Origin of the sequence: Streptomyces sp. NPDC050549 (assembly GCF_040655035.1) — a bacterium.
In the GTDB taxonomy this organism is placed as follows: Bacteria; Actinomycetota; Actinomycetes; order Streptomycetales; family Streptomycetaceae; genus Streptomyces.
In genome coordinates, this window is sequence record NZ_JBFAJD010000017.1 from 56,155 (window position 1) to 170,505 (window position 114,351).

Consider the following 114,351-nt stretch of genomic DNA (forward strand, 5'->3'; position numbering starts at 1 on the left):
TCGGCCGGAACCTCTCGAAGACCCGGGCCAGGAGCTGCGACGGGCTGAGCGCGCAACGCTGGCAACTGGGCAGCGCCGGAACGCTGGTCAGCGCCCCGGACGGCTTCTGTCTGGACGCGGAGGCCTCCGCGTCGGGACAGGACGGTCAGCCGGTGCAGACGTTCGGCTGCGCGGGCAGCGCCAACCAGGTCTGGAACTGGCACTCCTGACGGAGCGTCACAAAGGTCGGGCGTCCCCGTACGCCTCGCCGCCCAGTTCCAGCGCCGCCGTCCCCGCCGTGGCATCGGCGAGCCATGCCCTGAAGGCGTCCACATCGGCGTCCGGCAGACCGATCTCGATGGTCACCGCCTCGCCGTAGCGGACGTCCCGGACCTCGCGGCCGGTGGCGCGCAGGTCGTTCTGGATCTTGCCGGCCCGCTGGTGGTCGACGGTCACGGTGGCCAGCCGGAAGCGGCGGCGGGTGAGGGTGCCGAGGGCGTCGAGCGCCTCGCCGACCGAGCCGCCGTAGGCCCTGATGAGGCCGCCCGCGCCGAGCTTGACTCCGCCGTAGTAGCGGGTGACGACCGCGACGACGTAGCGCATGTCGCGGCGCAGCAGCATCTGGAGCATGGGGACGCCGGCCGTGCCGCCCGGTTCGCCGTCGTCGCTCGCCTTCTGGATCGCCGCGTCGGCGCCGATGACGTAGGCGAAGCAGTTGTGCGTGGCGTCGGTGTGCTCCTTGCGGACACGGGCGACGAAGTCCTGGGCCTCCTGCTCGGTGGCCGCCGGGGCGAGGGCGCACAGGAAGCGGGAGCGGTTGACCTCGGTCTCGTGCACGCCCGGGCGGGCCACTGTGCGGTACTCGTCCTGCATCCGGCCAGCCTAGTTCGCCGTCAACATGCCGAGGGCCGTCGCGTAGCCGACGACGCTGTCCTGCGGACCGTTCGCGAAACGCCTCGTCAAGCGCCGCACGGGCCACACGACGGCTCCGTCGGGGAGCCGGAGCCGGATGTCGATCTCGCCGCGCGGATCGTCGTCGTCCGCCTCCCAGCGCCCGCCAAGCGCGAGCCGGATGGTCTCGCCCACATAGCAGCCGAGGGCGAAGAGCCGGGCTCCCGGGTCGGTGGCGAGAAGCCCGCCCTCCACGGCGGTCCCCTTGTCGCTGTGTTCGCTCATGAAGCGCTCGATGTCGTGCAGGCCGGCAGGCGTGAAATCGGCGCGGTAGCCGGAACTGTCGAGAGCGCGGGCGATCCATTCCGCGCTGGTGCGCACATCGTCGAGGAGAGAGGTCATCAGGAGATCATCACGCAATTCCGCAACGGACCGTGGGTCGCCCCCGGTCCGGGTGCGGGTGACGATGTGGTGGATACTCGCTCCTCGTTGCCCGGGTACCGGGCACGGCCGTCCGATCACAGGGAGTTCTCGGCATGACCGGCGCGCAGGTGGACAGTACGGAGAGCACGGAGTCCGGTGGTTCCGGGTCCGCCGCCGACCGCTGCCGGGCCTGGCTCCTGGACGGGCTGAGCGAGCAGAGCGCCCGGCATCCGGGGCCGCACGCCACGCCGAACCCGGAGCACGAGGGGCACCGGTGGTGGCGGGTCATGTGTCTGACCGGCGTCGACTACTTCTCCACGCTGGGCTATCAGCCGGGTATCGCCGCGCTCGCGGCCGGACTGCTGTCGCCGATCGCGACGGTCGTGCTGATCGGACTGACGCTGCTCGGGGCGCTGCCGGTGTATCGGCGGGTGGCGCACGAGTCTCCGCACGGCGAGGGATCGATCGCCATGCTGGAACGGCTGCTGCCGTGGTGGTCGGGGAAGATCTTCGTCCTGGTGCTGCTGGGCTTCGCGGCGACGGACTTCATGATCACGGTCACCCTGTCGGCGGCGGACGCGGCGGCGCACGTCGTGGAGAACCCGTTCGCGCCGGGCTGGCTGCACGGCGAGAACACCTGGATCACGCTGGTGCTGGTCGGCTTGCTGGGCGCGGTCTTCCTCAAGGGATTCCGGGAGGCCATCGGGATCGCCGTGGTGCTGGTGGGCATCTACCTCACGCTCAACCTGGTGGTCCTCGCGGTGTCCGCCTGGGAGGTGCTGAGCCATCCGGTGAAGATCGGCGACTGGACGGACGCGATGACGGCCGCGCACTCCTCACCGCTCGCGATGGTCGGCGTCGCACTGCTCGTGTTCCCCAAACTCGCGCTCGGCATGTCCGGCTTCGAGACCGGCGTGGCGGTGATGCCTCAGGTCAAGGGCGACCCGACCGACACCTGGGCGAAGCCCACGGGCCGGATCCGGGAGACCCGCAAGCTGCTCACCACGGCCGCCGTGATCATGTCCGGTTTCCTGCTGCTGTCCAGCCTGGCGACGACCATCCTCATCCCGCAGAGCGCGTTCAAGACCGGCGGCCCGGCGAACGGACGCGCCCTCGCCTACCTCGCGCACGAGCACCTGGGCCAGGTCTTCGGCACGTTCTACGACATGTCGACGATCGCCATCCTGTGGTTCGCGGGCGCCTCCGCCCTCGCCGGGCTGCTGAACCTCGTCCCCCGCTATCTGCCGCGCTACGGCATGGCCCCGGAGTGGACGCGGGCGGTGCGTCCGCTGGTGCTCGTGTTCATGGTGGCGGCCGTCCTGATCACCCTGTGGTTCCACGCGAGCGTCGACGCGCAGAGCGGCGCGTACGCGACCGGTGTGCTGGTGCTGATGCTCTCGGCCGCCTTCGCCTCCACGGTCACCGTGCACAAGCGCGGCCACCGCAGGGCCACGCTCGGCTTCGGCACGATCACCGCCGTGTTCGCGTACACGCTCGTCGCGAACGTCATCGAACGGCCCGACGGCATCAAGATCGCCGGGATCTTCATCGTGCTGATCCTGACGACGTCGTTCGGCTCCCGCATCCACCGCGCCTTCGAACTCCGCGCCGCCGAGGTGACGTTCGACGGCACGGCGGCCCGGTTCATCGACGAGGCGGCCCGCTCCGGCCCCCTGCGGCTGATCGCCAACGAGCCGCAGGAGCACAGCAGTCGGGAGTACCGCGCCAAGGAGTACAGCCAGCGCGAGCACACCCATATCCCGGACGGCGGCCCGGTGCTGTTCGTGGAGGTCATCGTCCGCGACTCCTCGAACTTCACCGCCGACATCGCCGTGCACGGCGACAAGAAGTACGGGGTACGGCGGCTCCGGGTCGAGGGCCCCACGGTGCCCAACTCGATCGCCGCGGTCCTGCTGGCCCTGCGGGACCGCACCGGCGAGGTCCCGCACGCCTACTTCGACTGGACCGAGGGCAACCCGGTCAGTCATCTGATCCGTTTCCTGGTCTTCGGCGACGGCGAGGTCGCACCGGTCACCCGCGAGGTACTGCGCCGCGCGGAACCGGACCGGCACCGGCGGCCCCGCGTCCACGTCGGCTGACCGCCGTGCGAGTCCTTGTCGTCGGCGCCAGCGGCTTCCTGGGCACGGAACTCGTACGCCGGGCGAGCGCGGCGGGCTGGTCCACGGCGGCCACGTACTGCTCCTCCCGCCCCGGCGACGTGCCCGGCGTCTCGTGGCACCGGCTCGACCTCCGCGCGCCCGCCCCGCTCGACGACCTCCTGGCCGAGTCGGCCCCGGACGCGATCATCAACGCGACCAGCGGACAGAGCGACTGGGCGGTCACCGCCGACGGCTCGGTGCGCGTGGCGATGGCGGCGGCACGCCACGGCCGCCGCCTGGTCCATGTCTCCAGCGACGCCGTGTTCTCCGGTTCCCGGATCTGCTACGACGAGTCCTGCCCGCCCGACCCGGTCACCCCGTACGGCGCGGCGAAGGCCGCCGCCGAGACCGCCGTACGTCTCCTGACGCCGGCCGCCGCGATCGCGCGCACCTCGCTGATCATCGGAGACGGCGGCTCCGCGCACGAGCGCATGGTGCACGAACTGGCCGCCGGTGCCCGCGAAGGCGTCCTGTTCACCGATGTCGTACGCTGCCCGGTCCAGGTCGAGGACCTGGCCGCCGCCCTGCTGGAACTCGCCCGGTCCGACGGCTCGGGCATGTTCCACCTGGCCGGCCCGGACGCCCTGAGCCGACACGAACTGGGCGTGCTCATCGCCCGCCGCGACGGACTCGACGCGAGCCGGCTCCCCGCCGGGCGCGGAGAGGGCCAGTCCATGGCCCGCGACGTCCGCCTCGACTGCCGAGCCACACAGGCACGGCTGGGCACACGGCTGCGCGGAGCCCGGGAGTTCCTCCAACTCCCTTAGAACCGGCCCTACTTCTTTTTGCCCCTCGGCACGGTCAGGCCCGTCAGCAGGGCCGTGCCCGGGGCGAGGTCCCGCCAGGTGCGGCCGTGCCAGGCCAGGACCGCGATGGCCGAGGTCGGGAACTTCACCCGCACCTCGTCGAGCGCGTCGTCGAGACTGTCGCCGGCGAGTTCGAGGACCAGCTCCTCCAGGCCGGGGTTGTGCCCGATCAGGAGCAACGTCTCGACCTCGTGCGGCACTTGGTGAACGGCGTCGAGCAGGTCCGCCACGTCGGCCGCGTAGAGCCGCGGTTCGTACCGCACCGGCGGCGGAGTGCCCCACTCGGCCGAGGCCAACTCCCAGGTCTGGCGCGCCCGTACGGCCGTGGAGCACAGCGCGAGGTCCGGCAGGGAGTCCGCCTCGGCGAGCGCGATCCCGGCGGCCGGCGCGTCACGGAGACCGCGCGGGGCGAGCGGACGCCGATGGTCGGGAACGCCCGCGGGCCAGGCCGACTTGGCGTGCCGCAACACCACCAGACGGCGCAGCGGACGGGCCCCGGAACGGGCGTTCACGCCAACGACCCGATGTCACGGGTGAGTTCGAGCCCGAGCAGCCGGTCGGCGTAGGCGTACGTCTCGAAGCGGGCACCGTCCGGCAGATCGGGCCAGGTCTCCACGCGCCGCAACACCCCCAGCACAGCGGGCACGTTCAGGTCGTTCTCCCAGGCGCTCCGCAGCTCGGCCCGCACCTCGTCGGGCACCGGCCGCGAGGGTCGCCGCGCCCAGCCGGCGACCGACGTCCGCCAGTGCGCCAGGGTCTGCCGCGCCTCGTCCAGCCCGTCCGCGTCGAGCCGCACCGGCAGGTCCCGGGCCTGCGAGAGCAGGGCGAGCCGGAACGCACCCGGGTCGGAGAGGTCCGGGGCAGCGGCCGTGGGGGATTCCACAGGCGCTACGGCGACCAGGGCTCCCCCGGCCGTCGCGGTGCCCTCGGCCGACACATGGAGGACCTGGGCCTCGCCGAGTCCGGAGCCGAGGTCTCCGCCGTCCTCGAACGGGCGGATGCCCAACGCCCCTGCGGCGGAACGGAGTTCGGCCCGCTCATGGTCGCCGGTGAGCAGGGCCCACACGGGTGTGCCGCCGAGTTCGAGGGCGCGCACGAGGAGGTCGGCGACGAGGAGGACACGTAGTGCCGTGGGATCGAGGCCCGGCGCGTGCGCCTCGACCCTGGTCAGGCCACGGCGGGCGGGGGCGGCTTCGGTGGAATCGCCGGTTCGGGCGTCGATGATGCGCAGCACGGCCCGAGCGTAGGCGGGTGAAGGGCCCTACGCACGCATGTTCGCTCTGTTCCGGCCGGGGTCGCGGGGTTCACCCGATGTTGTCCGGCACATGGATCCGCACCCGGTCCAGGGTCGCGACGGCCGCCGTCTCGGCCAACACGTCGGCCACACACGGCAGAAAGGAACGCAGCCGTCGCTCCTCGTCCACGATGACCACCGCACAGGGCCCGTGCGCCCCGAGGTGCGGGCCCTTGCCGGGATGCCGGGCCCCGGGGTCCCCCGCGCCGAACCCCGTGACGCCATGGAAGACGCTCGCTCCGGCGAGGCCCTCGCGGTGGGCGCGGTGGACGAGTTCGGCGTAGGCCGGTCTGTGGTGCCAGAGCACGGCCGCGTCGAGATGGATGGTGAGACGTGCGGCGAGCGGGTCGGACGCGGGCATCGGGCACCCCCTGCCGTGGGGACTGTCCCGACGGTACTGCGCGGTACGGCGAGGGGGAACGCGGTCAGCGGGCGAGCAGGTCCCGCAGCGCCTTGGCCACGTCGGCGGGCGCCTCCTCCGCCATGAAGTGGCCGCAGGTCACGGTGGAGTGCCGCAGGTCCGGCGCCCAGGCACGCCACAGGGCCGCCGCGTCGAACCCGAGGGCGGCGCCCCAGTCCTGCTGGAGCACGGCGACCGGCATCCGCAGCTGGTTTCCGGCGTCCCGGTCGGCCTGGTCGTGGGCGAGATCGACGCCGGCGGAAGCGCGGTAGTCGGCGACGATCGAGGGGACCGCTGCGCGGCAGGCGTCCAGGTAGGCCGTGCGGACGTCGGCGGGGATCGCCTGCGGGTCGTCGGTCCAGAGGTCGAGGAAGTGGCCGAAGAACGCGTCGGGCGCGGCGGCGATCAACTCCTCGGGCAGGCCCGGGGGTTGGGCCATCAGGTAGAGGTGGAAGCCGACGGCGGCGGTGACGCCGTGCAGCACGTCCCACATGTCGAGGGTGGGGAGTACGTCGAGACAGGCCAGGTGCGTGATCCGGTCGGGGTGGTCGAGTCCGGCGCGGAAGGCGACGAGGGCGCCGCGGTCGTGGCCGACGAGCGCGAAGCGCTCGTGTCCCAGGGCGTGGGCGAGGGCCACGATGTCGTCGGCCATGGTGCGCTTGGCGTAGCCGCCGCCGGAGCCGTCGGTGTCGGCGGGCTTGTCGCTCGCGCCGTAGCCGCGCAGGTCGGGGCAGACGACGGTGTGGTCGGCCGCGAGGTCGGCGGCGACCCGGCGCCACATCAGGTGGGTCTGCGGGAAGCCGTGCAGCAGCACGACCGGGCTGCCCGAACCGGACACGGCCGCGTTCAGGGACACGCCGTCCGCGGCGGGAACGCGGTGGTAGGTGAAGCCCGGGATGGTCGGTGACATGGTGCGCCCTGCTTTCGTACGTGCGTGGGTGACGTCGGTGCTCTCAGTGCTGTCGGTGCCGTCTTCGAGCCTGCCGCGCGCCGATGAGCAACGGGTGAGCGCGCTACCGTGACCTGGGGTGATGCCCCGGAAAGGGTGGTCGGTGATGGAGGTCGCGTTCGGGGTGCTGGGGCCGGTGACGGCCTGGGACGGTGCCGGGGACGTGATCGCCCTGAGGGGGCCGCGACACCGGGCGGTGCTGGGCCGGCTGCTCGTGGCCCGGCGCCGGGTCGTCCCGGTCGGGCGGCTGGTCGAGGATCTGTGGGCGGGCCGGGAGGAGCCTCCGGCCGACGCGGTGGGCGCGGTGCGCACCTTCGTCGCCGCGCTGCGCCGGGCCCTGGAACCGGAGCGCCCGCCGCGTGCTCCGGCCCGGCTGCTGGTCACCGAGGGGCCGGGGTACGCGCTGCGGGCCGGGCCGGAGGCCGTGGACGCCTGGCGCTTCGAGCGGGCGGTGGCCGCCGTCGAGGCGCTGCCGGAGGAGCGGGCGCTGGCGCGGCTGGAGGATGCGCTCGGTTGGTGGCGGGGTCCGGCCTACGCGGACCGGCCGACCGGCTGGCCTCGGAGGCGGGCCGCAGCGTCCTCGCCCTGGTCGGCAACCGTGACGTCCCCGTCGGCGAGCTCCTCTTCGACCCCGAGCTGGTGATCCGCGCGAGCACGGCGGCACCGAAGGCCTGAACTCCCTTACTCGTCCGGACTATTGACCCAGAGGTCGGATCTATGGACACTCATTCGGAGATCCGACCGGCGTGAACTGACCGTAACTCCGTTTATTCATCGGGTGTTTGGCGACTCATGAATGCTCCGGAGAGGCTATGTCTCGGTCCAGGTTCGTGTTTCTGGGGGTGGCGCTCGCGCTGCTCGTGGGCGGCGGGGGTCCCGTCGCCGCGGCGTCGAGTGCGACGCCCGAGCCGGCGGTGGTGAGAGTCGGCGCGTACGGCGCCGATCCGACGGGTCGGACGGACTCGACGCCCGCCGTGGTCGGGGCGCTGCGACACGCCAAGAAGGTCGATCACGGGCGGCCGGTCAGGATCGCCTTCTCCAGGGGGGACGTACCAGCTCTACCCCGAGCGGGCCGAGACGCGTGAGCTGTGTGTCTCCAACACCGTTGGCGCCGACCAGCGTTACCGGGACAAGAAGATCGGGCTGCTGATCGAGGACATGCACGACGTCACCGTCGACGGCGGCGGGGCGAAGCTCGTCCACCACGGTCCGCAGACGGCGTTCGCGTCGATCCGATCGACCGATGTGACCTTCCAGAACTTCTCGTTCGACCACACGGCCCCCGAGGTCGTCGACGCGACCGTCGCATCCGCCGGTGTCGGCGACGGACACGCCTACCGCGTCCTGTCGATCCCGGCCGACAGCCCGTACCAGGTGAACGGCACGCACATCATCTGGCTCGGCGAGCGGAGCCCGGCCACCGGACAGCCGTACCGGCAGGGTGAGGACGGACTCCAGTACACCCAGATCCACGACCCCGAGGCGCAGAGGACCTGGCGCGGGGACAACCCCCTCTTCAACGACGTCTCCAAGGTCACCGACCTCGGCGACCGCCGGATCCGCATCGACTACACCACCGCGTCACAGCCGTCGGACGCCGGTCTCGTCTACCAGATGCGGCTGATCGAGCGCACGGAGCCGGGCGCCTTCATCTGGCAGTCCAAGGACGTCACGATGCGCTCGATGAACGCCTACCACCTCCAGTCCTTCGGTGTGGTGGGACAGTTCAGCGAGAACGTCACCATCGACAGGGTGAACTTCGCGCCCGATCCGAAGTCCGGCCGCTCGACGGCCTCGTTCGCGGACTTCGTGCAGATGTCCGGCGTGCAGGGCAGGGTCTCCATCACCCGGAGCCTCTTCGACGGCCCACAGGACGACCCGATCAACATCCACGGCACCTACCTCGAAGTGGTCGGACAGCCGGCACCGAACACCCTCACCCTCGCCTGCGAGCACCCGCAGACCGCCGGGTTCCCGCAGTTCGCCCCGGGTGACGAGGTCGGGTTCACCACCCAGCGCACGATGACCCCGGCGGCGGACCCGCACGCGAAGGTCACGGCCGTGGACGGCCCCAGCGGCATGGACCACGACAAGCCACTGACCACGATGAACGTCACCTTCGACCGGCCGGTGCCCGCCGGGGTGCGGATCGGCGGCACGGTCGTCGAGAACATCACGGCCACCCCGTCGGTCGTCATCTCCGGCAACACGTTCCGCAACGTGCCAACCCGCGGCATCCTGGTCACCACCCGCAAGCCCGTCCTGATCAGCGGCAACCACTTCGACGCGATGTCCATGGCCAGCATCTACGTCTCCGCCGACGCCTACCAGTGGTTCGAGTCCGGCCCGGTGGCCCACCTGACGATCCGCGACAACTCCTTCACCCGGCCCACGGGTCCCGTCCTCTTCGTGGAGCCCACCAACCAGGTGGTCGACCCGGCGAACCCCGTGCACCACAACATCGCGGTCGAGCACAACTCCTTCGACATCGGTGACGTGACGGTGGTCAACGCCAAGAGCGTCGACGGCTTCACCTTCGGCGGCAACACGGTCCGCCGGCTGGCCGAACCGGACGCGCCGCCGTACACCTCGCCGCTGTTCGTCTTCCACGGCAGTACGGGGATCAAGATCGCCCACAGTCACTACGACAAGGGCCTCGACACCTCGGTGGTCTCCGACTGAGGGAATCCCCGCCCGCCGTGCGCCGTTGTGCCACGCATCAGACTCCGCACGCACATCAAGGAGGCCGAGCGTGTACGGCGACTCAGCAACGGTCCGCAAGATCCTCACCGAGTCCGGTGACACCTGGGCGGTCGTGGGCCTGTCCTCGAACCGGTCCCGCGCGGCGTACGGCGTGGCGGAGGTTCTGCAGCGGTTCGGCAAGCGCGTCGTCCCCGTCCACCCCAAGGCGGAGACGGTGCACGGCGAGCAGGGGTACGCCTCGCTCGCGGACATCCCCTTCGAGGTCGACGTCGTCGACGTGTTCGTCAACAGCGACCTCGCCGGGGCGGTCGCGGACGAGGCGGTCGCCAAGGGCGCGAAGGCCGTCTGGTTCCAGCTCGGCGTGATCGACGAGGACGCCCATGAGCGGACCCGGGCGGCCGGCCTGGACATGGTGATGGACCGCTGCCCGGCAATCGAGATCCCGAGGCTTGGCCGCAGCTCAGGCTGACACGGTAAGAAGGCGCCGCAAGAAGCCTGTGAACATGTCAAAGAACACCTCGAAGACAAGTCAAATTTCAGGCAACGGACTTCTGTAAATATTCATTCATTCCTAGCCTGAGGCCTCCCGTCCGTTAAGCATCCGTGCTGACTTCGAGAGGCCTCTTGACATGGTGAGCGTTGAACAATCCGTTCCGGAGGCCACCAGGGATCCGAGCGGCTTGCGGAGGGACGTCGGCCTGATCGGGCTGATGTGGGCATCCGTCGGCTCCATCATCGGCTCCGGGTGGTTGTACGGCGCCCACGACGCGGTCATCCAGGCCGGCCCCTCGGCGATCATCTCGTGGGTGATCGGCGCGGTCGCGATCGTGCTGCTGGCACTGGTGCACGCCGAACTCGGCGGCATGTTCCCGGTGGCGGGCGGCACGGCCCGCTACCCGCACTACGCCTTCGGCGGACTGGCGGGCATGTCCTTCGGCTGGTTCTCCTGGCTCCAGGCCGCGACCGTGGCACCGATCGAGGTCGAGGCCATGATCGGCTACGCCGGTCACTGGTCGTGGGCGAAGCACTTCCAGCACGCCGACAAGACCCTGACGACCACCGGTCTGCTGGTGGCGATCGTGCTCATGGCGGCCTTCGTCGCGGTGAACTTCTTCGGCGTACGGGTGCTCGCGCACACCAACAGCGCGGCGACCTGGTGGAAGATAGCCGTTCCGCTGGCCACGATCTTCATCGTCGCCGTCGGCAACTTCCACCCCGCCAACTTCCACTCGGAGGGCTTCGCGCCCTTCGGCGCCAAGGGCGTCCTCACCGCGATCAGCACCAGCGGCATCATCTTCGCGCTGCTCGGCTTCGAACAGGCCATCCAGCTGGCGGGCGAGAGCCGCAACCCGAAGCGGGACCTGCCGCGCGCCACGCTCGGCTCGGTCGCGATCGGTGCCGTCATCTATGTCCTGCTCCAGGTGGTGTTCATCGCCGCACTGCCGCACAGCTCCTTCGCAAACGGCTGGGGCCACCTCGCGTTCAAGGGCGACAGCGGCCCGTGGGCCGGCCTCGCGACCCTGGTCGGCCTCGGCTGGCTGGCCTGGATCCTCTACCTGGACGCGATCATCTCCCCCGGTGGCACCGGCCTGATCTACACCACCGCCACCTCCCGCGTCTCCTACGGCCTGGCGAAGAACGGCTACGCCCCGAAGATCTTCACGAAGACCGACGCGCGCGGTGTGCCGTGGTTCGGCCTGATCATGTCCTTCGTGACCGGCGTGATCTGCTTCCTGCCGTTCCCCAGCTGGCACAAGCTGGTCGGTTTCATCACCTCGGCGAGCGTGCTGATGTACGCGGGCGCCCCGCTGGCCTACGGCGTCTTCGCCGACAAGCTGCCGCGCCTGGAACGCCCGTACCGGCTGCCGGCCGGCAAGCTGATCTCCCCGCTGTCGTTCGTGGTCGCCAACCTGATCATCTACTGGGCCGGCTGGGACACCCTGTGGCGGCTCGGCCTGGCGATCCTGCTCGGCTACCTCCTGCTCGGTGGATACGCCTACTACGCCCACAGCAACAACCTGCCGGACGCGCCCCGCCTGGACTTCCGGGCCGCGCAGTGGCTGCCGGTCTACCTCCTGGGCATGGGCCTGATCTCCTGGCAGGGCGGCTTCGGCGGCCAGGGCAACATCCCGCTGTGGTGGGACATCCTGATCATCGCCGCCTTCTCCCTCGGCATCTACTACTGGGCCAAGGCGACTTCGTCCACGGTCGAGGACATCGAGCGCAGCATCGACGAGGTCGTGATCACGGACGCGCCCGCGCACTGACCTCCCCTGCCACTCCGGCGAACATCGAGCAAGACCCTGAATATCAGGCGGAATTACTCAGAACACAGAACGGGGAACCAGCACACAGTGAAGACCAGAAACCTGCGGACCGCCGCCCTGGCCCTCCTTGTGCCGCTTCTGACCACCGTCTTCGTCGTCACCGGCACCGGCGCCGCGTTCGCGTAGGCGCATGAGTGCTCGACTCACCAAGTGACGACAGAGGAGTCGAACATGGTGTGCCTCGAAGTGAAGGGCACCGGCCGGACCGTCAGTTCAATCTACGGGCGCTTCACGGGGATTTCGGGCAAGCCGAAGCTGACGCTGTACATCAACGGGAAGCCGGCCTCCAGCAAGAAGTCGCCGAAGTCGGAAGACGACCATGGCGTCTGCTTCCCCGCGAAGTTCAACAAGAAGTACGCCAACGGGACCACCATGCGGCTCTGTCCGAGCGAGGTCACCGGCGACATCGCCGCCAAGAGCCTCTGTACCACCCCCATCAAGATCCACTCCTGATCCAACTCCCTCCGCGATCCGAACCGGCCGCCCTCCAGGCGGCCGGTTTTCGGTTGTCGGGACGCCGTCATACTGGGCCGGTGACTTCTGCCTCCCCCCACCCCAACTCACCGTCCGCTCCCCGCTTTCCGGTCGTCGTCGTGGGTGCCGGTCCCGCCGGGCTCACCGTCGGCAACATCCTGCGCGCGGCCGGAGTCGACTGTCTGATCCTGGAGACCGAGACCAGAGAGTTCATCGAACAGCGACCACGGGCCGGAGTGATTGAGGAGTGGGCCGTCCGTGGACTAGCGCAACGGGGGCTCGCGCAGACCCTGTTGGAGCGGGCACAGCGGCACACCCAGTGCGAGTTCCGCTTCGGCGGGCAGCGGCACCGATTCTCCTACACAGAGCTGACGGGGCATCATCACTACGTCTATCCGCAGCCGTTGCTGGTGACGGACCTGGTACGGGAGTACGCGGACGTGCGGGGCGGCGAGATCCGCTTCGGCGTGCGGGACGTCGAGCTGCACGACCTGGACACCGAACGCCCGGCGGTCTCGTACACCGACCCCGAGACCGGTCAACGGCAGCTCGTGCACGGGGACTTCGTCGCGGGCTGCGACGGTGCGCGCGGGGTGAGCCGGGCCGCGATACCTCCGGAGCGGGCCCGCACCGCGCGGCACGACTACGGCATAGCCTGGCTCGCGCTGCTCGCCGAGGCACCGCCGTCCTCGGACTGCGTCCTGTTCGGCGTCCATCCGCGCGGTTTCGCCGGGCACATGGCGCGCAGCCCCGAAGTCACCCGCTACTACCTGGAGTGTCCGCCCGGCGACGACCCCGCCGACTGGCCGGACGACCGTGTCTGGTCCGAGCTTCAGCACCGGCTCGCCGCGACCGGTGCCCCGCCGCTGACCGAGGGCCGGCTGATCGAGAAGCGCGTGCTCGACATGCACAACTACGTTGTCGAACCCTTGGCGTTCGGCCGGCTCTACCTCGCGGGCGACGCCGCCCACCTCACCGCGCCCATCGCCGCGAAGGGCATGAACCTCGCCCTGCACGACGCGTTCCTGCTCGGCGACGCGCTCGTCGCCCACCTCACGAGGGGCGAATCGGCGGGCCTGGGCGGCTACTCCGAGGCCTGCCTGGGCCGGGTCTGGGAGTACCAGGAGTTCTCCCGCTGGCTCTCCGAGGTGTACCACGGCGCCTCGTCCGGCGACCCGTACCTCGCGGGCACCACCCTCGCCCGGCTGCGCCGGGTCTTCCAATCCCCTTCCGCAGGGCTCGCGTTCGCGGAGTCGTACCTCGGCAAGGACTCGGTCGGCTGACGGACCGTCAGTCGTGCGGCGGGCGGTCGCTCAGCCGGTGGTCCGCCACGTTCAGCGCCTCGTCGACGAGCCGTCGTAGATGACCGTCGCTCAACGAGTAGATCACCCTGCGGCCCTCCTTGCGCGTGGTCACCAGTCCCGCGAGACGCAGCCGCGCCAGGTGCTGGCTGACGGCCGGGCGGGCCGCGTCGCACGCCTCCGTGAGCGTGGTGACGTCGGACTCGCCCGCCGTCAGGGCATGGAGGAGGGTCAGCCGGGTGCGGTCGCCGAGGAGGGCCAGGAGTTCGGCCGCCAGCGCGAACTGTTCCTCGCCCGGGGTGCGCGGGTGCGCATCGTGCGCAGGTGATAGGTGCGTGCGTGCGCTCATACGCACATAATGGTCCTGTGGACGCCGTACGTCCACCCGCGCACCGGAAGGGGACGCACGTGAGCGACCAGCACCACCACGGCCACGGCCACGGCCATGACCACGAGCATCACCATCATCACCACGCTCCCAAGGGTCTCCGCCGCCGTCTCACCCATCTCCTCACCCCCCACTCCCACGAGACCGCCGACAAACTCGACTCCGCCCTGGAGTCCTCGGCCCGCGGTATGCGCGCCCTGTGGGTGTCGCTCGCGGTACTCGGTACGACGGCGCTGGTGCAGGCGGTCGTGGTCGTGGTGTCCGGGTCGGTCGCGCTGCTCGGCGACACGGTGCACAACGCGGCGGACGCGCTGACCGCCGTACCGCTGGGCATCGCGTTCGTGCTCGGCCGCCGCGCGGCGACCCGGCGCTTCACCTACGGCTACGGCCGGGCCGAGGACCTGGCCGGTATCGCGATCGTGCTGACGATCGCCGCGTCCGCGGCCTTCGCGGCCTGGGCCGCGGTGGACCGGCTGCTCGATCCGCGGCCCGTCACGCATGTCATGGCGGTCGCGGGGGCGGCGCTGGCCGGCTTCGTCGGCAACGAGTGGGTGGCCAGGTACCGGATCCGGGTCGGGCGGGAGATCGGGTCGGCCGCGCTGGTCGCCGACGGACTGCACGCCCGTACCGACGGGTTCACCTCGCTGGCCGTGCTGATCGGTGCCGGCGGCTCGGCGCTGGGGTGGCAACTCGCCGATCCCCTCGTGGGGTTGGCGATCACGGCCGCGATCGCGCTGGTGCTGCGGGACGCGGCGCGCGAGGTGTTCCGGCGGGTGATGGACGCCGTGGATCCCGAACTCGTGGACCGGGCCGAACATGCCGTCCGCGAGGTCGAAGGGGTGCGCGGGGTGGGCGAGCTGCGGCTGCGCTGGATCGGGCACCGGCTGCGCGCCGAGGTGGCGGTGGTCGTGGACGGGGAGGCGACGGTACGGCAGGCCCATGCCGTCGCCGTGGCGGCGGAACACGCGCTGCTGCACGCGGTACCGAGACTCACCGCGGCACTGGTGCACGCCGATCCGGCACCGGTGCCCGGCGAGGCCGACCCGCACGGGGAGTTGGCCCACCACCACAGCACGGCCTGAGTCCAGGAGCCGGTCAGGCGACGCCCAGCCCCTCCAGCACCACCGCGCCCGGGATCTCGGCGAACGCCTTGCCGGGGACGAGGAGTTTGCCGCGGCGGCGTCCGCTGCCGACCAGGACGTACGGGAGGTCGACGACGGCGGAGTCCACCAACACCGGCCAGTCGGCAGGGAGTCCGATGGGTGTGATGCCGCCGAACTCCATGCCGCTCTCGCCGGTCGCCGTGTCCATCGACGCGAACGAGGCCTTGCGGGCGCCGAGTTGGCGGCGGACCACGCCGTTGACATCGGCACGGGTGGTGGACAGGACCACACAGGCGGCCAGCGTCGTCTCGCCGCCGCGCTTCCCGGCAACGACCACACAGTTCGCGGACTGCCCCAGCAACTCCTCGCCGTAGTGTTCGACGAAGGTGGCGGTGTCGGCCCACTCCGGGTCGGTGTCGACGTAGACGATCTGGTCGGCCGGGACACTGCCGCGCCAGCCGCGCACCGCCTCGGCGACCGGGCGGGTCAGTTCGTCGAGGCAGTCCGGGGCGGGGGTGGCGTGGTCGAAGTGTCCGATGGGTGCGCGCATGACGGCACGCTAACAGTCGTGCGGCGGCCGTTCACGGGGTGTCGCGGTGCACCGGCGGGACGGACACCGCCATCACCATCTCCATCGGCACCTCGCCCCGATTCCCGTAGACGTGCGGGGTGTTGGCCTCGAAGGTGGCGCTCGCGCCGGCCGGGACGAGGTGGTCCTCGCCGTCCACGGTGAGGGTCAGCTCGCCGGTGGTGACATGGACGAGTTCGACGGTGCCGGTGGGGTGGGGCTCGGAGGGGCTGCTCTCCCCCGGCATCAGCCGCCAGTCCCACATCTCCAGCGGTCCGGGCGCCTCGGTGCCGGCGAGGAGGCGGTTGTAGCTGCCGGCCTCGGTGTGCCAGAGCCGTACCGCGCGCTCGGCGGGAACGACACGGACCTTCGGGCCCTGTTCGTAGTCGAGCAGGGTGGTGATGCTGACGCCGAGGGCGTCACCGATCTTGACGACCGTACCGATGCTGGGATTGGTGCGCGCCTGCTCGATCTGGATGAGCATGCCCCGGCTCACGGCGGCCCGCGCGGCCAGCACGTCCAGGGTGAAGCCGCGCACCGAGCGCCAGTGCTTGACGTTGCGCGCCAGGGACTGGTTCAGCAGGTCGAGGTCCGACACGTTCCGCCCATACCTTCAGTTCAATATTATGGATGACAGAGTTTACTTTGTTGAACTACGGTGTGATGCACCGATTGTTCACCGAACTGTACTGCGAGGCACCCCGTGACAGCATTCTTCGCCCTGGCCACCAGCCTCCTGTGGGGTCTGGCCGACTTCGGCGGAGGTCTGCTGACCCGGCGGTCCCCGGCGCTGACGGTGGTCGTGGTGTCGCAGGGGATCGCGGCGGCCGTGCTCGGCACGGTCGTGGTCGCCACCGGGGGCTGGAGCGAGGCCGGGCCGCGACTGTGGTTCGCGTTCGCGGCGGGGCTGGTGGGGCCGGTCGCGCTGCTCGCCTTCTACAAGGCACTCGCGCTGGGCCCGATGGGCGTGGTCTCGCCGCTCGCCACGCTGAGCGTGGCCGTGCCGGTCGGCGTCGGGCTGTTCCTCGGGGAGCGGCCCGGGCTGATGCAGGTGGCGGGCATCGCGGTCGCCGTCACCGGGGTCGTACTGGCGGGCGGTCCGCAGTTGCGGGGGGCGCCCGTGCAGCGGCAGACCATCCTGCTGACGCTGATCGCCGCGCTCGGCTTCGGCACGGTGTTCGCGCTGATCGCGGAGGCGTCCACCGGCGTCACCGGTCTGTTCCTCGCCCTGTTCGTGCAGCGGCTGACGAACGTGGCCACGGGCGGGGCCGCGCTCTACGTCTCCGTACGACGCGGCGGGACCGCGCTCCCGGAGGGCGGCTTCCGCTGGGGTTCGCTGCCGGCGCTGGCCTTCGTGGGCCTGGCCGACGTGGCGGCCAACGGGACGTATTCCGTTGCCGCGCAGCATGGGCCGGTGACCGTGGCGGCGGTGCTCGCCTCGCTCTATCCGGTGGTCACGTCCCTGGCCGCGCGCGGATTCCTCAGCGAGCGGTTGCGGGCGGTACAGGCCGCCGGGGCGGGGCTCGCGCTGGTGGGGACGTTGTTGCTGGCCACGGGGTGAGCCCTCAGGCCTCGGCGTCCAGTTCCGCCAGCCGCGCGATCGTGTCGTCGTCGAGTTCGGCGAGCCGGGCCGCGGTCTCCTCGTCCAGGCCCGCGAGCGCGTTCAGCTGGTCAGGGGTGACGCCCTCGGGGATCGGTACCGGCGCGGGCGTCCGCAGCGGTGGCTGCCAGCCCTCGGCCGGAGTCCAGCGGCGTACGACCCGCGCGGGCGCGCCCGCCACCACGGCGTGGTCCGGCACCGTGCCCCGGACCACCGCGCCGGCCGCCACCACCACGTTCCGGCCGATCCGCGCACCCGGCAGGATCACCGCGCCGGTGCCGACCCAGCAGCCCGGGCCGATCTCGACGGGTTCCATGCGCGGCCACTGCTTGCCGATGGGCTCGTGCGGGTCGTCGTAGGAATGGTTCGTGGAGGTGACGTAGACGTACGGGCCGAAGTAGCAGTCACTGCCGATGGTGACCGTCGTGTCCGCGATGACATGGCTGCCGCGGCCGAGGACCACCCCGTCGCCGAGGCGCAGGATGGGGTCGGGGCCGAGGTCGAGGTCGGGCATCAGGCCCGCGGTGAGGGTGACCTGCTCGCCGACGATGCAGTGGGCGCCGAGGTGGATCCACGGTTCGCCGAAGACGGTGCCCAGCGGGAAGGCGAGTCTGGTACCTGTTCCCATCGCACCGAAGCGGAACCGTCCGGGGTGTGCGGCGGTCACGGAGCCCGTGCGCTGCACCCAGGCCCAGCCCGCGTGGACGGCGCGTTGCGCGAGGTGGCGCCGCCATTCTGAGAACGTGTTCTTGCGCTTGGGCACCCGCTCACGGTACTCAGCGTGAGCCGCACCCATGAGGTCCGGCCGCTGTGATCTTCGCCCTACCGCATGACGTACGGTGCGGGTGTCTTCGACGAGAGGGAGAGCACGATGACGCACAAGGCGTTGATCACGGGCATCGGCGGCCGGGAACCGAAGATCGACGAGGATGCGTTCGTCGCCCCCACGGCGTCGGTGATCGGGGATGTGACGGTGTCGGCGGGGGCGAGCGTCTGGTACGGCGCCGTGTTGCGCGGTGACGTCGAGCGGATCGCCGTCGGGGCGAGCAGCAATATTCAGGACAACTGCACGCTGCATGCCGACCCCGGGTTTCCGGTGAGCGTCGGGCAGCGGGTGTCCGTGGGGCACAACGCCGTTGTGCACGGGGCGACCGTTGAGGACGACTGCTTGATCGGGATGGGGGCCACGGTGCTCAACGGGGCGGTGATCGGGGCGGGTTCGCTCGTTGCCGCGCAGGCGTTGGTGCCGCAGGGGATGGTTGTGCCGGCGGGGTCACTGGTCGCGGGGGTGCCGGCGAAGGTTCGGCGGGAGTTGAGTGCCGAGGAGCGGGAGGGGTTGACCCTCAACGGGACCATGTATGCGGAGTTGGCGAAGGCGCATCGGGAAGTGCACTCGTAGACCGGCCGGCGGGTGCGGGTTCGTCGTGGCTGGTCGCGCAGTTCCCCGCGCCCCTGAATTACTCGCCGGCGTTGACTGGTTCGGGTTGGTTCTTCTCTGCTGACATCTTCTGGGCCTTGCGCCTGACCATCAGCATCGAGGCCAGGCCCACCAGGACGGCTGCTGCCAGGCCGAAGTACGAGAAGCGCTTGAGCCAGTCCTCGGCGACGATTCCTACGTAGTAGACGACTGCCGTGGTGCCGCCCGCCCAGATGACTCCGCCGAGGAGGTTGGCGGTCAGGAACTTCCAGTAGGGCATGTGCAGTACGCCTGCGAGCGGGCCGGCGAAGATGCGGAGCAGGGCGATGAAGCGGCCGAAGAAGACGGCCCACATGCCCCATTTTTCGAAGGACCGCTCGGCGGTGGCGACATGGCCCTCGCTGAAGTGCCCGGGGAACTTGTTGCCGAGCCAGGCGAGCAGGGGGCGTCCGCCCTTGCGGCCGATCGCGTAGCCGATGGAGTCGCCGATCACCGCGCCGAGGCTGGCGCAGGCCCCGAGGACGATCGGGTTGATGCCGGAGTGCTGAGAGGAGAGCAGTGCCGCCGAGACCAGGACGATCTCGCCCGGCAGCGGGATGCCCAGACTCTCCACCCCGATGACCAGCGCCACCACGGCGTAGACGGCCACCGGCGGAACCGTGTCGAGCCATTCCTGGACGTGCAACGCCGGTCCTCCCGAATTCACGTACTGCCTTGCGGGCGTGCGCCGCGCAAAAGGGCACACTCGGGAAGCCTACCGCTCGGCGTCATGCGGCGACGCCCCGCCGATCGACCGCATCGGAACCGCTCCGTTACCTACTGGGCGGGCAGAAAGGGCTCCCACCTCCCTCGACTCACTTAAGGTAGCCTTGCCTAAGTTGGCCGGTTTCCGGAGGGTGGCTGGTGGGAGCAGGGGAACTGTCGGGGCGGGACGTCCTGGCGCGCTCGGTCAAGGGACAGCAACGAAGCGTCGCTCTCGGCTCGGCGCTCGGATGCGTGCACCAACTGGGGGAAGCCCTGGTGCCGGTGCTCATCGGTGTCGTCATCGACCAGGCCGTCGCCGGTCGGAACGCCGGACGTCTGATGCTCTGGCTCGGCGTACTGGCCCTCATGTACGTGACGCTGTCGTGGAGTTTCCGGCTGGGCGCCAAGGCCGGTGAGCGCGGTGCCGAAGAGGCCGCGCACACACTCCGGTTGGCGATCGTGGGCCGGGTGCTCGATGCCCGCGGCGGGGCCGAGGAGGGACGGCTGCCCGGCGAGCTCGCCAACGTGGCCACCGAGGACGCCAAGCGGGTCGGCGCGGTCAACATGGCTTTGATGAGCGGGATTTGGGCGATCGCGGGCGTCGCCGTGAGTGCCGTCGCGCTGCTGCTGATCTCCGTGACGCTCGGACTGATCGTACTGCTGGGGACGCCTGTTCTGCTGTGGCTGGGGCATCTGCTGTCCAAGCCCTTGGAGCGGCGCAGCGAGGCCGAGCAGGACCGGGCCGCCCATGCCTCGGGCGTGGCCGCCGACCTGGTGGCCGGGCTGCGGGTACTGAAGGGGCTGGGCGCTCAGCAGGCGGCCGTCGAGCGGTATCGGCGTACGAGTCGTATCTCCCTTGCCGCCACGCTGCGTTCGGCGCGTGCCGAGTCCTGGCAGACCGGGCTCGTGCTCGCGCTCACGGGTGGGTTCATCGCGCTGATCGCCCTGGTGGGCGGGCGGCTCGCCCTCAACGGGTCTCTTACGTTGGGGCAGTTGGTGTCGGCGGTGGGGCTCGCGCTGTTCCTGCTGGGGCCGTTGGAGACGTTCGCGTGGGTCAACGCCGAGCTGGCGCAGGGCCGCGCCTCGGCCGCCCGGGTCGCGGAGGTGCTCGCCGCCGGGCCCGCCGTCGTTGACGGTGACGACCCGGTCGCCGAGCCCGTGCGCGGTGAACTGCGACTGCGGGGCCTACGGCTCGGCGGCCTCGACGGCGTCGATCTCGACCTGCGCGCCGGGCAGTTGACCGGCATCGCGGTGACGGATCCGGCCGGCGCCGAGGCCCTGTTGCGCTGCCTGGGCCGGGAGACCGACCCCGAGTCGGGTTCGGTGGAGCTGGACGGCGTAGCGCTGACTCGGCTGGATCCGACGGGACTTCGGGCGGCGGTGCTGGTCGCCGCCCATGACGCGGCCCTGTTCGAGGGTTCGCTGGCGGCCAACGTGACTCCGGAGGAGGAGCCGGAGAGCGGAGAGACCGGCCTTCGCACCGAGCGCGCCATGGCCGCCGCCCGCGCCGACGAAGTCGCCGAGTCCCTGCCGTACGGCACCGCCACCGGTGTGGGTGAGGGCGGCCGGTCCCTCTCGGGCGGGCAGCGTCAACGCGTTCTGCTGGCACGGGCGTTGCGTGCCGGGTCGCCCGTCCTGGTCGTGCACGACCCGACCACTGCCGTCGACACGGTGACCGAGGCCCGCATCGCGGAGGGGCTGCGCGAGTTCCGGCAGGGCCGCACCACGATCGTCGTGACCAACAGCCCGGCGCTTCTCGCCGTCACCGACCACGTGATCCTCCTCGACGCCGGGCGCGTCGGCGCCGAGGGCACCCACGCGGAGCTGGTACGGACCGACGCGACCTACCGGACGGCGGTGCTGGCATGACGACGGAAGACATGGGGACGGCGGGCTCCGACCGCACCCTGCTCCCCACCGCCACGCCCGCCCGGACCCGCTCCGCGGTCCGTGAACTCCTGCGTCCGCAGCGGGGGTTGGCCGTCGCCGGGTTCGGCCTGATGGTGGTCGCCACGGCCGTCGGGCTGCTCACCCAGCCGCTGCTGGGCCATATCGTCGACGTGGTCACCGAGCGCCGCTCCCCCGACGCGCTCACGCTGCCCGTGGTCGCACTGGCCGGAGTGGCCCTCGTCCAGGGCCTGACCACCGCACTCGGCATGTCGCTGGTGTCCCGGCTCGGCGAGACCGCGCTCGCCCGGCTGCGTGAACTGTTCGTCGAGCGTGCGCTGTCGCTGCCCCTGGACCGGGTCGAGAAGGCCGGGTCCGGCGACCTCAACTCCCGTGTGACGCGGGACGTTTCACGGGTCGCGGACGCAGTGCGCGGCGCGCTGCCCGAGCTGGCGCGGTCCGCGCTGTCGATCGTGCTGACGCTGGGCGCGCTCGCCCTGCTGGACTGGCGCTTCCTGCTCGCCGCGCTGATCGCCGTGCCGGTGCAGGCGCACACCGCCCGCTGGTATGTGCGCAACGCCGTTCCCCTGTACGCCAAGGAGCGCATCGCGACCGGGACCCAGCAGCAGCAGTTGCTGGACACCATCGGCGGGGCGCGGACCGTGCGGGCCTACCGGCTGCAGCAGGGGCACACCCGGCAGGTCACCGAACGCTCGCGCGCGGCAGTGGAGTTGACGATGAGCGGGGTACGGCTGATGCTGCGCTTCTACAGCCGACTGCACATCGCCGAGTACCTGGGGCTGTCCGCCGTCCTGGTCACCGGGTTCCTGCTGGTGCGCGACGGTTCCGCCTCGGTCGGTACCGCCACCGCCGCCGCGCTGTACTTCCACAGTCTCTTCGGGCCGGTCAACACCGCGCTGGTACTGCTGGACGACGCCCAGTCGGCGACGGCCGGACTGGCCCGGCTGGTCGGGGTCGTGGACGAACCCGCGCCGGTGGTCACCGGGCGCTCCGTCGACCGTACGACCGCGGGCGGGCCGCCGTCCGTGACGCTGACGGGTGTCTCGCACGCGTATGTGCCGGGCCGCCCGGTGCTGCACGACGTCGACCTGGAGATCCGGCCCAAGGAGCGGGTCGCGCTGGTCGGGACGACCGGTGCGGGCAAGACGACGCTCGCCAAGCTGGTCGCGGGGCTGCACCGCCCGCAGGCGGGCCGGATCGATGTCGGCGGCGAAGAGCCGGACGAGGCCGGGCAGTTGGTCGGGCTCGTCACGCAGGAGGTCCATGTCTTCGCCGGGCCGCTCGTCGACGATCTGCGGCTGGCCCGCCCGGACGCGCATGTCGAGGAACTGCGGGAGGCGCTCGACACGGTGGGCGCCCTCGGCTGGGCCGAGGCGCTGCCGGAGGGCCTGGACACGGTCGTGGGTGACGGCGGTCATCGGCTGACCGCCGACCGCGCCCAGCAACTCGCCCTGGCCCGGCTGCTGTTGGCCGATCCGCCGGTCGTCGTGCTCGACGAGGCGACGGCGGAGGCGGGCAGTTCGGGCGCCCGTCAGCTCGACGAGGCCGCCGAACAGGCCCTGCGCGGCCGTACGGCACTGGTCGTGGCGCACCGGCTCAGCCAGGCCGCCTCCGCGGACCGGGTGGTCGTCCTCGGTGACGGCCGGGTCGTGGAGAACGGCACGCACGACGAACTCCTCGCCGCCCGGGGCCAGTACGCCGCTCTCTGGCAGGCCTGGTCCGGCAGCCGCTCCTCCGGCACCCCCTGAACCCGTCACCCCCGCCGACCCATCGCGACGAACAGAAGGATCATCCGATGCCCCGCGCCACCAGAGCCTCCCGGCTGTCCGGCCTGCTCGCCTCCGTACTCCTGCTGGCCGTCACGGCGGTGGGCTGCGGCTCCTCCGGCTCCGACTCCACCTCGTCCGCCTCCAGCACATCGGGCTCGGAGGCGAAGGCCTCCGCCGACGCGTTCCCCGTGACGATCGCCCACAAGTTCGGCAGCACGACGATCAGGTCCGAGCCCAAGCGCATCGTCACGGTCGGCCTCACCGACCAGGACGCCGTCCTCGCCCTGGGCAAGGTGCCGGTCGGCACGACCGAGTGGCTCGGCGGCTACAAGGGCGCCATCGGTCCGTGGGCCCGGGACAAGTTGGGCGGTGCTGCCGCGCCGACCGTCCTGAAGGACACCGGCACCGGCCCGCAGGTGGAGAAGATCGCCGCACTGAAGCCCGATCTGATCCTGGCCGTCTACTCGGGCCTGACCAGGGCCCAGTACCAGAGCCTGTCGCAGTTCGCGCCGGTCGTCGCGCAGCCGAAGGCATACAACGACTACGGCGTGCCGTGGCAGCAGCAGACCGAGGAGATCGGGCAGGCGCTCGGCAAGGCCGCCGAGGCCAAGACCCTGGTGGCGGGCGTCGAGGCCAAGTTCGACGCGGCGAAGAAGGCCGATCCCGCGTTCGCCGGCGCTTCCGCCGTGATGGCGACCCCGTACGAGGGCGTGTTCGTCTACGGCAGCCAGGACCCGCGCTCCCGGCTCCTGTCCGACCTGGGCTTCTCGCTGCCGAAGGGCCTCGACAAGGTCATCGGTGACACCTTCGGTGCCAACATCAGCAAGGAGCGCTACGACCTGCTGGACCAGAAGGTCGCCGTGTGGATCGTGCCGGACACCACCACGGCAGTCACCAAGCTGCACGACGACAAGATCTACGGCGACCTGAACGTGGTGAAGCAGGGCCGCGAGGTCTTCATCACGGAGACCAGCGACTACGGCAACGCCGTGTCCCTGTCCACGGTGTTGAGCATCCCCTACGTCCTGGACCGCCTCGTACCGCAGCTCGCGGCGGCGGTGGACGGCAAGACGTCGACGAAGGTGGCGCAGCCCGCCTCCTGACCCAACGGAAGGGGGGTCGGCCCGAGTTCAACACTCGGACCGGCCCCCCCTCCGTGTGCTCAGACCCCCTCGACCAGGCTCTTGGGCCGCATGTCCGTCCAGTTGGCCTCGATGTGGTCCAGGCACTCCTGCCGGGCGGCGGGTCCGTGAGCGACCGTCCAGCCGGCCGGCACGTCCACGAAGTCGGGCCACAGGCTGTACTGGCCCTCGTCGTTGACGAGGACGGAGTAGACGCCTTCGGGGTTCTCGAACGGGTTGCTCATGTCGGGGGTTCCTTGCCTCTCGTGCGTTGTGGTGGGTAAGTGCGGTTCGGTCAGGGCCTGTTGAGGGCGTCCGCCCGTCGTACGACGGCCTCCAGTGCCCGGAACCAGGTGCGGGCCAGGTCCTGCACCTGCTCCTCGGTGAGGAGTTCGGCGGCGTACGCCCAGTGGGCGCTCAGTTCCGGGCCCTCGGGACGGTTCTCGGTGATGGCGTTGAGGGTCAGCGCGTGGGACATCGGCTGGCCGGGATCGGCGTCGAGGTCGGCGGCGTCGTCCTCGGGCGCGTAGGACCAGTCGGCCGCCGCCGGGCGGTCGAAGCGGCCCATGTAGTTGAACTCGATCTGGGGTTCCGCGAGTTGGGCGAGGCGCCGGCCGGTCCCGGCGTTGAGGTGGCGCAGCAGTCCGTGCCCGATGCCGGCCGCGGGCAGCGCGGTGAGGTGGGCGCGGACGCGGGCCAGGGCCGTGTCCAGTGCGGGGCCGCCCGCGAAGGCGTCCGCCGAATCGGCCTCACCCGGGTCGAGTCGCACGGGTACGACGCTGGTGAACCAGCCGACCGTACGGGACAGGTCGGCGTCGCCCGCGAGTTGCTCCTCGCGGCCGTGGCCCTCCAGGTCGACCAGGACGGGCCCGCCCATTTGCCGCGCGCCGAGCGTCCGGGTCCGCCAGTCCCCGACCGCCAGGGCGAACGCGGTGAGCAGGACGTCGTTGACGGTGGCGCCGAAGGCGGCCGGGGCACGACTCAGCAGCGGTTCGGTGACGTCGGCGGGCAGGGTCAGTGAGAGGTGGCGGGTGGTGGCGACGGTGTCCCGGGCCGGGTCGAGCGGGCGGGCCAGCGGGAGTCCGGCGCCCGCCGCGAGAGCGGACGTCCACCACGGCAACTCGTCCTCGGTCGCGGGGTCGCCTGCGCGGGTCCCGAGGAGCCGGGACCAGCGGGCGAACGACAGCTCCACGGGCGCGAGTTCCACCGTACGACCGCCCCGGACAGCTGCCCAGGCGGTGGCCAGGTCGGGCAGCAGCACGCGCCAGGAGACGCCGTCGATCACCAGGTGGTGGACGAGGATCAGCAGTCGCCCGGGCTGTCCGGGTCCGGCGTCGAACCAGACGGCTCGCACCATCGCCCCGTCGCCGGGGTCGAGCCCCGCCCGTGCCGCTGCGGCGTGTTGGGAGATCGCGGCGCGCAGTGCGTTCTCGTCCGCCCCACGTACGTCGGCCCGGGTGAACCAGGTGCTGACGTCGATGTCCTGGGGCGGGGGCACCCGCAGGTTCCACCCCGGTTCGCGGTCGAGCCGGGCCCGCAGCATGTCGTGCCGGGCGGCGAGTGCCTTGAGCACGGCCAGCAGGCCGGGTCCGGTGAGGTCGGCGGGGGTCTGGACCAGGGCCGCCTGGTGGTACGCGGCGATGGGGCCGCCGCGCTCCAGCAGGCCGCGCATGATCGGGGTGAGCGGGACGGTGCCGGTGCCGTCGTCGTGGACGGCGTGCCGTTCGCCGGTGTCGAGCGGGACGGCAACTGCCGCCAGGGCGGCCACGGTTCGGTGCTGGAAGACCTGGCGCGGAGTGACGCGCAGGCCTTCTGCCCTGGCCCGGGCGACGAGTTGCATGGCGACGATGCTGTCTCCGCCGAAGGTGAAGAAGTCGTCGTCCGTGCCGACCGCCTCGGCCGGCAGCCCGAGGGCGTCCGCGAACAGGTCGCGCAGGGTGCGCTCGGTGTCGCTCGCGGGGGGCCGGCCGCCGCCCGTCGCGGTGAAGTCCGGTGCGGGCAGGGCGGAGCGGTCGAGCTTGCCGTTGGACATCAGCGGCAACTGGTCGAGGACGATCACGGCGGCCGGGACCATGTAGTCGGGCAGTACCGCGGCGGCGTGGGCGCGCAGGGCGGTCCCGTCCACGCCCTCGGCGACTGCGTATGCGACCAACTGCCGTATGCCGGACCGGTGTTCGCGGGCCACCACGACCGTCTGCGTGACGGCCGGATGGGTGTCCAACGCGGCCTGGATCTCGGCGAGTTCGATGCGGTAGCCGCGGATCTTGACCTGGTCGTCGGAGCGGCCGGCGAACTCCAGCCGGCCGTCCTCGGTCCAGCGGGCCAGATCTCCGGTGCGGTACATGCGCTCACCGGGCCGGGTGGCGTACGGGTCGGCGACGAAGCGTTCGGCGGTGAGGCCGGGCCGGTCGAGGTAGCCGCGGGCGAGACCGGGTCCGGACAGGTACAACTCGCCGGTGACGCCGGGCGGTACCGGGCGCAGGGCGGTGTCGAGGACATAGGCGCGGGACTCGTGGACGGGGCGTCCGACGACCGGGGTGGCGCTGTCGCGGACCCGGCCGACGAGCGCGTCGACGGTCGTCTCGGTGGGTCCGTAGAGGTTGAACGCCTCGGTGTCCGGCAGCGCGGCGAGCCGGGTCCACAGCGACTCGGGTACGGCCTCGCCGCCGAAGCCGACCACGGCGAGCGGGCAGTCGCCCTCGGTGCCGATCAGTCCGCTGTCCGCCATCTGCGCGAGCAGCGAAGGGGTGACCTCGATGAAGTCGATGCCCCGGCCGCGGATGAACTCGGCGAGGAGTTCGGGGTCACGGCGGGTCTCGTCGTCCGCGATGTGCAGGGCGTGCCCGTCCAGCAGCCACAACTGCGGCTGCCAGGAGGCGTCGAAGGAGAACGACCAGGCGTGGCCGACCCGCAGACGGCGCAGTCCGGTGCGTTCCCTGGCCACCCGGTGCAGATCGTGACGGTGGCTGTGGAACAGGTTGGCGATGCCCCGCTGGGTGACGACGACGCCCTTGGGGCGGCCGGTCGAGCCTGAGGTGTAGATGACGTAGGCGGGGTGGTCGGGGCCGGGGGCGACGGGTTCCGCCTGCAGCAGTCCGTCGGCCGGGGCGTCAAGTCTGAAGACCGGTACGCCCGTTGGCGGCAGCGTGGCGGCGGTCTCGCCCGTGGCCAGGATCAGCGCGGGGCGGGCGTCGTCGAGCATGCCGGTCAGGCGGGAGGCGGGAAGGTCGGGGTCGAGGGGCAGATACGCGGCGCCGGCCTTCATCACGGCGAGGATCGCGGCGATGTGGTCGACGGTGCGGGGCAGTGCGAGGGCCACGATCCGTTCGGGCCCGGCGCCGTGTCCGGCAAGGATGCGTGCCAACTGGTCGCTGCGGGCGTCCAGTTCGGCGAACGTCCAGGTCGCACGGCCGTCCGTGACGGCGATCGCGTCCGGTCCTGCGGCCGCCTGCGCGGCGAACAGCTCGGGGACCGTGCCGAGGCGTTCGGCGTCCGGGAGCGCGGTGTCGTTCCAGCTCTCCAGGACGGTGCGCAGATCGGCGGGACCGAGCAGGTCGAGGCGTCCGACGGCCCGCTCGGGGTCGGCCGCCATCCCGGTGAGGAGGGTGGTCAGGGCATCCGAAATCCGTCGCACGACGGCCGGCTGGAAGAGGTCGGGGCGGAACTCCGCGGTCAGCCGCAGCCGTTCGGCGGGCTCGACGGCCCACGCGAACGGGTAGTGGGTGGAGTCCTCGTGGTCGCGGACGGTCACCCGCGGCCCGTCGCCGTCCTCGTCTGCATCCGCCACCGGATACGACTCGAACACCACCAGTGTGTCGAAGAGTTCACCGAGTCCGGCGGCCCGCTGGATGTCGGCGAGACCTAGGTGCTGGTGGGCGATGAGAGCGGACTGCTCGTCCTGGATTCGCGTCAGCAGGGCGGCGGTGCTCTCCTCCGGGCGGACGTTCACCCGTACCGGCACGGTGTTGATGAACAGACCGATCATCGACTCGGCCCCGGCGAGTTCGGGCGAACGCCCGGCGACGGTGGCGCCGAACACCACGTCGGTGCGGCCGGTGAGCCGACCGAGGAGCACGCCCCAGGCGGCCTGGACAAGGGTGTTGACGGTGACGCCCCGGCGCCGCGCGAACGCCTCCAGCTCCGCCGTACGGTCCGGGTCCAACTCCACGGTGTGGGTGCTCGGTACGACGGCGGCACGGTCGGGGCCGACGGGTGCGAGCCGGGTCGGCTCGGCCAGCCCGCCGAGGGCCTCGGCCCACGCGGCGGCGGAGACGGCCGGGTCCTGGGCGGCGAGGAGGCGAAGGTGTTCGCGGTAGGGGGCGGGCGCGGCCGGGGTGCGGCCCTCGTAGCGGGCCCACAGTTCGGCGGTGAGCAGGGGAAGCGACCAGCCGTCCAGCAGGAGGTGCTGGTGCGACAGCACGAGCCGGTGCCGGTCATGGCCGAGGCGGGCCAGCAACAGCCGCAGCAGCGGGGGGTGTTCGGGGTCGAAGCGGCGCCGCTCCTGGACGAGGAGCCGCTCCCACTCCCCGGGGTCGTCCGTGAGGTCGAGCTGCCGCCACGGCAGTACGGCCGTACGCGGTACGACGGCCACGGGCCGCCCGGAGGACAGGTGCCGGAAGCCGCTGCGCAGGTTCTCGTGCGCATCGAGCACGTCCTGCGCGGCGGTGTGCAACCGGTCGGCGTCGAGGGGGCCTTCGAGGTCGTAGGAGACCTGGACGGTGTACACGTCCGGTCCGTCGTCGCCGGAGTCGAGGGCCGCGTGGAAGAGCAGGCCGGCCTGGAGCGGGGAGACGGGCAGGACCTCGGTTCCGGCGGGCAGGGCGGCGAGTTCGGCGCGCTCGTCGTCGGTGAGGTCGAGCAGCACGGTGTCGTCGTGGCGCTCGGCGGAGACCGCGGTCGCGGTGACGGTGGCCAGCCCCGCGGCCGACTTGTGGCGGAAGACGTCACGCGGGCTGAAGGTGAGCCCGGCGACGCGGGCGCGGGCGACCAGCTGCATGGCGACGATGCTGTCTCCGCCGAGGGAGAAGAAGTCGTCCTCGACACCGACGCGTTCGAGACCGAGGACGTCCGCGACGAGCGCGCAGAGGATCTCCTCCAGCGCCGTGCGCGGCCGGGTGTCGGTGACCTCGGCGGCGAAGTCGGGGGCGGGCAGGGCACGGCGGTCCAGTTTGCCGTTGGGGGTGAGCGGGAGAGCGGCCAGGATGACGACGGCGGCCGGGACCATGTGGTCGGGCAGCGAACGGGCGGTGTGCGCGCGGAGTCCGGCGGACTCGGCCGGGGCGCCGGCCGGTACGACGTACGCCACGAGCCGTTCGTCCCGTACGAGGACGGTGGCGTGCGCGACGTTCGGATGGGCGGCCAACACGCTCTCGATCTCGCCGAGTTCGATACGGAAACCGCGCAGCTTGACCTGGTCGTCGGCGCGGCCGAGATACTCCAGCTCCCCGTCCCGGGTCCAGCGGGCCAGGTCGCCGGTGCGGTACATACGGGCGCCGGGTTCGGTGGCGTACGGGTCGGCGACGAAGCGCTCGGCGGTCAGGGCGGAGCGGCCGAGGTAGCCGCGCGCCAACTGGACCCCCGCCAGGTACAGTTCGCCGGCCACACCCGGCGGTACCGGGCTCAGGGCCGCGTCGAGGACGTAGGTGCGGGTGTTCCACACCGGGCGGCCGATCGGCACGGTGGCCGGATCGGCGGTGACCTCGTGAGCGGTGACGTCGACGGACGCCTCGGTGGGGCCGTAGAGGTTGTGCAGACGTGCGGTCGGCAGGACCTGGTGGAAGCGGGCGGCCAGCGGGGCGGGCAACGCCTCGCCGCTGCACATGACTTGGCGCAGGTCGACGCATCCGGCCGCGGTGGGTTCGTCGAGGAAGGCGCGCAGCATCGACGGCACGAAGTGGGCCGTGGTGATGTGCTGACGCTTGATCAGTCCCGCGAGGTAGACGGGATCCTGGTGGCCTTCCGGGCGAGCCACGACGAGGGTGGCGCCGGTGATCAGCGGCCAGAAGAACTCCCACACCGACACGTCGAATCCGGCCGGGGTCTTCTGCAGGACGCGGTCCCCGGCGTCGAGGCGGTAGGTGTCCTGCATCCACAACAGGCGGTTGGCGATGCCCTGGTGAGGGACGGTGACGCCCTTGGGGCGGCCGGTGGAGCCGGAGGTGTAGATGACGTAGGCGGGGTGGCGGGGGTCGTGGGCGGTGGGCAGGGGCGCGTGTGCCGGGTGGCCGGGGGTGCCGTCCGTGTCGACCGTGAGGGTGGGCACGTCCGAATCCGGGAGGTTGACGCCCTCCGTGGTGACCAGGCAGACGGGGCGGGCGTCGGCGAGCGTGTGGGCGAGGCGGTCGGCCGGGTAGCCGGTGTCGAGGGGGAGATGGGCGGAGCCCGCGCGGTGGACCGCGAGCAGGGACACCACGAGGGCGAGGGAGCGCGGCAGGGCGACGGCGACGACGGCCTCCGCCCGAGCGCCGTGCGCGACGAGGGTGTGCGCCAACCTCTCTACGCGAAGGTCGAGTTCGGCGTAGGTGAGGGTGGTGTCCTCGAAGACGACCGCCGTGGCGTCGGGGGTGCGGGCGACCTGGCAACGGAACAGCTCGGGCAGGGTGGGCTCGGGGACGGTCCGGGTGGTGGCGTTCCAGTCGGTGAGGACGAGAGCGCGTTCGTCGTCGTGGAGGACATCGAGCGCGGCGAGTCGTCGGTCCGGGTCGGTGGCGACCTGCGCGAGCAGTGACTCCAGGCGCTCGGCGAGGAGTTGGGCGGTCGACTCGTCGAAGAGGTCGGCGCTGTACTCGATCCAGCAGTGCATGCCGTTCTCGCCCTGCTCGACGAAGTCGAAGCTGAGGTCGAACTTGGCACCCTGCTGGCCGAGTTCTTCGCGTCGGGCGGTCAGGCCAGGCAGGGCGGGGTTGGCGCCCTCGTCGTCGAGGTGGACGACCATCACCTGGAACAGCGGGTGCCGGGCCAGCGAGCGGGCCGGGTTGACCGCCTCGACCAGACGCTCGAAGGGCAGGTCCTGGTGTTCGTAGGCTGCGAGGTCGGTGTCCCGGACGCGGCCGAGCAGGTCGGCGAACGTGGGGTCGCCGGACAAGTCGGTGCGCAGGACAAGGGTGTTGACGAAGAACCCCACCAGGTCTTCGAGGTTTTCGTCGGCCCGTCCGGAGATCGGTGCGCCGAGCGGGATGTCGTCCCCGACGCCGAGCCGGTGCAGCAGCGCGGCGACGGCGGCCTGGGTGACCATGAACATACTGACGCCCTGGCGACGGGCCAACGCGCGCAGTTGTCCCGTCCGTTGGGCGTCGAGGGTCAACCCGACCGCGCCGCCCCGGTGGCTGCTCTCCAGCGGGCGGGGGCGGTCGGTGGGCAGTGCCAGTTCGTCCGGAAGACCTGCCAAGGCGTTCTGCCAGTAGGCCAGCTGACGGGACTGACGGCTGTCCGGGGCATAGGGGTCGCCGAGTGCGCCGCGGTGCCAGAGGGCGTAGTCGGCGTACTGCACGGGCAGCGGAGCCCAGGCGGGCGTCCGCCCCTCGCGACGGGCTTCGTAGGCGGTGGCCAGGTCCCGCCACAGGGGTCCGTCGGACCACTGGTCGCCGGCGATGTGGTGCAGCACCAGCAGCAGGACGTGCTGGTCCCTTGCCAGCTCGAACACATGGGCGCGCAGCGGGAGTTCGCGGTCGATGTCGAAGCCGAGCGCGGCGGCCTCGGCAAGCCGGCCGGGCAGTTCGGTCTCGGTCGCCCGGCTGTGGTGAAGGGGTACCGAGGCCCGGTCCAGCACGACCTGGTGGGGACGGCCGTCCCGCTCGGGGAAGACCGTGCGCAGGCTTTCATGCCGTACGGCCACGTCGTCCAGGGCGGCTGCCAGGGCGTCCCGGTCGAGCGTGCCGGTCAGTCGCCAGGCGGCCGGGATGTTGTAGGTGGCTCCCGGGCCCTCGATGCGGTGCAGCAGCCAGAGGCGCTGCTGGGCGTAGGAGAGCGGGAGTTCGTCGGGGCGGTCGGCCGGGACGAGGGCGGGCAGTCCGCCGGCCCGGTCGTCGAGGCGGGCCGCGAGCTGTGCGGGAGTCGAGGCCTCGAAGACGGTACGGACGGTGAGGTCGGCGCCAAGTGCCGTACGGACGCGACTGACCAGGCGCATGGCGAGCAGGGAGTGGCCTCCGAGGATGAAGAAGTCGTCGTCGGCGCCGACGCGTTCGAGGCCGAGGATGTCGCCGAAGAGTCCGGCGAGGATCTCCTCGCGGGGAGTGCGGGGCGGAGTGCCCGCGTCCGTGCCGGTGGCCGTCGTGAAGTCGGGGGCGGGCAGGGCGGCCCGGTCGAGCTTGCCGTTGGGGGTGAGTGGCAGCGCGTCGAGCGTCACGAAGGCGGCCGGGACCATGTGGGCGGGGAGGGCGGCGGAGATGTGGGCGTGCAGGGCCGTCACCTCGATGGGCCCGGCCGGGACCACGTACGCGACGAGGGCCTGCTCCCGGACCACCACGACCGCGTGTGCGACGGCCGGGTGGGTGGTCAACGCGGCCTCGATCTCGCCGGGTTCGACCCGGAAGCCGCGCACCTTCACCTGGTCGTCGGTGCGGCCCAGGTACTCGATCGTCCCGTCGGCGTTCCAGCGGGCCAGGTCGCCCGTTCGGTACATACGGGTGCCGGGCGCGCCGTACGGGTCGGCGACGAAGCGTTCGGCGGTCGGACCGGGCCGGTCCAGGTAGCCGCGCGCGAGCTGGACGCCCGCGAGGTACAACTCGCCCGGGACGCCCGGCGGTACCGGGCGCAGTCCGGCGTCGAGGACGTAGGTGCGGGTGTTCCACACCGGGCGGCCGATCGGCACGCTCTGCGCGTCCGATCCGATCTCCACGGCCGTCACGTCGACCGAGGCCTCGGTCGGGCCGTAGAGGTTGTGGAGTTCGGTGGTGGCCAGGATGTCGTGGAAGCGGTGGGTGAGGGCGACGGGGAGGGCCTCGCCGCTGCACATCACGCGGCGCAGGCCGGTGCAGTCCGCCGCGGCCGGTTCCTCCAGGAAGAGCTGGAGCATGGAGGGCACGAAGTGGGCGGTGGTGACGTCCTGTTCGCGGATCAGCCGGGCCAGGTAGGCCGGGTCGCGATGGCCCTCGGCGCGGGCGACGACCAGAGTGGCGCCCGTGATCAGGGGCCAGAAGAACTCCCACACCGAGACGTCGAAGCTGGACGGCGTCTTCTGCAACACCCGGTCTGCGGCCGTGAGTTCGTACGCGTCCTGCATCCACAGCAGCCGGTTGACGATGCCCTCGTGCGGGACGACGACGCCCTTGGGGCGGCCGGTGGAGCCGGATGTGTAGATGACGTATGCCGGGCTCGACGGGTCGTAGGACGTGGGGAGTTCATCTTCGGGGCCGGTCGGCAGGGTGTCGCGGACGACGTGGACCGGGCGCGCGTCCTCGACCATGAGCGCGAGGCGCTCCTCGGGATAGTCCGGGTCGAGCGGGAGGTAGGCGGCGCCGGCCCGGTGGACGGCGAGCAGGGCGACGACGAGTTCGTGTGAGCGCGGCAGCGCCACGGCCACGGTCCGTTCGGGACCCGCGCCGAGTGCGGCCAGCACCCGTGCGGTGCGCTCCACTTGAGCGTCCAGTTCCGCGTACGTCAGCGGCTGTCCCTCGAAGACGAGGGCCGTGGCGTCGGGCGTGCGGGCCGCCTGGGCGCGGAAGAGTTCCGGCAGGGTGGTGGCCGGGACGGGGTGCTCGGTGGCGTTCCACTCCCCCAGGACCAGGGCGCGTTCGGTGTCCTCCAGGAGGTCGAAGTCCCTTACCGCGCGGTCGGGTTCGGCCGCAGCGTGGTCCAGGAGACGGGCCATGCGGCCGGCGATGTGTTCGGCGGTCGACTCGTCGAAGAGGTCGGTCGCGTACTCCAGGAGCAGGACGACACGGTCACGACCGGTCTCGTCGACGAACGTGAAGTGGAGGTCGAACTTGGCCATGCCGGTGTCCATGTCGAACCACTCGGTCCTGAGGCCGAGCACGTCCGGGTCGCCGTCGGGGCGGTGGTGGTAGCCGATCATGACCTGGAAGAGCGGGTTGCGGCCCGCCACGCGCGGCGGGTTGAGGGCTTCCACCACCCGGTCGAAGGGCAGGTCCTGGTACTCGAAGGCCGCAAGGGACGACTCCCTTACCCGGCCCAGGAGTTCACGGAAGGTCAGCTCGTCGCCGGACACGTCGGTGCGCAGGACCAGGGTGTTGACGAAGAAGCCCACCAGGTCGGCGAGGGCCTCGTCGGTGCGGCCGGCGATGGGGGCGCCGAGCGGGATGTCGTCGCCCGCGCCGAGCCGGTTCAGAAGTGCGGCGGTGGCCGCCTGGAACAGCATGAACATGCTGGTCCCGGTGGCGGTGGTGAGGTCGCGCAGGGCGTGGCCTGTGGCGGTGGGCAGCTCCAGGCGGACCTTGCCGCCGCGGCCGGTCGGCTGGGCGGGCCGCGGCCGGTCGGCGGGCAGTGAGAGTTCGTCGGGCAGACCGCTCAAGGTGTCGGCCCAGTGACTGAGTTGGGCCTCGCCGGTGCGTGCGAGGAGGTCGTCCTGCCAGAGCGTGTAGTCGGCGTACTGCACCGGCAGCGGCGCCCAGTCGGGTGCCCGTCCCTCGCGGCGGGCCGCGTAGGCGGTGTCGAGGTCGGCGAGGAAGGGGCGGTCGGACCACTCGTCGGTGGTGATGTGGTGCAGGACGACGGCCACCACGTGCTCGTCCGGGCCGAGCCTGAACACCTCGCAGCGCAAGGGGAGTTCGGTGGTGAGGTCGAAGGGGCGGCGCTGGGCGGACTCGATCAGTGCGGGCAGTTCGTCCTCGGCGCAGTCGGCGACCGTGCAGGCCGGGTCCGCCTCTTCAGCCGGGACGATCCGCTGGTACGGCTCTCCTTCGTGCGTCGGGAAGAACGTGCGCAGCGCCTCGTGCCGTCCGGCGACATCGCGCAGGGCGGCGGCCAGGGCCTCGGTGTCGAGGGTGCCGCGCAGCCGGAAGACCAGCGGGAAGTTGTAGGCGACACCACTGCCGGTGATCTGCTCGACGAGCAGCAGCCGTCGCTGGGCGGCCGACAGCGGGATGCGGGCGGGCCGGTCGGTGACGGGGGCGATCGCCGGACGGGCCGGGCTCGCCGCGTCCGCACGGCCCGCGAGCAGAGCGGGAGTCGGGGCTTCGAAGAGGTCGCGGATGGCGAGTTCGGCGCCGAGTTCGGTGCGGGCGCGGCTGACCAGCCGGGTGGCGAGGAGTGAATGGCCGCCCAGGTCGAAGAAGTTGTCCTCCGCGCCGACCTCGGGCAGGCCCAGCACCTCGGCGAACAGCCGGCAGAGCACCTCTTCCTGCGGGGTGCGCGGGCCGCGTCCGCCGCCGAGGGCGACGGCGGGTTCGGCGTCGGGCAGGGCGCGGACGTCGAGCTTGCCGTTGGCGTTCATGGGCAGGCCGTCGACGGTGACGAAGGCCGACGGGACCATGTAGTCGGGCAGTTCACGGCCCAGGTCCTCGCGCAGGCGGCGCACGAGCGCGCTCGCCTGGCGGGCGGCGGTGGGGTCGTTGGCGTAGGGACGGGTGCCACCGCCGGGCCTGAACAGGCCGCCGGTCAGGCGGAGTTCGGACGCCTTCAGGAAAACGGCGTCGTACGTCCCCTGCTGCTCCGACCAGGTCGTCAGCACCCGGTGTCCGGCCGCCGTGCCCATTTCGTGCAGGTGCTCGGGGTCGACGCCCGTCCCGGTCGTGCGGCCGTCGGGGATGCCGGTGACGCGGAGTGTCTCGGGCCGTTCGCCGCGCGGGCGTTCCGCGGTGGCGCCGGTCGCGGTCCAGCCGCCGCGCAGGAGTTCACCGATCGCCTCGGCGGACGTCCGGTCGCCGCGCAGGAGTTCGCCGACGGTGTTGCCGGTGGCCCAGTCGACGGACGGGATGTTGTCCAGGCGGACGTCCGGGTCGTCGGCGTAGAGGACCACGTCGTAGCGGTGCCGGGACAGCTCGTTGTGGTGCTCGGCGCGCTTGGTGCGGAGGTCGACGCCGTAGCCGAGGGTGGTGAAGTAGTCGGGGTCCACGAGGAGTTCCTTCTCCAGGCGCAGGCCGCGTTCCACCGCCCGCTCCAGGTCCGCTTCGGCGGTGCCCCGGGCGCGCTGGATCTCGGCGTGGAAGGTGTCGGCGAGCCGCAGGTTGCGGACGTCGCCGACGAAGAGGGCGCCGCCGGGCGCGAGCAGGTCCATCAAGCCGTGCAGCACGGTGGTGAGGTGGTCGATGCTCGGGAAGTACTGGATGACGGAGTTGATGACGATGGTGTCGAAATAGGCGAACGGCAGCCCGCTCAGGTCCTCGGCCGGGCGGCAGCGGAGCTCGACCTTGACGGCGAGGGCGGGGTCGCGCCGCACCTCCTCGCCGATCTTGCGGATGACGGGTGCCGCGAAGTCGGTGGCCCAGTAGGCCTCCGCCTCCGGGGCGAGGCGGGACAGCAACAGGCCTGATCCGACGCCGATTTCGAGGATGCGGCGGGGCTTGAGGGCACCGATGCGGGCGAGGGTGGCCTCGCGCCATTCGTGCATCTCCTCGAAGGGGATGGGCCTGCCGTCGTAGGAGCTGTCCCAGCCGTCGTACCGCTCGGTGAAGACGGCGGTGCCGATCTCCTCGTACTCGTCGGAGTAGATCTCCTGCCACTCCCCCACCTGGGCGGCCTCGGCGGCGGTGCGCTCGGACGGGTCGGCGCCGGAGGGGACGACGTAGCCGACGAGGCGTTCGTCGCGGACGACGACGGCGGCCTGGGCGACCAGGGGGTGGCGGCTGAGGGCGGTCTCGATCTCGCCGGGTTCGATGCGGTAGCCGCGGATCTTGACCTGGTCGTCGGTGCGGCCGAGGAAGTCGAGGTTGCCGTCGGGGTTGCGTCGCACCAGGTCGCCGGTGCGGTACATGCGCTCGCCGGGCTCGCCGAACGGGTCGGCGACGAAGCGCTCGGAGGTCAGCGCGGGCCGGTCCAAGTAGCCGCGGGCCAGGCCGATTCCGGCGATGTACAGCTCGCCGGGGACGCCGTCGGGCACCGGTCGCAGCCAGGCGTCGAGGATGTGGGCGCGGGTGCCGCGGATGGGCTTGCCGACGGTGGGGGTGTCGCTGTCGAGGGTGCCGCCGCCGAGGGTGTTGATGGTGTACTCGGTCGGCCCGTACAGGTTGTAGCCGTATGTGCCCTCGGTATCGCGCAGTGCCGTCCACACGGTCTCGGGGACGGCCTCGCCGCCGAGCAGCACCAGCGGCGGGACGTGGCCTTCCAGCAGGCCCTGCTCGATCAACAGCCGCGCATACGTGGGCGTGACGTTGACGACGTCGATGCGGTGGCGTTCGCAGTAGGCGACCAGCGCTTCGGCGTCGCGCCTCAACTCCTCGTCGCAGACGTGCACTTCGTGGCCCCCGACCAGCCAGAGCAGTTCCTCCCACGACATGTCGAAGGCGAAGGACACGGTGTGCGCGATGCGCAGCCGTCGGCCGCCGGCCGAGGCGATGGCGGGTTCGAAGATCTCCTTCTGGTGGTTCAACTGCATGTTCGTCAGGCCCCGGTAGGGGGTGACGACGCCCTTGGGACGGCCGGTGGAGCCGGAGGTGTAGATGACGTAGGCGGGGTGTTCGAGACTGAAGCGGCGGTGGACGGGAGTGTCCCGTTGAGCCGCCAACTCCCCCTTGGTCTCCGGGTCGTCGAGCAGGACGCGGGCCATATCGCCGTCCAGTGTGGCGGATACGACCGTGGTGCTGAGCAGGAGGAGCGGGCGGGCGTCGGCCAGCATCAGGGAGATGCGGTCGGCCGGGTGGTCCAACTCCAGGGGGAGGTAGGCCGCTCCGGTGCGCAGGACCGCGAAGAGGGCGACGACCATGTCGAGGGAGCGTGGCAGGGCGAGGGCGACTACCTGCTCGGGGCCCGCGCCCCGGTCGATCAGCAGCCGGGCCATCCGGTTGACGGCCGCGTCGAGCTCGGCGTACGTCATGCTGCGCTCGCCGAAGACCAGGGCCCGCTCGTCCGGAGTGCGTTCGGCCTGCGCGGCCAGCAGGTCGGCGATGGTGTCCTCGGGGTCGGGGACACGGCCGGCCGCCGACTCCCGCCGTAGCGCCGCGTGTTCGGCGGGGAGGAGGGAGTCGAGGGAGCCGACCGGTGCCGTGAGGTCGGCGGTGAGGCGGTCGACGAGCAGCGCGAAGCGGTCGAGGAGGGCCTGTGCGTGGGCGGTCGGGACGAGGTCGGGGCGGTGGGTGAGGGTGACGGCGATCTCGCGGCCGGGGGTGACGACGAGGTTGGCCGGGTAGTGGGTGGCGTCGACGTTGGCGACGGCGGTGGCGCCGTGCCGGGTCCTGAGGTCGCCCAGCCGCTCCTCGGTGTCGTTGTTGCGCAGCACGAACAGCGTGTCGAAGAGCTTGCGGTGCCCGGTCTCGGCCTGGAGGACGCCGAGACTGAGGTGCTCGTACGGCATCAGGTCGAGGCGTTCGCCCTGGACGCGGCGGAGCAGGTCGAGGACCGGTTCGGCGGGGTCGAGGGCGATGCGGGTCGGGACGGTGTTGAGGAACAGGCCGATGATGTTGCCGACGTCCGGGACCTCGCTGGGGCGCCCTGCGACGGTCGTTCCGAACACTACGTCGGCCCGGCCGGTCGCGGAGGCGAGGGTGAGCCCCCAGGCCGCGTTGAGGATCGTGTTGAGGGTCAGACCGTGGACGGAAGCCAACTCGCGGAGTCGGTGGCCGAGTTCGGCGGAGAGCCGGGTGTCGAGCTGGTCGGGGATGACCGGTTCCAGACCGTCGGCCGCGGTGGGCGCGAGCAGGGTCGGCTCGTCGAGACCGGCGAGCGCGGCGCGCCAGGCGGCGGTGGCGACCGAGTCGTCCTGCTCCTCCAGCCAGGTCAGATAGTCGCGGTAACTGCCGGGCGCGGGAAGGGCGTCGGCGTCACCGCCCGTCTCGTAGAGCGCGAACAGTTCGTCGAGGAACAGCCAGGCCGACCAGCCGTCCCAGAGGATCAGATGGCGGCCGACGACGAGCCGGTCGCCGCGCTCCGCACCGAGGCGGAGCAGGAGGAGGCGGAAGAGCGGGGGTGCGGACAGGTCGAAGCGGCGGTTGCGCTCGGCCTCCGTCAACTCCCGCAGGAGGGCGTCCTGTTCGGCCGCCGGGAGGAGGGAGAGGTCCACCTCTTCGAGGGGGATCCGCGGGTCCTCGACGATGAACTGCACCGGCTGGTCGAGGCCGTCGCTGGTGAAGCCCGCGCGCAGGCCCGGGTTGCGGTCGAGGAGCGTGCGGACGGCCGCGCGCAGGCGGGTGGTGTCGAGACGGGTGGCGAAGTCGAAGGTCTCGTGGACCGTGTAGACGTCCAACGCGCCTTCGTCGTACGCCGAGTGGAAGAACAGGCCCTCCTGGAGGGGAGCCAGCGGCCAGACGTCGGCGACCTCCGCCGGGGCGGCGACAGATCGGACCCGGGCGTGTTCGGCCTCGGTCGGGGTGAATGCCTCAACACGGTCGGCGGCTACGGCCGTTGCGGTGCCGGCCGCCAGCGCGAGGGCGGCGGGCGTGCGGTGGGTGAACACGTCGCGCGGGCTCAGGTCCAGGCCCGCCGCGCGAGCGCGGCTCGCGACGCCGATGGAGCTGATGCTGTCGCCGCCGAGCCGGAAGAAGTCGTCGTCGGGGCCCGCGTCCTGGATACCGAGGACGGCCGCGAAGATCTCGGTGAGCTGCTGCTCCAACGGCCCTGCGGGCAACCGGCGTTCAGCGCGCTCGGCCTCCGGGGTGGGCAGCGCTGCCTGGTCGAGCTTGCCGCTGGGGGTGAGCGGGAGGTCGGCAAGGACGACGCACGCCTCGGGGACCAGGGGTGCGGGCAGTGCCTCCGCGAGGGCGGCGCGCAGCTCTGCGGGGTCGACGTCGGCTCCGGACGCCGGGACCGCGTAGGCGATGAGCCGCTGGTCGCGGATGACGACGGCGCCCCGCGCCACTGCGGGGATGCGCGTCAACTCGTCCTCGATCTCGCCGAGTTCGACGCGGTTGCCACGCAGTTTGACCTGGCGGTCGGTGCGGCCGAGGTAGTCGATCGTGCCGTCGGGGCGGCGGCGTACGAGGTCGCCGGTGCGGTACATGCGGGCGCCGGGCTCGGTGGCGTACGGGTCGGCGACGAAGCGTTCGGCCGAGAGCGCGGGGCGCCGGTGGTAGCCGCGGGCCAGCTGGACGCCGGTCAGGTACAGCTCGCCGGGAACGCCGTCGGGGACCGGGCGCAGGCAGGAGTCGAGGACGCGCAGGCCGGTGTTCCACACGGGGCGGCCGATGGGCACGGTGGTGTCGGGTGAACCGTCGTAGGGGTGATACGTCACGTCGACGGCGGCCTCTGTCGGGCCGTAGAGGTTGTGGAGTGGGACGCCGGTCAGCTCGTGCCAGCGGTGGGCCGCGGAACCGGACAGGGCCTCGCCGCTGCTGAACACGCGGCGCAGGCCGGCCGCCCATGCGGGGTCGGCGGTGACCTCGTCGGAGGCGAGGAAGGCCTCCAGCATCGACGGCACGAAGTGCATCGTGGTGATGCCCTCGGTCCGGATCAGGCGGGCCAGATAGGCGGGGTCGCGGTGCCCGTCGGGGGCGGCGAGGACGACGGCGGCGCCCTCGCGCAGCGCCCAGAAGAACTCCCAGACGCTCACGTCGAAGCTGGACGGTGTCTTCTGCAACACCCGGTCGTCGGCGGTGAGTCCGTACTCGCCCTGCATCCAGGCCAGCCGGTTGCCGATGGCTCGGTGGGTGACGACGACGCCCTTGGGGCGGCCCGTGGAGCCGGAGGTGTAGATGAGGTAGGCGGGGTCGTCGGGGCGGGCGTGGTCCTCGGCTCCGCCGAACAGGGCCTCTTCGCCCTCCGCGTCCACCCGCAGTACGTCCAGGCCCTCGACCGGGGGGAGCCGTTCCGCGTCCCGTTCCGTGGTGACGACCGTGGTCGCGCCCGAGTCGGCCAGCATGTACGCGAGGCGCTCCGCCGGGTAGTCCAGGTCGAGGGGCAGATAGGCGGCCCCCGACTTCAGGACACCCAGCAGAGTCACCATCAGCTCCGCCGAACGGGGTACGGCGACGGCGACGAACTGTTCGCGGCCGACGCCCCCGGCCCGCAGTCGCGCCGCCAACTCCTCTGCTCGGGCGTCCAGTTCGGCGTAGGTGAGAGTGGTCGTGCCGTCGTACAAGACAGCCGTGGCGTCCGGGGTCCGCGCGACCTGTGCGGCGAACTCTCCCGCAAGGGTGGTGGCCGGGACCGGTCGGGTCTCCCCCGCCGGGTGGGCGGCGGTCAGCTCGTCCGGGGTGAGCAGGTCGAGGTCGGCGACACGGATGCCGGGGTCGCCGGCCAGGGCGTGCAGGACGAGGGTGAGTCGGTCGGCGAGGGACTGCGCGGCATCGGCGTCGAGGCGCCCGGCGTGGTGCTTGAGGCGCAGGTCGAGGCGGCGGCCGGGCTTGACGACGAGGGCGAGGGGGTAGTGCACGGCGTCGTGGAAGGCGTGTCCGGCGACGGTGATCGTGCCGGTGGGGTCGGTGATGCCGGGGGCACCCTCGCCACCGGGGTAGTTCTCGAACACCACGAGGGTGTCGAAGAGTTCGCCGTCGCCCGCGTGGCCGGTGGCGCGCTGGATGTCGGCGAGGCCGAGGTGCTGGTGGTCGAGCAGCGCGCTCTGTTCGTCCTGGAGCCGGTCGAGTAGCCCGCCCAGAGTGTCTCCGGGGGCCCAACGCAGGCGGGTGGGCAGGGTGTTGATGAACAGGCCGATCATCGACTCGATGCCGTCGACGGCGGCGTCACGTCCGGCGACCGTCGTACCGAACAGGACGTCCTGGCGGCCCGTCGTCCGGCCGACGAGCAGGCCCCAGGCGCCCTGGACGAGCGTGCCCAGGGTGACTCCGCGTTCGCGGGCGCGGGCGGTGAGCCGTGAGGTGATGCGCTCGGTCAACTCGACGCGGATCTGAGCGGGTTCGAGCGGTCCGGCCGGCGCGGGGGTGGCGACGAGACGGGTTGGCTCGTCGACACCGGCGAGTGCGGTGCGCCAGGCTGCGCGGGCCGCGTCGCGGTCGGCTCCGGCGATCCGGCGGAGGTAGCCGCGGTAGGGGGCGACTTCGGGGAGGGGGGCGGGGTTCTCTCCGTAGAGGGCGAGGAGTTCGCGGTGCAGGACGGGCAGGGACCAGCCGTCCGCGACGATGTGATGGAACGTCAGGACCAGTCGGCTGCGGTCCTCTCCGAAGCGGATGAGGGCACAGCGGATCAGCGGCGGGCGGGCGAGGTCGAAGCGGTGGGCGCGTTCGTCGGCGGCGACGGCCTCGGCGAGGGCACGGCGGACCGTTGGGTCGTCCTGCGCCGCCAAGTCGACTTCGTGCCAAGGCAGTTCGAGGCCAGTGGCGATGAGCTGGACGGGGCGGCCGTCGGGCGTCCGGCGGAAGCAGGCGCGCAGCGGGGCGTGCCGGTCGACGAGTCGCTGTGCGGCCGTACGCAGCAGGGTGCCGTCGACCGGGCCGGACAGTTCGACGACCTGCTGCACGACATAGGCGTCGTGTTCGGCGCCGTCCACCAGGGCGTGGAAGAAGAAGCCCTCCTGGAGGGGGCCGAGCGGCAGCGCCTCTTCGACAGTGACCGGGAACTCGCCCTGCACCGTGGTGAGTTCGTCCTCACTCAGGGGCTGCCACAGGGTGGCGGTCGGGTCGTGGGCCGTACCGGTGCGGGCGACCGTGACGAGTTCGGCGACCGTGCGGTGCCGGAACACGTCCCGTGGGGTGAGTTCCAGGCCTGCCCGGCGGGCGAGGATGAGAAGTTGGACGGCGACGATGCTGTCTCCGCCGAGCGCGAAGAAGTCGTCGTCGACGCCGACCGAGGGGACCTTCAGGGCCCGCGCGTACAGGTCGCAGAGCAGTTGTTCGCGAGGGGTCTCTGGTGCCCGGCCCGGGCTGAGTCGCCGGGTGGGGTCCGGGACCGGCAGTGCGGCGGCGTCGAGCTTGCCGCTGGGGGTGACGGGCAGCCGGTCCAGCGGGACGAAGGCGGCCGGGACCATGTAGTCGGGGAGGAACTCGGTGGCGTGTGCCCGCAGGGTCGACATCAGGGCGTTGACGTTGCGGAAGGGGGCGGGGCGGTTGGTGAGCGGGCGGCCGCCTCCGGGGCGGTACCGGGCCTGTGCCTCCGCTTCGAGGGCGAACACGGCGTCCAGGCTGCCGTCCTCGGCGTCCCCGTTCCAGGTGAGCGCCAGCTCGTAGCCGTGTCGCTCAGCGATCTCGTGCAGGGTCTCGGGGTCCACTCCGTAGGGTCCCGTGGCCGGCCTGCTGCTGTCGTCGAGGGCGTCGAGCGCGGCGAGGTCGTCGGCGAGCCGGGAGTTGGGGATGCCGGTGACGCGTGCGCGGGGCGGGCGGCCGGCGAGCAGCTCGTCGAGCGCCCGGAGCGAACCGAGCGCGGGCCAGGGTGAGTCGGGAGTCTCCTCGGGTGCGTCCGACTGTGGTCGCAGCACGACGTCGTAGCGGTAGCGGGTGAGTTCGTTGTGGTGGGTGCCGCGCTTGACTCGGATGTCGGCGGTGAGGCCGTCGAGCGCGGTGAAGTAGTCGGGGTCGACGAGGAGTTCGCCCTCCCAGGCGACGGCCCGGTCCACGGCGACGCGCAGGGCTTCCTTGTCGTCGTCCGCGTCGTCGCGCGCCCGTCCGCTCTCGACGGCCGCGCTCAGGGTGCGGAGCAGTCGCAGGTTGCGTACGTCGCCGACGAACACCGCGCCGCCGGGGGCGAGGAGGGCGGTCGCGTCCTGGAGTACGCCGGTGAGGTAGTCGCCGCCGGGGAAGTACTGGACGACGGAGTTGACGACGATCGTGTCGAAGTGGCCCTCGGGCAGTCCGGTGAGGTCGTGCGCCGGGCGGGCCAACAGGGTGACCCGGTCGGCGAGTTCGGGGACGGCGGACACCTGGGCGTCCAGGGCGCGTACGGCTTCCTCGGAGAGGTCGGTGCCCCAGTACTCGGCGCAGTCCGGGGCGAGCCGGGACAGCAGCAGGCCGGAGCCGACGCCGATCTCCAGGATGCGGCGGGGCCGTAGCGCGCGGATGCGGTCGAGGGTGGCCTCGCGCCACTCGCGCATGTCGGCGAGCGGGACGGGGAGGCCGTCGTACATGCTGTTCCAGCCGGCGAAGTTCTCCTCGAAGCCGTCCGATCCGGCGGCGGAGTAGAGGAGTTCGTGCAGGTCCTTCCAGTCGGCGACGCCCTCGTCGGGGGTCGCCCCGGCGTCCAGCGAGGGCACGACGTAGGCGGCGAGGCGGCGTTCGCCGGGGCGGTCCTCGCGGACGACCACGGCGGCCTGGTCGACGGCCGGGTGGGAGCGCAGCACGGACTCGATCTCGCCGGGTTCGACGCGGAAGCCGCGGATCTTGACCTGGGTGTCGACGCGGCCGTGGAACTCCAGTCGGCCGTCGGTCTTCCAGCGGACCAAGTCGCCTGTGCGGTAGAGGCGTTCGCCGGGTGCGGCGGCCAGGTCGGCCGGGGCGGCGACGAAGCGTTCGGCGGTCAGGGCGGGGCGGCGGAGGTAGCCGCGGGCCAGGCCGTCGCCTGCGAGGTAGAGCTCTCCCGTGACCCCGGCGGGGACGGGGCGCAGCCGGTCGTCGAGGACGTAGGCGCGGGTGCCGGGGTCGGGTCTGCCGATGGGCACGATGGTGCCGGCCGGGGTGTCCGGGTCGCAGAGGCCGAGGGTGGAGTTGGTGGTGGCCTCGGTCGGGCCGTAGGCGTTGAACATCATCCGGCCGCGTGCGTAGCGGCCGACCAGCTCGGGCGAGACGCGTTCGGTGCCCGCCAACAGGGTTGCCTCGGGCGGGAGTCGGACGTCCTCGGGCATGGCCGCGAGCAGCGCCGGCGGGAGGATCATGAAGGTGACGCCGTGCTCGTTCGCGTAGTCCGCGAGGGAGGCACCCGGGACTCGGCGGTCGGCGGGGACGACGACGAGACGGCCGCCGGAGAGCAGGCCCAGGCACAGGTCCCAGAACGCGACGTCGAAGCTGGGTGAGGCGAACTGGAGGACCCGGCTGTGCGGGCCGATTCCGAAACGTTCCTGCTGGGTGGCGACCAGTTTGGCGACACCCGCGTGGGACAGCACGGTGCCCTTGGGGCGGCCGGTGGAGCCGGAGGTGTAGATGACGTAGGCGGCATGCGCGGTCGTCAACTCGTCGGCGATGGAAGGGCCTTGGGCCGGGTGGTCGGCCAGTTCGGCGACCGTCCCGGGGGCGTCGAGGACCAGCGGGTCGAGGCCCGGCGGGAGGTCGGGGGCGATCTCGGCGGTGGTGACGAGGCAGACCGGGCGGGCGTCGGCGAGCATGTGGGCGACGCGGTCGGCCGGGTAGTCGGTGTCGACGGGCAGATAGGCGGCACCCGCCTTCAGGACGGCGACCTCGGCCACGATCATGTCGGCGGAGCGCGGTACGGCGAGCGCGACGACCTGTTCGGGACCGGCACCCCGGGCCACCAGCGCGTGCGCCAACCTGGCCGCGCGGGCGTCGAGTTCGGCGTAGGTGAGGCGGACGTCCTCATGGATGAGGGCCACCTCGTGCGGGCGGGCGGCGACCTGGTCGGCGAACATGCGCGGCCAGGTGAGCGCCGGCACGTCGTGCGCGGTGTCGTTCCAGTCGTGCAGGATCCGGCGCCGTTCGTCGGCGCCGAGGAGTTCGAGGTCGGCGACCCGGGCGTCCGGGCGGGCGAGGGCGTCGGCCAGGAGGGTGCCGTAGTGGCCGAGGATCAGGTCGACGGTGGCGGATGCGAAGAGGTCGGTGCGGTACTCCGCGCTCACTTCCTGGTCGGTCACCGTGAGCGCCAGGTCCAGTGGGCCGCTCTCGTCCCAGGGGTCGGTGCCGAAGCCCGTGGCGCACAACAGGCCGCCGCCGCGCAAGGGTTCGGGGGCCAGGAGCCGTAGGAGATCCGTGGTCGGCAGGGGGTGGGCGGCGGCCTCCGCGCGTACGGCGGTGATCTGGTCGCGGAGTTGGGCGAACGGGGTGTCGCCGTCGATCGTGACGCGCAGCGGGAGGCCTTCGTGGGCCACCGCGGTCTCGGTGGCCGTCGTGCCGCTGTAGCGGTGCAACAGGGCGGCGAAGGCGGCGAGTCGGGTGGCCGGGTCGGCCGTGATGTCGAGTGTGGCCGTGCGGCGCGCGTGGGACACCGGGGCGTCCTGGCGTGGCGGACGGGGGTGGTCCAGCGGGAGTGCCGTCTCCGGTACCGGAGAGGCGAAGCGCCGTCGCCAGAAGTCGTTCGTCGCCGTTGCCCGTGCCGAAGAAAGCGTGTTGCCCGCCACAGCTGCCCGTGCCTCCCAATGCGTGCGGAACGGCTCAGCGGAGCCGCGACCGCTCGCATAGTAAGGTAAGCATTGCCTTACTTGATAGACCTTCCCTGAACCGCAGGCCCATGTCACAGCCACTGAGGTTATGCTCACCTAAGCTGCTGGCCGGGCCGTCCGGTGGTCCGCCAACAGGGCTCCAGAGCACGGAAGATGACCCGGAAGACGACATGGAGACCGGCACGTGGCTTCAGGCAGAAGGCTTCGCACCACGGTGCTGGTGACCCTCGTCGTCGCCCTCCTCGTTCTGCTGTGCCTGCTGTCCGTCGCGCTGGGCGCGCTCAGCGTTCCGCTCGACCAGGTCGTGCGCTCGATGCTGGGCCATCCGCCCAGCCGGCTGATCGACAACGTCATCTGGTCCGTGCGCGTGCCGCGCACCCTGCTCGGCCTGACGACGGGTGCCGCGCTCGGCCTGTCCGGCGCGCTGATGCAGGCCCTGACCCGCAATCCGCTCGCAGACCCGGGGATCCTCGGGGTGAGCGCGGGCGCGTCCTTCGCGATCGTCCTGGCGGTCGGCGTGCTCGGGGCCACCTCGCTGTACGGCTATGTGTGGTTCGCGTTCGGCGGGGCGCTGGTCGCGAGTGTCGTGGTCTTCTTCCTCGGGCGGCTGGGCCGGTCCGGGGCGACGCCGGTCAAACTGGCGCTCGCCGGGGTCGCCGTCACCTCGCTGCTGCAGTCGTTCACCAGCGCCGTCGTGCTGACCGACCAGGACGCGCTGGACCGCTACCGCTTCTGGTCGGCCGGCACCCTGGCCGACCAGGACTCCGGCGACCTGGTGCGCATCCTGCCCTTCCTCGCCGTGGGCACCGTACTGGCGCTGTCCTGCGCGCCCGCCCTCAACAGCATGGCGCTGGGCGACGACGTGGCCGCCTCCCTGGGGCGGCGGCTGGGTCCGGTACGGCTCCAGGGGGTCACCGCCGTGGTGCTGCTGACCGGCGCGTCCGTCGCCGTCATCGGTCCCGTGGTCTTCCTCGGTCTGGTCGTCCCGCACATCGCCCGGGTCCTCGCCCAGTGGGTCGGTATCGGCCCCGACCACCGGTGGCTGCTGCCGCTGTCCGCCGCGCTCGCGCCCGTGCTGCTGCTGTCCGCCGACATCCTCGGCAGGATGGTGGACCGCCCGACCGAGATCCAGGCCGGCGTTCTCGTCGCCTTCCTCGGCGGCCCGTTCTTCATCGTCCTGGTCCGCCGCCGGAAGCTCGCGGAGGTATGAGCGTGTCCGCACCACCGTCACCGGCCGCCCTGGGCAACCGGCCGTTCCGGCTCACCGTCCCCCCGGTGTCCGGCGTGCTGCGTCCGCGCCTGCTCCTTACGGGAGTTGGCGTCGCGGTCGGCGCGTTCCTGCTGTTCTGCTGGGGTCTGACGATCGGCGACTACCCGGTGGCGTTCACGGACGTCGTCCGGGCGCTGGGGGGTTCGGGCGACGCGGGCACGGTCATCGTCGTACAGGATCTGCGGCTGCCGCGCGCGCTGGTCGGGCTGCTGGTCGGGATCGCGTTCGGGGTCTCCGGGGCCGTGTTCCAGACGATGACCCGCAATCCGCTGGCCAGCCCCGACATGATCGGGCTCACCGAGGGAGCCGGAACCGCCGTCGTGGCGGCGGTCGTTCTGGGCTGGACCGGCGGACTCGGGCTGTCCACGCTGGGGTTGCTCGGCGCGCTGGTGACCGCGCTGCTGGTGTACGCGCTGGCGTGGAAGGGCGGGGCCACCGGGTACCGCATCATCCTCGTCGGCATCGGGGTGTCCTGGATCTGCTCCAGCGCCACCAACTTCCTTGTGGCGCGCGGCAATCGCTTCGAGGCGGAAGCGGCCCTCGGCTGGCTGGTCGGCAACCTCAACGGCCGGACCTGGGGCCAGGTCGACTCGCTGGCCGCCGCCCTGGCCGTGCTGCTGCCGGTCACGCTGGGCATGGGCCGCTGGATGCACACGCTGATGCTCGGCGACGACGTGGCCGCCGGGCTCGGCACACCTGTCCAACTCGTCCGGCTGGCACTGCTGTTGGCCGGGGTGGGTCTGGTTGCGTTCGGTACGGCGGCGGCCGGTCCGGTGGCGTTCGTCGCGCTGGCCTGTCCGCAGATCGCCCAGCGGCTGGCGGGCACCTCCTCGCCGCCCCCGCTCGTCTCCGGACTCACCGGCGCGTTCGTCGTCCTCGGCTCGGACCTCCTCGCCCGTGAGGCGATCCCCGGGACGGAACTGCCGGTCGGTATCGTCACCGGCGCCCTGGGCGCGCCGGTCCTGCTGTGGCTGCTCATCCGCGTCAACCGCGCGGGTTCTGGAGGCTGATCGCATGTCGACCACTGACCCGCGCCCCCCGCGGAAGTCCGAATCGCCCACCTCCGGACCCGAGTTGCGGGCACGTGATCTTCATCTGGCCTACGACGGACGGCCCGTGGTCGAGAATCTGAACCTCACCGTGCCGACCGGCCGGATCACGGCCGTCGTCGGCGCCAACGCCTGTGGGAAATCGACCCTGTTGCGGGCGCTCGCCCGGCTGCTTACCCCGCGCCAGGGCGTGGTGGAACTGGACGGTGTCGCGCTGCGTTCCGTGCCGACCCGTGAACTCGCCCGCAAACTCGGCATCCTGCCGCAGACGCCGGTGGCACCGGAGGGGCTGACCGTCCTCGACCTGGTGGGCCGGGGCCGTTCCCCGCACCAGACCTGGTGGCGGCAGTGGTCCGCGGCCGACGAGGAAGCCGTGCACGCGGCCCTCGAGGCGACGAACCTCACCGAGCTGGCGGAGCGTCCGGTCGACGAGCTCTCCGGCGGCCAGCGGCAACGCGCCTGGATAGCCATGGCAGTTGCCCAGGGCACCCCCGTCCTGCTCCTCGACGAGCCGACGACATATCTCGACCTCGCCCACCAGATCGACGTACTCGACCTGATCACGGACCTCAACCGGCGCGAGGGCCGCACGGTGGTGATGGTCCTGCACGACCTCAACCAGGCCTGCCGGTACGCCGATCACGTCATCGCCATGAAGGCCGGCCGTATCGTCGCCGAGGGCGCGCCTGCCGACGTCGTCACCGAGGCCACCGTGGAGGACGTCTTCGACCTGCGCTGCCGGATCACCCCCGACCCGGTCAGCGGCACCCCGCTGGTGATCCCGCTGGGACGGCACCACCACGACGGCGCCGCCCCGGCCGACAAGTCCGAGGACACCGTCACGACCCGGTGAGGACTCCGCCGGGGACCGGGTTCAGAAAGGTGTGTCACTTCTCGCGCAAAGTGACACACTTTTCTGAACCCCACCCCGCCCGGCGCGACACGCCGACCGGCGGGGGCCGGTCGGCTCAGGGGCGGGACGTCAAGTACCCGCCCATCGTCCGGAAGTAGTCGCCGGCCGCGTACTCGGTGCCGTCGTCAGTGCGCACCCGGCGCACCAACAGCCCACGGCCGCGCCCGGTGTGGGCCTCGGGGCCCGCCACTATGACCACGCCGTCGCCCTCGCGGATGAAGATCCGGCCCGGGGTGCCGCCGTAGCGCCCCTCCGAGACGGCAGCCGAGACGATCCGGAGCCGCCGGCCGCGATGGAAGGCGTAGGCGTTCGGGTACGGGTCCGACTGGGCCCTGACAAGGCGCTCCAGGCGTTCGGCGGACCAGCTCCAGTCGATACGGCTGTCCTCCGCCGACCGCTTGTGGAAGAAGCTGGCTCGGCCGCGGTCCTGCGGCACCCACTGGCCGGCGTCGCGGCCCGAGGCGATCAGGTCGAGCGACTCGCGCACGATGGGCGCGATGAGGTCGACGGTGCGGTGGAACAGGTCGGTCGCCGTGTCGGTGGGCCCGACCGGGACCGAGCGCTGGATCAGGATGTCCCCCGCGTCGAGTTCGCCGTTCATGCGGTGCGCGGTGACGCCGACGCGCGGCTCGTCGTTCAGGAGCGCCCAGATGATCGGGGAGAACCCGGCGTACGACGGCAGCAGCGAGTCGTGGATGTTGAGGGTGCCGTGCGGCGGGAGGTCGAACAGCTCGGGGGGCAGCCAGGTCCGCCAGTTGTTGGCGACGATGATGTCCGGCCGCGCTTCCCTTACGGCGTCGAGGAGTTCGGCGTCGTCGGGGCGGTTGCGCAGCAGGACGGGGACGTCGTTCTTCTCGGCGAGTTCGGCCACGCTGTCGTCCCAGATCTTCTCGTAGGCATGCTCACTTCTCGGATGGGTGACGACGGACACGACCTCGTGGTCGGAGTCCAGCAGCGCCTGCAGCGTGCGGTGACCCCAGGTCTGATAGCCGAGCATGACGACCCGCATGACGGTCCTCCCCTTCAACGACTCATTGCAAGGTAAGCCTTACCTTATCTAGCATTGGGCTGCCTGAGGGAGGCGATGCCACGGTGAAGTCACCGCTCATGGATTCCGAAGTGGTCCACGACATACTCGGAATCGGATTCGGTCCGTCAAATCTCGCTCTGTCCATAGCGGTTGAGGAGCACAACAGGAGCCTTCCGGCAGACAGCCGTCTGGGCGCCCTGTTCCTGGAGCGCCAGCCGCGCTTCGGCTGGCACCGGGGCATGCTGATCGACGACGCCACGATGCAGGTGTCGTTCCTCAAAGACCTGGTCACACTGCGGAATCCGACCAGCGACTACAGCTTCCTCTGCTTCCTGCGGGAGCAGGGCAGGCTGATCGACTTCCTGAACCAGAAGACCCTCTTCCCGCTGCGCGTGGAGTTCCACGAGTACTTCGAGTGGGCGGCCGAGCGGGTCTCCCACCTCGTCTCCTACGGCAGCGAGGTCGTCTCCGTCGACCCGGTGCGCGGCGACGACGGCCAGGTCGCCCTCTTCGACGTGACCAGCCGGGACCTCACCGGGAACGGCGCGCCGGTGACCCGTCGGGCCCGCAACATCAGCGTGGCCATGGGTCTCGAACCGCATGTGCCGCCGGGTCTCGAACTGGGCGAACGCCTCTGGCACAACAGCGAGTTGATCCCCCGCGCGACCGAACTGGCCGACGCGGGGCAGCCGGTGCGGCGGGCCGTGGTGCTCGGCGCGGGCCAGAGCGCCGCCGAGGCGGTGGACTATCTGCACCGCACCTTCCCGGACGCCGAGGTGTGCTCGGTGTTCGCCAAGTACGGCTACACCCCGGCCGACGACAGCCCGTTCGCGAACCGCATCTTCGACCCGGAGGCGGTGGACGTCTACTTCTCGGCACCCTCAGAGGTCAAGCAGTCGCTGCTCGACTACCACCGGTCCACCAACTACTCCGTGGTGGACATGGAGTTGATCGAGGCCCTGTACGCCACCGCGTACCGGGAGAAGGTGGCGGGCCGCGAGCGGCTGCGCTTCCTGAACGTCTCGCGGGTCCGCGCCGTGGATGCCGGAGCGGACGGCGGTCTCGACGTCGCCGTGGAGTTCCTGCCCACCGGCGAGAAGCAGGTACTGCCCGCCGACATACTGGTGCTCGCCACCGGTTACCGGCCCCGCGACCTGGGTTCACTGCTCGGCGAGGCGGCCAAGCTCTGCCTCCGGGACGACGGCGACGAGATCCGCGTGGGCCGGGACCACCGGGTCGAGACCGTCCCGGAGGTGACCGCCGGCCTCTACCTCCAGGGCGGCACCGAGCACACCCACGGGCTGACCAGCACCCTGCTGTCGACGGTAGCGGTCCGGGCGGAGGAGATCCACCGCTCGGTACAGGCGACGAAAGCAGCCGTCTGAGGCCCCCATGGCTCCCCGGGCCCGGAGGGTACGGTCCCTTCCGGGCCCGGGGTTCTTGCCTGCGACCGGCGCGGCCGGGCATGTCGTACGGGATCACGAGTAGGGGCCATGGGTCCAGCGGCCGTTCGTCATCGTGGCGTGCACCGGCATCGCGCGCAGGGTGTCCGGATCGGCGTCCAGCGGGTCCACGTCCACGAGCACCAGGTCGGCCGGGTCCCCGACCCTGATCAGCCGGCGGCCACGGGCGGCGGCGACCAACGCGTCCGGTACGGAGAGGCGTTGCTCCGGATGCCAGGCGGGGCGTTCGTCGTCGGTGCGGCTGACCGCCGAGGCGATGGCGAGCCAGGGGTCGAGCGGCGAGACCGGGGCGTCCGAGCCGAACTCCAGCCGTGCGCCCGCCGCGAGCAGGTCGCCGTAGGCGAAGGCTCGTTCGGTACGTCCGGCCCAGTGCCGGTCCGCCACGTCGCGGTCGTCCGTCGCGTGCCGGGGCTGGACTCCCGCGATCACCCCCAACTCGGCGAATCTCGGGAGGTCTTCGGGGCTCAGCAGCTGCGCGTGCTCGATCCGGCCGCGACAGCGCACCGCCTCGAAGGCGTCCAGGGCAACGGTGTTGGCGCGGTCGCCGATGGCGTGCACCGCGGGTTCCATGCCGTGCGCGGCGGCGTGGCGCATCAGCCGTACGAGCTCGTCGGGGGCCGTCTGCTCGATGCCGTGGGCGCCGTCCGTGCCCTCCAGGCCCGGGTAGGGGTCGCGGCACAGGGCGGTGCGGGTGTTGAGCGAGCCGTCCGTGAAGAGTTTCAGCGGGCCCACCCCGACCAGGTTGCCGACCTCGTCGCCCGTGCGCAGCCCGCGCTTGATCGCGGCGTCCAGGTAACTCGGATACACCGCGGCCGACACCCGTACGGCGGGCCGGAATCGGGCCGCGCGGCGTTCCCAGTCCGCGACCGTGTCGCCGAACTGGAAGTCGATGACACCGGTGACTCCGCGCGCGGCGGCGGCGCGGCAGGCCTCTTCGATCCAGCCGTCGAGCACCTCGGCCGGGGTCGCGGGGAGCGCGGCGAGGACTTCATGGGCCTCGTGTTCCCTGATCAGACCGGTGGGGTGGCCGGCGCGACCGACGAGGGCGAGGCAGGCCGAGTTGAACCACGCGGCATGGAGATCGGCGCTGACCAGGGCGACGGGCCGGCCGGGCAGCACCGCGTCGAGCAGTGCCTTGTGCGGGGCGTCGGGCCACAGGCCGTCGCGGAACCCGTAGCCGTAGAGCACCGTGCCGTCGGCCGCCCCGCCGTGTGCCCGGACGAGGTCTGCCACCGCCCGGGCGGAGGCGGTTCCGGCCAGGTCAAGGCGGTGCCGGGCGCTCGCCCATTCCGCGAGGTGGACGTGGGCGTCCCACAGGCCGGGCAGCAGTACCCGCCCGTCGAGATCGACGACCGGTTCACCGCCGGGCCCGGCGTCCGTGTCCGCGCCCGTTTCCGGGACGATGTGGGTGATCCTGCCGTCCGCCACCCGCAGCCGGGCAAGCGGCCCGCCGGCACCGAGCCGAACCCGGGCCAGGGTCCGTGCGGGCGCCGGGGCGCTTGCGGTGTCTGCCATGTGGAACCCCCCAGGTGAACTTAGGGTTACCTTACCTCCAGTTCAGTGCCGGGCCGGGCCCAGCCCGGCGATGACACCGGTGACAGTGTTCACGACATCCCCGACGACCGTCGCCACCGGCTGCACCGCGTCAACGGCCGGCGCGGGCGCGGGCGCGGGATCCGGTGCGGGATCCCCACAGCAAGCGACCTGCGCGGCGCGGGGCGCGTTCTGCGGTTGATCCTGCTGGGGAGGATCCGTGGGAGGCGACTGCGGCACGCCACCACCCTCAGGTGCCGTCGGAGCAACACTGCCGGGTGCGTTGCCACTTCCCTCCCTCTTCCCTCCGTCCGCCGGTTCGCCGCCCTCGGCCCCCTCATCGGCGGTGGCCCCGAGCGCCCAGCGCTGCCCGGCGGACCCGTCCCGTCCCGCCAGCACGACCCGCGCCCCCTTCTTCCCGTTCTCGGGAGCGACGGCCAGCCCCTGGCTCCAGCGGAGCAGCAACTCTCCGCGGACCGTCAGGTCGTAGTGCACCTCACCCGCGTGCACCAGGCACCCGGCCAGCGTGACCGTGCCTCTGTCGGTGTCGGAGGCGAGGCAGAGTCCGGGATCGTCGAGGCTGCGCAGCAGACCGTCCTGGTCGTACGACCACTGCTGCGACCCGGCGGTGGAACACGCGGCCAGGGCGACGACCGCGCCGTTCCGGACCCGTCCGCCGGCCACGTCGAGGCAGAGCCCGGAGGCGAGGGCACGCAGCACGCCCTGTTGGACGACTCCCGCGCCGACGGAACCGGCAGCCGACTCGGCACCGGCCGACGAGGGCGCCGCGACCGGGCTCTGGTGGGACGAACTGCCGCTGGGCGCACCCCAGGTGGCCTGCGGATCGGGGGTGTCGCTCCGAGTCCAGCCCTTGGAGACGAGCACGGTCGCGAGCAGCGCGAGGGAGGTCAGCCCCACGACCGCGGCCTTTGGGCGTCTTCGCGGGAAGGCGAGGACGCCGTCAGGGGTGGGGCGGTGGCGGCCCGTCGGGCGGCGGACGGCACGGGCGGCGGTCCCGGGCGTCGCGCGGCCGGGCCGCGAGTCGAGATACCGGCGGGCTCCCCAGCCGAGGACGGTCTCGGCGAGCAGCACTTCGAGGCCCCCGTCGAAATGGCTCAACTGCTCCGCCGCGAAACGGCAGTAGCGGCATGTCATGAGGTGCCGTTGCACATCGGGCAACAGACTGCCGCCGCGGCGGATCGGGACGTCGAGGAGGCGGTTGTAGTAGCGGCATTCCGGGGTCGGCGCGAGTTCCAGGTGGGCACGGACACAACCCGCCCTGAATTGTTCACGCGCCTGGTCCAGCGCGGCGGTCGCGGTGGCCTCGTCCACACCCAGCAGACCGGCGGGTATGGTTATGGGTTCGGCTTCGACCTCGGTGTGCCACAGCAGGCATTGGGAGGCGCCCGGCAGCCTGCCGAAAGCACGTTCCGCGAGCTTGCGCCTTTCGGGGGTCCCGGGCCTCGCCGCGCGTAGACCCCGGCCGCCAGTGGGTTTGCGAAGTTCCGGCAACAGCGCGGGAATTCGCTCATCGGCGGCCCACTTCTTCACCATCTCCCGGACCGCCACAAGGAGTTGGGGCCGCAGGGCGCCACCGGTCACGCGGCCGGCGAGTATCTGGTGGAAGGCGGCACTCGCCACCATGGACGCCGAACTCTCTGCGGTGGCGAGGCAGATGACCGCATATTCACTTGTCGCCTGCCAGTGGCGCGCGAGCAGCAGAGCGACGGCGCGAGTGCCCGCGGCTTTGTCGCCGAGTTGTGCCACGAGATTACGGTCCGACTCCCCCGGACTCGAACCGGGGCGAGGCGGGAACGGAGGGCGTGGGGGGTAGGGGGATTGCACGGGACCATTTCCTTCCAAGCCGCAGGACGGCACACGAATGCCCGACCATCGGAAAGCAGGCGCTTGATTGGTGCATACCTATGAGATGTCAGAAACAACCCTGACCATTGCCTTCTCACAGCCGACCTCATGAGGTGGCTCACACTCGCACAAGCGCCCGACAGGAAACAAGGAGTTAGGGTGACCGATGTTCAAAACGCTGTGAATTCAGATTGGTTACCGGCGGTATCCACAGGCCTCTACACGAAATCTCCAACTCTCCATCGAACTAAGAGCTCGCGCAGATTGGCAGCGCAGGGAGTCCCGAGAGCAAGGGGCACAGGTCCCAGGGCTTCGGCGTAGTCGGCGGGCGTCCGTTCTGTAATCACTTGTGACGAAGAGAGCGAGAGCGGAAGGTTTCTACTCACGTCTGTTGCGCCCGGGAACCCCTGCGTCTTCCCCCGCACCGTCGGGTGGAGCGAGCCGACTGCGTTGGGAGATGATCCCGTGCGCGGCTGAAGAGGCAGGTACGGACGCGGACGACGCGCGTGCATGGGCTGAGCGGCTGGGTTGGGCGTTCGGGCTCATCGCGGAGGATCCGGCTGTGAGAGGTGCCGCGCTCGTCCATCTGGCCGAAGCCCAGAGGAAGGTCACGGACGCGCTCGACCGGTCCAACGAGATGTGGCTGCTGACGCGGCCCCTGGGAGCGGACGAGCAGTACCAGGAGCCGGCCTTTCGGCAGGCACTCCAGAGGCATTGGCAAGCCCGGAGGCGTTCGCTGCCTGACGGGGTGTGGAATGGCCCCGCGGGCGGGGATCTGGCGACGTGGCCGGGGCTGCCCTATGCGCTGCTCTTTCTGGAGTGGGAGGCGAGGTATCCGCTGGAGTGGACGCAGCATGCGAAGGCGTGGGGTACGAAAGAGACCCTGATCCGTAAGGTGGCCCGTGCTCCCCAGGAGGAGGCGATCAGGGCGAAGCTCACCGACCTGGTCGAGCTCGTCGTCCACCGGGCGTGTCGCTGCAAGGATCGCGAATACGTGCGGGTGGCCCGGGCTGTCGACAGCGCTGACCTACGGGGCAGGCTCGATCGGGCGGCCGGTTCGGACAGTCCGTGGGCCCGGTGCCACGCCGGGTATGTGCTCTGGCTCCTTGACCGCCCTGACATACCGAACACCCGTCGTGTCTGGCAGACCTGGGTGGCAGGCGAGGCTGCGTCGTTGCTGTGACCCGGGGCGAATACAGAGAAGGTTCACGTGATCATGGAGTGCTCCATGGCCAGTGACCTGTCTGGAAGACCGTGCCTGCCGACGCATCACCCCTGATTCCGCCTGCCCTTGACCGGCTCCGCGAGCAGTCCGACGTCGGGCCCGGGGAGGTGCCCGGCCTGCTGGAGCGGCTGGCTCAGGTGCCGGATCCGCGCGATCCGCGCGGCGTACGCCATGCCCTGGCCGTCGTGCTCACGCTGACCGCGTGCGCGGTGCTGACCGGCGCGACCTCGCTGCTGGCGGTCGGCGAGTGGATCGCGGACGCGCCGCCGCACATGCTGGAGCGACTCGGCGTGCGCCCCGATCCGGTACTGCCCCGCAGGCTGGTGCCTTCGAAGGCGACGGTCCGCCGGCTGCTCACCCGCATCGACGGTGACGCCCTGAACCGGGCGGTGGGCGGATGGCTTGCCGACCGCCGGCCCGAGAGCACCGGGCTTCGCGGACTGTCCGTGGACGGCAAGTCCCTGCGCGGTGCGGCGAAGCTCAGGGGCGGAGGATCCATCTGCTTGCCGCGGTGGAGCACACCACCGGGCTGGTCCTGGCCCAGCTCGACGTCGGCGAGAAGACCGGTGAGGTCACCCGCTTCCGGCCGCTGCTCGACACCGTCGCCGACCTGGCCGCAACCGTGGTCACCAGCGACGCGCTCCATACGCAACGCGAGCCCGCCGCCTACCTCCTGGGCCGCGGCGCCCATTACATCGCGATCGTCAAGGGCAACCAGAAGAAGCTACGCAGGCAGCTGAAGTCCCTTCCCTGGAAGGACATCTCCTTCCAGGGCTGCACCCGGGGCACCCGACACGGCCGCGCGGAGATCCGCCGGATCAAGATCGCCACCTTGAACTACTTGCTCTTTCCCGGCGCCCGCCAGGCCGTCCAGATCAAGCGCCGCCGCACCGACCGCAAGACCGGCAAGACGACCATCACGACCGTCCGCGCGGTCACCAGCCTGACCGCCGAGCAGGCCAACCCCGTCCGACTCGCGAGACCGATCCGCGACCACTGGAAGATCGAGGCCCTGCACCACGTCCGCGACACCACCTTCGCCGAGGACGCCTCCCAACTGCGGACCGGCAACGCACCCCGCGCGGTGGCAACCTGGCGCAACCTCGCCGTCGGCGCCCTCCGGCCGAGCGGCGTCAAGAACATCGCAGCCGGCCTCCGTCGCAACGCACGCGACGCCCGCCGACCCATCGCACTCCTCGGTCTTGCGTGATCACAAAACGGTCGTCCACCGACTGCGCCGAAGCCTCGGCACAGGTCCCGGTGATCACGGAGCTGCGACGCTCTGTGACCGCTGGGGAGATTGTGCCCGTCCTGCCGTCATGGCTGACCGACCCGCTCTGGGACCAATTCGCGGCGCTGTTGCCCGAGCATCCTTCGGTCAATCCGATCCACCCGCTGGGCTGCCACCGCCGCCGCATCAGCGATCGGCAGTGCCGCCGACAGGCGTCATGGTCGTCAGTCCGTTGCCTTTGGCCGCCAGTCGGAGGCCCATGCATCGAGCTGGGCGAGACGTTCGAGAAGGGTCCTGCCCTGTCCGGTGAGCAGGTAGCCTTCGCCGGCGTGCTCGACGAGGTCGGCCTGTCCGAGCTCACGAAGCCTGTCTGCCAGGACGCTTGATGAGACGCCGTCGCATCGTTGCTGGAGCTGCCGGAAGGTAGGAGTTGAGTCGTCCCGGAGTTCCCATAGGACTCGCAGCGCCCAGCGTCGCCCCAAGAGGTCCAGGAGCGCCATGATCGGGCGCCCGGTGTTCGAGCCACGGACCCGTCGGCCTGGAAGTGGTGCTTGTCGTGCCATCTGCTTCCCTTTCAGAGGCGCCAATGTTAGCGTGCCGACACGCTTCTGAAATCGAAGCAACCACGGAAGCAGCCGCCGCGCAGCGCAGAGATGGATGGAGTGAAGCTCTGATGAGTTCGTTGTCCCCGGACGTCGCCAAGGCGCTGATCGATGGTGGGCTGGACCCGGAGTACGTGACTTCGGTGATCATGGTGGCCCTGGACGAGGACCTGGCCGACGGGCCGGACGTCACGACCGAGGCCACGGTCTCTGCGGACGCGACGGACACCGCGGACTTCACGGCGCGCGCCCAGGGCGTCGCTGCGGGGGTTCCGGTGGCCGCGGCGGTGTTCGACCTGGTGTCGCAGGGCACGGCGAAGATCCAGCAGGTGGTGAAGGACGGCGATCGGGTGGAGCCCGGCACTGTGCTCCTCACAGTCACCGGCGCCACGCGGGGTCTCCTTACTGGAGAACGCACTGCGCTGAACCTTCTGTGCCACCTCTCCGGGGTCGCTACTCAGACCCGACTGTGGGTGGACGCGGTGGAGGGCACCGGCGCGAAGATCCGCGACACCCGTAAGACGACCCCCGGATTGCGTTCTCTGGAGAAGTACGCGGTGCGGTGCGGCGGTGGCATGAACCTCCGCATGTCGCTGTCCGACGCCGGTCTGGTGAAGGACAACCACGTGGTGGCCGCCGGCGGTGTCGTCGAGGCCTTCGCGGCGGTGCGCAAGGCGCATCCGGGGCTGCCGATCGAGGTCGAGATCGACTCGCTGGAACAGCTGCCCGGCGTACTCGCGGCCGGCGCCGAGCTGATCCTGCTGGACAACTTCACGCCGGAGCGCATACGCGCGGCGGTGCAGATCACCGGGCGCAACGAGCTCTACGGCCGGACCCGGCTGGAGGCGTCGGGCGGACTGACGCTGGACCTGGCCCGCGCCGTCGCCGAGACCGGGGTCGACTACCTCTCGGTCGGCGCGCTGACCCACTCGGCGCCGATCCTGGACATCGGCTCGGACTTCCGCGAAGAAGGGAAGTAGCTCCGTGCTCCTGACCATTGACGTCAGCAGCACGCAGACCGTTTGCGGACTGTTCGAGGGCGAGGAGATCGTCGACCACTGGCGGGTGGCCACGGATCCGCGCCGGACGTCTCCCCAGCGGTCACAGAGCGTCGCAGCTCCGTGACCACCGGGACCTGTGCCCCTTGCTCTCGGGACTCCCCGCGCTGCCAATCTGCGCGAGCCCTGAGGGAGGCACACAGGGAACTCCGAGGTTTCTCTCGGGATGCTCTCATCGCCGTGGACCACGATGAACCGCATGATCGCCCCCCACTCTTCAGCCACCCCCGCACCCGCCCGCGTCCCCACGGTCCGCAAGGCGGTCGTGCCGGCCGCCGGGCTCGGCACGCGGTTCCTGCCCGCGACGAAGGCGACGCCCAAGGAGATGCTCCCGGTCGTCGACAAGCCCGCGATCCAGTACGTCGTCGAGGAGGCCGCCGCGGCCGGACTCGACGACATCCTGATGGTCACCGGCCGGCACAAGCGCGCCATCGAGGACCACTTCGACCACGCCTTCGAACTGGAACAGGCCCTGGCCGCCAAGGGCGACACCGTGCGCCTGGACGCCGTACGCGATCCCGCGCGCCTCGCCGACATCCACCACATCCGCCAGGGCGACCCGCTCGGCCTCGGCCACGCGGTGCTCTGCGCCCGCCACCACGTCGGCGACCAGCCGTTCGCCGTCCTCCTGGGCGACGACCTGATCGACCCGCGCGAGACCCTGCTCAGCCGGATGCTGGAAGTCCGCGAGCGGTACGAGGGCAGCGTGGTCGCCCTGATGGAAGTCCCGGAGGAACAGGTCCACCTGTACGGCTGCGCAGCCGTCGAGCCGACCGGCGAGGACGGTGTCGTACGCGTCACCGGCCTGGTCGAGAAGCCGTCCCGCGAGGACGCGCCGAGCCGCTACGCCGTCATCGGCCGCTACGTCCTCGACCCCGCGATCTTCCCCACCCTGGAGCGCACCCCGCCCGGCCGCGGCGGCGAGATCCAACTGACCGACGCCCTCCAGGAGTTGGCCGCCGACGGCACGGTCCACGGAGTCGTCTTCGACGGCCTGCGCTACGACACCGGCGACAAGGCCGACTATCTGCGCACGGTGGTCCGGCTGGCCTGCGACCGCCCGGACCTGGGGCCCGAATTCGTCGCCTGGCTCAAGGAGTTCGTGGAGGGACTGGAAGACGCGGCCCCCCGGAGCGAGAACGGGCCCGAGAGCAGGAGCTCGCGGTTCGCGGCCTGAACTCCACACGCACGAGGGCCCGGTCACGCCGTAGCGACAACCGGGCCCCGGCCTGCCTCGTGACGGTCAGCCGTTCGGCCGGAGGGTCCAGATGACCGTCATCTCGCCCGTCACGGCGCCGTCCTCGCGCTGGATGGCGACGGTGACCGGGAACTCGGGGCGCTCACCCGCGTCGAGTTCGGCGACGACGTCGGCGGCGGGGCGGCCGAGGGTCGCGGTGGCCTTCACCGGCCCCAGGGCGATCTTCTTGAACGCGATCTCGGCGTTGACCGGGAGCGGCACGGCCCGCGAGAGCTGGTCGCCGAAAGCGGCGAGGACGATCGCGCCGCTGGCGGACTCGCCGAGGGTGAACATGGCACCGGCGTGCGGCCCGCCGACGTGGTTGCGGTACTCGCTCTGGTCCGGCAGGGCCAGCACAGCCCGCTCCGGACTGGTCTCCAGGTACTCCAGGTTCAGCGTGCGAACCATGGGAACCGTGGCGGCGAGCAACTCGCCGATGGACATCTGATCTGCGCTCATGGACGGCATGTTACCCGTGGGTAGCCAAGTCGGGCCAGACCTGTGCACAGGCAAACACCGCCCGGTCCCCGAGTTGGTACGACCCTGACAAGGGCCGGTGACCCCACCGTGTCCCGTGCCGCACTAGGGTTACTGCCCATGTGGCCAGGACAGCAGCCGCCCGGGGGCGAGCAGAACCCGCAACAGAACCCGTACCAGCAGCCGGGGTACCAACAACCGAATCCCTATCAGCAGTCCGGATACCAGCAGCCCAACCCCTATGCGCAACAACCGCAGTGGGGTGCTACGGGTCCCGCCGGCGGACCGCAGCCGCCGCAGGGCGGGGGCGGCGGAAACCGGACGAAGCTGGTCGCGATCGTCGCCGCCACGGCCGTCGTCGTGGCCGCCGGGGTGACCGGATTCCTGGTCCTGGGCGGGAACAAGGACGACAAGGCGGACGGCGGCAAGGACAGGTCGAGCCAGTCGCCTTCGGCCTCCGCGGACCCGAGTTCCTCCTCCTCCGGTTCCGACGACAACCCGCGCGGCACCGAGACCGAGCAGCCGACCATCGCGGGCTGGAAGGTGGTCGTCAACCAGAAGTACGGCACCGCCTTCGACGTCCCGGCGGACTGGGAGGTCGGCAAGCCGGGCACCTTCACCTTCTTCGAGGACGAGCAGAAGGGCGACGGCTCCCCGTACATCGGCTTCTCGGCGCCCGCCTACCTGAAGCAGAACTGGTGCGAGTCCGACGACAACAAGGACGGCACCAAGGAGACCTCGTCGCTGGCGTCCAGCGGCACCAAGGGCGAGGACGGCGCGAAGGACACCGCGAGCACCGCGCGCGGTGACGCCGCGGCGTTCGCGTTCGGCGGGTACACGGACCAGAAGGACTCGTCCAAGAAGTACCTCAAGATCGGCGCGCCGAAGCCGTACACGACGAAGTCGGGTGTCACGGGCAGCGTCGCCACCTCGTACACGACCGGTGTGCCGAAGAGCGGCAAGTGTTCCTCCGACGGCAAGGCAACCACGTTCGCCTTCAAGAACTCGGCGGACGACTTCGTCTCCTGGACGCTCTACGGCGCCAAGGGTGTCAGCGAGGAGATCCCCGACGCGACGGTGCAGAAGATCCTCAGCACCGTGCGGCTGCACGGGGACCCGACGGGCAGCACCAGCTGACGGCCCTGGCCGTTCGGCTCGTTTCTGGCCGCAATCTGTTTGGCAGGGACAGGTCGGGGCGGCGATAGTCGGCCGGTGAACGCCACCGCCGCCCTCCGTCATCCGCACCGTCCCGACTGGGCGGGCCGCAACTACACCCTGCTGACCACCGCCGCGGTGGCGACCGGTCTCGGCGGCAGCGGTGCGCTGATCGCCGCCGCGTTCGCCGTGCTGGACGCGGGCGGCGACAGCGGTGACGTGGGGCTGGTGGCCGCCTCGCGCACACTTCCGCTGGTGGTGTTCCTGCTGGTCAGCGGGGCGCTGGCGGACCGGGTGCCCCGGCATCGGGTGATGGTCGCGGCCAACGCCCTCAGCTGTGTCTCGCAGGCGGCCTTCGCGGTACTGGTCCTCGCCGGTGAGCCCCGGCTGTGGCAGATGATGCTGCTGGCCGCGCTCGGCGGGACCGGGCACGCGTTCTTCGGTCCGGCGGCCGAGGGCATGCTGATGTCCACGGTGAGCGGGGAGCAGGCGGGCCGGGCGTTCGCGGTGTTCCGGATGGCGATGCAGGGCGCGTCGCTGGGCGGCGCGGCCCTGGGCGGCGCGCTGGTCGCGGTGGTCGGCCCGGGCTGGGTGCTCGCGGTCGACGCGGCGATGTTCGCGGTCGCCGGGGCGCTGCGCTCCTTCCTCGACGTGAGCCACATCCCGGCGCGCGCGCCGGGCGGCGGGATGCTGGCCGATCTACGGGACGGCTGGCGGGAGTTCGTCGGCCGGCCCTGGCTGTGGTCCGTCGTCGTGGCGTTCTCCGTCGCCAACGCGGTGGTCGGCGCGGCCGACGGTGTCTACGGCCCGCTCGTCGCCCGGGACAGCCTCGGCGGCGCGGGTCCCTGGGGTCTGGCCCTGGCCGCGTTCGGCGCGGGCACGGTCGCCGGTGCGCTGCTGATGACCCGCTGGAAACCTCGCAGACTGCTCCTCGCGGGCATGCTCTGCATCTTCCCCCTGGCCCTCCCGTCCGCCGCGCTCGCGGTACCGGTGCCGGTCGGTGTCCTGTGCGCGGTGATGTTCGTCGCCGGGGCCACCGTCGAGGTGTTCGGGGTGTCGTGGATGACGGCGCTGCACCAGGAGATCCCCGAGGAGAAGCTCTCCCGGATCACGGCGTACGACTGGTTCGGCTCGATCGCGCTGGTGCCGGTCGCCGCCGCGGCGGCGGGCCCCGCGGAGTCGGCCTTCGGCCGGACGGCGGCCCTGTGGGGGTGCGCGGCCCTGGTCACCCTGGTCACGGCGGGAGCCCTGTGCGTGCCGGAGGTAAGGAACCTGCGCCGGCGCACCGGATCACCGACTCACGCCGAACCGGAGACCGCGAACGGCTCAGCCGATCCCGAACGCTCCGTCGGGGGGTTCGGGTGACGGTACGGCGTCCTCGTCCCGGACTGGTCGCGCGCCGCCGATGAAGTCCCGTACCGCGAGGCCGTGTTCGAGCCGCGCCGGGAAGGCGTCCGAGGCCACGAGCCGGGTCAGCGCCACCGTGTCGACCGGCCGGTGGGCGGCGACGAGCACCGCGTTGCCGAACCGGCGTCCGCGCAGCACACCCGGTTCCGCGATCAGCGCCAGCTCCCCGAACACCGCGCCGAACGTGGCGAGTTGGGCGCGCAGGAACGCGAAGGGAGCGGCGTCCGCGAGGTTGGCGAGGTAGTACCCGTCGGCCCGCAGCACACGCTCGGCCTCGCGGGCGTACGCCACGGAGGTCAGGTGTGCCGGAACCCGTGTCCCGCCGAAGACGTCCGCGACGATCACGTCCGCCGAACCGTCCGGCGCCGCCTCCAGCCACGCCCGGGCGTCGGCGCCGTGCACGGTGACACCGGCACCGTCCGGCACCGGCAGATGCTCGGCGACCAGCTCCAGCAGCCCCAGGTCCGCCTCCACGACGTCCTGCCGCGAACCGGGCCTGGTCGCCGCCAGATACCGGGGCAACGTGAGCGCCCCGCCTCCCAGATGCACCACGTCCAGCGGGCGCCCCGGCTCCGCGACGGTGTCCAGCACATGCCCGAGCCGCCGCGCGTACTCGAACTCCAGATGCGTCGGCGCGTCCAGGTCCACATACGACTGCGGCGCCCCGTCGACGGTCAGCAGCCAGGCCCGCGCCCGATCCAGGTCGGGCATCAGCTTGGCGGTCCCGTGATCAACGTCCCGGGTCACGGGTATCGGCTCGTTCACGGGTCCATTGTGCCGGGGTGGTGGGAGGCGGCGCGGTGGTACGGGCCCGTCAGACCCCCCACACCTCCGCCACCTCCGCCGCGTGCGCCGCCGCCTGTTCCCGCCCCGCGCGGGCGGCCGGCGCCCGTACCGCCGGGTCGAGCGGGTTGCGGCCGAACACCTGCTTCGCCTCAGGGGACGGCATGACGGCGACCGCGCGGGCTCCCTGTGCCAAGAGCCGCCGTGTCTGGTCCGCCGCCGAGGCGAGAGGGCCGCCGCCGACTGCCATCGGGGCGAGGACCACGACCCGGTCGTAGCCCTCGGCGAGGTGGGCGTTGGCGGGTGAGTGGATACCGCCGTCCATCCAGACCCGGTCCTCGACGGCGACCGGGGGCCACACACCGGGAACCGCGCAACTCGCGGCGACGGCGTCGACGAGGGCCGTCCCGCTGTCCTTGTCGAAGACCCGCAGCTCCCCGGTCGCGGTGTCCACCGCCGTGAGGCGCAGGGCACGCTCGGGCCACTCCGGCGAGACGAGCCGGCTCTCTATCGCGGCGCGTCTCGCCGCCGCGTCGGGCGTCCTGGCTGCGAGTGCCGTACGGCCCAGCTTCCGGCCGTACGCCTCGGGAGTGCGCGAGGTCAGGGCCGTCGCCACATAGCGGAACAGCAGGCCGATCCCGAGTCGGCCCGGGATCTCGCCCTCGGGGGCCGCGAGTTGACGCTCGTAGAGCTCCTTGAGCGTGCCCGCCGCCAGTTGCGCGCCGACGGCCGAACCGGCCGACGTACCGATCACGACATCGGCGTCGCCGAGATCCACGCCCGCATCGCCCAGGCCGTACAGCATCCCGGCCATCCAGCCGATACCGCTGATGCCTCCGCCGCCCAGCACAAGTGCCTTGCCCGCCACGGTGCCCCCACCTCTCCATCACTCGCCACGACTGCCTCCGCGATCAAGTCTGGCGCACGGCACTGACAATGACCGTCGCGGGTCGGACGGGACCACCCCACCTCGAACGCGCGAAGGTGCCCGCCCCCGTAGGGACGGGCACCCCGCTCATTCAGCAGACCTCGGTCACCGTGCCCGCGCCGACCGTCCGGCCGCCCTCGCGGATCGCGAAACCGAGCCCCGGCTCCAACGGGACCTCACGACCCAGCTCGACCGACATCGTGACGGTGTCCCCGGGTCGCGCTACCGCCGTCTCGCCGAGGTCGATGTCGCCGACGACGTCCGCGGTGCGGATGTAGAACTGCGGCCGGTAGCCGGTCGACACCGCGGTCGTCCGGCCGCCCTCGCGGGCGGACAGGACGTACACCTGCGCGGAGAAACGGCGGCTGGGCACGACGCTGCCGGGTGCCACGACGATGTGCCCGCGACGGACCGCGTCACGCGGCACCCCGCGCAGCAGCAGCGCCACGCTGTCCCCGGCCTGCGCCTCCTCCATGGGCTTGCCGAAGGTCTCCAGTCCCGTGACCACCGTCTCGACGGCGGCCCCGAGCACTTCGATCCGGTCGCCCACCCGGACCGTGCCGCGCTCGATCGCGCCCGTGACCACCGTTCCGCGTCCGGTGATGGTGAGCACGTTCTCGACCGGCAACAGGAACGGCGCGTCCAGATACCGCTCGGGCATGGGCACATACGTGTCCACGGCGTCGAGCAGCGCGTCGATCGACGCCGTCCAACGGGGGTCCCCCTCAAGGGCCTTGAGGCCGGACACCCGTACGACGGGTACGGAGTCGCCGCCGTAGCCGTTCGCGGTGAGCAGTTCGCGGACCTCCAGCTCCACGAGGTCGGTGAGCTCCTCGTCACCCGCGTCGGCCTTGTTGAGCGCGACCACGATGTGGTCGACGCCCACCTGCCGGGCGAGCAGCACGTGTTCGGCGGTCTGCGGCATGATCCCGTCGAGCGCGGAGACGACGAGGATCGCCCCGTCGAGCTGCGCGGCCCCGGTGACCATGTTCTTGACGTAGTCGGCGTGGCCGGGCATGTCCACGTGCGCGTAGTGCCGGGTGTCGGTCTCGTACTCGACGTGCGCGATGTTGATGGTGATGCCGCGCGCGGCCTCCTCCGGCGCCCGGTCGATACGGTCGAACGGGACGAAGGTGGACGCTCCGCGCTCGGCGAGGACCTTGGTGATGGCGGCGGTCAGGGTGGTCTTGCCGTGGTCGACATGGCCCATCGTGCCGATGTTCAGATGCGGTTTCGTGCGGACGTATGCCGTCTTGGACATGGCGGTACCTCGAAGCCTGGTGAGGGAAGTGCGGGGACCCCGAGGACTCGCCGACCCTCCCCCTGCGGGGTCCGCCGGACGATCCGGAGAGGGTCAGCTTCGGGCGCCGTCGACTGCGGCGACGAGTGCGGGAACGGCAGCCTTCGGGGCATCCGCGACCGCGGATGCTGCGAGGTGGAAGGCGTACCGGAACATGGCTCCGATCATTGCCGACGCTTTGCCCCACGTCGAACGATTTATCAGCAGCGGGGACTTGAGGGGTCGTTGTTCTTCAGGGACCGACGGTCTTCAGGGACCGATGTTCTTCAGGGCCTCGCGCACCGACAGCGGCGCGAACCGCCCCTTCTCCCGGGCCAGGAAGCCGCGCACCGCCTCCGGGTCGGTCTTCGCGTACTCGCGCAGGCACCAGCCGATGGCCTTGCGGATGAAGAAGTCGGGGTGTCCGGACTGGCGCAGGCAGTACGCGAAGAGGCGTTCGGCGTCGGTGCGCTCCTTGTAGCGCAGTTGGTGGAGCAGGGCCGTACGGGCGACCCACAGGTCGTCGTCGACGATCCACGCGTCCATGTCGGCCGTCAGCCTCGGATCGGCGGCGACCAGGCCTCCCACTACGTGGGAGGCGAGTGCGTCGACGGTGTCCCACCAGGGGACCGTGGAGACGAGATGCCGGGCGATCGGCAGGAAGCCGGACGTGCAGTACCTCACATGGCGGCGCAGGTAGTCCACCGCGAAGTACTGGTACTCGCGCTCCGGCAGTTCCCAGCAGCGCAGGGCGATCGCGGTGCAGTCGGTCTCGTCGGGGCGGGGCGTGCCCTCCAGGACCGCGCGGGACAAAGCCCTGCGTACGGGCGTGGTCAGACCGAGGAAGGGCGCGATGTCCTTCATGTAGGCCCGCATCGGCACGGCCCGCTCCGGGTCGGCCGCGGCGGCGTAGGTGGCAGTGAGCCGCTCCAGGACGGTGTCGGCGAGAACACTGCCCGGCACCTTCGGGGTGCCCGCACCTGTGACGCTCATGAGACGAACCATACGGCGATCACATACACAGGTCGGTTAGGGTCGCCGACATGCTCGCCGATGCCACCACCCGCTCTGGGGGCACCGCCACGACCACTCCCCAGGCCGCTGCCAAGATCACTGGTACGGAGCTCGCCGCCGCAGTCGTGACCGTCCCCACGGGCACGTCCGTCGTCACCGTCGCGCCCCTGCTGCCCGTCGCACCGACCGGCTTCGCCGCGCGCTGCACGAGAGCCCTGTTCTCACCGTGGTCCCGGCTGTCGCTGCTCCTCGTCCTGCTCGCCGGGGCGGCTTCGACCGTGCTGCTCTTCCACCCGCAGAGACTCCTCTCCGACGGCTGGCCACCCCAACTCACCGGCGCCATGGCCGCGTTGGTGTTCGCCGCCGCCTACGGCCTGTGCAGTGTGGCGTTCGTACCGCGCCCGCTGCTCAACCTCGCGGCGGGTGCGCTGTTCGGCTCCCAGCTGGGCACCGCCTCGGCGCTGGCGGGCACGGTCCTCGGGGCCGGGATCTCCTTCGGTCTCGGCCGTGTGCTGGGCCAGGACGCGCTGCGCCCGCTGCTGCGGGGCCGATGGCTGAAGGCCGCGGACGGGCAGCTCAGCAAGCACGCCTTCCGTTCGATGATGGCGGCGCGACTCTTCCCGGGACTGCCGTTCTGGGGCGTGAACTACTGCGCCGCCGTCTCACGTATGCGCTGGATGCCGTTCCTGATCGCGACGGCGCTCGGGTCGCTCCCGAACACCGCCGCGTACGTCGTCGCCGGCGCCCGCGCCTCCAGCCCCACGTCTCCGGCGTTCCTGGTCGCCATGGCATGCATCGCCCTGCCGGCCCTCGGCGGCGCGGTGGTGGCCTGGCGCAAGCGCCACCACCTGCGCGGCGACTGAACGACCGGGCGGGTCAGACGGCCTCCATGATCATCGCGTTGGCGAGACCCCCCGCCTCGCACATCGTCTGCAGCCCGTAGCGCGCCCCCCGCTCCCGCATCGCGTGCACGAGCGTGGTCGTCAGCCGGGTGCCGCTCGCGCCGAGCGGATGGCCGATCGCGTCGGCGCCCCGCGCGACGTCCTGGCCACCCGGCTGCGCCGCCTCGTCGACGCCGGGATCCTCACCCGGCGGACCTACAGCGAACACCCGCAGCGCTTCGAGTACCGGCCCACGGAGGCAGGTCTCGAACTGGAGCCGGTCCTGATGACCCTCATGGCATGGGGCGACCGTCATCTCCGAAAGGATCTGCTCGACCGCCCGATGGTGATCGAGCACATCTGCGGCAACGAACTGGTCCCGACTGTCACCTGCGCGGCCTGCGGAGCCCCGGTCCGCCACGAGGATCTGACGGCCCACCCGCAGGCACCGGGCTGGACCGTGACGGGCCCGGCAGCGGCGTAGAAACCGCTCGGCCTCAGACGGCTTCCTTGTGGACGTCGTAGACGTCCAACCGCCCGCACATCCCGAACTTCCCGTACGCCGAAGGCTGTTCGGCCCGTACGGCGGCGTCCGCGAGGTGGGAGAAGTCGCCCCGGTCGAGCCTGTCGAGCTGCTCTCCCGTGGCCGCGGCGGCGGCCCGCGCTCCCCGCTCCCAGCGCTCGCGCCACTCCGCGAGCCGGGGCCGTACCAGCGCGGCGGCGGCCCGGTGGAACGCGGCCAGCGCTTCCGGGCCCTCGGCGGAACGCAGCGCCTGGTAGCCCTCCAGCGCGAGGTCGCGCCGGGCGCGGGCGATCCGTTCCTGCTCCGCCTCGGGCGCGTCGGCCGGGATCACGGTGGCGGCTGCGTACGTCTCCGGGTCGGTGAGGTACTGCGGGGGCAGCGTGAGCACCGCGTCCCCCGCCTCGGGCAGCCCGCTGTTCTGCATGAGGACGGTGATGCGCAGGTCGCCCTCGTTGACGAGGCGGTGGATGGTACCCGGCGTGAACCAGGCGACCGTTCCGGCCGCGAGCGGTGTGACCTCGCACCCGGAGGCCGTGAGCGTCTGCACCGCACCGCGCCCGCCGGTGACGACGTACCCTTCCGAACAGATCAGGTGCATATGGGGAGTTCCGCCGCACACTCTGTCGTCACCGTCGGCTTCGGCCGGCCAGTCGTAGACGGACAGATGCGAGACGGCGACCCCGCCCGGCAGTCCGCCGAAACCCTCCGCGCTCACCACGGCCGCGCCTCCAGGTACTTGGCGATCTCCTCCCGTTCCCATGCGCCGTCGGCCACCACGACCCGGTAGCGCCGGGTGAGCGTGTCGCCGGGGTCGAGCACCAGCTCGTCGTAGAAGGCGTAGGAGGGGGCGATCCCGGCGAACGGCTCGTTGCGTACGAACCAGTGGGCGGGGTGGGTGCCCCGGGCGCCCGTGCGGTCGTTCTCGGGGGCGTGCTCGAAGACGATCGTCGCGTGGCCGTCGCTGCCGTCGTGTTCGCCGGAGACGGCGAGCCAGGGGCCCTGGGAGCCCATCAGCTCGGGGCCCTCGCCGTCGGGGCCGATGATGCGGCCGTCGCGGAAGGCGCGCGGGCCGCGCCAGAACAGGCCCGTGTAGCCGGCCGCCTCGCGCCCGTGGGTGGTCGGGCTGCCGAACAGCAGGGGCTCGTCGCGGCGGTTCGTCACGGCGCTCGTCCAGGTCAGCGCCCAGGAGCCCGACTCCGTGTCGACGTCGTGCACCTCGATCCGGCGCTGTTCGTCGGCCCAGAGTTCACCGCTGTAGGGGTGCCAGGTCAGCCGTTCGGCGATGACGAGGCGTTCCTCGCCCGAGTCGATGTGGGTGTCGATCTCGTCGAAGGCGACATGGGCCATCGACCCGACCCGCTCGGGGAGTTCGAGATACCCCTCGCCGTGAACGTAGGTGTTGCCGCCCCACAGATTCTGGCCCGACAGGTGCGAGGCGGTGAACTGCAGGCCCTTGTGCCAGCGGTGGTCGTTGGGCCGGTAGTCCGTGACGATGTCGCCGGCCAGCGTCCTGATCGGGTGGAGGTACGGCTTCGGCGCCTCCCAGGCCGCCTCGGGCCGGTAGACGTAACTGAACAGCTCGACGCCGGTGGACGGTTCGGTCACCGTGATGCGGTCGCCGTGGGCGTGGACGATACGCAGGCCGGTCATGCCGACACCTCCTCGCGCGCCACGGGCGCCCAGCCGGGGGCGCCGCCGTGCAGCGCCGTGTAATAGGGGTCGCCGGGGCCGATCTCGCCGGCCCGTACGGTCGTGTCCGTGAACGCCGACTTGTAGAGCGCGGTGATCAGCTCCAGGCTGGTGCGCCCGTCGGTGCCGCTGCTGCGCGGACGCTCGCCGGCCCGCATGCTGACGACGAGTTCCCGCAGCTGCTCCAGGTGTGAACTCGGCACGTCGGGACCGAAGTTCTGCCAGGCGGCGGCCTCCTCGCCCGAGACGTCCGGGGCGGGGGTGATGCGCCAGTTGTCGTTGCTGTGGCCGTACAGGTGGGTGAGTTCGACGGTGGCGCGCTCGCAGTCGATGCGGATGCGGCTGACCTCGTCGGGGCTCAGGACACTGTTGACGACGGTCGCCATCGCGCCGTTCGCGAAGCGGACCAGGGCGGTCGAGACGTCCTCGGTCTCCACGTCGTGGACCAGCCGCCCGGCCATGGCCCTGACCTCGCTCCACGGTCCGAGCAGATCGAGCAGCAGGTCCATCTGGTGGATGCCGTGTCCCATGGCGGGACCGCCGCCCTCGGTCGCCCAGCGTCCGCGCCAGGGCACGGCGTAGTAGGCGGTGTCGCGGTACCAGGTGGTCTGGCAGTGGGCCACGAGCGGCCGGCCCATGACCTGCTCGGCGAGCAGCCGGCGCACATGCCGGGTGCCCGAGCCGAAGCGGTGCTGGAAGACGATGGAGGCGTACGGCCCGCCCGCCTTGCCCTCTTCGTCCTCCACGGCGTCGAAGTCGGCAAGTGTGGGCACCGGCGGCTTCTCGCACCACACCCAGGCACCGGCCCGCAGCGCGGCGACGGTCTGCGCGCGGTGCAGGGTGGGCGGGGTGCAGATGGTGACGAGATCGGGCCGCTGTTCCCGGAGCATCTGCTCCAGGTCGGTGTAGGCGTGCGGAATCCCGGCCTCGGCGCAGAAGGACTCGACCGCGGTGGCATCGATGTCAACGGCCGCGACCACCTCGGTCTCGCCCTCCTCGGCGAGCCGGGCGAGCGCGGGGAAATGGGAGCCGCGGCCGATGGCACCGGCGCCGACCACGGCAGCCCTGATGCGGCGGCCGGTGAGCGGCGGCAAGGGCTGGAACGCCCCGGGGTTGGTGGCGGGTGTGGACATGGGCGTGATCAGCACTCCTCCGGAGACAGCGAGCGCATCCAGCAAGCGCTTTCCTCCGCTGCAACGTATGCGCCGCCCCCGCGCCTGGTCAACACCGCACATCCGGAGTCGCCCGACCGCCCGCGAAACCCCTGTGTCCGGCCTGTCATACCGGGACGCTACGCTGCCCCTCATACACACTCGATCACCGTGCGCGGCCTTTTGGTGTGTCCTTTGCCCCTCCGCGAGCAACACTTGGACGCCGTAACTCCATGTCTTGGTTTGAATCCCTCGTCCTCGGCCTCGTCCAGGGGCTGACCGAGTTCCTGCCCGTGTCGTCCAGCGCGCATCTGCGGCTGACGGCGGCCTTCTCCGGCTGGAAGGACCCGGGCGCGGCCTTCACGGCGATCACCCAGCTCGGCACGGAGGCGGCGGTGCTGATCTACTTCCGCCAGGATGTCGGGCGGATTCTCGCCGCGTGGTTCCGGTCGCTCACGAACAAGGAGATGCGGCGCGACCACGACGCCCAGATGGGCTGGCTGGTGATCGTCGGCTCCATCCCGATCGGTGTGCTCGGGGTCACGCTCAAGGACCAGATCGAGGGACCGTTCCGGGATCTGCGGATCACGGCCACCATGCTGATCGTGATGGGCGTCGTCATCGGCGTCGCCGACCGCCTCGCGGCCCGCGACGAGACGGGCGGCCGGCACCGGGCACCCAAGCAGCGCAAGACACTGGTGGACCTGAACGCCAAGGACGGCCTGCTGTACGGCCTCTGCCAGGCGATGGCGCTGGTCCCCGGCGTCTCCCGCTCGGGCGCGACCATCAGCGGCGGCCTGTTCATGGGCTACACCCGTGAGGCGGCGGCCCGTTACTCCTTCCTCCTCGCCATGCCGGCCGTACTGGCCTCGGGCGCCTTCGAGTTGAAGGACGCGGCCGAGCAGGGACACATCGCGTGGGGGCCGACGATGTTCGCGACGGTGATCGCGTTCGCGGTCGGATACGCGGTCATCGCCTGGTTCATGAAGTTCATCTCGCACAAGAGCTTCATGCCGTTCGTCTGGTATCGCATCGCCCTCGGCATCGTCATCATCGCGCTGGTCACGGCGGGCGTACTGAGCCCGCACGCGGCCGAGTCGGCGGGCTGAACTACCGCTCGGGCAAGGCGAGGGCCCAGGGCTCAGGGGCGATTCCGACGCCGTTGGCGACATAGGCGATGGTGCGGTACCACCCGGCCAGTACGAGGAGTTCGAGGACCTCCTGCTCGTCGAGGTGCTCCCGCAGGCCGGACCAGACGGGGTCGCTCAGCCGTGCGCCGGCGTCGAGTTCGTCGACGGCCCGGAGCAGCGCGGACTGCCGTGCCGACCAGGCCGGGTCGTCCGGGGTGCCGGTCGCGGTCAACGTGACCTGTCCGGGGGTGAGTTGGGCGGCTTCGGCGTACGCCGCCATGTGGACGCCCCACTCGTAGGCGCAGCCGGCGCGGGCACAGACGCGGGCGATCACAAGTTCACGGTCGGCGGCACCCAGACGGCCGTAGACCAGGAGGCCGGCGCCCAACGCCCGCATGCGGGAGGCGAGTTCGGGGTGGCGTTCGAGGACCTTGAAGAGCATGAGGGGTTCGTGGGCGACACCGGGCGGCATCCAGCGGTGCAGGGCGCGGTCGGTGTCGGGGGTGCAGGGCGGGGTGACTCCTTCGATGCGCTGCTTCATGTCCACCGACTCTTGCGCTTCTGAAATCGAAGCGCAAGAGTGGAGCAGGCGCAGTCAGAAGATCGCCACGAGTCGGGCGAGGTGGACCTGTTGGAACCGATCCCCGCTCCCGGCCGCCCCGTGCGCGGGTCGGACACCGGGCGTCCCGTCATGGCCGCGCTCGACCTCCTCGGGCGGCGCTGGACGCTCCGCGTGATCTGGGAGCTCCACCGCCACCCCGATCGGTTTCCGCGACCTGCAACGCCACTGCGACGGCATGTCCTCCAGCGTCCTGCCCACCGGTCTCACAGAGCTGCGCGGGACGGACATCGCGGAACAGACGCCGGGCGGGGCGTGGCAGCCGACCCCGCTCGGTGCGGACCTGGTGACGGCGATGGGGCCACTGCTGGACTGGTCGCGGGTGTGGGCCGAGCGGCGGGCGTGAACCAACTCACCACGTCTACCGTCCGGTTCGCCGCGCCCGTGACCAACCCCATACGGTCTGAGTAGCCGTCCGGTAGCGCAGTGTCAGTCCTTGCCCCTAGGCTGTTGCGCATGTCCCCCGATTCCGTGACCCCTGGTTCCGTGCGGTCTGCTTACGAGGTGAACGAGCAGATCCGGGCTCTCTGGCTGCGCGCGGGCGGATCGCTCTCCACTCAGGAGCGGGAGGAATACGAGCTGTTGGTGGTCGAGTGGGCCGCGGCGATACGCGACGAGATCATCGAGGCGGCCTGAGCGGCGAGCGACCACACCCGATCACCGCCCCCGTCGCCACTCTCACCGTCCGCCCGACACCCGCAGCACGGTGCCCGTCGTGTACGACGCGTCCGGTGACATCAGCCAGGCAATGGCCGCGGCGATCTCCTCGGGCTGTCCGGGGCGGCGCAGCGGAATCGACGTCGACACCCGTCGGGCGCGCTCGGGGTCGCCCATTCGCGCGTGGATCTCGGTGTCGACGATGCCGGGCGCGACCGCGTTGACGCGGATGCCGTCGGGGCCGAGTTCCTTGGCCAGGCCCATGGTGAGGGTGTCCACGGCGGCCTTCGTCGCGGCGTAGTGGACGTAGTCCCCGGGGCTGCCGAGTGTGGCGGCGGACGACGACACGTTCACGATCACGCCGTTGCCCCGGGCCGTCATGACCTGCGCGGCACGGCGTGCGCACAGCAGTGTGCCCAGCAGGTTGACCTCGACGACCCGGCGCAGGTCGGCGGTGTCGACGTCCGCGAGCCGGCCGAACGGTCCGGTCACTCCGGCGTTGTTCACCAGCCCGGTGACCGGCCCGAGTTGTTGTTCAGCCGAGGTGAACAGCCGCTCCACGTCCGCCTCCACGGACGTGTCCGCGCCGACGCACACGGCCCGTACCCCGGTCTGCCGTGCCCTGTCCGCCACCTGCTCGGCCGCCTTCGCGTCCCGGAGGTATCCCACGACCACGTCGTGCCCGTCCTCCGCGAGCCGCAGACAGGTCGCGGCGCCGATTCCCCGGCTGCCTCCGGTGACGACCGTGACGAGACGTTTCATACGTACTTCCCTTCCAGGGAGAAGCCGACCGCACTCCCCCTCGGAAGCGCACGCCTGTCCGAACATCACCGAATGTTCCCCACCTTGTCCCCGCGTACCCCTTGGCTCGGCACGCGGAGTGACCAACACTTGCCCGATGACGCAGCGTGTGGAACTGGCGATCGTGATGGACCGGCTTGCAGTGGACGAAGTGATCACCGAGTACGCGGTGGCGGTGGACGACGGCGACTGGGAGGCGTACCGGAATCTGTTCGCACCGAACGGACGGGCCGACTACCGGTCCGCCGGAGGCATCGAGGGGAACGCGGAGGAGATCGCCGGGTGGCTCGCCGAGAGCATGCGGCTGTTCCCGATGCGGCAGCATCTGATCGTGAACCGGCGCATCCGTTTCGGCGCCCTGGACCAGAACACCGACGACACCGCGCGTGTCCAGGCCGACTACGTCAATCCGATGCGTTTCGCCGAAGAAGACAGCCGTGACACGTCCACCGCGCCCGACTTCGTCTGCGGCGGGCGCTACGAGTTCGGGCTGCTGCGGATGTACGACGGCTGGCGGCTGACCGGGGTCGTGGTGGCGGAGAAGTGGCGGCGTCTTCCCGAGCGGCGCCCGGAAACCGTGATCAACTGAGAGATCCTGGGCGGCTTCCGCTGTCAGGGATCGTCCGCGACACGCACACTGGAGCCACCAGCGGGTAGGGGGTTCGTATGAAGACCTTCGGCGACTGGCTCGTCTCCCCCTGGCGGCGTTCACTGCTCGCCGTGGTCGCGGGCGCGCTGCCCGTCTTCGCGTTCCCCGCACCGTCGCTGTGGTGGTTCGCCTACGTGGCGCTCGTCCCCTGGATCCTGCTGACACGCTCGGCGCCGACCCCACGGCGGGCGGTCTACGACGGCTGGTTCGGCGGGCTCGGGTTCATGCTGGCCGTGCACAGCTGGCTGGTGCCGAGCCTGAGCGTGTTCATCGTCGTGATCGCGGGGCTGCTGGGCGCGCTGTGGGCGCCGTGGGGCTGGCTGGTGCGGCGCTTCCTCGGTGGCGTGCCGACGCCTCGGCGAGGAGCCGCCGCGCTCCTGGTCCTGCCCTCGGGCTGGCTGATGGTCGAACTGGTGCGTTCCTGGCAGGGGTTGGGCGGCCCCTGGGGCCTGCTCGGCTCCACCCAGTGGCAGGTGGAACCGGCGTTGCGGCTCGCCTCGGTCGGCGGGGTGTGGCTGCTGAGCTTCCTGGTGGTGGCCGTCAATGCGGCGGTCGCGGTGCTGGCCGCGGTCCGTGCGGTGCGGGTACCGGCGGTCGCCGGGCTCGTCGCCACCGCCGCCGTGACCTCGGCGGCCTGGGTGTGGTCGCCGCGCCCCGACATCGACGGCCGGGTCCGGATCGCCGTCGTACAGCCCGGGATCATCGACGGCGACGCCAGCGGCGACCGGCGCTTCGACCGCGAGGAGCAGCTGACCCGCCAACTCGCCGGACAGCACGTCGACTTGATCGCCTGGGGCGAGAGCAGCGTCAGCTTCGACCTCACCAAGCGGCCCGATCTCGCGCGCCGTATCGCGGCTCTCTCCCAGGAGACCGGTGCCGACATCCTGGTCAACGTGGACGCCGAGCGCTCCGACAAGCCCGGCATCTACAAGAGTTCGGTCCTGGTCGGCCCGAAGGGGCTCACCGGCGACCGCTACGACAAGATGCGGCTGGTCCCCTTCGGCGAGTACATCCCGTTCCGCTCGCTGCTCGGCTGGGCCACCTCCGTCGGCAAGGCGGCGGGCGTCGACCGCAGGCACGGCTCCGAGCAGGTCGTGATGAACGTGGGACACGGACTGCGCATCGGCCCGCTGATCTGCTTCGAGACCGCGTTCCCCGACATGAGCCGCCATCTCGCCCAGGACGGCGCCGACGTCCTCCTCGCCCAGTCGTCGACCTCGTCCTTCCAGAACAGCTGGGCCCCCGAACAGCACGCCACCCTCGCCGCCCTGCGCGCCGCCGAGACCGGCCGCCCGATGGTCCACGCCACCCTGACCGGCGTCTCCGCCGTCTACGGCCCGAGCGGACAGCGCATCGGATCATGGCTGGGCACGGACAAGAGCACGACCCAGGTCTACGACGTCCCGCTCGCCCACGGCATCACGCCGTACGTCCGCTACGGCGCCTGGCCGGTGGGTCTGGCCCTGCTGGTGCTCGCGGCCATGTGCGCCGGTGAGGGCGCGACGGCGTTCAGGCTGCGGCGGACCGCTCCGCAACCGCTCGTACCACCCGCTCGCACAGTTCATGAGTCGCCAGCGCGTCCCGGGCACTGAGCACCTTCCCCGCTCGTACGGCGTCCAGGAAGGCGAGTACGGCCTGCTCGATGCCGCGCTGCCGGGCCACCGGGACCCAGTCCCCGCGGCGCCGTACGGTCGGCTGGCCCTTGTGGTCGACGACCTCGGCGAGGTTGACGACCTGACGCTTGGTGTCCTGGCCCGAGACCTCCAGGATCTCCTCCACCGAGCCGCTGAGCCGGTTCATCACCCCGAGGGCGGTGAAGCCGTCGCCGGAGAGCTGGAGCACGAGGTGGTGCAGCAGTCCGTCCTGGGTGCGGGCGCGCACGGTCACGTCGTCGACCGGCCCGGGCACCAGGAACCGCAGAGTGTCCACGATGTGGATGAAGTCGTCCAGGATCATCGCGCGCGGCTCCTCGGGGAGCCCGATCCGGTTCTTCTGCATCAGGATCAGCTCGCGCGGATGGTCGGCGCACTGCGCGTACCCGGGGGCGTAGCGGCGGTTGAAGCCGACCGCGAGGGACACGTTCCGTTCCTCCGCGAGCCGCACCAGCCGCTCGGAGTCGGCGAGTTGGTACGCGAGCGGCTTGTCGACGTACGTCGGTACGCCCGCCGCCAGCAGCCTGGTGACGATCTCGGGGTGCGCGGTGGTGGGCGCGTGCACGAACGCGGCGTCGAGATCCTGCGCGAGGAGTGCGTCGAGGTCCGTGTGCCGCTGCTCCGCCGGCAGGTGGAGGCCGTCGGCGACGCGGGCCAGCGTGGCGGGGGTGCGGGTCTGCAGATGCAGTTCGACGCCGGGCAGGGCGCCGAGAACAGGCAGGTAGGCCTTCTGCGCGATGTCACCGAGTCCGATGCAGCCGACCTTCACGGAGCCTCCCTGGCGCTCGCTCAGCGGTACGTTCCCGGAAGCATACGGCGGGGCGATATCGGGTGGTGCGGGCGGACCGGGCGCGCGAGGATGCGGGGATGACGATCGAGCGAAGTGAACCTTCGACCACCGCCGACGAACGCACCATGCTGGAGGGCTGGCTGAACTACCACCGTGAGACCCTCGCCTGGAAGTGCGAGGGCCTGACCGACGAACAGCTGAGGACCGCTGCTGTGGAGCCCTCCACGCTGTCGCTCATGGGCCTGGTGCGGCACATGGCGGAGGTGGAACAGGGCTGGTTCCTTAATGTCATGGCGGCCGAGCAGACGGACCGGCTCTACTCCTCCGAAGAGGATCCGGACGGCGAGTTCCATCTCACCGAGGCCGACACCTGGGCGGAGGCGCACGCCACCTGGCGGGCCCAGATCGAGGCGGCCGACGCGCACGCGGCCCGGTTCGCCCTCGACGACCTCTCCGTGGGCAAGCACCGGCGTACCGGCGAGCGCTTCAACCTGCGCTGGATCTACACCCACATGATCGAGGAGTACGCGCGGCACAACGGCCACGCCGACCTGCTCCGGGAGCGGATCGACGGGAGCACCGGCGACTGACGTCACGTCACCCGGGGCGGGCGCCAGCCGTCCGTAAGGGGGCGGAGATCACCCGTGTGGGGCATCATCCGTCCGTCCGCTGTCCCAAACGAGGCCGGAACCAGCAGAGTTGCGCGGGTGCATCGAACGACGACCACCGCAACGCTCCTGGTCACCGTGGCTGTCTCGGCCCTCTCCGGCTGTGTGACCGTCCAGCGGCCACCGGTTCCCGCTCCCCCGGCCGTACCGTCCCAAGCATCGGTGCCGCGCCCCGACGGCAGCGCGGAACCGCAGGTCGTACAGGCTCCGGCCCGGGAGGCGCTGGAACTGATCGACCCCTCGCACCGCCCGAAACCGGCCACGCATCCGCCGCACCGGGCACCGGTTCAGCCCCAGCAGGCGGCACCGGCGCCGGTCCCCCGCGCACATCCGCATCCTCACCCGAAGCCGCGCCACCCCCGGCAGCCGAGCGCGGACATCCCGGACGTGGTCAAGTCGGTGCCCAAGAACACCTCGGACGTGTGCGCCCTGGGCAGGAAGTACGGCGGCTGGCAGTCGGACAGTCCGCAGTCGATCATCTGCGGTCAGACGTACGGGCGTTGAGGCGGACGGGAACAGATCAGCCGGCTTCTAGGGCCGCTGTCTCGGCGGCCCCCAGTTCCCTTCCCCGGCCGCACCGCCCTCTGAATCGAGCCGCAGTTCCAGTCGGCCGATCGCGGCCCGCACCCCGTTGCCGTAGCCGTCGTCCGCGAGGACCGCGCAGGCCTCGCGGGCGCGGCGGAGGTGGGTGCGGGCGGCGTCCGGGCGGTCGAGCTTGATGTAGTCGGCGGCGAGGTTGAGATGCAGGGAGGGGTAGAAACCACGCACCGCGCTCGTCTCCTCCCCGCCCATGCCGTCGATCTCGCCGGGCGCCCGCTCGTCCGTCAGCTCGTCCGCCGCCGACAACGCCCGGAGATCCCAGGCGAGTTCGTCGCTCGGGTCGTCCTGGGTGTCGGCCAGGTAGTGGGCCAGCGTGCAGCGGTGCAGCGGGTCGCCGTCCTCACCGAGCTCGATCCACAGGCCGAGCAGCCGCTCCCTGGCCTCCTCGCGGTCGCCGCCGTGGTGCAGCATGACGACCTGTCCGATCCGCGTGAGCAGGGCGTCCGGCGCCGCCTGCCCCTGTCGCTCCGCCACCGCGTCCTCCGAACTCGTCCAGCCGCCCTGGCTGTCCCTCCCGACGCTAACCGGCGCCACTGACAATCCCCGTCAGGCGGCCCCGGCCCTGCCCCGGTGGGGTCAGCCCAGGTTCGGGATGCGCCAGTCGATCGGGGTGTGGCCCTGCTTCGCGACGGCCTCGTCGATCTGGGTGAACGGGCGGGAGCCGAAGAACTTCTTGGCGGACAGCGGGGAGGGGTGCGCGCCCTTGACCACCACGTGCCGCTCCTCGTCGATGAGGGGGAGCTTCTTCTGCGCGTAGTTGCCCCACAGGACGAAGACCGCCGGGTCGGGGCGGTCGGCCACCGCGCGGATCACCGCGTCGGTGAACTTCTCCCAGCCCTTGCCCTTGTGGGAGTTGGCCTCGCCGGAGCGGACCGTGAGCACCGCGTTGAGCAGCAGGACGCCCTGCTGGGCCCACGGCATCAGATAGCCGTTGTCCGGGATCGGGAGGTCGAGCTCCTCCTTCATCTCCTTGTAGATGTTCCGCAGGGAGGGCGGGGTCTTCACTCCGGGGCGGACCGAGAAGCACAGGCCGTGTCCCTGGCCCTCGCCGTGGTACGGGTCCTGACCGAGGACCAGCACCTTCACCTGGTCGTACGGCGTCGCCTCCAGGGCGGCGAAGACCTCCTCGCGCGGAGGGTAGACCGGACCCTTCGCCCGCTCCTCCTCGACGAACTCGGTCAGCTCCTTGAAGTAGGGCTGCTGAAGCTCGTCGCCCAGGACTCCGCGCCAGGACTCGGGGAGCATGGAGATGTCGGTCACGTCAACTTCCTTACCGTGTGCGGCGACTGCGATGCGGAGCGACCGCGCGGTGCGGTCGCCTCCATGTCCCAGAACCTACAGGCGAGCACTGACAACCGGTGCCGGGAACCGGTTCACCAGCTCGTCTTGCGGTACAGCTGCCACATCATCATGATCGTCGACGGGTCGAGGGCCTGTTCCCCGCCGGAGATGCCGTCGCTGGCGGCCACGTACTGCCGGCCCTGCCACAGCGGCAGCAGCCGGGTGTCGTCCACCAGGATCTGCTGGGCCTCCTCGAACTCCTTGACCACGTCGGCCCGGTCGGTCTCCCTGCGGGACTCGGGCAGCAGTACGTCGGTGATCCTCGGCGACGGGTAGGGCGTACCGAGCGCGTTCTGCTGTCCCACGAAGGGCGCGATGAAGTTCTCGGCGTCGGGGAAGTCCGGGAACCAGCCGCGCCCGAACACCGGGTACTCGCCCTTCTCGTAGCCGGTCACATACGTCTTCCAGGGGCGGCTCTTCAGGGTGATCGTGAAAAGCCCCGAGGCGTCCAACTGGCGCTTGAGTTCCTTGAATTCGAGGGCGGTCTCGGAGCCGTAGCGGTCGCTGGTGTACCAGAGGGTGAGCGGGACGCGGTCGGTGATGCCCGCGCGGGTGAGGATCTTCCGGGCCTTGGGGACGCTGGGGTCGCCGAAGTCGTCGAAGAAGGCGGTGGTGTGGCCGGTGAGGCCCTTCGGGACCATGGAGTAGAGGGGGTCCACGGTGTCGCGGTAGATCTTGTGGGTGATCGCCCCGCGGTCGACGACCTGGGCGACGGCCCTGCGGACGGCGGGATTGCGGGCCCACCGGTCCTTGGGGTTGAACACCAGGTAGTTGATGTCGGTGCCGGAGCCGTCGACCAGTTGCAGGTCCTTCGAGGGGCTGCCCTGGAGGGTGACGATGTCGTCGGCGGCGAGGCCGCGGTAGGTGACGTCGATCTTCTGGTCCCGCAGCGCCTTGACCATGGCGCCCGAGTCCTGGAAGTAGCGGATCGTCACCGCGCTGTTCTCCCGCTTGGCGAAGCCCTTGTAGCGGTCGTTGCGGACGAGTTGGGCCTGCTTGCCGTCGTCGTAGGACTTCAGGGTGTACGGCCCGGAGCCGAAGACCTTGTCGTCCTTGCGCAGGGAGTGCGCGGGATAGTCGTCGGGGTCGACGATCGACATGGCCGGGGTGGCGAGCACGAACGGGAAGGTGGCGTCGGGCTTGTTGAGGCGGAAGAGGACCTCGCGGTCACCGGTCACCTGGACGCGGTCGAGGCTGCCCAGCAGGCCGGCGGGTCCGCTCGCGACGTCGATCTGTCTGATGCGGTCGATGGAGTGCTTGACGGCCTGGGCGTCGAGGGTGTTCCCGTCGGCGAACTTCATGCCCGCGCGCAGTTCGCAGCGGTACGTCGTGTTCGAACCGTCCGTGAAACCACAGCTCTTGGCGGCGTCCGGCTCGGGGGTGGTCGCGCCGGTCGGGTAGGCGAGGAGCGTCTGGTAGATGTTGCGGAACAGCTCCCACGAGCCGTCCCAGGAGGCGGCCGGGTCGAGTGTGCTGGGGGCGCTGGTGGTGCCGACGACGATGGGTCCCCGGTCGTCCGGATTCCCGTCCGAGAACACCCCGCATCCGGCCACCAGAGATATCGACGTGATCGCCGCGGCTCTCCGCAGTCCTCGGTTCCGGTTGAACACGCGCACGCTCCTCGATCCGCCATACCAAGGGTCGGCAGACCATACCGCAGCGCTCCGGCCGGTTGAGCAAGGTTCGGACAGGGCTCTTGATCAGCGGTTTCATGACGACGTTGTCAGTCCGCTGTGCGCGTTTTCGTACCTCGACACGGGCGCCGATTCCGTAAAGGGAACAGCAAAGGAACCGGCGCCCGGGCCATCGGGTCAGGCCACTCCGGCGTTCAGCAGGATGCCGCCGTCGACGACGAGCGTCTGGCCGGTGATCCACTCGGACTGGTCCGACGTCAGGAACGCGGCGGCGCCGCCGATGTCGGAGGGCACACCGAGCCGGGCCAGCGGGTAGGAGGCGGCGGCCTCCGCCTCGCGGCCCTCGTACAGGGCGGCGGCGAACTTGGTCTTCACGACCGCCGGGGCGATCGAGTTGACCCGTACGCCCGGCGCGAACTCGTGCGCCAGCTGGAGCGTCAGGTTGACCATCGCGGCCTTGCTGATGCCGTACGCACCGATGAACGGCGAGGCGGAGATCCCGGCGAGGGAGGCGATGTTGACGATGGCGCCGCCGTTGTCCTTCTGCCAGGCGTGCCAGGTCTTCTGGGCGAAGCCGAGCGCCGAGATGACGTTGGTCTCGAAGACCTTGCGGGCGACGTTCAGGTCGAGGTCGGCGATCGGGCCGAACACCGGGTTCGTACCGGCGTTGTTGACCAGGAAGTCGACGCGGCCGAAGGCCTCCATGGTGCGATCGACGACGACGGCCTGGTGGGCCTCGTCGTGGGCCTTGCCGGCCACGCCGATGACCCGGTCGGCGCCGAGGGCCTCGACGGCCTCCTTGAGGGCGTCCTCGTTGCGGCCGGTGATGCAGATGCGGTCGCCGCGGGCGAGCAGTGCCTCGGCGACGCCGTAGCCGATGCCGCGGCTGGCGCCGGTGATGACGGCGACCTTGCCGGAGAGCGCGGGCAGTTCAGGCTGTTCAGTCATGGTTCCGTGTTCCCGAATTCCCTAGTTGAGCGGTCCGCCGGCGACGTACAGGACCTGGCCGGAGACGAAGCCGGCCGCCTCATTCGTGAAGAAGGCGACGGCGTTGGCGATGTCGTCGGGCTCGCCGACTCGCTGCACCGGGATCTGGGTGGCGGCGGCGGCCTTGAAGTCCTCGAAGCCCATGCCGATGCGGGCGGCGGTCGCGGCGGTCATGTCGGTGGCGATGAAGCCGGGGGCCACCGAGTTGGCCGTGATGCCGAACTTGCCGAGCTCGATGGCGAGGGTCTTGGTGAAGCCCTGCAGACCGGCCTTGGCGGCGGAGTAGTTGGCCTGGCCGCGGTTGCCGAGGGCGGAGGACGAGGAGAGGTTGACGATCCGGCCGAAGCCCGCGTCGACCATGTGCTTCTGGACGGCCTTGGCCATCAGGAACGAGCCGCGCAGGTGCACGTTCAGGACCGTGTCCCAGTCGGAGACGCTCATCTTGAAGAGCAGGTTGTCGCGGAGCACGCCCGCGTTGTTGACCAGGATCGTCGGCGCGCCCAGTTCCGCGACGATGCGCGCGACGGCGGCCTCGACCTGGGCCTCGTCGGAGACGTCGGCGCCGACCGCGAGGGCCTTGCCGCCGGCCGCGGTGATCTTCTCCACGGTGTCCTTGCAGGCGGCCTCGTCGAGGTCGATCACGGCGACCGCACGGCCCTCGGCCGCGAGGCGTACGGCGGTGGCGGCGCCGATGCCCCGCGCCCCGCCGGTGACAATCGCGACCCGCTGCTCAGTGGTGGACATTGCTGGCTCTCCTCGCCCTTGAGAATCTCTCGCCCTGGAAATCTGCGGCCCGCCGGTGAGCGACCGCTTAGTACCTTCGGCAGACGTGACGCTAGAAGCCCTGGCACTCGGTGTCAACGCCACATGAGCCGGGTGTGATCCATTACCTCACCAGCAGGTCGAGCAGGCGCTCCGTCTCGGCCGCCGGATCGACGGTGAGACCGGTGTGCACGGGCCCGGGCTGCACGACGGTGGACCGGGGCGCGATCAGCCAGCGGAACCGCCGACCGGCATCGTCACGCGCCGCCTGACCGGCCGCCTCACCGCCCGCGCACACGCCTTCCACGGCACCGAGCGCGGCCCTGATCCCGGCCGCATCGGCCTCCGGGTCGAGGGCGAGCAGCCGCGCCTCGTCCAGATGGGTGCGGGCGCCGACGTAGGACCGGGCACGGCAGTAGACGAGCACGCCGGCGTTGATGCACTCGCCGCGTTCCACGCGCGGTACGACGCGCAGCAGGGCGTACTCGAAGACGTCCCGTTCGTTGGCCTCGCTGGGCCGGATGATGTGGCGCTCGGTCACTGGTCCCTCCTGATGCGCTCGTGGATGACGGCGGCGCGCGCGAGGAGGGGCGCCGCGTAGGCCCGGCGGAGGTCGTCCGGGGTGTCGAAGCCGGGTTCGCCGGTCAGCCAGGCGTCGGGGATCTCGGCGGTGACCTCGGCGAGGAGATCGTCGGTGACCTGCGGTGCGAGGTCGGCGGCGGCGGTCGCGAGGTCGGGGGCGAAGCGCGCGAGGGCGTGGTCTGCGGCGTCGTAGGGACGGGCCGCCGATGCCTCCGCGCCGGGCCAGTTGTGGTGCCAGATCATGGTGGCGCCGTGGTCGATGAGCCACAGGTCGCCGTGCCACATCAGCAGGTTGGGGTTGCGCCAGGACCGGTCGACGTTGTTGACCAGCGCGTCGAACCAGACGATCCGGCCCGCCTCCTCCGGGCTCACCGTGAAGGCCAGTGGGTCGAAGCCGAGGGCGCCGGACAGGAAGTCCATGCCGAGGTTGGCGCCGCCGCTGGACCTCAGCAACTCCTGTACCTGCTGGTCGGGTTCGCCGAGCCCGAGCACCGGGTCGAGATCGAGGGTCACCAGGCGCGGCACCCGGAAGCCCAGCCGACGGGCCAGCTCCCCCACGACGACCTCGGCGACGAGCGTCTTGCGGCCCTGCCCGGCGCCGCTGAACTTCATGACGTACGGCGCGAAGTCGTCGCCCTCGACGAGCCCCGGCAGCGAGCCGCCCTCGCGCAGGGGCGTGATGTAGCGGGTCGCGACGACTTGCTTGAGCACTTCCGAGGCTCCCTAGCCCTACCGTCCACAGCCGCTCCGGACGCGCCTCCGGCACGGATTGAGCAGTCTACGAGGAGTGGAGGACGCCCGCTCTCACCAGGGCCGGGACAGCCGACGCCCCCTCTTCTTCGCTCAGGTCACCGGCGGTACGCACCGCAGTGGACGGCACGCTCCACGGTGGCCGCCATGGCCTGCTGGCCCTGGGCGTTGGGGTGGGCGGGCGCGGTCGGGGTCGCCGCGACCAGGGGTTCGATCCAGCGCTCGCCGGCCGGCTTGCACATGTCGTGTCCCACGGTCGGGGTGTAGGTGTCGACGTAGGCCGCGCCGTGCGCCGACGCCTGGCCCGCGATCATCGCGTTGAGCTTCTTCTCGGTGTCCCGCAGATAGGCGAAGTCACCGGCCGCGAGCGGTACGGCGGAGCTGGTGCAGCCGACTCCGTCGTCCGGGAACAGGTCGGGATAGCCGACCACCACGACCCTGGCCCGAGGAGCCCGCTCGTGGACGGCGTCCAGGGCCGCGGCGATCTTGGGAGCGGTGTCGTCGACGCGCTGCGCCGGCCGGTCGGTGCCGTCGCTCGTGAAGAAGGTCTGGCACGGGTTGCCGGTCGGGTTCTTGGACGTCAGTCCGGCGCAGGTGGCCAGATTGCCGGAGAAGCCGATGTCGTTGCCGCCGATGGTCAGGGTGACCACGTCCGTGTCCGCGCCGGGGGCGTCCGGTTGCGGCGCCTTCGAGCCCTGCGGTCCGGCCAGGGCCGCCGTCGTGGCGCCCGAACAACTGACGTCGGTCAGCTGCCAGTTCCGCGCCGCCGCGAGGAGCGACGGACAGTTCTGGTCGGACCGCGCGCACGTGGCGTCGACCTGGGTCGGTATGCCGCGGCCGGAGGCGTACGAGTCGCCCAGCGCGACGTAGTTCACGGTGTGCGCCGAGGCGCTCGCCGTCGCCCCCGCGACCGACAGTGCCATCGCGCAACCTGCCACCGCGCAGCAGGCTCCTGCGGCCGGGAGATCTCTTGCTCTGCTCGTTCAAGTCCGTCCATTCGTCGGGCCCCCGCCCCCGACACCCGCCGGGGTGTGGGCGTTGTGCTGGCGAGACTTGAAACGGCGCGCGCACCAAGGAGGTTCACTCACGGCTTCACCGGGTGCGTGTTCAGGCCTTGTGCAGAACCGACAGCGAAACGACAGCGAAGTTTTACGCCTGCCTGATCTCGATCAGGCCAAGCTCTCGACACCGTCTGAACGACGGTCATCGGTATCCCGTACCCCTTTGCAGACCCACAAATGCTTTCTTCTGGAAGGAACGTCAGCATGACCAGCGATTCGTTCGAACCCGTTACGGCGCCCTCCCGTCGCACCGCGTTGGCGGCGGTCGGCGCGGCGGGACTCGCCGTCGCGCTGACCGCGTGCTCGTCGAACGACGACTCGTCGTCGGACTCCTCGGACACCTCGGGCTCCACCACCACCGCCGGCGCGTCCACCGCCCAGGGTGACGCCGGGGGCACCGAACTGGCGAAGACCACCGACATCCCCGAGGGCGGCGGCAAGATCTTCGCCAGCCAGGGCGTGGTGGTCACCCAGCCGACGGCGGGCACCTACAAGGCGTTCTCCTCGAAGTGCACCCACCAGGGCTGCGCCGTGACCACCATCAGCAACGGCGTCATCGGCTGCCCGTGTCACAAGAGCGAGTTCTCCATCACCGACGGCAGTGTGAAGCAGGGGCCCGCGACCCAGGCGCTGCCCGCCGAGCAGATCACCGTGACCGGGGACTCCATCACGCTGGCGTGACGGTCAGCGTCGATCGGCCCTGCGCGGCCGTTTGAAGCAGCCCAGCACCTCGTCCGTGGTCGCGACCGTGGCGACCAATGCGAGGGTGTTGCGGATCATCGCGGGGGTGTACTCCGAGGGCACCCCCGCGATGGCGTCCTTCGGTACGACGACGGTGTAGCCGCGGTTGACGGCGTCGAACACCGCGTTGGGGATCGCCACGTTGGCCGAGACGCCGGTGACGATCAGTGTGCGACAGCCCAGGTTCCGCAGCAGCGCGTCGACTTCGGTGCCCTGGATCGGTGACAGGCCGTGCAGCCGCCGTACGACGAAGTCCTCCTCGGCGACCTCGATCGGGGGTGCCACGCGCACCGCCGCGGTGCCCGAGAGCTGCTGGACGGGCAGGCGTTCGGCGGCGCGGAACAGCCGGGCGTTGTGGTTCGCTCCCCGGCCGTCCGGGCGGCGTTCGGCGAGCGCGTGGATCACCTGGACCCCGCTCTCGTGCGCGGCGGCGACCAGCCGGGCGACGTTGGCGAGCGCGCCCGACGAGCGTACGGCGAGGGCGAGTTCGGGCAGCGCGCTGCCCGGGCCTACCACGCCCTGTTGACATTCGACGGTGAGCAGGGCAGTGCTCACCGTGTCGAGGATCTCACTGAGTTGTGCGTGCGACGGCATGGCTCTCCCTTGTCGTCGACGGCCGGGGCGGGTGACAGTAACGAGCATCGCGTGCGTTCGGAAGACGGCCGACGACCGTCCGGCCACTTTTCCTGACGAACCGTCAGGAGCGGCTGCCCGCCGCTCGTGCCGTAGCCGAAGGGGATCGCATGACCGCCACTCAGCGTCGAGGCCGGAAGATCATGATGACACCCGAGGAGCTGGACGGGTTCCTCGCCGCCGAGCGGACCTGCCGCGTCGCGACCGTGTCCGGGGACGGCGCCCCGCATGTCAGCCCGCTCTGGTTCGCCTGGGACGGCACCTCGCTGTGGCTGTACTCGATCACCCGCAGCAAGCGCTGGGCCGATCTGCGCGGCGACCCGCGCGTCGCCGTGGTCGTCGACGGCGGCTACGCCTACGACGAGTTGCGGGGCGTAGAGCTGTCCGGGACCGTCGAGTTCGTGGGCGAGTCCCCGCGCACGGGTGAGCCGTATCCCGAACTCGTCGCGGTGGAGAAGCTGTTCGCGCAGAAGAACTTCGGCCTGGACGCGATGCCGTACGACGGCCGGCACGCGTGGATACGGCTGACGCCGGACACGGTCACGTCCTGGGACTTCCGCAAGTTGGCGGCGCTGTAGGCGAGTTGCTCTCGGGCCGGCTGTCAGACGACCGTCTCGGCCGCCGCCCGCAGCGCCTCGACCGCCGCGCGGATGGAGGGGCGGCGGTCGGCGTCCGCGCGCCAGACGACGTAGACATACCGACTCACCCGCTGCTTCAGCGGGACGGTGACGACTCCGGCGGGCATCGGGCTGCGACCCAGCAGGGGTGCGATGCAGACGCCCAACCCGGCGGCCACCAGACCCAGTTGGGTGTGCGTCTCGGCAGCGCGGTGGCCGATGATCGGCTCGATGCCCCGGGAGCGCAGGGTGAACATCAGCCACTCGTGACAGAACTCGCCCTCGGCCCAGGTGATCCACTCGTCCTCGGCGAACTCCCCGAGGTCCACCTCGTCGCGGCCCGCCAGCGGATGCCCGGCCGGCATCGCCACCTCTGCGGGGTCGTCCAGGATCGGCGCCTTGACCAGGCCGTCGGGCAGCGGCATCGGCTTGTTGTACCAGTCGAGGACGACCGCGAGGTCGAGATCGCCGCGCACGACGCCCGCGATACCGCTCTCCGGCTCCAGTTCGGTGGAGCGGACGCGCAGCGCGGGGTGCTGGGCGCGCAGCGCGGCGAGTGCGGCGGGGAAGAGGCCGCGCGCGGCGGTCGGGAACGCGGAGAGCCTCAACTCGCCCACGACCTGCCCCCGTTGGGCCTCCAGGTCGGCCTGGGCCAGCTCCACCTGGGACAGGATGCGGCCCGCGTGCTCGGCGAGCAGCCGGCCCGCGTCGGTGAGCCGCACCCCCCGCCCGTTCTTGGCGAGGAGCTGCTGGCCCACCTCGCGCTCCAGCTTGGACATCTGCTGCGACACGGCAGAGGTCGTCACATGCAGCCCTTCGGCGGCACCGCTGACCGAGCCGTGCCGGGCCAGGGCGTCCAGGGTGCGCAGCCGCTCCAGGTTCAACATGTAAGCGATACTACGAGATACCCGGGGACGTATCCCGCTCGCGCTACAAGGTAACGTTCTTACGCGTAGCCGCGCATCGGCGTCCGGCCGCACGCGGAGGCGATCGCCTCGGCCAACCGCCCGGTCTCCTCGGCCGTCAGGGTCGAGACGGTGATCCGGATGCCGGGGGGTGCGCTCATCCGGAAGCGGGCGCCGGGCGCGACGGCCCAGCCCGCGTGGAGGAGGCGGGAGACCGCGCCGGTCTCGTCCGGCACCGGGATCCACACGTTGAGGCCGCTGCGGCCGTACGCCGTGACCCCGTGGTCGGCGAGCGCGGCGATCAGCGCGTCCCGGCGACGGCCGTAGGCGGCGGCCACCGCCGGGGTGTCCACCGCTCCGTCGGCCCACAACAGGGCCACGGCGCGCTGGGTGATCCGGCTGACCCAGCCCGGCCCCAGGCGCTGGCGGCCACGGACCCGGTCGAGGGTGACGGTGTCCCCGGTGAGCACGGCGAGGCGCAGATCGGGGCCGTAGGCCTTGGCGACCGAGCGGACGAAGGCCCAGTGACGGGTGGCGCCGGCCAGCGGATGCAGGGCCTGGTCGACGATGCCGTGACCGTGGTCGTCCTCGATCAGCAGGATCTCCGGGTGGTCGCGGAGCACTGACCGCAGGGCACGCGCGCGCGTGGCGCTCACCACGGCTCCGGTGGGGTTCTGCGCCCGGTCGGTGACGATCAGGGCCCGCGCGCCGTGTTCCAGCGCCGCGCGCACGTCGTCGGGGTGCGGTCCGTCGTCGTCCACGCGGACGGGGGTGACGCGCAGCCCGAGTGCCGGTACGAGGTCGAGCAGACTGCCCCACCCGGGGTCCTCGACGGCGACGGTGTCACCGGGCTTCAGATGGGCGGCGAGGACGCGCTCGATGGCGTCCAGCGATCCGGAGGCGACGGCCACGGGGCCGGCCGGCACACCGTCCGCGTCCAGCGCCGCCCGCGCGATGCGTGCCAGCTCCGGTTCGACCGGGTCGTCGCCGTACATGACCGGTTCGCGGTCGGAGAGTTCGGCGGCGCGGGTGAAGGCCCCGGCGAGGGAGGGCAGCAGGGCGGGATCCGGGTTGCCGTGGGACACCTCGCGCACCCCCTCCGGCACCTCCACCCGGATGTGCTCGCGCCCGGTCGTGGCCGGCTTGGGCCGCACCCGGCTGCCGCGCCGCCCGGCGGTCTCGATGACCCCGCGCTCGCGCAGGGTCCGGTACGCGGCCGCGACCGTATTGGGATTCACCCCCAGCTCTACGGCCAACTCCCGCATGGGAGGCAGCAGTTGCCCCGGCTCAAGTCCTCCCGAGCCCACCGCGCGCTCGACGTCGGCAGCGATGTCTGCCGCGCGTCGCCCTACGATCCGATATCCTCCTAGCACAAAGAAGATTATGCACTAGTGCAATACGCCTCGCAACTCGACCCGACAGCAACGAACACGGAGAGCACCATGCAGGGGACCACCTCGCAGCCGACGTCGCAGCCCGCGGCCTACACGCCGACCGACCTGACCGTCCCCACGCGTTCCGCGGACCGGGCGTCGTACGACAAGGAGCTGGTGCACGCGATACTCGACACGGCCTATGTCTGCCATCTCGGCTTCGTCCGCGACGGCCGGCCCGTCGTACTGCCGACGCTGTTCGGGCGGGTCGGTGAGCGGCTGTACGTGCACGGTTCGACGGGGGCGCGCCCGCTGCGGATGACGGGGCAGGCCGACCCGGGGCTCCCGGTGTGCCTGACGGTGACCCACGTGGACGGTCTGGTGCTGGCCCGTTCCGCCTTCCACCACTCGATCAACTACCGCTCCGTGGTGGTGCACGGCATCGCCCACCAGGTTACGGACCCCGAGGAGAAGCGGACCGCGCTGGACGCGCTGGTCGACCATGTCGTGCCCGGTCGTTCGGCGGACTCCCGGCCCGGCAACAAGAAGGAACTCGCCACCACCATGGTGATCCGCCTCGACCTCGACGAGGTCTCCGCCAAGCTCCGCACCGGCGGCGCGAACGACGATCCCGAGGACCTGGACCTCCCCCACTGGGCCGGCGTCCTCCCGCTGAACACCGGCTACGGCGCCCCGCTCCCGAACGACGACCTGTCCTCGGGCATCGAACTCCCCGGCTACCTGGTGGAGTTGTGATGCTCATCCACCCCTGGGACGCACCCCACGACGACGCCGAGTGGCAACACTGGCTCGCCGTCCACGACTTCGGCCAGCTCGCCGTCAACGGCCCGCCCGGCGAACCGCCGTTCGTCCAGCCCCTCCACTTCGCCTACGACCCCGAGCGCGGCGAGGCGGTCACCCACCTGGCCCGCCCCAACCCCCTGTGGCCGGCGCTGGAGGCGAATCCCCAGGTGGTGCTGAGCGTCGTCGACGACTACGTGTACATCCCCGGCCCCTGGCAGGCGGACCCGGACGTCCCACCGGAACACGGCGTGCCGACCAGCTTCTACGCTGCCGTCCAACTCCGCTGCACCGCCCGCCTCGTGGACGACCCGACCGAGAAGGCGACCCTCCTCAACCGCCAGGTCGGCCACTTCCAGCCCGAGGGCGGCACCGCACCGGTCGCCTCCGGCGAGCCACCGAACGGCCGCCTGCTGTCCGGAATCCGCGCCCTACGCCTCGAAGTGACCGGCGTACGAGCCAAGTTCAAGTACGCGGGCAAGCGGTCGGCCGAGGTCCAGGACCGCATCGCGGCCCGGCTCGCGGGGCGGGGCGGGGTGCGGGACGAGGTGGCGCGGGGGCATTTGCTGCGGCGGCGGGAGGGGTGAGGAGGAGGGGGCTTCTCGTCAGCCGAGGACCGGTTCGTCTGCCGTCGCCGTGCGCATCTCCGTCAGCGCGAGGCCCGCGACCGAGCCGAGCATCAGCAGAGTGCCCGCCAGCGTCGTGGGCGTCAGCCGTTCACCGAGCAGGACGACGGCGAGGCCTGCCGCGCTCACAGGCTCCAGGAGCATGATCACGGATACGGTGGCGGAGCGTACGACGACCGCGGCCATGAAGTAGAGGGCGTAGGCGAGGGCCGTAGGTACCGTTGCGATGTAGCCGAGCAGCCAGAGCACCCGGACCGGCTGGGCGGTGTGTGGTACCAGTCCCTCGGCCAGGGCGAACGGCAGTACGCACAGGCTGGTGACCGCGAAGGTCCAGACAGCCGTCTCGGACGCGTCGGTCCCGCCGCCGCGTCCCCAGCGCCGGGTCAGCAGGGTCATGGCCGAGCCGCCGGCCGCCGAGACGAGGGCGAGCAGGACACCCGACGGCCGTACGGTCGCCGCCGGGCCCAGCGACAGGACCGCCAGCCCCGACAGCGCCCCGGCCACGGCGATCGTGCCACCGGTGCCGAGCCGTTCCCCCAGGGTCAGCCGTGCCCCGAGCACCACCAACACGGGTCCGGCGCCGAGCGTGACGGCGGTCGCCACGGCGAGTCCGGTGTCCGCGACGGCCGCGAAGTAGGCCGTCTGGAAGATGGCCAGTCCGAGGCCGGTCGTGACGGTCCGCAGGGCCTTGCGACGGAGCGGCTCGGCGGCAGCGGGGTGAATCCTCGGGCGGCCGAGAAGACGGACGATGAGCAACAGCACGAATCCGGCCGCGCAGCGCCAGAAGGACAGAGCCAGTGGGCCGAGATCACTGGCCCTGTAGACCAGGGAGGCAGCCGCGCCAGCGGTCCCCCATGCGATCCCGGCCACCATCAGATAGAGCAGGCCTCGCCGGACGGGCAGGCCAAGAACAGCATTCGACACGAGCGATCTCCGCAGAAGTACAGAAGCGCGACGAGGAGCCCCTGTCAGCGGGGTCCATGGACTTCTTCTGCGGGCAGCACCGTTCCGCCCGGCGGTGCCGGGCGTGGAATCCGGAGGCCCGCCTCAGGCGGCCGGCGGCGGAAGAACGAGCGCGTTCCGATGCATGATCAGCAGCCTAGGCAGCCGTTCCTCGGCGGGACAACTCCCTTTCGGGGCCCCCGGTCGCGACCGGTTCCTCCGAACCCTTCGTCGGGGCCGAGGACTGGGCGACGAACGCGCCGAGCAGGACGACCGCACCGCCGATGACCTGAGGGGCGGAGAGGTGTTCGCCGAGGAGGACCCAGGCCAGTACCGTCGCGACGACCGCTTCGAGGCAGGCGACGACGCCCGCGACCTGTGGGGAGAGACGGCGGACGGAGACGACTCCGGTGACGTAGGCCAGGACCGTGGCGACCAGGACGATCCAGGCGAGCAGGACGGCGGCCGGGACGGGGTTGCCGTTCATGTGGGCGTCGCCCGCGAGGACGGACCAGTCCATGGTCCAGGGGCGGGCCACGGCGGTCAGTACAAGGGCGCCGACGAGCAGGCCGTAGGCGATCACGCCGAGCGGGTCGGGTGCCTCGGTGCCCGCGTCGCTGCCCTGGTCGGACAGGACGAAGTAGCCGACCTGGCAGCAGGCGGCAGCGAGCGCGAGCAGCAGGCCGGCGGCGTCGAAGCTCAGGCCCGACCACACCTCGACGACGCAGGCGAGGCCGCCGGCCGCGAGGACCACGCCCAGCGCGGCGGCGCGGGAGACCGGACGCCGTTGCACGAACCGGACCCACCCGAGCACGAGGGCGGGTGCGAGGTACTCGACGAGCAGGGCGACGCCGACGGGTATGCGGGAGATCGCGGCGAAGTAGCAGGCCTGGACGCCTGCGACGGCGAGCAGTCCGAAGCCGAGGAGCAGTGCGGGGCGGCGGCGGACGAGCGCGCGGTGGCGCACGGCGAGCGGCAGCATCACCAGGGCGGCGCCGGCCACCCGCAGCCACACCACGTGCAGCGGGTCGAGGCCCGCCTCGATCAGCGGTTTGGCCGCGACTCCGGATCCTCCGAAGGCGAGCGCGGACCCGAGCGCCAGACCGAGCCCGACACCCTTCGCACCACCGGCGGCACTGCTCTCAGACGTATGCACGGCCACATGATGGCAGGCGATGACATGAGCGTCACCCTTGTTGACACCTGTCTCAGCGCGTGGACGGCCGCCGCGCGGTCGGTCACCGGCTCGATCAGCAGCCCGTCTCGCCGCCCGCCACGTACGCCCCCGGCCGGCTCTCGATCCACACCAGTACCTCGGGGGACTCGATGCCCGCGCGGTGGAGCACCTCGACGGCGCGGGCCTCGGGTTCCGCGACAAGCGCGGCGAGGAGGTCGATGCCGCCCGCCAGGTCGCCGTCGCGGAGTTCGGCGCGCTCGCAGGCGTGCTCCAGGGCGCCCGCGGCCAGCGGAGACCAGCCGTCCGCCACCGGGATCACGGGAATCGCGCCGGAGTCCTCGACGCTGCCCTGCCAACGCAGGCCGTAGCCGATGCTGCGCTGCACCAGGTAGCCGAGCAGTCGGGCGATCTGGGGGCCGTCGCCGAAGACGGCACGCGCCTCGGCGTCCGACTCCAGGAGGCTGTGCAGCAGATGGGCCGTGTCGATCTGCCGGTCCCCGTCCCGCAGGGCCCGGCGGCGGGCACCCGCCACCACCGCTGCCAGCTCTGCACTGAGCCTGGCATCGTTGTCCGCGCGGTGAATGCCCTGCTCGCGGTTCGACTGCCTGGGAATACGGGGTTGCACGCTCTTACCCCATCAGTCCCCCGCATTGAGGGCATCCCCGGAGGGGAGCATTTCGGCATCCCACACAGAGTGGACCCTGGGCGGCGGGATCTCCTCCTTACGGATGAGATCACGCGCCTCAACCCCGAGAGGCGCGCGCCGCCCTGCCGCGCGCCCCGTGCGCAACCGCTCTGCACCGGGCGTACGTCTTTCTCGAACGTGGAGAGCAGGTGCTGGCTGGTGGCGTTGCCGGCGGTCGACGGCAGGCAGTACGTGTACCGGGTGTACGCCCCGGAGGACGCACTGCCCGCCGACCTGTTCTGGGACGCGTGGCACTGCCACGACGAGAGCGCCCACCCGCGCGCGTGGGACCTGTTCGACGCGGCGGTGATACGGCACGTGGGCTGAGGCCGACAAAACCGACACCGGCGAGGTCGGTCCGTTCCGAACGCGGTTGCTGCGGACACTTCCTGACGGTTCATCAGTATTGAATGTTGCGCGCCCTGCGGCTACGTTCCGCGACACCGTAGCCCGACAGCACCGTAGCCCGACAGGAAGAGGTGGCCGTATGGCCGAAATCAGCGCGGAGGCACGCATCGAGGCCCCGGCCGAGAAGGTGTGGACCCAGCTAACGGACTGGTCCGCGTACGGCGAGTGGAACACGACCCACACCAACTTCCCCAAGGGCGGCCCCGAGACCCTCGAAACGGGCGCGACCTTCCAGGAGAACATGAAGCTGATGGGCTTCCCCGCGGAGGTCGAGTGGACCGTCGAGGAGGTGGAGGCGGCCCGGGTGCTGGCCATCCGCGGCAAGGGCCCGATGGCCGTGAACGTCGCCACGCGCTACACACTCACCCCCGACGGCGACGCCACGACGGTCCGGATCGACGGCGAGTTCACGGGTGCGGCGGTGACGTTGATGGCGGGCAAGCTGAAGGACTCGGGGACGGCCGCCCTGAACGAATCGCTGCGCAAACTGGGCGGGCTGGTGGCCTGAGGAAGGCACCGGGGCACCGCAGGAACGGGAACGCGCACAGGGAAGGCGCCCCACGGAACTCCCGTGGGGCGCCTTGACCTGCTGCCCTCTCCGACCCCGAGGACATCAGTCCTCGTCGGCCAGGATCAGGTACAGCTTCTTGCGGGCGTCGTTGATGACGCTCAGCGCCTTCTCGCGCTGCTCCTTGCTGCCGGTCTTCCAGACCTGGCCGAAGGCCTCCATCAGACCGAAGCCGGCCTGCCGGATCTCGCTCAGGGCCTCCCAGTCGACACCTCGGGAAGCCTCTTCCCAGGGTGCGTCCGGACCTTCCTCGGCCGCGGTGCGGCCGGCGTCGGTGAGCGAGAACAGCTTCTTGCCGCCCTCCGTCGCGCTGGCGATCAGGCCCTCGTCCTCCAGCAGCTGCAGGGTGGGGTAGACCGAGCCGGGGCTCGGCTTCCACGCGCCGCCGCTGCGCTCGGCGATCTCCTGGATCATCTCGTAGCCGTGCATCGGCCGGTCCTTGAGGAGGGCGAGGATCGACGCGCGTACGTCGCCGCGCCGCGCCCTGCCCCGCGGTCCGCCGCGCCCTCGTCCGCCCCAGGGGCCGGGGCCGAAGCCCGGTCCGAAGCCGGGTCCGCCCGGACCGCCGGGCCCGAAGGGTCCGAAAGCCGCACGCCGCCCGTCGGGGCCGCCCCAGCCACGCCGGGGGTGGCCTTCCTGTCCATGTCCACGCTCGTGTCCGTGGGTACGCATCGCAATCACTCCATTCCATCGTTGATCTGTCGCGATGCGTCAACGATATATCGGAACTGTTCGGTCGGCAAGCCCCGGAAAAAACTTGGTTGATCCGGACCCGGGCGCATGGATAACTGGACGACCATGCATGTCGACCAGGTGGACGTGACCAGCGAAACCGTCACGGCCTTGATCCAGGAGCAGTTCCCCCAGTGGAGTGGCCGGGCGGTCCGACCCCTGCCGTCGACGGGGACGGTCCACTCCATCTTCCGCATCGGGGACGACCTCTCCGCACGTTTCCCGCTGCGTCCGGCCGACGCCGCCGAGGTGCTGGCGGTTCTGGAACGCGAAGCCCGGGCGAGCGCGGAGCTGGCACAGGTGTCCCCGTTCCCCGTCCCGGAACCCGTCGCCCTGGGCAGGCCCGGAGCGGGGTACCCCATGCCGTGGTCGGTCCAGACCTGGCTGCCGGGAACGATCGCCATCGACGCCGACCCCGGCTGCTCGGACGTTTTCGCCGAGGACCTCGCGGCCTTCATCGCAGCCATGCGCGGCGCCGAGACACGGGGGCGGGTCTTCGACGGCGACAATCGCGGCGGCGTCCTCTCCCACCACGACGACTGGATGGCGCAGTGCTTCGAGGAGAGCGAGGAACTGCTCGACGTGCCCAGGCTGCGCCGGCTCTGGAGCCGCTTCCGCCTACTGCCGCGCACGGCTGCCGACGTGATGAGCCACGGTGACCTGATTCCCGGCAATGTGCTGGTCGCCGGAGACCGGCTCAGCGGCGTGCTCGACACCGGCGGCTTCGGGCCGGCCGACCCCGCGCTGGACCTGGTCGGCGCCTGGCACCTGCTGCAGCCGGGCCCGCGGGACGTACTCCGCCGCACACTGGCCTGCGACGACCTGGAATGGGAGCGCGGCAAGGCATGGGCGTTCGAGCAGGCGATGGGTCTCGTCTGGTACTACGTCGAGACCAACCCGACGATGAGCGGCATGGGGCGCAGGACGCTGGACCGAATTCTGGAGTCGACGGATTGACGGTCGTTCCCACCGGTGGTGCCGGTCGTCGAATTCGCGCGACGGAGCAGCGCGTTTCCCCGTGTCGGGCCGACACCCAGGCGTGGTCGAGGTCGGTGGAGACAGCGCCGGCCGGGGACTCGACGCGCCCTGCCGGTCCGCCCACCCCTTCCGCCCCTTCGGTCACGTCCCCTCTCTCGTGGTCGCGGCCCACTCCCCTAAAGTCGCCCGCATGACCGACCCCTCCTACCTCGCCGCGATCCGGGAGTCGTACGACACCGTCGCCGCCGACTACGTCCAACTCGTCAAGGATCCGGCCGAGTTGGACCCGCTGTCACGGGCGATGCTGGCCGCCTTCGCGGAGACCGTGCGGTCGGCGGGGCTCGGCCCGGTGGCGGACCTGGGGTGCGGGCCCGGCAGAGTCACCGCGTATCTGGCGGAGTTGGGGGTGCCCGTCTTCGGCATCGACCTGTCCCCGGGGATGATCGAACTGGCCCGCCGCGCCCACCCGGACCTGACCTTCACCGTGGGCTCGATGACCGCGCCGGAGATCGGCGACGGTGAACTGGGCGGCGTCCTTGCCTACTACTCCACGCACCACACCCCGCCGGAACAACTGCCCGTCGTGTTCCGCGAGTTCCACCGCACGCTCGCGCCCGGCGGCCATCTGATGCTGGCCGGGCACGTGGGAGAGGGCGAACTCCGGCGCCCGACACAGGCGTACGGCGGGCATCCCGTGTCCTACGAGTCCCATCTGCTCCCGCCGGAGCGGATCGCCGGGTTGCTGGAGCGGGCCGGGCTCACGATCACCGCCCGGCTGATCCAGGAGCCCACCGCGGGTTCGAAGAGGACGTACGCCACCTTCCTGGCCCGGAAACCGGAGCACCCCTTGCCGGCCTAGCGACCGCTTCGGGCCACCGAATCGGTCCACTGCCCCCGAATTGGCCTTGGTCCGGCAGGCCGGAGACCCTCTAGCGTCGGAGCATGCGGATTCGAATCGTCGACGCGTTCACCGACCGCCCCTTCACCGGGAACCCGGCCGGGGTGGTGCTTCTCGACGCCTTCCCGGAGGGCGACGACTGGCTGCAGCAGGTCGCGCTGGAGGTCAATCACGCCGAGACGGCGTTCGCGCACCGGCTGCCCGAGGGCGGGGCGGCCGACTGGGCGCTGCGGTGGTTCACGCCGGCCACAGAGGTCGCGATGTGCGGACACGCGACCCTCGCCACGGCTCATGTGCTGCACACCACCGGCGTCCACGAGGGCACCGTGCGGTTCACCACCCGCAGTGGTGTGCTCAGCGCCACGCCGGCACCGGACGGGTCGATCACCCTCGACTTCCCGACGGCCCCGCTCACCCCGGTCGAGATCCCGGACGGGGTCGCCGAGGCCCTGGGCGCCGAGGCGCTGACCGCCGTCGACACCGGGCCGAACGTCGGCGACCTCGTCGTCGAACTCGCCGACGAGAAGACCGTCGTAGGACTGACGCCCGACCACAAGGCGCTCGCCGCCTGCTCCGAGCGCGGGATCATCGCCACCGCCCGCGCCGAAGACCCCACGCGGGGCTACGACTTCGTCTCCCGCTGCTTCTTCCCGAACGTCGGCATCGACGAGGACCCGGTCACCGGCAGCGCGCACACGGCGCTGGCTCCGTACTGGTCCGAGCGGCTCGGGCGCACCGTCCTCACCGGGCTTCAGGCCTCGCCCCGGTCCGGGCTCGTCCGTACCGAACTACGGGGCGATCGGACCCTGTTGACCGGGCGGGCGGTCACGGTCATCGACGGCAAGCTGCTCGCCTAGGACGCAACACGCCTGTCCTTCACGGCAGTTACGCCGTGGGCAGCCAGCCCACCTTGCCCGCCAGCAGCGCATAGCCGACGAACGCCCCGATGTCGAGCAGGGAATGCGCCACGACCAGGGGGCCCACGCGGCCCCAACGGCGGTACAGGTAGACGAAGACCACGCCCATCACCATGTTGCCGACGAAGCCGCCGATGCCCTGGTAGAGGTGGTAGCTGCCGCGCAGTACGGAACTGGCCACCAGCGCGGTGCCCGGCGTCCAGCCCAACTGGCCCAGGCGGCGCAGAAGATAGCCCACCACGATCACTTCTTCGAGGATCGCGTTCTGCATCGCGGAGAGGATCAGGACCGGGTACTTCCACCAGACGTCGGGCAGCGCCTCGGGCACCACCGTGAGGTTGAAGCCGAGACCCCGTGCGGCCAGGTAGAACGCGATGCCGGTGCTGCCGATCACCGCCGCGATCGCCGCGCCGCGGCCCAGGTCGGGCCAGGGTCGGGTGCGGTCGAAGCCGATCGTGCGCAGGCTCTCCCCCTCCCTGAGGAGGAAGTGCGCGACGAGGGCGACGGGAACGAGGGCCGACGCGATTCCGAAGAGCTGCCAGGCGAGATCCAGCCATGGACGGCCTGGCGCGGCCGAGGCGTTGAGGGTGGCCGCCTGATCCTTGAGACCGCCCGGTTTCGTGACCGATCCGACAAAGCTGATCAGGGCGGACACTCCGCTCGCACCGAGCGAAAGCCCCAGAACGAGCAGTGTCTCGGACCGGAGAATCCGCCGTGTGGGCTGCTCCAGCGGAAAAGTTTCGGCCACCTGACCTGCCTCCACCTGCACACCTGCCTTCAGTTCGGAAATCCCGCCTCATGCCCATCTTCGCCCCGCTAGGGTCTCGAATGAACTTACGAAGATCGTGCGCGACAGGCCGTTGGGGGAGACGGAGGCACGAGGTTCAACAGGGAGGGGCACCACCGTCATGGGACGTCACAGCTTGCCCGATCCGCACCGGGCGGGCGGCAGCGACCCCCGTCCTCGCGCGCGGCGCCGCAAGGTGGCCCTCGCCACGGTGCTCGTGCTGACGGTCGCCGGCGGTACCGCGGTCGCGGTGCAGAGCGGACTGCTCTCCTTCGGTTCCTCCTGCCGCAAGGACGCGGTACGGCTGAAACTGGCCGTCTCCCCCGACATGGCCCCCGCCCTGCGCGCGGCGGCCGGACAGGCGCGCGAGGAGAACATCACGTCCGACGGGCAGTGCCTGAACATCTCGGTGACCGCCCAGGAGTCGTACAAGTTCGCGGACACACTCAAGTCGGGCAAGCACCCGGACTTCCAGGTGTGGGTGCCCGACTCGGAGTTGTGGGTGAACCAGGTCACGTCGGCCGCCGACTCGGACGCGACGGAGGCGACGCCCGCGGGCAACGTCGCCTCCACCCCGGTCGGCGTGGCGATGGTCCCGGCCGCCGCGAAGTCGCTGGGGTGGCCGAAGAAGACGTACACCTGGCTGGACCTGGCCGGGGCCACCCTCCAGGACGACTCGCTGCGGCTGGGGGCGGCCGATCCGGCGCGGAGCGCGACCGGGCTGCTCGCGCTGACGCAGCTCAGTACGGCGGCCGCCAAGGTCAAGGGCGGTGACACGCAGGCGGCGGCGATGATGAAGACGCTGTCACAGCGGATCTCGGACACCGACAGCCAGGTCCTGGACACCCTGCCGCGCGACTCCTCGGGCACCGAGCAGGGCAATCCGAAGCGGAACCAGGCGCTGGTGCTGAGCGAGCAGTCGGCGTTCGCGTACAACGCCTCGGCCGACGGCGGCAGGAGTCTCGACCTGTTCTATCCGAAGGACGGCTCCCCACGGCTGGACTATCCGTACAACCTGGTGGACCGGGAGCGGCTGACGACGGACGAGAGCCGGGCCGCGATCCGGTTCATGACGTATCTGAGCCGGCCCGCGCAGCAGAAGCTGATGGAGAAGTACGGCTTCCGCACCGGTGACGAGGACGCGCCGGAGGCGGTGGTCGCCAACGCGGGCGGGAGCAGTCCGCAGCCGTACGCCGTGGCACCGGCCGAGCCGGCCTCCGACGCGGCGCTCCAGGAGGCGCTGGGGACCTGGACGATCACGGTGCAGAGCGCGCGGATCACCACGGTCGTGGACGCGTCGTCGTCGATGTCGGAGACGGTGCCGGGGACCGGGCAGTCGCGGATGGACGTCACCAAGGCGTCGCTGCTGCAGGCGCTGGCCACGTTCACGCCCGAGGACGAGATCGGTCTCTGGGACTTCTCCACGAAGCTCGACGGCGACAAGGACTACCGCGTCCTGGTGCCGACCGAGCGGCTCGGCGACCGTGTGGGCAGCGGCACCCAACGGGACCGGCTGTCGGCGGCGTTCGGGAGTCTGAAGCCGGTGCCGAACGGGGCGACGGGGCTCTACGACACCACGCTCGCCGCGTACAGGGCGGCCACTTCCTCTTATGCGGACGGGAAGTTCAACGCGCTGGTGATTCTGACCGACGGGGTCAACCAGGACCCGGGCAGCATCTCGCGCACCACGCTGCTCAAGCAGTTGCGCCAACTCGCCAGCCCTGAGCGGCCGGTGCCGCTGATCATGATCGCGGTGGGTCCGGAGGCCGACAAGGAGGAGGCCCGGCAGATCGCCGAGGCGACCGGCGGCTCGGGCCACGAGGTGAGCAACCCCGCCCAGATCCAGTCGGTGATCCTCCAGGCCATCGTGGCGGCGGGCGCGGCGGGTGCTTCGGCCAACACGGGCTGAAACAACGGCTGTTCACCCCAGCGGTGCCGGTTCCGGCAGGCCCACCGGCCAGGTGTGGACCGGGTCGCCGAGGTGCATCAGCTCGCTGTAGCGGCGGGTGGTGGCGGCCAGCGCGGCATCCCTCGTGAGGCCCTGTTCGAGGGCCCGGTGGAACGTGGCGGACTGCCAGGTCGCGCCGTTGGTCCGGCGCCGGCAGCGTTCGTCGATCACGCCCAGGTACAGGTCCCGGTCGGCCGGTTCGACCCCCCATGCGTCGAGACCGGCTTCGGCGAGCGGCAGCAGTTCGTCGCGTACGAGGGCCACCGCGTCGATCTCGGTGGTGCCGCCGAGCCGTCCGCGCCGGGGCCAGAGCAGGCGGGCGTCGATGCCGTGGCGGCACGCGGTGTCGAAGTTCGCGGCGGCGGCCTCGAAGGGCAGCCGGGTCCACACCGGTCGCGACTCGTCGGCGAGGGCGCGGACGACGCCGTAGTAGAAGGCGGTGTTGGCGATGACGTCGGTGACGGTGGGGCCCGCGGGCAGGACGCGGTTCTCGACACGCAGGTGCGGGACGCCGTCGGCGATGCCGTAGACGGGCCGGTTCCAGCGGTACACCGTGCCGTTGTGCAGGACGAGTTCGGCGAGGGTGGGGATGCCGTCCGCGTCGAGCACGTCGAGGGGTTCCTCGTCGTCGTGGACCGGGAGGAGGGGCGGGAAGTAGCGGAGGTTCTCCTCGAAGAGGTCGTAGGCGGAGGTGACCCAGCGCTCGCCGAACCAGGTGCGTGGGCGGACGCCCTGGGCCTGGAGTTCGGGCGGTCGGGTGTCGGTGGCCTGCTGGAAGAGCGGCGGGCGGGACTCGGCCCACAGCTCACGGCCGAACAGGAAGGGCGAGTTGGCGCCCACCGCGACCTGGGCGGCGGCGACGGCCTGGGCCGCGTTCCACACGTCGGCGAAACGGTCCGGGGTGACCTGGAGGTGCAACTGCACGGAGGTGCAGGCGGCTTCGGGCGCGATGGATCCCGAGGTGCAGGTGAGGTGCTCGACGCCGTCGATGTCGAGGACGAAATCCTCGCCCCGGGCGGCCACGATCTGATCGTTGAGCAGGGTGTAGCGGTCGACCGCGGAGAGGTTCGAGGAGACCAGGTCGTCCCGGTCGAGGGTCGGCAGAATGCCGATCATCACTATTCCGGCGTCGAGCTCCCCCGCTTTCCGATGGGCATATGCCAGGGACGTACGGATCTCCTCGGCGAGCCGGTCGAATACCCGGCCCTCCAATCGGTGTGGGGCAATGTTGACTTCCAGATTGAACATGGCGAGTTCTGTTTGGAAATCTCGACTCGCGATGCGTTCGAGAACCTGCGCATTCAACATTTTCGGCATACCGTCGGCGCCGGCGAGGTTGAGTTCGATCTCCAGCCCCATGAGGTTCTTGGGGCGGTCGAACCGCTTCTCGGCCAGCAGCCGCTCCAGTCCCGTCAGACACCGCCGCAGCTTGGCGCGGTAGCGCTGGCGGTCGGCGAGCTCGAACGGCCCTGCCACGACCTTCTCCCCCACGATGCGTCACCTCCTCCTCGTCCCGGGTCAGGAAGGATGATGCCCAGACCTGGCGATCGATAACGTCCCGCGGCGGCCCGGCGCCCGCTACTCTGGTCCGAAGTGACCCGCGGCACATTCACGAGGCATGGGGCACTGCGGGGTTCCGCACACAATGAGGGCCTCGTGAAAAACGCCGACGAGAATTGGCCGACCGCACGGGTGACATATCCCGAGGTCATCGCCGTTTCCCCGGTTCGGAACCGGGATGATTCCCGCGAATCGCTGGCCGAATGGCCCCTTGTTGTTCATACGGGAAACGGTTAGACGAAACACCGTCAGAACACGTGTCGTATAAACTCCGCGAACAAGGCAGAAGGTTGGCGCCACAGTCCTGGAACCTGCCGTCGAGGTGACGTGCGGCAGGCCGTACCCATGTTCACAGCACCTCGGCCCCCGCCTCTCTGACCCCGAGAGCTGACAGCGCCGTCCGCCCCCGTCCCGCCCTCGCGCCACCGTGCCTGTCGAATGAGAGGCGACCCACCATGCCGCTGCATGTCCCCCCGGCTCCCGCGCCCGCACTGCGCTCCGTTCTCACGGCACTCGGTTCCCCCACCGCCGTCCGCGAGGCCCGAACACCATCCCTGCGCGCGGCCCAGGGGCCCGCCACACCCGAACTCCCGTTGCCCGTCCATGTACTGGACCGTGTCACGCCGGAGGGGACGGCCGTCACCTCGCTGGCCGGGTGGCGTTTCCTGATCCGCTGCGGTGACCGCGCGGTCGCCGCCGCCGAGACGATGCTGACCCCCGACGGCTGGGCGTTCTCGCACTTCTTCGAGGGTCCTTACATCGCCGCGACGGAGCGGGCGCTGCGCCAGGCAGAGACCATGAAGGGCGCCTACCAGCCGCGCCTGCTGTCCGTGCCCAGGCTCTACATGCTCACGCTGTGGCTGCACGGTGATCTCACCGCGGACGGCGCCGGCAGCCACCCCGCCGCCGCCGATCTGCTGGTCCCACTGGCCCCGGCACCCCCCGGCATCGCGGCCCACCGTCCGCACCGGGTCGCCGAGTTGCTGCCGGTACTGACTCATCGGGTGACTCCGGCGCCACTACTCGGCTCACCCGCCTGACTTCTCTCCGCAGTCACCCCCGTACCCCGCCGCCGAATTCCCGGTGGCGGGGTACGATCGCGTTTCCGATCCTCTTTATGTTCGTAACGCTCGCACGAGCAGGAAAAGGCTCGTACGAGCAGGGAATTGGGATGAACCGTCCGCGCGGGTGATGCGTCATCAACCTGTGAGAAGTGGTGCCGCCAAATCCCTGCGGATTGACGCCCGTGGGGCAACACTGGGTTCGGACCAACTCAACACCACGGGGGACGGACATGACCACAACAGAGCGAGAGATCCCACCAATGTGCAAGCACCAGCCGCCGTGTCCCACAGCCGAATCCGCCGACCGGGAATCCGCCCGCCTCATGGCGCACCACCCGGAGCAGGGCTGGAGCCTGCTGTGCAACGGCGTCCTCCTGTTCGAGGACACGGGTGAACTCCTGCCCGACGGCCAGATCATCGCCCCGCACCGCCAGGTGACGACTGCCGCTTGAGCATTTCAGGAACATGAGGGGCCGGCCGCACACACTTCGGTGCGCACCGGCCCCGACGCATATCCGGGACCGATCACTCCGCGTAGTCGAACGCTATCCGAGCGCCTCCCGAAGCGCGAAATAGGCGGGCTTGGGCACGAACTGTTCGTCCCACGGAAGAGCCGCGCCCTCCCCCGGGAAGAACGCCGGAATCCACGAATACCTGTCCGTGTAATCCCATACGGTCACACCCACGCACCGGCGCACCGCGAGGCACGCCCCGGTCAGGTCCCGGTACCAGTCGGCCTGCTCCGCCAGCTTGGCGTCGGTCGCCGGGAGTTGCATCCGGACGTCGACCTCGGTGAGCGCGGTGTCGAGCCCGAGGCGGGAGAACCGGCGGAGGTTGTCCTCCAGGGTCGCCGGATAGCCGTACTGGAGAGCCAGGTGCGCCTGCAGCCCGATGCCGTCCAACGGAACGTGCCCGGCCCTGAGTTGCTTGGCCAGGGCGTAGTAGGCGTCGCTCTTCGGGCCGGTCGCCTCGATGTTGTAGTCGTTGAGGTACAACTTCGCGTGCGGGTCGGCCTGATGGGCCCAGCGCAGCGCGTCGGCGATGTAGCCGGGGCCGAGCGTCCGGTACCAGAGGGTGTCGCGGTAGGTGCCGTCCTCGTTGAAGGCCTCGTTCACGACGTCCCAGGAGTAGACCTTGCCGCGGTAGTGCCGTACCTCGGTGGTGATGTGCTTCTTCAGTACGGCTCTCAGCTCGTCCGCCGTCCAGGTCCCGGACGTGAGCCAGTCGGGCAACTGGCTGTGCCAGACCAGGGTGTGGGCGCGTACCCGCTGGTGATTGGCGCGGGCGAGGTCAACGATCTGGTCGCCGTTCGTCCAGTCGAAGACGCCCTGCTGGGGCTCGGTGGCATACCACTTCATACCGTTGCCGGGGGTGATCATGTCGAACTCGCTGCCGAGAATCGACGTGTACGCGGTGTCGGTCAGTTCGGGGTTGTCGGTGGCGCTGCCGAAGTAGCGGCCGTGGCGCTCGGCGAGTTGGGCGAGAGTGGGCCGTTTCTCCTGGGCCTGCGCGGGCGGACCGCCGGCGATCCCCGTGGCGAGGAGGAGGGCGGTGAGGGCGCCCGCGAGTCTCAGTCTGTTTCTGGGCATGGTGCGACTCCTGTCCATGGATGAGCAGTACGTCGGGTGGCGCCCGTGCCGGTGAGGGTCGAAACTTTCGGAATCCATCCAGAAAGTTGTGCTACTGCCGTTCGTAGTCGAACCAGTCGAAGGCCGCCGTGCCCTCGGTGACGTACATCCCGATCACGCGGCCGGTGAAGCCTCCGGCGACCTGGGTGGAGAGATAGCGGCCGTCCAACTCGGCGAGTTCCACGGCTCCTTCGGGCCCCTCGACGAAGAAGCCGAGGGTGTCGGGGCCGCGCGTGCCGGTGTCGACGGTGCTGATGGCGACGGTGAGGGTGACCGGGCCGGGCGGCACCGGTTGCTCCGCGACCCGCCGGCGTACCGGGCCGATCTCCGCGATCACACTCACCACTCCCGCGGTGACCTCGATGTCGTAGTGATGGGCCTCGTCCATGCGGACGGAGAGTCCGGCGCGCCCGGAGCCGGGATCGATGCGGACCGCCGCCCGGCAGTCGGGGTGCTGCTGCCGGCGTCCGAGGAAGGCGGGGCCGGCCTGCGCGTCGAGGGTCAGCCACCCCGGACGCTCGGACAACGACCAGCTGCCGTCCGGCCTGTTGCGCGGGGAGATCCAGGAGAAGGCGAGGGTCGGGGCGTCGAAGTCGTCGCGTACCGGCGGAAGTTGGAAGGGGTGCCAGGCCTCCGGCGCCGGGTGCTGTTCCCGTACCGGGCCGACCCGGGGCCAGCCGTCCACCCACTCCACCGGAGTCAGGAACGTCTCGCGGCCCAGGACGTGGAAGCCGGGGAACCAGCCCCGGGGCCGGGTGCCGAGCAGCACCATCCACCAGGTGCCGTCGGGGGCGGTGACCAGGTCGGCGTGGCCGGTGCTCTGGATGGGGAGGTCGGTGCTGCGGTGGGAGAGGATCGGGTTGGCCGGGGCCGGTTCGTAGGGGCCGCGCGGGGAGCGGGCGCGGGCGATGGAGACGCTGTGGCCGTGTGCGGTGCCTCCTTCGGCCAGCATCAGGTACCACCAGTCGCCGACACGGTAGAGGTGCGGGGCTTCCGGATGCTGGAGTCCGGTGCCGGACCAGATCGGGAGCGGGCCCTCCAGGACCTTGCCGGTCGTCGGGTCGATCCGGGCCACTTTGACTCCGGCCACGGCACACCAGCAGTTCCCGTCCTCGTCCCAGGCCAGGTCGGGGTCGATACCGGGCACGTCGACGAGCACCGGGTCCGACCAGGGACCCTCGGGCCGGTCGGCGGTGACGATGAAGTTGCCCTTGCCGCTCACATCGGTGGTGATCAGGTAGAAGCGGCCGTCGTGGTGGCGGAGGGTCGGGGCGTAGATGCCGGCCGAGGCGGGAGTGTCGTCCGGCAGGTCCAACTGCCCCGGCCGGTCGAGGACGTTGCCGATCTGGCGCCAGTGCACCAGGTCCCGGCTGTGGAAGAGCGGGACGCCGGGGAAGTACTCGAAGCTGGAGCACGCGAGGTAGTAGTCCTCGCCGACCCGGCACACGCTGGGGTCCGGATGGAACCCGCCGATGACCGGGTTGTCGTACGTCCGCATGTGTCAGCCCCTCCGTCCGGCCCGTTCGAAAGTTTCGGGCCGCTCGACGAACCTTACGGAGCCGGACTGTAGGTGGATCCTTCGGCGGGGGCAAGGTCGCTTGCAGGGGCGAGTTGCAGGCTGAGGACCATCGTGAGGCCGCCACCGGGTGTGTCCTCGGCGCTGAGCGTGCCGCCGAGCGCCTCGGTGAAGCCGCGGGCGACCGCGAGACCGAGGCCGACTCCGGCGCCGCGCGGGGCGTCGCCGTAGCGCTGGAAGGGCTCGAAGATGCGGTTCTTCGCCTCGTCGGGGACGCCTGGGCCGCGGTCGACCACGCGGATCTCGACGCGGTCCGCGATGGCACTCGCCTTGACCAGTACGGGAGTTGCGTCCGGGCTGTACTTCACCGCGTTCTCGACCAGGTTGGCCACGGCCCGTTCAAGGAGCCCGGGGTCGACGGCCACCATGGGCAGTGTCTCCGGGATGTCCAGTTCGACGGTGTCCTCGGGGACTCCGCCCAGCGCCATCGGGACGACCTCGTCGAGATCGACCTCGCGGATCATCGGGGTGACGGTGCCGGTCTGCAGGCGGGACATGTCGAGGAGATTGCCGACGAGGTTGTCCAGGCGGTCGGCGCCGTCCTCGATGCCGGCCAGCAGCTCCGCCCGGTCCTCGTCCGACCAGGCGACGTCCTCGGAACGGAGCGAGGTGACGGCCGCCTTGATACCGGCGAGGGGTGTCCGCAGGTCATGGCTCACGGCGGCCAGCAGGGCCGTGCGAATGCGGTTGCCCTCGGCCAGCGCGCGGGCCTGCTCGGCCTCTTCGCGCAGGCGACGGCGATCGAGTACGACGACGGCCTGTGCCGCGAAGGCCGCCAGAACGCGGCGGTCCTCGGCGGGGAGCACCCGGCCGGAGAGGGCGAGTGCCATGTGGTCGCCGACCGGTACGTCGACGTCCGCGTCCTCGGGGTTCTGGCAGGGACGCGGGCCCACACTGCCCGCGCAGGTCCAGGGCTCGACGTCGCCGGCGCGCTCCAGCAGGGCGGCCGACTCCATGCCGAAGGTCTCCCGGACCCGTTCCAGGAGCGCTTCCAGGCTGGTCTCACCACGCAGCACATTGCCCGCGAGGAAGGAGAGGATCTCCGACTCGGCGCGCAGCCGGGCCGCTTGGTGGGTGCGCCGGGCCGCCAGGTCGACCACCGAGGCGACGGACACCGCGACGGCCACGAAGATCGCGATGGCGACGATGTTCTTCGGGTCGGCGATGGTGAAGGTGTGCACGGGCGGCGTGAAGTACCAGTTCAGCAGCAGCGATCCGACCGCCGCCGAGGCCAGCGCGGGGAACAGCCCGCCGAGCAGGGCCGCCGCCACGGTCAGCGACAGGAACAGCAACATGTCGTTGGCCAGGCCCACTTCGGGCGCGACACCGCTCAGCAGCCAGGTCAGCAGCAGCGGGCCGCCGATACCGGCCAGCCAGCCCCAGACGATGCGGGCCCGCCCGAGCCGCGCGCCCCGGTTCACGGGCAGTCCACGCCCTTTGCCCGCCTCGTCGTGGGTGATCAGGTGGACGTCGAGGTCGGGTCCCGAGTCCCGGGCGACCGTCGAGCCGACGCCGGGCCCGAAGACGTACTGCCAGCCCTTGCGGCGGGAGACGCCGAGGACGATCTGGGTGGCGTTCACTCCCCGCGCGAAGTCCAGCAGCGCCACCGGAATGTTCTCACCGACGACCTGGTGGAAGGTGCCACCCAAGTCCTCGACGAGGGTGCGCTGTTGGGCGAGTTCTTTCGGGGACGCGGAGGTCAGGCCGTCGCTGCGGGAGATGTAGACCGCCAGCACCTCGCCGCCCGCGCCCTTTTCGGCGAGGCGCGCGGCCCGTCGGATCAGCGTGCGTCCCTCCGGACCGCCGGTGAGGCCCACGACGATCCGTTCGCGGGATCCCCAGATCGCCGAGACGCGGTGTTCGCTGCGGTACTCCTGGAGGTAGGCGTCGACCCGGTCGGCGAGCCAGAGCAGCGCCAGCTCCCGCAGGGCGGTGAGGTTTCCGGGGCGGAAGTAGTTCGACAGCGCCGCGTCGACCTTGTCCGGTTTGTAGATGTTGCCGTGTGCCATCCGGCGCCGCAGCGCGGGCGGGGACATGTCGACGAGTTCGATCTGGTCGGCGCGGCGGACGACTTCGTCGGGCACGGTCTCCTGCTGGCGCACCCCGGTGATGGACTCGACGATGTCGCCCAGGGACTCCAGGTGCTGGATGTTGACGGTCGAGACCACGTCGATGCCCGCCGCCAGCAGTTCCTCGATGTCCTGCCAGCGCTTGGTGTTGCGGGAGCCGGGGATGTTGGTGTGCGGGAGTTCGTCGACGAGGGCCACCTCGGGATGACGGGCGAGGACCGCGTCGACGTCCATCTCGGTGAACTGTGTGTCCCGGTAGGCGAGTTCGCGGCGCGGGATCTCCTGCAGGCCGTGCAGCATCACCTCGGTGCGCGGCCGGTTGTGGTGCTCGACGAACGCGACCACGCAGTCGGTGCCGCGCTCGATTCGGCGGTGTGCCTCGGACAGCATCGCGTACGTCTTGCCGACGCCCGGTGCCGCGCCGAGGTAGATCCGGAGCTTGCCGCGTCCCATGTCATCCTTCGAAGCGGTAGCCCATACCGGGCTCGGTGATCAGATAGCGGGGGCTCGACGGGTCCCCCTCCAACTTCCTTCTCAACTGGGCCATGTAGACCCGGAGATAGTTGGTCTTGTTGCTCTGGGACACCCCCCACACCTCCTGCAGCAGGTACTTCTGGGTGACGAGGCGGCCCGGGTTGGTGATCAGGATCTCCAGCAGATGCCACTCGGTGGGCGTGAGCCGGATGTCGTGTCCGGCGCGAGTGACCTTTTTGGCGAGCAGGTCGACGGTGAAGTCGTCGGTGGTGACCAAGGTGGTCGCCGGGGCGAACGGCACGTCCTCGACGCGGCGGACGGCTGCCCTCAGCCGGGCCAGGAGTTCGTCCATGCTGAACGGCTTGGTGATGTAGTCGTCGGCGCCCGCGTCGAGGGCAGCCACCTTCTCGTCGGAGGCCTGTCTGGCCGACAGCACCAGGATCGGGACCCGGGTCCAGCCGCGCAGCGCCTTGATGACGTCGACACCGTCCATGTCGGGCAGCCCGAGGTCGAGCATCACGACGTCCGGCTGACGCGCCGCCGCCAGCCGGAGCGCGGTGGCACCGTCGGGGGCCGCGTCCACGCCGTACTGGCGGGCCTGCATATTGATCACGAGGGCCCGTACGAGCTGCGGGTCGTCCTCCACCACCAGCACCCGTGTCATGGGGGTGTGCCTTTCGTGTGGTCCCTGGCATGGCGGCGCGAGTCGGCGGCGCCGGGATCTCCCCCGGGCCGCCGACTCCCCTGCCGGTCGCGTAATGCCATCAGCTCTTCGTCACAAGGGACTTGAGTGCGATGTTGAGTTCCAGCACGTTCACGGTGGGCTCGCCGATGAAGCCGAGGGTGCGGCCGTCGGTGTGGTCTTTGACCAGCTTCTCCACCTGGCTGACGGAAAGGTGGTTGCGCTCGGCGACCCGGTGGACCTGCAGTTCGGCGTAGGCCGGGGAGATGTCCGGGTCGAGGCCGGAGCCGGAGGAGGTGACGGCGTCGGCCGGCACCTGGGAGGGCTTCACCTTGTAGTCGGCCGTGGAGTTGTTCTTCACGACCGCCGCCTTGGCGTCCTCCACCTGCTTGACGAGCACCTTGCTGTCGGCGGAGAGGTTGGTGGCGCCGGAGAGGATCAGCTTGTACTGGGTGTTGCCCGAGTTCGTGCCCAGTCCGTTGGCGGGGCGGGGCTGGAAGTAGTCCAGGCTGTAGCCCTGTTGACCGATGAGCGAGGAGCCGACGACCTTGCCGTCCGCCTTGACCTCCGAGCCGTTCGCCTTGTTGTTGAACAGTGCCTGGGCCACACCCGTGACCGCCAGCGGGTAGATGACGCCGGTCACCAGGGTCAGCACGAGGAGGGCACGCAGGGCCGCCCAGAGCAACCGGGCGGTGTTGGATACCGAGTTGTTCATGCCGATCAGCCGATTCCGGGGATGAGGGAGATGAGGAGGTCGATGATCTTGATGCCGATGAACGGTGCGATCAGGCCGCCGATGCCGTAGATCCCGAGGTTGCGGCGGAGCATCTTGTCCGCGCTGACCGGCCGGTACTGCACGCCCCGCAGGGAGAGCGGCACCAGCGCGATGATGACCAGCGCGTTGAAGACGACGGCCGACAGGATCGCGGAGTCGGGCGAGGCCAGGTGCATGATGTTGAGCTTGTCGAGGCCCGGGTAGACCGCCGCGAACAGCGCCGGGATGATCGCGAAGTACTTGGCGACGTCGTTGGCGATCGAGAACGTCGTCAACGCGCCCCGGGTGATGAGGAGTTGCTTGCCGATCTCGACGATCTCGATGAGCTTGGTCGGGTTCGAGTCGAGGTCGACCATGTTGCCGGCCTCCTTCGCGGCCGACGTGCCGGTGTTCATCGCGACGCCGACGTCCGCCTGGGCCAGCGCGGGCGCGTCGTTCGTACCGTCGCCGGTCATCGCGACCAGCTTGCCGCCGGCCTGCTCCCGCTTGATGAGGGCCATCTTGTCCTCGGGAGTGGCCTCCGCGAGGAAGTCGTCGACGCCCGCCTCTTCGGCGATCGCCTTGGCGGTCAGCGGGTTGTCGCCCGTGATCATGACGGTCTTGATGCCCATGCGCCGCAGTTCGTCGAACCGCTCGCGCATGCCTTCCTTGACGACGTCCTTGAGGTGGATGACGCCCAGGATCCGGGCGCCGTTGTCGTCCTCGACGGCCACGAGCAGCGGGGTGCCGCCGGCCTCGGAGATGCGGTTGGCGAGGGTGTCGGCGTCCTCGGAGACGGTACCGCCCTGCTCCTTGACCCAGGCGATCACCGAACCGGCCGCGCCCTTGCGGATCTTCCGGCCATCCACGTCCACGCCCGACATGCGGGTCTGGGCGGTGAAGGCGATCCACTCGGCGTGGGCCAACTCGCCCTGGTGGCGCTCGCGCAGGCCGTACTTCTCCTTCGCCAGGACGACGATGGAACGGCCCTCGGGCGTCTCGTCGGCCAGCGAGGAGAGCTGCGCGGCGTCGGAGAGTTCGGCCTCGGTGGTGCCGGTCACCGGTACGAACTCCGACGCCTGGCGGTTGCCGAGAGTGATGGTGCCGGTCTTGTCGAGCAGCAGCGTCGAGACGTCACCGGCGGCCTCGACCGCACGGCCCGACATGGCCAGTACGTTGCGCTGGACGAGGCGGTCCATGCCCGCGATGCCGATCGCGGAGAGCAGCGCGCCGATCGTGGTCGGGATGAGACAGACCAGCAGGGCCACCAGCACGATCATCGTGAGGTGCGTGCCCGCGTAGTCCGCGAACGGCGGCAGCGTGGCGCAGGCGAGCAGGAAGACGATCGTCAGCGACGCCAACAGGATGTTCAGGGCGATCTCGTTGGGGGTCTTCTGCCGGGCGGCGCCCTCGACCAGGGCGATCATCCGGTCGATGAAGGTCTCGCCGGGCTTCGTCGTGATCTTGATGACGATGCGGTCGGAGAGAACCTTCGTACCGCCGGTGACGGCCGAGCGGTCGCCGCCGGACTCCCGGATGACGGGTGCGGACTCGCCGGTGATGGCCGACTCGTCGACACTCGCCACACCTTCCACGACGTCGCCGTCGCCGGGGATGATGTCGCCGGCCTCGCACACCACCAGGTCGCCGATGCGGAGTTCGGTGCCGGGCACCTGCTCCTCCTGGCCGCCCACGAGCCGCCTGGCCACGGTGTCGGTCTTGGCCTTGCGCAGGGTGTCGGCCTGCGCCTTGCCGCGGCCCTCGGCGACGGCCTCCGCCAGG

Annotated in this window: 95 protein-coding genes and 6 pseudogenes (2 of these 101 cut by a window edge); 49 read left to right on the top strand and 52 right to left on the bottom strand. The window is 71.0% G+C overall.

Annotated features, from left to right (window positions below; genetic code table 11):
* On the top strand, positions 1-209 hold the end of the coding sequence (locus AB0I51_RS24505) for a protein kinase (protein ID WP_362978451.1). It extends 1,693 nt beyond the left edge of the window; the window shows 209 of its 1,902 coding nt (coding positions 1,694-1,902); its start codon lies beyond the left edge, outside the window; the stop codon is at positions 207-209.
* 7 nt (positions 210-216) lie between these two features.
* Here AB0I51_RS24505 and AB0I51_RS24510 read toward each other — a convergent pair whose 3' ends face one another.
* Together AB0I51_RS24510 and AB0I51_RS24515 are read right to left on the bottom strand one after the other, a co-directional pair.
* Positions 217-852: a YigZ family protein gene (locus tag AB0I51_RS24510; protein ID WP_362978453.1), complete on the bottom strand. Its 636-nt coding sequence runs from the start codon at positions 850-852 to the stop codon at positions 217-219.
* Between the two features lie 9 nt (positions 853-861).
* Positions 862-1,272: a hypothetical protein gene (locus AB0I51_RS24515; protein WP_362978455.1), complete on the bottom strand. Its 411-nt coding sequence runs from the start codon at positions 1,270-1,272 to the stop codon at positions 862-864.
* 134 nt (positions 1,273-1,406) lie between these two features.
* Between AB0I51_RS24515 and AB0I51_RS24520 the strand changes: the two genes are divergently transcribed.
* The gene (locus tag AB0I51_RS24520; protein WP_362978457.1) at positions 1,407-3,392 is read left to right on the top strand and encodes an amino acid transporter; all 1,986 of its coding nucleotides are present in this window, start codon (positions 1,407-1,409) and stop codon (positions 3,390-3,392) included.
* A gap of 5 nt (positions 3,393-3,397) precedes the next feature.
* A complete protein-coding gene (locus AB0I51_RS24525) occupies positions 3,398-4,219 on the top strand; it encodes a sugar nucleotide-binding protein (RefSeq protein ID WP_362978459.1) in 822 nt (273 codons plus the stop codon).
* An 8-nt stretch (positions 4,220-4,227) separates the two neighbouring features.
* Here the strand turns inward: AB0I51_RS24525 and AB0I51_RS24530 are convergent, their stop codons facing one another.
* The 4 genes from AB0I51_RS24530 to AB0I51_RS24545 all read right to left on the bottom strand — a co-directional run bounded on the left by AB0I51_RS24530 (position 4,228) and on the right by AB0I51_RS24545 (position 6,862).
* Positions 4,228-4,770, bottom strand: a complete 543-nt coding sequence (locus AB0I51_RS24530) for a histidine phosphatase family protein (protein WP_362978461.1) — start codon at positions 4,768-4,770, stop codon at positions 4,228-4,230.
* The gene (locus tag AB0I51_RS24535; protein WP_362978463.1) at positions 4,767-5,492 is read right to left on the bottom strand and encodes a hypothetical protein; all 726 of its coding nucleotides are present in this window, start codon (positions 5,490-5,492) and stop codon (positions 4,767-4,769) included. Before AB0I51_RS24535 ends, AB0I51_RS24530 begins: the two co-directional genes overlap by 4 nt.
* A gap of 70 nt (positions 5,493-5,562) precedes the next feature.
* Positions 5,563-5,913: a DUF190 domain-containing protein gene (locus AB0I51_RS24540; protein ID WP_362978465.1), complete on the bottom strand. Its 351-nt coding sequence runs from the start codon at positions 5,911-5,913 to the stop codon at positions 5,563-5,565.
* A 64-nt stretch (positions 5,914-5,977) separates the two neighbouring features.
* Positions 5,978-6,862 carry an alpha/beta hydrolase gene (locus tag AB0I51_RS24545; protein WP_362978467.1) on the bottom strand — a complete coding sequence of 295 codons (885 nt, stop codon included), beginning with the start codon at positions 6,860-6,862 and terminating at the stop codon, positions 5,978-5,980.
* Between the two features lie 145 nt (positions 6,863-7,007).
* On the opposite strand from AB0I51_RS24545, the pseudogene AB0I51_RS24550 reads away from it, so the two are divergent.
* The 6 genes and pseudogenes from AB0I51_RS24550 to AB0I51_RS24575 form a co-directional block, all read left to right on the top strand.
* A pseudogene (locus tag AB0I51_RS24550) lies at positions 7,008-7,442 on the top strand (winged helix-turn-helix domain-containing protein); the annotation flags it as partial.
* Positions 7,443-8,059: 617 nt separating this feature from the next.
* Complete coding sequence (locus AB0I51_RS24555; RefSeq protein WP_362978469.1) at positions 8,060-9,583, top strand: right-handed parallel beta-helix repeat-containing protein; 1,524 nt, start codon at positions 8,060-8,062, stop codon at positions 9,581-9,583.
* A 70-nt stretch (positions 9,584-9,653) separates the two neighbouring features.
* Positions 9,654-10,073: a CoA-binding protein gene (locus tag AB0I51_RS24560; protein WP_362978471.1), complete on the top strand. Its 420-nt coding sequence runs from the start codon at positions 9,654-9,656 to the stop codon at positions 10,071-10,073.
* A 160-nt stretch (positions 10,074-10,233) separates the two neighbouring features.
* Positions 10,234-11,871: an APC family permease gene (locus AB0I51_RS24565; protein ID WP_362978473.1), complete on the top strand. Its 1,638-nt coding sequence runs from the start codon at positions 10,234-10,236 to the stop codon at positions 11,869-11,871.
* A 231-nt stretch (positions 11,872-12,102) separates the two neighbouring features.
* Complete coding sequence (locus tag AB0I51_RS24570; protein ID WP_362978475.1) at positions 12,103-12,384, top strand: hypothetical protein; 282 nt, start codon at positions 12,103-12,105, stop codon at positions 12,382-12,384.
* Positions 12,385-12,464: 80 nt separating this feature from the next.
* Complete coding sequence (locus AB0I51_RS24575) at positions 12,465-13,688, top strand: 4-hydroxybenzoate 3-monooxygenase (RefSeq protein WP_362978477.1); 1,224 nt, start codon at positions 12,465-12,467, stop codon at positions 13,686-13,688.
* Between the two features lie 7 nt (positions 13,689-13,695).
* Here AB0I51_RS24575 and AB0I51_RS24580 read toward each other — a convergent pair whose 3' ends face one another.
* A complete protein-coding gene (locus AB0I51_RS24580; RefSeq protein ID WP_362978478.1) occupies positions 13,696-14,055 on the bottom strand; it encodes a metalloregulator ArsR/SmtB family transcription factor in 360 nt (119 codons plus the stop codon).
* A gap of 59 nt (positions 14,056-14,114) precedes the next feature.
* On the opposite strand from AB0I51_RS24580, the gene AB0I51_RS24585 reads away from it, so the two are divergent.
* Positions 14,115-15,176 (top strand): cation diffusion facilitator family transporter, encoded by a 1,062-nt coding sequence (locus AB0I51_RS24585; RefSeq protein ID WP_362978480.1) that lies wholly within the window; start codon positions 14,115-14,117, stop codon positions 15,174-15,176.
* A 13-nt stretch (positions 15,177-15,189) separates the two neighbouring features.
* Here AB0I51_RS24585 and AB0I51_RS24590 read toward each other — a convergent pair whose 3' ends face one another.
* Entirely contained in the window at positions 15,190-15,747 is a 558-nt protein-coding gene (locus AB0I51_RS24590; protein ID WP_362978482.1) for a YbaK/EbsC family protein, read from the bottom strand.
* A 31-nt stretch (positions 15,748-15,778) separates the two neighbouring features.
* On the bottom strand, positions 15,779-16,363 hold the full coding sequence (locus tag AB0I51_RS24595) for an XRE family transcriptional regulator (protein ID WP_362978484.1): 585 nt from the start codon (positions 16,361-16,363) through the stop codon (positions 15,779-15,781).
* 105 nt (positions 16,364-16,468) lie between these two features.
* On the opposite strand from AB0I51_RS24595, the gene AB0I51_RS24600 reads away from it, so the two are divergent.
* The gene (locus AB0I51_RS24600; RefSeq protein WP_362978486.1) at positions 16,469-17,326 is read left to right on the top strand and encodes an EamA family transporter; all 858 of its coding nucleotides are present in this window, start codon (positions 16,469-16,471) and stop codon (positions 17,324-17,326) included.
* 4 nt (positions 17,327-17,330) lie between these two features.
* Here the strand turns inward: AB0I51_RS24600 and AB0I51_RS24605 are convergent, their stop codons facing one another.
* On the bottom strand, positions 17,331-18,128 hold the full coding sequence (locus AB0I51_RS24605; protein ID WP_362978488.1) for an acyltransferase: 798 nt from the start codon (positions 18,126-18,128) through the stop codon (positions 17,331-17,333).
* A 108-nt stretch (positions 18,129-18,236) separates the two neighbouring features.
* Between AB0I51_RS24605 and AB0I51_RS24610 the strand changes: the two genes are divergently transcribed.
* Positions 18,237-18,764 (top strand): gamma carbonic anhydrase family protein, encoded by a 528-nt coding sequence (locus AB0I51_RS24610; RefSeq protein ID WP_362978490.1) that lies wholly within the window; start codon positions 18,237-18,239, stop codon positions 18,762-18,764.
* A 58-nt stretch (positions 18,765-18,822) separates the two neighbouring features.
* Here AB0I51_RS24610 and AB0I51_RS24615 read toward each other — a convergent pair whose 3' ends face one another.
* On the bottom strand, positions 18,823-19,467 hold the full coding sequence (locus AB0I51_RS24615; RefSeq protein ID WP_362978492.1) for a DedA family protein: 645 nt from the start codon (positions 19,465-19,467) through the stop codon (positions 18,823-18,825).
* A 218-nt stretch (positions 19,468-19,685) separates the two neighbouring features.
* Here AB0I51_RS24615 and AB0I51_RS24620 point away from each other — a divergent pair, with 218 nt between their 5' ends.
* The 3 genes from AB0I51_RS24620 to AB0I51_RS24630 are packed head-to-tail and all read left to right on the top strand — an operon-like array spanning position 19,686 to position 24,306.
* Positions 19,686-21,395, top strand: coding sequence for an ABC transporter ATP-binding protein (locus tag AB0I51_RS24620; RefSeq protein ID WP_362978494.1), 1,710 nt, complete (start codon positions 19,686-19,688; stop codon positions 21,393-21,395).
* The gene (locus AB0I51_RS24625; protein WP_362978496.1) at positions 21,392-23,182 is read left to right on the top strand and encodes an ABC transporter ATP-binding protein; all 1,791 of its coding nucleotides are present in this window, start codon (positions 21,392-21,394) and stop codon (positions 23,180-23,182) included. The genes AB0I51_RS24620 and AB0I51_RS24625 overlap by 4 nt, the downstream gene beginning before the upstream one ends.
* Positions 23,183-23,229: 47 nt before the next feature.
* Complete coding sequence (locus AB0I51_RS24630) at positions 23,230-24,306, top strand: iron-siderophore ABC transporter substrate-binding protein (protein WP_362978498.1); 1,077 nt, start codon at positions 23,230-23,232, stop codon at positions 24,304-24,306.
* 59 nt (positions 24,307-24,365) lie between these two features.
* Here AB0I51_RS24630 and AB0I51_RS24635 read toward each other — a convergent pair whose 3' ends face one another.
* The gene (locus AB0I51_RS24635; protein WP_362978500.1) at positions 24,366-24,569 is read right to left on the bottom strand and encodes an MbtH family protein; all 204 of its coding nucleotides are present in this window, start codon (positions 24,567-24,569) and stop codon (positions 24,366-24,368) included.
* A gap of 50 nt (positions 24,570-24,619) precedes the next feature.
* Positions 24,620-46,537 carry a non-ribosomal peptide synthase/polyketide synthase gene (locus AB0I51_RS24640; protein WP_362978502.1) on the bottom strand — a complete coding sequence of 7,306 codons (21,918 nt, stop codon included), beginning with the start codon at positions 46,535-46,537 and terminating at the stop codon, positions 24,620-24,622.
* A 226-nt stretch (positions 46,538-46,763) separates the two neighbouring features.
* Between AB0I51_RS24640 and AB0I51_RS24645 the strand changes: the two genes are divergently transcribed.
* Genes AB0I51_RS24645 through AB0I51_RS24655 form a run of 3 tightly spaced genes read left to right on the top strand, consistent with a single transcriptional unit; the run spans position 46,764 to position 49,751 of the window.
* Complete coding sequence (locus AB0I51_RS24645) at positions 46,764-47,789, top strand: iron ABC transporter permease (RefSeq protein WP_362978504.1); 1,026 nt, start codon at positions 46,764-46,766, stop codon at positions 47,787-47,789.
* The gene (locus AB0I51_RS24650) at positions 47,786-48,859 is read left to right on the top strand and encodes an iron chelate uptake ABC transporter family permease subunit (protein ID WP_362978506.1); all 1,074 of its coding nucleotides are present in this window, start codon (positions 47,786-47,788) and stop codon (positions 48,857-48,859) included. Before AB0I51_RS24645 ends, AB0I51_RS24650 begins: the two co-directional genes overlap by 4 nt.
* Before the next feature lie 4 nt (positions 48,860-48,863).
* Positions 48,864-49,751, top strand: a complete 888-nt coding sequence (locus tag AB0I51_RS24655; RefSeq protein WP_362978508.1) for an ABC transporter ATP-binding protein — start codon at positions 48,864-48,866, stop codon at positions 49,749-49,751.
* Between the two features lie 115 nt (positions 49,752-49,866).
* Here AB0I51_RS24655 and AB0I51_RS24660 read toward each other — a convergent pair whose 3' ends face one another.
* On the bottom strand, positions 49,867-50,820 hold the full coding sequence (locus tag AB0I51_RS24660) for a methionyl-tRNA formyltransferase (protein WP_362978510.1): 954 nt from the start codon (positions 50,818-50,820) through the stop codon (positions 49,867-49,869).
* A gap of 83 nt (positions 50,821-50,903) precedes the next feature.
* On the opposite strand from AB0I51_RS24660, the gene AB0I51_RS24665 reads away from it, so the two are divergent.
* Positions 50,904-52,226 (top strand): lysine N(6)-hydroxylase/L-ornithine N(5)-oxygenase family protein, encoded by a 1,323-nt coding sequence (locus AB0I51_RS24665; RefSeq protein ID WP_362978512.1) that lies wholly within the window; start codon positions 50,904-50,906, stop codon positions 52,224-52,226.
* Between the two features lie 93 nt (positions 52,227-52,319).
* On the opposite strand, the gene AB0I51_RS24670 is transcribed toward AB0I51_RS24665, so the two are convergent.
* Positions 52,320-53,819 carry an amidohydrolase gene (locus AB0I51_RS24670; protein ID WP_362978514.1) on the bottom strand — a complete coding sequence of 500 codons (1,500 nt, stop codon included), beginning with the start codon at positions 53,817-53,819 and terminating at the stop codon, positions 52,320-52,322.
* Between the two features lie 42 nt (positions 53,820-53,861).
* Complete coding sequence (locus AB0I51_RS24675) at positions 53,862-55,604, bottom strand: RICIN domain-containing protein (RefSeq protein WP_362978516.1); 1,743 nt, start codon at positions 55,602-55,604, stop codon at positions 53,862-53,864.
* 556 nt (positions 55,605-56,160) lie between these two features.
* Between AB0I51_RS24675 and AB0I51_RS24680 the strand changes: the two genes are divergently transcribed.
* From AB0I51_RS24680 to AB0I51_RS24695, 4 genes and pseudogenes are all read left to right on the top strand, one after another.
* Entirely contained in the window at positions 56,161-56,886 is a 726-nt protein-coding gene (locus AB0I51_RS24680) for a hypothetical protein (RefSeq protein WP_362978518.1), read from the top strand.
* A 179-nt stretch (positions 56,887-57,065) separates the two neighbouring features.
* Positions 57,066-57,272, top strand: a pseudogene (locus tag AB0I51_RS24685) (transposase family protein); the annotation flags it as partial.
* A gap of 167 nt (positions 57,273-57,439) precedes the next feature.
* A complete protein-coding gene (locus AB0I51_RS24690) occupies positions 57,440-58,138 on the top strand; it encodes an ISAs1 family transposase (protein WP_362978520.1) in 699 nt (232 codons plus the stop codon).
* 92 nt (positions 58,139-58,230) lie between these two features.
* Positions 58,231-58,356 (top strand): annotated as a pseudogene (locus tag AB0I51_RS24695) (IS5/IS1182 family transposase); the annotation flags it as partial.
* A 27-nt stretch (positions 58,357-58,383) separates the two neighbouring features.
* Here the strand turns inward: AB0I51_RS24695 and AB0I51_RS24700 are convergent.
* On the bottom strand, positions 58,384-58,659 hold the full coding sequence (locus AB0I51_RS24700) for a helix-turn-helix domain-containing protein (protein ID WP_362978522.1): 276 nt from the start codon (positions 58,657-58,659) through the stop codon (positions 58,384-58,386).
* A 173-nt stretch (positions 58,660-58,832) separates the two neighbouring features.
* Between AB0I51_RS24700 and nadC the strand changes: the two genes are divergently transcribed.
* The 3 genes and pseudogenes from nadC to galU all read left to right on the top strand — a co-directional run bounded on the left by nadC (position 58,833) and on the right by galU (position 60,996).
* Positions 58,833-59,741: a carboxylating nicotinate-nucleotide diphosphorylase gene (gene nadC / locus AB0I51_RS24705; RefSeq protein WP_362978524.1), complete on the top strand. Its 909-nt coding sequence runs from the start codon at positions 58,833-58,835 to the stop codon at positions 59,739-59,741.
* Between the two features lie 4 nt (positions 59,742-59,745).
* A pseudogene (locus AB0I51_RS24710) lies at positions 59,746-59,859 on the top strand (type III pantothenate kinase); the annotation flags it as partial.
* 159 nt (positions 59,860-60,018) lie between these two features.
* Positions 60,019-60,996 (top strand): UTP--glucose-1-phosphate uridylyltransferase GalU, encoded by a 978-nt coding sequence (gene galU, locus AB0I51_RS24715; protein WP_362978526.1) that lies wholly within the window; start codon positions 60,019-60,021, stop codon positions 60,994-60,996.
* Between the two features lie 66 nt (positions 60,997-61,062).
* On the opposite strand, the gene AB0I51_RS24720 is transcribed toward galU, so the two are convergent.
* Positions 61,063-61,500 (bottom strand): DUF4442 domain-containing protein, encoded by a 438-nt coding sequence (locus AB0I51_RS24720; RefSeq protein ID WP_327407361.1) that lies wholly within the window; start codon positions 61,498-61,500, stop codon positions 61,063-61,065.
* A 153-nt stretch (positions 61,501-61,653) separates the two neighbouring features.
* On the opposite strand from AB0I51_RS24720, the gene AB0I51_RS24725 reads away from it, so the two are divergent.
* Together AB0I51_RS24725 and AB0I51_RS24730 are read left to right on the top strand one after the other, a co-directional pair.
* Entirely contained in the window at positions 61,654-62,670 is a 1,017-nt protein-coding gene (locus AB0I51_RS24725; protein ID WP_362978528.1) for a hypothetical protein, read from the top strand.
* Between the two features lie 75 nt (positions 62,671-62,745).
* Positions 62,746-64,053, top strand: coding sequence for an MFS transporter (locus tag AB0I51_RS24730; RefSeq protein ID WP_362978530.1), 1,308 nt, complete (start codon positions 62,746-62,748; stop codon positions 64,051-64,053).
* On the opposite strand, the gene AB0I51_RS24735 is transcribed toward AB0I51_RS24730, so the two are convergent.
* The 4 genes from AB0I51_RS24735 to AB0I51_RS24750 all read right to left on the bottom strand — a co-directional run bounded on the left by AB0I51_RS24735 (position 64,015) and on the right by AB0I51_RS24750 (position 68,078).
* A complete protein-coding gene (locus AB0I51_RS24735) occupies positions 64,015-64,860 on the bottom strand; it encodes a fused MFS/spermidine synthase (RefSeq protein ID WP_362978532.1) in 846 nt (281 codons plus the stop codon). The genes AB0I51_RS24730 and AB0I51_RS24735 overlap by 39 nt on opposite strands.
* Positions 64,861-64,909: 49 nt before the next feature.
* Positions 64,910-65,746 (bottom strand): patatin-like phospholipase family protein, encoded by an 837-nt coding sequence (locus AB0I51_RS24740; protein WP_362978534.1) that lies wholly within the window; start codon positions 65,744-65,746, stop codon positions 64,910-64,912.
* 151 nt (positions 65,747-65,897) lie between these two features.
* Positions 65,898-67,067: an elongation factor Tu gene (gene tuf / locus AB0I51_RS24745; RefSeq protein ID WP_362978536.1), complete on the bottom strand. Its 1,170-nt coding sequence runs from the start codon at positions 67,065-67,067 to the stop codon at positions 65,898-65,900.
* A 288-nt stretch (positions 67,068-67,355) separates the two neighbouring features.
* Positions 67,356-68,078: a DNA alkylation repair protein gene (locus AB0I51_RS24750; RefSeq protein WP_362978538.1), complete on the bottom strand. Its 723-nt coding sequence runs from the start codon at positions 68,076-68,078 to the stop codon at positions 67,356-67,358.
* Positions 68,079-68,128: 50 nt separating this feature from the next.
* Here AB0I51_RS24750 and AB0I51_RS24755 point away from each other — a divergent pair, with 50 nt between their 5' ends.
* Positions 68,129-68,962, top strand: a complete 834-nt coding sequence (locus AB0I51_RS24755) for a TVP38/TMEM64 family protein (RefSeq protein WP_362978540.1) — start codon at positions 68,129-68,131, stop codon at positions 68,960-68,962.
* Between the two features lie 13 nt (positions 68,963-68,975).
* On the opposite strand, the pseudogene AB0I51_RS24760 reads toward AB0I51_RS24755, so the two are convergent.
* A pseudogene (locus AB0I51_RS24760) lies at positions 68,976-69,131 on the bottom strand (steroid 3-ketoacyl-CoA thiolase); the annotation flags it as partial.
* On the opposite strand from AB0I51_RS24760, the pseudogene AB0I51_RS24765 reads away from it, so the two are divergent.
* Positions 69,123-69,464: pseudogene (locus tag AB0I51_RS24765) on the top strand (helix-turn-helix domain-containing protein); the annotation flags it as partial. The pseudogenes AB0I51_RS24760 and AB0I51_RS24765 sit on opposite strands and share 9 nt — an antisense overlap.
* A 13-nt stretch (positions 69,465-69,477) precedes the next feature.
* Here the strand turns inward: AB0I51_RS24765 and AB0I51_RS24770 are convergent.
* The 3 genes from AB0I51_RS24770 to AB0I51_RS24780 are packed head-to-tail and all read right to left on the bottom strand — an operon-like array spanning position 69,478 to position 72,325.
* On the bottom strand, positions 69,478-70,221 hold the full coding sequence (locus AB0I51_RS24770) for a cupin (RefSeq protein WP_362978542.1): 744 nt from the start codon (positions 70,219-70,221) through the stop codon (positions 69,478-69,480).
* Positions 70,215-71,153, bottom strand: a complete 939-nt coding sequence (locus AB0I51_RS24775) for a PmoA family protein (RefSeq protein WP_362978544.1) — start codon at positions 71,151-71,153, stop codon at positions 70,215-70,217. Before AB0I51_RS24775 ends, AB0I51_RS24770 begins: the two co-directional genes overlap by 7 nt.
* On the bottom strand, positions 71,150-72,325 hold the full coding sequence (locus AB0I51_RS24780; RefSeq protein WP_362978546.1) for a Gfo/Idh/MocA family oxidoreductase: 1,176 nt from the start codon (positions 72,323-72,325) through the stop codon (positions 71,150-71,152). Before AB0I51_RS24780 ends, AB0I51_RS24775 begins: the two co-directional genes overlap by 4 nt.
* Positions 72,326-72,576: 251 nt before the next feature.
* Between AB0I51_RS24780 and AB0I51_RS24785 the strand changes: the two genes are divergently transcribed.
* Positions 72,577-73,452: an undecaprenyl-diphosphate phosphatase gene (locus AB0I51_RS24785; RefSeq protein WP_362978548.1), complete on the top strand. Its 876-nt coding sequence runs from the start codon at positions 72,577-72,579 to the stop codon at positions 73,450-73,452.
* A gap of 1 nt (position 73,453) precedes the next feature.
* Here the strand turns inward: AB0I51_RS24785 and AB0I51_RS24790 are convergent, their stop codons facing one another.
* Positions 73,454-74,014 (bottom strand): carboxymuconolactone decarboxylase family protein, encoded by a 561-nt coding sequence (locus AB0I51_RS24790; RefSeq protein ID WP_362978550.1) that lies wholly within the window; start codon positions 74,012-74,014, stop codon positions 73,454-73,456.
* A gap of 256 nt (positions 74,015-74,270) precedes the next feature.
* Between AB0I51_RS24790 and AB0I51_RS24795 the strand changes: the two genes are divergently transcribed.
* Together AB0I51_RS24795 and AB0I51_RS24800 are read left to right on the top strand one after the other, a co-directional pair.
* A complete protein-coding gene (locus AB0I51_RS24795) occupies positions 74,271-74,438 on the top strand; it encodes a hypothetical protein (RefSeq protein ID WP_362978552.1) in 168 nt (55 codons plus the stop codon).
* A 110-nt stretch (positions 74,439-74,548) separates the two neighbouring features.
* On the top strand, positions 74,549-74,728 hold the full coding sequence (locus AB0I51_RS24800) for a hypothetical protein (RefSeq protein WP_362978554.1): 180 nt from the start codon (positions 74,549-74,551) through the stop codon (positions 74,726-74,728).
* 42 nt (positions 74,729-74,770) lie between these two features.
* On the opposite strand, the gene AB0I51_RS24805 is transcribed toward AB0I51_RS24800, so the two are convergent.
* A complete protein-coding gene (locus AB0I51_RS24805; protein WP_362978556.1) occupies positions 74,771-75,511 on the bottom strand; it encodes a glucose 1-dehydrogenase in 741 nt (246 codons plus the stop codon).
* 136 nt (positions 75,512-75,647) lie between these two features.
* Between AB0I51_RS24805 and AB0I51_RS24810 the strand changes: the two genes are divergently transcribed.
* Together AB0I51_RS24810 and lnt are read left to right on the top strand one after the other, a co-directional pair.
* The gene (locus tag AB0I51_RS24810; protein ID WP_362978558.1) at positions 75,648-76,139 is read left to right on the top strand and encodes a nuclear transport factor 2 family protein; all 492 of its coding nucleotides are present in this window, start codon (positions 75,648-75,650) and stop codon (positions 76,137-76,139) included.
* 77 nt (positions 76,140-76,216) lie between these two features.
* Entirely contained in the window at positions 76,217-77,791 is a 1,575-nt protein-coding gene (lnt, locus tag AB0I51_RS24815) for an apolipoprotein N-acyltransferase (RefSeq protein ID WP_362978560.1), read from the top strand.
* Here the strand turns inward: lnt and AB0I51_RS24820 are convergent.
* Entirely contained in the window at positions 77,709-78,620 is a 912-nt protein-coding gene (locus AB0I51_RS24820) for a Gfo/Idh/MocA family oxidoreductase (protein WP_362978562.1), read from the bottom strand. The two genes, lnt and AB0I51_RS24820, sit on opposite strands and share 83 nt — an antisense overlap.
* Before the next feature lie 98 nt (positions 78,621-78,718).
* On the opposite strand from AB0I51_RS24820, the gene AB0I51_RS24825 reads away from it, so the two are divergent.
* Both AB0I51_RS24825 and AB0I51_RS24830 read left to right on the top strand, forming a co-directional pair.
* Positions 78,719-79,231 carry a DinB family protein gene (locus tag AB0I51_RS24825; protein WP_362978564.1) on the top strand — a complete coding sequence of 171 codons (513 nt, stop codon included), beginning with the start codon at positions 78,719-78,721 and terminating at the stop codon, positions 79,229-79,231.
* Between the two features lie 117 nt (positions 79,232-79,348).
* Positions 79,349-79,813, top strand: coding sequence for a hypothetical protein (locus AB0I51_RS24830; protein ID WP_362978566.1), 465 nt, complete (start codon positions 79,349-79,351; stop codon positions 79,811-79,813).
* A gap of 27 nt (positions 79,814-79,840) precedes the next feature.
* Here the strand turns inward: AB0I51_RS24830 and AB0I51_RS24835 are convergent, their stop codons facing one another.
* The 8 genes from AB0I51_RS24835 to AB0I51_RS24870 all read right to left on the bottom strand — a co-directional run bounded on the left by AB0I51_RS24835 (position 79,841) and on the right by AB0I51_RS24870 (position 86,888).
* Positions 79,841-80,383, bottom strand: a complete 543-nt coding sequence (locus tag AB0I51_RS24835; RefSeq protein ID WP_362978568.1) for a hypothetical protein — start codon at positions 80,381-80,383, stop codon at positions 79,841-79,843.
* Positions 80,384-80,485: 102 nt separating this feature from the next.
* The gene (ung, locus tag AB0I51_RS24840; protein WP_362978570.1) at positions 80,486-81,169 is read right to left on the bottom strand and encodes a uracil-DNA glycosylase; all 684 of its coding nucleotides are present in this window, start codon (positions 81,167-81,169) and stop codon (positions 80,486-80,488) included.
* 113 nt (positions 81,170-81,282) lie between these two features.
* The gene (locus AB0I51_RS24845) at positions 81,283-82,860 is read right to left on the bottom strand and encodes an ABC transporter substrate-binding protein (RefSeq protein ID WP_362978572.1); all 1,578 of its coding nucleotides are present in this window, start codon (positions 82,858-82,860) and stop codon (positions 81,283-81,285) included.
* A gap of 201 nt (positions 82,861-83,061) precedes the next feature.
* A complete protein-coding gene (locus AB0I51_RS24850; protein ID WP_362978574.1) occupies positions 83,062-83,832 on the bottom strand; it encodes an SDR family oxidoreductase in 771 nt (256 codons plus the stop codon).
* A 21-nt stretch (positions 83,833-83,853) separates the two neighbouring features.
* Entirely contained in the window at positions 83,854-84,615 is a 762-nt protein-coding gene (gene fabG, locus AB0I51_RS24855; RefSeq protein WP_362978576.1) for a 3-oxoacyl-ACP reductase FabG, read from the bottom strand.
* A gap of 142 nt (positions 84,616-84,757) precedes the next feature.
* Positions 84,758-85,174: a DUF3037 domain-containing protein gene (locus tag AB0I51_RS24860; RefSeq protein WP_362978578.1), complete on the bottom strand. Its 417-nt coding sequence runs from the start codon at positions 85,172-85,174 to the stop codon at positions 84,758-84,760.
* Positions 85,171-85,926 (bottom strand): HipA family kinase, encoded by a 756-nt coding sequence (locus tag AB0I51_RS24865; RefSeq protein ID WP_362978580.1) that lies wholly within the window; start codon positions 85,924-85,926, stop codon positions 85,171-85,173. Before AB0I51_RS24865 ends, AB0I51_RS24860 begins: the two co-directional genes overlap by 4 nt.
* Before the next feature lie 137 nt (positions 85,927-86,063).
* The gene (locus tag AB0I51_RS24870; protein WP_362978582.1) at positions 86,064-86,888 is read right to left on the bottom strand and encodes an SGNH/GDSL hydrolase family protein; all 825 of its coding nucleotides are present in this window, start codon (positions 86,886-86,888) and stop codon (positions 86,064-86,066) included.
* A 342-nt stretch (positions 86,889-87,230) separates the two neighbouring features.
* Between AB0I51_RS24870 and AB0I51_RS24875 the strand changes: the two genes are divergently transcribed.
* Positions 87,231-87,707, top strand: coding sequence for a Rieske (2Fe-2S) protein (locus AB0I51_RS24875; protein ID WP_362978584.1), 477 nt, complete (start codon positions 87,231-87,233; stop codon positions 87,705-87,707).
* A gap of 3 nt (positions 87,708-87,710) precedes the next feature.
* Here AB0I51_RS24875 and AB0I51_RS24880 read toward each other — a convergent pair whose 3' ends face one another.
* A complete protein-coding gene (locus AB0I51_RS24880; protein WP_362978586.1) occupies positions 87,711-88,361 on the bottom strand; it encodes a cysteine hydrolase in 651 nt (216 codons plus the stop codon).
* A gap of 149 nt (positions 88,362-88,510) precedes the next feature.
* Here AB0I51_RS24880 and AB0I51_RS24885 point away from each other — a divergent pair, with 149 nt between their 5' ends.
* A complete protein-coding gene (locus AB0I51_RS24885; RefSeq protein WP_362978588.1) occupies positions 88,511-88,978 on the top strand; it encodes a pyridoxamine 5'-phosphate oxidase family protein in 468 nt (155 codons plus the stop codon).
* A gap of 23 nt (positions 88,979-89,001) precedes the next feature.
* On the opposite strand, the gene AB0I51_RS24890 is transcribed toward AB0I51_RS24885, so the two are convergent.
* Together AB0I51_RS24890 and AB0I51_RS24895 are read right to left on the bottom strand one after the other, a co-directional pair.
* Entirely contained in the window at positions 89,002-89,904 is a 903-nt protein-coding gene (locus AB0I51_RS24890) for a LysR substrate-binding domain-containing protein (RefSeq protein ID WP_362978590.1), read from the bottom strand.
* A 59-nt stretch (positions 89,905-89,963) separates the two neighbouring features.
* Positions 89,964-91,295: an aminotransferase class I/II-fold pyridoxal phosphate-dependent enzyme gene (locus AB0I51_RS24895; RefSeq protein ID WP_362978592.1), complete on the bottom strand. Its 1,332-nt coding sequence runs from the start codon at positions 91,293-91,295 to the stop codon at positions 89,964-89,966.
* 69 nt (positions 91,296-91,364) lie between these two features.
* Here AB0I51_RS24895 and AB0I51_RS24900 point away from each other — a divergent pair, with 69 nt between their 5' ends.
* Together AB0I51_RS24900 and AB0I51_RS24905 are read left to right on the top strand one after the other, a co-directional pair.
* The gene (locus tag AB0I51_RS24900) at positions 91,365-92,051 is read left to right on the top strand and encodes a pyridoxamine 5'-phosphate oxidase family protein (RefSeq protein ID WP_362978594.1); all 687 of its coding nucleotides are present in this window, start codon (positions 91,365-91,367) and stop codon (positions 92,049-92,051) included.
* Entirely contained in the window at positions 92,051-92,683 is a 633-nt protein-coding gene (locus tag AB0I51_RS24905) for an FMN-binding negative transcriptional regulator (protein WP_362978596.1), read from the top strand. Before AB0I51_RS24900 ends, AB0I51_RS24905 begins: the two co-directional genes overlap by 1 nt.
* Before the next feature lie 18 nt (positions 92,684-92,701).
* On the opposite strand, the gene AB0I51_RS24910 is transcribed toward AB0I51_RS24905, so the two are convergent.
* The 3 genes from AB0I51_RS24910 to AB0I51_RS24920 all read right to left on the bottom strand — a co-directional run bounded on the left by AB0I51_RS24910 (position 92,702) and on the right by AB0I51_RS24920 (position 95,466).
* The gene (locus AB0I51_RS24910) at positions 92,702-93,646 is read right to left on the bottom strand and encodes an EamA family transporter (RefSeq protein WP_362978598.1); all 945 of its coding nucleotides are present in this window, start codon (positions 93,644-93,646) and stop codon (positions 92,702-92,704) included.
* A 175-nt stretch (positions 93,647-93,821) separates the two neighbouring features.
* Positions 93,822-94,826 carry an EamA family transporter gene (locus AB0I51_RS24915; RefSeq protein WP_362978599.1) on the bottom strand — a complete coding sequence of 335 codons (1,005 nt, stop codon included), beginning with the start codon at positions 94,824-94,826 and terminating at the stop codon, positions 93,822-93,824.
* Positions 94,827-94,914: 88 nt separating this feature from the next.
* Positions 94,915-95,466: a Clp protease N-terminal domain-containing protein gene (locus AB0I51_RS24920; protein ID WP_362978601.1), complete on the bottom strand. Its 552-nt coding sequence runs from the start codon at positions 95,464-95,466 to the stop codon at positions 94,915-94,917.
* Positions 95,467-95,685: 219 nt separating this feature from the next.
* On the opposite strand from AB0I51_RS24920, the gene AB0I51_RS24925 reads away from it, so the two are divergent.
* A complete protein-coding gene (locus AB0I51_RS24925) occupies positions 95,686-95,853 on the top strand; it encodes a hypothetical protein (RefSeq protein ID WP_362978603.1) in 168 nt (55 codons plus the stop codon).
* Positions 95,854-96,013: 160 nt separating this feature from the next.
* Entirely contained in the window at positions 96,014-96,442 is a 429-nt protein-coding gene (locus AB0I51_RS24930) for an SRPBCC family protein (RefSeq protein ID WP_362978605.1), read from the top strand.
* Between the two features lie 105 nt (positions 96,443-96,547).
* Here the strand turns inward: AB0I51_RS24930 and AB0I51_RS24935 are convergent, their stop codons facing one another.
* Entirely contained in the window at positions 96,548-97,174 is a 627-nt protein-coding gene (locus AB0I51_RS24935) for a PadR family transcriptional regulator (RefSeq protein WP_362978607.1), read from the bottom strand.
* A 108-nt stretch (positions 97,175-97,282) separates the two neighbouring features.
* On the opposite strand from AB0I51_RS24935, the gene AB0I51_RS24940 reads away from it, so the two are divergent.
* The 3 genes from AB0I51_RS24940 (at position 97,283) to AB0I51_RS24950 (ending at position 99,967) form a co-directional block, all read left to right on the top strand.
* On the top strand, positions 97,283-98,191 hold the full coding sequence (locus AB0I51_RS24940) for an aminoglycoside phosphotransferase family protein (RefSeq protein WP_362978609.1): 909 nt from the start codon (positions 97,283-97,285) through the stop codon (positions 98,189-98,191).
* 211 nt (positions 98,192-98,402) lie between these two features.
* Positions 98,403-99,071, top strand: a complete 669-nt coding sequence (locus tag AB0I51_RS24945; RefSeq protein WP_362978611.1) for a methyltransferase domain-containing protein — start codon at positions 98,403-98,405, stop codon at positions 99,069-99,071.
* Between the two features lie 83 nt (positions 99,072-99,154).
* Positions 99,155-99,967, top strand: a complete 813-nt coding sequence (locus tag AB0I51_RS24950) for a PhzF family phenazine biosynthesis protein (protein WP_362978613.1) — start codon at positions 99,155-99,157, stop codon at positions 99,965-99,967.
* Positions 99,968-99,995: 28 nt separating this feature from the next.
* Here the strand turns inward: AB0I51_RS24950 and AB0I51_RS24955 are convergent, their stop codons facing one another.
* Positions 99,996-100,796 (bottom strand): type II CAAX endopeptidase family protein, encoded by an 801-nt coding sequence (locus AB0I51_RS24955; RefSeq protein ID WP_362978615.1) that lies wholly within the window; start codon positions 100,794-100,796, stop codon positions 99,996-99,998.
* 139 nt (positions 100,797-100,935) lie between these two features.
* On the opposite strand from AB0I51_RS24955, the gene AB0I51_RS24960 reads away from it, so the two are divergent.
* Positions 100,936-102,723: a substrate-binding and VWA domain-containing protein gene (locus AB0I51_RS24960; protein WP_362978617.1), complete on the top strand. Its 1,788-nt coding sequence runs from the start codon at positions 100,936-100,938 to the stop codon at positions 102,721-102,723.
* Between the two features lie 12 nt (positions 102,724-102,735).
* Here AB0I51_RS24960 and AB0I51_RS24965 read toward each other — a convergent pair whose 3' ends face one another.
* Positions 102,736-104,253 carry a glutamate-cysteine ligase family protein gene (locus tag AB0I51_RS24965; protein WP_362978619.1) on the bottom strand — a complete coding sequence of 506 codons (1,518 nt, stop codon included), beginning with the start codon at positions 104,251-104,253 and terminating at the stop codon, positions 102,736-102,738.
* 524 nt (positions 104,254-104,777) lie between these two features.
* On the opposite strand from AB0I51_RS24965, the gene AB0I51_RS24970 reads away from it, so the two are divergent.
* On the top strand, positions 104,778-105,362 hold the full coding sequence (locus AB0I51_RS24970) for a hypothetical protein (RefSeq protein ID WP_362978621.1): 585 nt from the start codon (positions 104,778-104,780) through the stop codon (positions 105,360-105,362).
* A gap of 284 nt (positions 105,363-105,646) precedes the next feature.
* Positions 105,647-105,838, top strand: a complete 192-nt coding sequence (locus tag AB0I51_RS24975) for a DUF5999 family protein (RefSeq protein WP_362978623.1) — start codon at positions 105,647-105,649, stop codon at positions 105,836-105,838.
* 93 nt (positions 105,839-105,931) lie between these two features.
* On the opposite strand, the gene AB0I51_RS24980 is transcribed toward AB0I51_RS24975, so the two are convergent.
* From AB0I51_RS24980 to kdpB, 6 genes are all read right to left on the bottom strand, one after another.
* Positions 105,932-106,975, bottom strand: coding sequence for an endo-1,4-beta-xylanase (locus AB0I51_RS24980; protein ID WP_362978625.1), 1,044 nt, complete (start codon positions 106,973-106,975; stop codon positions 105,932-105,934).
* Positions 106,976-107,066: 91 nt separating this feature from the next.
* The gene (locus AB0I51_RS24985; RefSeq protein ID WP_362978627.1) at positions 107,067-108,512 is read right to left on the bottom strand and encodes a glycoside hydrolase family 43 protein; all 1,446 of its coding nucleotides are present in this window, start codon (positions 108,510-108,512) and stop codon (positions 107,067-107,069) included.
* A gap of 53 nt (positions 108,513-108,565) precedes the next feature.
* On the bottom strand, positions 108,566-111,112 hold the full coding sequence (locus AB0I51_RS24990) for a sensor histidine kinase KdpD (RefSeq protein WP_362978629.1): 2,547 nt from the start codon (positions 111,110-111,112) through the stop codon (positions 108,566-108,568).
* A gap of 1 nt (position 111,113) precedes the next feature.
* Entirely contained in the window at positions 111,114-111,797 is a 684-nt protein-coding gene (locus tag AB0I51_RS24995; RefSeq protein ID WP_362978631.1) for a response regulator transcription factor, read from the bottom strand.
* Between the two features lie 100 nt (positions 111,798-111,897).
* Entirely contained in the window at positions 111,898-112,530 is a 633-nt protein-coding gene (locus tag AB0I51_RS25000) for a potassium-transporting ATPase subunit C (protein ID WP_362978633.1), read from the bottom strand.
* Between the two features lie 5 nt (positions 112,531-112,535).
* On the bottom strand, positions 112,536-114,351 hold the 3' portion of the coding sequence (gene kdpB, locus AB0I51_RS25005; RefSeq protein WP_362978635.1) for a potassium-transporting ATPase subunit KdpB. It continues 314 nt past the right edge of the window; the window shows 1,816 of its 2,130 coding nt (coding positions 315-2,130); the start codon falls outside the window, past its right edge; its stop codon occupies positions 112,536-112,538.

Bases quoted from the DNA above. Each gene is read 5' to 3' on its own strand.
- AB0I51_RS24670 (WP_362978514.1), bottom strand. From the start codon at position 53,819: ATGGCAGACACCGCAAGCGCCCCGGCGCCCGCACGGACCCTGGCCCGG.
- AB0I51_RS25000 (WP_362978633.1), bottom strand. From the start codon at position 112,530: ATGAACAACTCGGTATCCAACACCGCCCGGTTGCTCTGGGCGGCCCTG.
- AB0I51_RS24985 (WP_362978627.1), bottom strand. From the start codon at position 108,512: ATGCGGACGTACGACAACCCGGTCATCGGCGGGTTCCATCCGGACCCC.
- AB0I51_RS24900 (WP_362978594.1), top strand. From the start codon at position 91,365: ATGCAGGGGACCACCTCGCAGCCGACGTCGCAGCCCGCGGCCTACACG.
- AB0I51_RS24780 (WP_362978546.1), bottom strand. From the start codon at position 72,325: ATGTCCACACCCGCCACCAACCCCGGGGCGTTCCAGCCCTTGCCGCCG.
- AB0I51_RS24790 (WP_362978550.1), bottom strand. From the start codon at position 74,014: ATGAAGCAGCGCATCGAAGGAGTCACCCCGCCCTGCACCCCCGACACC.
- AB0I51_RS24890 (WP_362978590.1), bottom strand. From the start codon at position 89,904: ATGTTGAACCTGGAGCGGCTGCGCACCCTGGACGCCCTGGCCCGGCAC.
- AB0I51_RS24720 (WP_327407361.1), bottom strand. From the start codon at position 61,500: ATGTCCATCGGCGAGTTGCTCGCCGCCACGGTTCCCATGGTTCGCACG.
- AB0I51_RS24995 (WP_362978631.1), bottom strand. From the start codon at position 111,797: ATGACACGGGTGCTGGTGGTGGAGGACGACCCGCAGCTCGTACGGGCC.
- AB0I51_RS24655 (WP_362978508.1), top strand. From the start codon at position 48,864: ATGTCGACCACTGACCCGCGCCCCCCGCGGAAGTCCGAATCGCCCACC.
- AB0I51_RS24785 (WP_362978548.1), top strand. From the start codon at position 72,577: ATGTCTTGGTTTGAATCCCTCGTCCTCGGCCTCGTCCAGGGGCTGACC.
- fabG (WP_362978576.1), bottom strand. From the start codon at position 84,615: ATGTCCACCACTGAGCAGCGGGTCGCGATTGTCACCGGCGGGGCGCGG.
- AB0I51_RS24545 (WP_362978467.1), bottom strand. From the start codon at position 6,862: ATGTCACCGACCATCCCGGGCTTCACCTACCACCGCGTTCCCGCCGCG.
- AB0I51_RS24795 (WP_362978552.1), top strand. From the start codon at position 74,271: ATGTCCTCCAGCGTCCTGCCCACCGGTCTCACAGAGCTGCGCGGGACG.
- AB0I51_RS24660 (WP_362978510.1), bottom strand. From the start codon at position 50,820: ATGCGGGTCGTCATGCTCGGCTATCAGACCTGGGGTCACCGCACGCTG.
- AB0I51_RS24520 (WP_362978457.1), top strand. From the start codon at position 1,407: ATGACCGGCGCGCAGGTGGACAGTACGGAGAGCACGGAGTCCGGTGGT.
- AB0I51_RS24880 (WP_362978586.1), bottom strand. From the start codon at position 88,361: ATGCCGTCGCACGCACAACTCAGTGAGATCCTCGACACGGTGAGCACT.
- AB0I51_RS24650 (WP_362978506.1), top strand. From the start codon at position 47,786: ATGAGCGTGTCCGCACCACCGTCACCGGCCGCCCTGGGCAACCGGCCG.
- lnt (WP_362978560.1), top strand. From the start codon at position 76,217: ATGAAGACCTTCGGCGACTGGCTCGTCTCCCCCTGGCGGCGTTCACTG.
- AB0I51_RS24805 (WP_362978556.1), bottom strand. From the start codon at position 75,511: ATGAAACGTCTCGTCACGGTCGTCACCGGAGGCAGCCGGGGAATCGGC.
- AB0I51_RS24850 (WP_362978574.1), bottom strand. From the start codon at position 83,832: ATGACTGAACAGCCTGAACTGCCCGCGCTCTCCGGCAAGGTCGCCGTC.
- nadC (WP_362978524.1), top strand. From the start codon at position 58,833: ATGAGTTCGTTGTCCCCGGACGTCGCCAAGGCGCTGATCGATGGTGGG.
- AB0I51_RS24825 (WP_362978564.1), top strand. From the start codon at position 78,719: ATGACGATCGAGCGAAGTGAACCTTCGACCACCGCCGACGAACGCACC.
- AB0I51_RS24990 (WP_362978629.1), bottom strand. From the start codon at position 111,112: ATGGGACGCGGCAAGCTCCGGATCTACCTCGGCGCGGCACCGGGCGTC.
- AB0I51_RS24750 (WP_362978538.1), bottom strand. From the start codon at position 68,078: ATGAGCGTCACAGGTGCGGGCACCCCGAAGGTGCCGGGCAGTGTTCTC.
- AB0I51_RS24980 (WP_362978625.1), bottom strand. From the start codon at position 106,975: ATGCCCAGAAACAGACTGAGACTCGCGGGCGCCCTCACCGCCCTCCTC.
- AB0I51_RS24975 (WP_362978623.1), top strand. From the start codon at position 105,647: ATGTGCAAGCACCAGCCGCCGTGTCCCACAGCCGAATCCGCCGACCGG.
- AB0I51_RS24885 (WP_362978588.1), top strand. From the start codon at position 88,511: ATGACCGCCACTCAGCGTCGAGGCCGGAAGATCATGATGACACCCGAG.
- AB0I51_RS24940 (WP_362978609.1), top strand. From the start codon at position 97,283: ATGGATAACTGGACGACCATGCATGTCGACCAGGTGGACGTGACCAGC.
- AB0I51_RS24905 (WP_362978596.1), top strand. From the start codon at position 92,051: ATGCTCATCCACCCCTGGGACGCACCCCACGACGACGCCGAGTGGCAA.
- tuf (WP_362978536.1), bottom strand. From the start codon at position 67,067: ATGTCCAAGACGGCATACGTCCGCACGAAACCGCATCTGAACATCGGC.
- AB0I51_RS24930 (WP_362978605.1), top strand. From the start codon at position 96,014: ATGGCCGAAATCAGCGCGGAGGCACGCATCGAGGCCCCGGCCGAGAAG.
- AB0I51_RS24725 (WP_362978528.1), top strand. From the start codon at position 61,654: ATGTGGCCAGGACAGCAGCCGCCCGGGGGCGAGCAGAACCCGCAACAG.
- AB0I51_RS24875 (WP_362978584.1), top strand. From the start codon at position 87,231: ATGACCAGCGATTCGTTCGAACCCGTTACGGCGCCCTCCCGTCGCACC.
- AB0I51_RS24970 (WP_362978621.1), top strand. From the start codon at position 104,778: ATGCCGCTGCATGTCCCCCCGGCTCCCGCGCCCGCACTGCGCTCCGTT.
- AB0I51_RS24950 (WP_362978613.1), top strand. From the start codon at position 99,155: ATGCGGATTCGAATCGTCGACGCGTTCACCGACCGCCCCTTCACCGGG.
- AB0I51_RS24555 (WP_362978469.1), top strand. From the start codon at position 8,060: ATGCACGACGTCACCGTCGACGGCGGCGGGGCGAAGCTCGTCCACCAC.
- AB0I51_RS24635 (WP_362978500.1), bottom strand. From the start codon at position 24,569: ATGAGCAACCCGTTCGAGAACCCCGAAGGCGTCTACTCCGTCCTCGTC.
- AB0I51_RS24810 (WP_362978558.1), top strand. From the start codon at position 75,648: ATGACGCAGCGTGTGGAACTGGCGATCGTGATGGACCGGCTTGCAGTG.
- AB0I51_RS24945 (WP_362978611.1), top strand. From the start codon at position 98,403: ATGACCGACCCCTCCTACCTCGCCGCGATCCGGGAGTCGTACGACACC.
- AB0I51_RS24775 (WP_362978544.1), bottom strand. From the start codon at position 71,153: ATGACCGGCCTGCGTATCGTCCACGCCCACGGCGACCGCATCACGGTG.
- AB0I51_RS24570 (WP_362978475.1), top strand. From the start codon at position 12,103: ATGGTGTGCCTCGAAGTGAAGGGCACCGGCCGGACCGTCAGTTCAATC.
- AB0I51_RS24680 (WP_362978518.1), top strand. From the start codon at position 56,161: ATGATCCCGTGCGCGGCTGAAGAGGCAGGTACGGACGCGGACGACGCG.
- AB0I51_RS24625 (WP_362978496.1), top strand. From the start codon at position 21,392: ATGACGACGGAAGACATGGGGACGGCGGGCTCCGACCGCACCCTGCTC.
- AB0I51_RS24590 (WP_362978482.1), bottom strand. From the start codon at position 15,747: ATGCGCGCACCCATCGGACACTTCGACCACGCCACCCCCGCCCCGGAC.
- AB0I51_RS24580 (WP_362978478.1), bottom strand. From the start codon at position 14,055: ATGAGCGCACGCACGCACCTATCACCTGCGCACGATGCGCACCCGCGC.
- AB0I51_RS24755 (WP_362978540.1), top strand. From the start codon at position 68,129: ATGCTCGCCGATGCCACCACCCGCTCTGGGGGCACCGCCACGACCACT.
- AB0I51_RS24870 (WP_362978582.1), bottom strand. From the start codon at position 86,888: ATGGCACTGTCGGTCGCGGGGGCGACGGCGAGCGCCTCGGCGCACACC.
- galU (WP_362978526.1), top strand. From the start codon at position 60,019: ATGATCGCCCCCCACTCTTCAGCCACCCCCGCACCCGCCCGCGTCCCC.
- AB0I51_RS24540 (WP_362978465.1), bottom strand. From the start codon at position 5,913: ATGCCCGCGTCCGACCCGCTCGCCGCACGTCTCACCATCCATCTCGAC.
- AB0I51_RS24800 (WP_362978554.1), top strand. From the start codon at position 74,549: ATGTCCCCCGATTCCGTGACCCCTGGTTCCGTGCGGTCTGCTTACGAG.
- AB0I51_RS24700 (WP_362978522.1), bottom strand. From the start codon at position 58,659: ATGGCGCTCCTGGACCTCTTGGGGCGACGCTGGGCGCTGCGAGTCCTA.
- AB0I51_RS24935 (WP_362978607.1), bottom strand. From the start codon at position 97,174: ATGCGTACCCACGGACACGAGCGTGGACATGGACAGGAAGGCCACCCC.
- AB0I51_RS24960 (WP_362978617.1), top strand. From the start codon at position 100,936: ATGGGACGTCACAGCTTGCCCGATCCGCACCGGGCGGGCGGCAGCGAC.
- AB0I51_RS24630 (WP_362978498.1), top strand. From the start codon at position 23,230: ATGCCCCGCGCCACCAGAGCCTCCCGGCTGTCCGGCCTGCTCGCCTCC.
- AB0I51_RS24565 (WP_362978473.1), top strand. From the start codon at position 10,234: ATGGTGAGCGTTGAACAATCCGTTCCGGAGGCCACCAGGGATCCGAGC.
- AB0I51_RS24515 (WP_362978455.1), bottom strand. From the start codon at position 1,272: ATGACCTCTCTCCTCGACGATGTGCGCACCAGCGCGGAATGGATCGCC.
- AB0I51_RS24510 (WP_362978453.1), bottom strand. From the start codon at position 852: ATGCAGGACGAGTACCGCACAGTGGCCCGCCCGGGCGTGCACGAGACC.
- AB0I51_RS24610 (WP_362978490.1), top strand. From the start codon at position 18,237: ATGACGCACAAGGCGTTGATCACGGGCATCGGCGGCCGGGAACCGAAG.